Here is an 86,924-nt window from a genome sequence, read left to right on the forward strand (position 1 = left end):
TGTCGAGCGTATATCCGAAACTGGCGGGCGGTGTTGTTTTGTGTCTCCATGGGCGAAGAAAGATATTATTTTAACTCTGGTTCCTAACAAACCATTAACGCTTACCCCAAAAATGTCTTTGTGATGAAACAAAAATCTTATTGACAAAAAGTTTAGTTACTATATAGAATATCACAAAATAGTTGCATAGGTGCTGCTATTAAGATAAGTTTAGAAGACAAAGAAGTCTTTCGGAAAACAAGTGTTGGCCGAAAGGCTTTTTTTTATTCAAGGAGGAATATGATGTCAATCATTGAGGAAGTAATTGAGAAAGTAAAAGTTAAGAATCCCGCGGAACCGGAATTTCAGCAAGCAGTGAAAGAAGTTATGGAATCTTTGGATACCCTGATTCCCAAACATCCTGAGTTCAATAAAATGAAGATATATGAAAGAATCGTGGAACCGGACCGCGCGATTTATTTCAGAGTACCCTGGGTGGATGATAAAGGCGAAGTCCAGGTAAACAGAGGGTTTCGCGTACAGTTCAATAACGCTATCGGCCCTTATAAAGGCGGGTTACGGTTTCATCCTTCAGTAAATCTAAGCATCATAAAATTTCTTGGGTTTGAACAAATATTTAAGAACTCATTAACCTCTCTCCCTATGGGCGGCGGAAAAGGAGGGTCGGATTTTGACCCTAAAGGCAAATCAGATAACGAAGTTATGCGGTTCTGTTATTCATTTATGACAGAATTATACCGGCATATCGGCCCTGATACTGATGTTCCTGCAGGGGATATCGGTGTTGGAGGTAGAGAGATCGGGTATATGTATGGATGCTACAAAAAAATTGTTAATGAACACACAGGGGTGTTAACAGGAAAGGCTATGGAATTCGGCGGGAGTTTAATACGCCCCGAAGCGACCGGATACGGATTAGTATATTTCGCAGCTGAGATGCTGGCAACACGGAAAACTGATTTCAAAAACAAAATTGTGGCGATAAGCGGATCCGGCAACGTTGCGCAGTACGCCGCTGAAAAAGTTAGTCAGTTGGGCGGGAAGGTTATCACTTTATGCGACTCGGAAAGCACTATTGTTGATGAAGAAGGTATTCACGGGCCTAAGTTAGCGCACGTGCTGGAAATAAAGAATGTTAAACGCGGAAGAATTAAGGAATATACTAATAAATATAAAGCCGTTTGTTTTGAAGGCAAGAGCGTATGGGATGTAATTAAAGAAAAAGGGTTGAAGATTGACATCGCGCTTCCTTGCGCAACCCAAAACGAGATTAGTAAAGAACACGCACAGGCGTTGATAAAGAACGGCTGTCTCTGCGTAGCGGAAGGCGCAAATATGCCATGTACTTTTGATGCGGTAAAATTGTTGCAGGATAACAATGTGTTATTCGCCCCTGCAAAAGCTGCAAATGCCGGTGGTGTGGCAACTTCAGGGTTGGAAATGAGCCAAAACAGTATGCGGTTGTCCTGGACAAAAGAAGAAGTTGATCAAAAACTGCTGGGTATTATGAAAAATATACATAGTTCCTGTTTAGACGCAGCAGCGTGTTATGGCAAAAAAGGTGATTATTTATCCGGTGCAAATATTGCCGGGTTCTTAAAAGTAGCGAAGGCTATGATTTCTTACGGAGTGATATAACTCAAGCCGTTCGAAATATTATAACAACACCTTCTGGCGGTTTATCCTGCTTGAAGGTGTTGTTTATTTTTTCTCTTACAAAAATGATACTTGATAATGTTTTTTATTGACAAAAACGCGAATTGTTGCTAATAATTAATGTGATAGATAAAAACTATGTACACAAAAAGTTTGAGTTCAGTAACAATGATAGTCGTAGTAGTGGTGGCTGTACCTGTACTCGCCCTTGCGCGAGTAGGAGGTACGCCGGAGTAAGCGTTGGAGGTACATAGTTTTAGAAGAACTGAATTAATAACGTAACCCTGGTGTAAGTTCCTGAAAAGGATTTTTATCCCAGGGGTTTTTATTTCACTTAATAAATTAATAAAGAGAAAGGATGTTCATAAAACAATGAAACTTAATGGAGCACAGATTATTATTAAAACACTGGAGAAGTACGGGATCACTGTAATCCCGGGTATCCCCGGCGGAGCGAACCTGCCGTTGTACGACGCGTTATACGAAAGCCGTGTGATCCGCCACGTTCTTGCACGGCATGAACAGTCCGCAGGTTTTATCGCACAGGGGATGGCGAGGTCAACAGGGATACCGGCAGTATGTTTTGCAACTTCCGGCCCGGGCGCAACAAATCTGGTTACTGCACTTGCTGATGCGAAACTTGATTCTATCCCGATTATCGCAATCACCGGGCAAGTGCCTACTACGTTATTGGGTACCGATGCGTTCCAGGAAATTGATACGTTTGGTATGACATTACCACTGACGAAACATAACTTTCTTGTGAAATCCGCTGGGGAGCTGATGGACATCTTACCTCTTGCGTTTGAGATTGCGCAAACCGGCCGTCCAGGCCCTGTATTAATTGACATGCCAAAGGATGTGCAGACAGAAGTTATTGATATCCCGTCACTACCTGAACGATGTGATAAAAAACCGGTGAACGGCATAAAATTGCGGGTTATCTCCGCGATTGCTGAGGCTATCAATAAATCAACCCGGCCTGTTATGTATATTGGCGGGGGAGTGATACACTCCGGCAGTTACAGGCTTATCTGTCAGCTGGCAAAGAAAAACTCAATCCCCGTTACATCAACGCTTATGGGGTTAGGTGCATACCCTGCGGATGACCGGCTATCACTCGGGATGATTGGTATGCACGGATGGAAAAGCACAAATACTATTATTAATACAGCGGATTTGGTTTTGGCGTTAGGTGTACGGTTTGATGACCGTGCAACTGGTAATCTATCAAGATTCGCGCCAACTGCCAGGGTTGTGCATATAGACGTTGACGCTGCGGAGATCGGGAAGCTTAAAACTCCGGATATTTGTTTAACTGCGGATTTAGGGAAAACTTTATCTGCGCTGATACCGTTAATAACCGAAAATCAGCGGGGTGAATGGTTATCAGAAATTAGGAACCAAAGAGACAGGGATACTGGATTATCAAAAACGTATGATAAACCGTTACACCCGGTAAATATTATTAAAACGATTAACCGTTTATCCCAGAAAGATACTATTGTTACAACCGATGTAGGGCAACATCAAATGTGGGCTGCGCAAACATGGAAATTTAATACCCCTCGAGCGTTACTAACCTCCGGCGGGCTTGGGACTATGGGGTTTGGCTTACCCGCGGCGATTGGCGCGGCACTGGCAAATCCGGAGAAACAAGTTGTGTGTATTACCGGTGACGGGTCAATTTTAATGAATATCCAGGAACTTGCAACGTTAGCTGAACTGAACCTTAACATAAAAATCTTTGTGTTGAACAACGGGCACTTAGGGTTAGTGCGACAGCAGCAGGAGTTGTTTTATGACAAACACTATATCGCGTCACGGTTTGATAACCGTGTAAACTTCGCAGCAATTGCCGATGGGTTTGGTATCTCCTCATGGACATTATCCGATACTTCAAGCACTGCCGAGCTTGATAATTCTATAAAATCTGTACTGAAACCGCGGTCACCGGCATTAATCAATATCAATATCCCGGAATACGAGAATGTGCTGCCAATGGTTCCTCCCGGCGCGGGGATCGACCAGCAAATAGGGTAATATTATGTGATATAATAGTAGATTAGAGTATGGATACAAAATTTTTTTCAGCTGCACAGTCGGTATGGCCCGCAGGACAGGAGAAGGAAATGAACCTCCTCCTTGGACTCTATGGGAAGTTCGACGTACCAACAGACGGTACTTACGGGAAATATGTCCTGCTTATCACAGGTGCAACGTTTTACCGTATCTACCTTAATGGCGTGTTCCTGCATCATGGCCCTGCGCGCGGGCCGCATGGATGGCACCGTGTGGATGAACTTGATATTACTACCCGCATTGTTCCTGGGATAAACCATCTCGCAATCGAGGTTTTATCAAACAATGTTAATACCTATTATTTTGCGAATAATCAGCCGTTTATCCAGGCTGAAGTTCAACACGATTTTGTCCCGGTGTTATCCACGGGGAAAGATTTTGTTGCATATATTCTTAATCATAAGATAAAGAAAGTTTTGAGGTACAGTTTCCAGCGCGCATTCACCGAAGCGTATACGTTAACGCCTGACTCTAACACTTGGCGAACTGGAATTCCCGGTGTTTACCCTTCCACCCCATGCGCTGTGCTTGAAGAAAAACAGTATTTACCGCGACGAGTACCGCTGCCTGTATTTGAAATTGTAAAACCTATAAAACTAATTGCGGATGGGATAACTGAACGCGTAGAAGCTCCGAATAATTTACTCCAATCAATTGCAGAAAAGTCTACCGGCAAACCAAACTTTTTGTGTTATACAATGAACGACCTTGAGCTTAACCAATCACTTGAATACCAGCGGTATGCAACAAAAAAAATTGTTTTTACTGACAAAATAATAAGTAAGGTTGAGTTAACAGAAAAAAGTTTTGGGATCACCGATTTCGGGCGGATATACTCAGGTTTCATTGGCGCGGAAATTATATGCAATACCGATACCGTCCTTATGCTTACTTTTTGTGAAACACTAAGAAATAATGATATTGATCTTATGCATCCCGGTACTCTTAATATATTATATTACTCGCTTAAACCAGGGCGGTACTCAATAGAATCGTTGGAACCGTACACTTTGAAATACCTAAAATTTCTTGCGATATCCGGTACATGCTCTGTTGAAAACATGTATATCCGTGAATATACTTATCCGTTACAACCATCACAAAATCGGATGTATAAGGGTACAGACCCGGAGGTTAATACCATTTTTTCCGCTGCAGTTGAAACGTTTAAACAAAACTGTCCTGACGTGTTTATGGACTGCCCGTCAAGAGAACGCGGAGCGTGGTTATGCGACAGTTTTTTTACTGCAAGAACTGCGTACTCGCTGACAGGGAAAACTGATATTGAACAAAACTTTTTGGAGAATTATGTTTTACCCTCAAGATTCCCGCCGTTACCTACGGGCATGTTTCCTATGTGCTACCCGGCAGATCATCCAAACGGGCGGTTCATCCCGAACTGGGCATTATGGCTTGTACTGCAACTCGAAGAATACCTTAAACGCAGCGGGGATACCGCATTAATTGCGCAGTTTGAACAAAAAGTATATGCGTTGTTTGACTATTTCAAGAAATTCCTTAATTCCGACGGGTTATTAGAAAAACTTGAAAGCTGGATATTTGTGGAATGGTCCCTCTCTAATAAGTTTGTGCAGGATATAAATTATCCGTCAAATATGCTATACGCCGCAGCATTGAAGTCCGCGGGTAATTTATATAACAACCACGAGTTTCTTGCTCAAGCTGAGGAAGTAAAGAATATCATCCGTGCACAATCGTTTGACGGTACATTTTTTGTGGATAATGCGCTACGCGGTGAGGATGGTAAGCTTAACATAACAACCAACCATACTGAAACGTGTCAATACTACGCGTTCTATTTTGGTATAGCTACACCGGATACACAACCGGCTTTATGGAAAACGCTACTAAACTCTTTTGGCCCGGAACGCGATGCTAAAACTGTATATCCCGAACTTCCGCCGTCGAACTTATTGATCGGATACGTCCTTCGGATGGAACTCCTGTCAAGGTATAACGAGCATACTAAACTTATGCGTGACCTTAAACACCTTTTGCTCCCGATGGCAAATCTTACAGGAACGTTATGGGAACACGTTGACCCACGGGCAAGCTGTGACCATGCATTTGCGTCGCATGCTGCGCATATAATCCTCCGCGATTTTGGTAAGAAAGAAAAATAGTTTATTAGAAAGCAGTTGTTGTATGCAGGATTTTACTAAGGGCAGTGTGTTAAAACAGTTAACCATGTTTTCTATCCCTATGCTACTCGCAAACTTTTTTCAGGCGATCTACTCAATAATTGCCGGGATCTGGGTTGGGAGGTTAATCGGACATGAAGCATTTGCTGCGGTGTCTACTACCATGCCGGTAGTGTTCCTGGTAGTCTCCGCAATTATCGGGCTGGCAGTGGCTACAAATATACTCGTAGGGCAGGCGTTTGGTGCGAATGATAATAAGTACCTCGCTAAAGTGTTGACCAACTCGTTTATCAGTACCGGAGCTTTGTGTTTAATGCTTTCCATCCTTGGCATGATATTTACCCGTCAATTACTACGCCTTGTAAATGTACCTGAAAATATTGAAAACCTGGCATATATATTTTTGTTTATTTCTTTTGCTGGAATGCCGTTACAGTTTATCTACAACTGGTTCAGCGGAATCCTCCGCGGGCTGGGCGACGCAAAAACGCCGTTGTATCTTATTATTGTTTCAACAGTATTAAACATCGTATTAGCTCCATTGTTTATCCTCGGGCTCGGGCCTCTTCCAAAACTTGGCTTAGCAGGTGCGGCGATATCCGGGATCGTAGCTACTATAATAATGTTATTTATTGCATACTATTTTGTTCTGCAAAAACATGTGTTGCTTAATATCACAAAATGGGACTACGCACTGGATTATAGTATTATCAAAAAAATATTTGTAATAGGCATCCCCGCGTCATTACAGATGGTTATCACATCCTTAAGTGCGATACTCGTAGTATCACTGGTAAATTCGTTCGGGGTAAATACTACAGCGGCGTACGGTATCGGTGTACAGCTTAATCAGTTAACCTTTATGCCGTCAATGGCAATTGGTATGGCAATATCGTCGATAGCTGCACAAAATATCGGTGCCGGGTTGTATACCCGAGTACGGGAAACCACTAGGTTGTCAGTATTGTTTTCGGTTGGATTTGCATTATTCTTTTTTGTGATAATCTTTTCGTTCCCGAAAACTATTGCGTCAATGTTTACCACAGACGCTGAAGTCCTGGCAAAAACAGAATATTTTCTGCGGATAGTAAGTTTTAACTACTTCGCGTTTTCTATTATGTTCGCTTTACAAGGCGTTGTCCGTGCAGCAGGAGATACGATGTATATGCTTATATTTTCTATTGCAGGAATAATCATTACACAATACCCGCTGGCGTATTACCTATCTCAACACACGCCGTTAAAAGAAAACGGTATATGGATATCAATGGCAATCAGCCCACTGGTCGGGTTATCCCTTAATTATTGGTACTACAAATCAGGCCGCTGGCAAAAACAGATTATTTCAAACCCATCGCGTTGACGTTTTTTAAACTTATTGCCACGCTTTCAAACGGGTCGCGTTCACAGGCGTCCTGTTCAATGATATACCATTCCACACCAACAGTTTTGCACGCGTTAAGAATTTCCGGCCAGTTAAGGTTACCTTCCCCGATTTCTGCCATTACCTGACTCCGCGCTTTATCTTTTATCCGCATAGTCATGTCTTTTAAATGTACCTGCGGGCTGCGATTAGGAAACTTGCGTATCCACGCAGCGGGATCGCCGCCTCCGGCTGTAATCCAGTAGGTATCAATTTCAGCGGTAACATATTTCGGGTTTGTAAGCTCAAACAATATCTGAAGCCCGGTTTTCCCGTTAAAACGCTCAAGTTCAAAGTTATGATTATGATACCCCAGGATAATACCGTCTTTATGCAGTTTTTCGCCAATAACGTTTAACCGCGGAGCGAAACTTTTGAATCCTTCTTCATTCCATAATGTAACCGGCATCATCGGTACCGCAGTTAATTTTGTACCCCATAGTTTATGGTCTTCTACGGTTTTGTCGTACTCTTTCTCAAACGCATCAATGCCGTAGTGTGACGAACATGCGTATAATCCTTCTCCGTCAAGGATATTTTTGAGTTCTTTCGCATCAATCGGGCCAAGACCGGATAGTTGGACGGCTTTGTACCCGATTTTACTTACTTTCTTCATCGTAACAGCAATATCTTCCGGTGTCTTCAAAAAGTTTCTTAGCGTGTACATCTGTAACGCAACTTGTGTGTTTGCCATGTGTTTGTTAAACTCCTTCTTTGTGTTATAACTAGTAATAACCTTAAGAACTCCTAATAGTTAAAAAGTATACTACTCAAGATTGGTTATGTCAACCGTAAGTACGCCCTGGCATACCACCTGCGGGCAGTATGCCGAAGTGATAGTTTAGAGATGCATTGAAAGTATAAGTTCATATACACGGTATTTAAAGCCGTTCGCAAAACAAAATCCGTAGCTAATATTTCATAAATGATCTGGGGCTAAGTTTATTAGGTTTACACTTCAGAAAAAAGAGGATGATGACACATTATGAGCAACACCCAAATTCTTGTATGGCATAGAAGCATAATCAATAGCAATGTTTTTGAACTTTAGTCCACCGCCAAAACTTACCACAAGGTTATTGTCCCAGCCCTGTTTCACACCAGTTCTTAATACAAACATACCAAACATTGCTGCAACTCCAACTTTAATGTGCGAATTATTGTTACTTTTTTCAGCTATGTTTTGTGTGTGATCGCACATCACAACAACTTTCTTTACCAACCTATCCATTGTAAACGCGAACAATGTCCCAAGGTTCAAAGTTGTCGGTAAACAGAACTTGTACATCCTATCGCGCTATCTCTATATGTAACCTCACCAGTATCACTGACTGCTGTGCCACACTCTCCAACCGCGGATGGCGCTGCCATTGGCACGATTTTTATAAACTCCATCTCTGCACGATAATTTTGCCTTTTTCATTACATTACACATTTCAAAATACACTCTTTTTATCTCCGTTTGATTATTATACGACAAACTTTTTCCCAAGAGCTAGTTTTTATATGCACTAAATATAACCCTGAAGGTAACGTAGTGTTATCACTATCTTTCCCGTCCCACGACTCTTGATTAACTCCGGAGGAATATCGTTTTTCGTCATACTCTTTCACAAGTTCGCCTAATATATTGTATACCCGGATTTTTACTGCGCTATCGCTACCCAGGTTAAACACTATCTTCGCATTATCTTTACCCGGTTCTATCATGTTGTTCCACACAACCGCTTCGTTTTCTGACACACGATTTGCCACCACTACCAGCGTCGGGAGTGCTGGTGATGTTACTGTTATATAGTTTACTTTCGTTTTAATATTCGTCCCACCGGGCCCTGAGACTGTCAACGTAACCGTAAACGTGCCCGTACTGTTGTATGTGTGTGCCGGATTACGCTTTATGCTGCTGCTATCGTCGCCAAAGCTCCAGTCCCAACTCGTAATTGTGCCGGTAGAACTGTCTATGAACTGTACCGTTAATGGTTTGTCGCCGGTAACTATGGCGGCCGTAAAATCGGCAGTGCACGATACTGTTGCTGTGAATTTGGTAAAATTCTGATTATCCTGATTTTGGGTTAACGGGCCATACACATGATCAGCTGGTGTGTACCCCGTAGTAGATATTGTTATCATACAGTTTGTAGATATTAACCCGTTGAACTCGTAGTATCCGTTACTATCAGTTACCCGGGTATCAGATTGTTGGCTTGCGGCCCAGTTTACCTGTATCCCGTTTACTCCAATTCCATCTTTTTGTATGTACCCGCTTATGCGTAACCCGCTGCCAGTAGGCGTTAAAAAAATATTGTTAAGCATTTGTGTTGTACTGATATACTTTACTTGCATTTGTGGGTCGTACTCCGTTGCTGTTGCTGTTATCGTGTACGTCCCTGCCACTAAACCTGTGAAACTATATTGTCCGTTATTGTCGGTAACTGTGGTACCGTTCTGTAGCCCGGCAAGCGTGCATGTAGTGCCAACAACTTTTTGTAATGTTGTTACGTTGTACACACACCCGGTTATACTTCCCGTACCAGCCGCACTACCGCTGCTGAGTTTAACTACTGTTATCTCGGCATTTGCAGTTTGGTTTATTGTATCGTATGCAATAACTTTTATCTTATGTGATCCGTTAATATATTGTGTAGTGTCCCAACTCCAGCTAAACGGTGTAGTTGTGTCGGTAGATTTAGATATTTCATCTATATAGAATATTACCCTACTGATTCCTTTGTCATCGCTTGCGTTTGCTGCGATTGATACTGTTGCAGAAACTGGTGGCCCGTTTACCGGTGAAACAATGGAAACAGTAGGCGGGTCGTCTACTACAACAGTGTTGTTTACAGTAACCACGTTTTGTATTGCTGCTGTCTGTCCAGTAGTATTATACGCTACTACTTTTAATGTATGCGCACCATTACTGTACTGTGTTGTATCCCAACTCCAACTGTATGGAGCGGTTGTGTCAGTAGATTTTGAGATTCCGTCTATATAAAATATTACTTTGCTAATTCCATTATCATCGTTTGCTATCGCTGTTATCTCTACTGTTGTTGCCACTGTAGAACCATGTATTGGCGAAATAATAGATACTATAGGCAGGGTATTTGAACTTATTACTATTGATGTGGTGAAGTAGCACTGCATATCGGCATGACTCCAATCGTACATCTCTACCCAACTCACGCCGTCTGTCGCCTTTTGTCCCCGACCGTCAGGGAATGACCAGCTATTGAACCCTTTGTCCGAGCCAGAGCGAACGGGATGGGTAGTGTAAATCGTACTCACTGCGGCAGAGAGCGTTAGGGTATATGTGGAACCATTGGCAAGGGTGTGAGAGCTGGGGAAGTCGTCTCCGACCCACACGGCCCCGCCGTCGTCCCCACCGGGGGCCGTAATAGGAACGCCACTGGCCGCGATTGTAAACTCATCAAGAATAACGCCATCTTGGGCCAAGGCAACATATAGAGGGTCGGTTCCAGAAGTGCGCCGAACCCTTACATAAGCGCCCGTGACCGTGCGGCTTCCACCCGACACCGTAAAGAGTTCTCTGGCCTTTCCGTTGCCAGATCCACCGATGGTGGTATAACGGTCAATCATTGCTTCATAATAGGCATTTCCGCTGTGAAGGCCGTTACCATAGGTAATGTCACAAACCGGGGTGTAGCCCCCCTCAATCGAACCCCATGCGCCAGTCGTGTCCAGAATTCCAAAGTCTGCATCTGCCCACATCGGCTGACGTGGAGTGATGTAGTTGTAACAGTATACGTGATTGATAGATATGTAATTGCTAGTACTTGGATTAGTAAATACGATATAGTAAAAATTACCAACCGTAAGCGTTGGAGATCCGGTCAAGGATGTGTTGACGTAAGTCTCCCAATGCCCCCCCGGGTTTCCTCCAGCCCATGTTCCAGACGCAAGGCTTGTTCCCGAGGGATGGCCACTGCCGTCGTCGGCCTGGAGACTAACCGTTATCGTTCCACCTGTCCCTAAAGAATAAACCGGCCCGCCGCGTTGTACCCAGCGCACATAGGTAACAGTAGACGGTGTAATGGCTTTGAACCTGATCGCAGTCTTCCGCCCGGCCTCACCGACAGGAATGTTGGCCTTGGTATCAAAACCAAGGCCCGGACCATATACGAAATCGTATGCAAAAATAGTAGGACAAAAAAGTGTAGTTCCAAATACTGCTATTGACAAGATTTGTAAAATTTTAAATGTTATTTTCATTTTTAATTCGGAATCTTCCATTTACCCTCTAATAAAGAAAGTTTTCCCCTGACATACCGACTTTTCATTAAACTATACCACAATCTTGCTCATTTATTCACAAAAAAATCATCAATATTTCATTCCTTTATAACAAAACTTTATTTCCCTGACAGATTTACCAGTACCATGCCTCTTGTCTTCCAGATATTCTCCTGCTATCTTTGTCAGCCCTAACTGCTCATCCAGTTCTCTTATCGCTATCAATCCGCCATTTGATGTTATCTTCGCTCCCTTGAATCCTACCTTCAGTTTTCGGTTAAATCCCTCTCGAAATATCTATTTTTCGTTTCACCCATCGGGTATCTTCTTTTCCCATCCTATTTTGTCAATATTATGGACGAGAAACAGCTTTTTTCAACATAAATATTATTTTTATTTGAGGAATGCAGGATTAAGATGTTGTGTTATAATAATTAATATTGGGTAATAACAGGTTATTACTAAAAAGACGTTAAGGAGTAAAAAAATGGCTGTAAACACGGGAAAGTTGAAAGTAGTATTACTCGGTTGCGGGGGTATTATGGGCGCGCATATGAAACGGATAAAAACCCTACCTGATATCAATATTGCCGGTTTGTGCGATGTTAAAGAAGAAACTGTGAAGAGTTTTTATACTAAACATTTAACGGATACTGCGCATAAACCGCAATACTTTACTGATCCCGGAAAAATGTATGCCGAGTTAAAACCGGCCGCTGTGTTTATAGCTACCCCGCATACTCAACATTACACACAATGCGTGCAGGCGTTAGAAGCCGGATGTCATGTATTCGTAGAGAAACCCATGGTAACCTCTCTTACTGATGCGTATGACCTGGAGAAAAAGGTGAGGGAAACCGGTAAAATCCTTGTCATCGGATACAATACTCCATGCAGCGGTAAGTTTTTCTATTTACGTTCACTCATCCGTGAAAATAAGTTTGGCAAGCTCGAGCTAGTGAATGGCTTTATCTCGCAGGGCTGGATGAGGGCAACAACCGGTATGTGGAGACAAGAACCGTCTCTTTCAGGCGGGGGACAGGCGTACGATTCCGGTGCGCATTTATTCAATAGCCTGTGCTGGTCAGTGGAATCCGATGTAGACGAAGTGTTTGCTTTTGTTGATAACCACGGCACTAAGGTGGATATCAATAGTGTATGTTCTATAAAGTTTGCAAATGGCGTGCTTGCAAACATTACTATCGGCGGTAACTGCCCCGCCCCAGCGGGAAGGTTTATGACATTCATTTTTGATAATGGCCGTGTGGAAATTGACGGGTGGGGTGCCGGGTGGATACGAGTATGGGACGGAGATAAACCGGTAGAAACCCCGCCGATAACACCTGAGATGGAAGCTGGGCACGTGACAGTAAATTTTGTGAACTCTATCCTTGGAAAAGCACAACCGCGGACGTCACCGAGGAACGGTATTATCCAAAGCCAGTTAATGGACGCTATTTACGAATCCCAGCGTACTGGCAAAACCGCACGGCCACAACGCGGGTAAGGAATACCTAATGAAAAACAAATTAAAACAAATCTGGTTACTGGCAACAATTATAATATTTTTCTTATCCGAAACGAAAGGATTTGCGATAATGAATGATATGATCAACGTCTGCGATGTTGGCGCAAAGGGTGATGGATTGACCGACGATACCACAGCGTTTATCGACGCTGTAGTAAAAGGACAAACCGAGGGGAAACACGTATATGTCCCTCGCGGTAGGTATGTTATCTCAAAAACAATTAATCTAAAAAATATTGTACTAAGCGGTCCGGACGGCGGTGCGTGGCCTTCTGATATTGAGTCCTTACCGTCAATCCTACCTGTGCATACAGACAGCCCGGCATTTAATCTCTCCGCTGGAAGTTCGTTACGCGGTATTGATATTTCGTATCCAAAACCAGGTAAGGCAGTTAAGGAGATAAAACCCCGACCCGCAGCAATCGTTGTTAGTGGTATTGGTGTGTTTATCAGCAACCTGCGGATACGTTACGCATGGGATGGTATCATTGCAGATGGAAAAAGTAATGTCGGACGGTTAAACATTGAAAACGTGTTTATGGCAGGAATCCAGAATATTGGCGTACGGATGACCGGCACGTGGGATGTTCCTCATTTAAGTAATATTGAAGTATGGAATAGCGGTAATAATCAATTCGTACTGCAAAACGGTACCGGCTTTCTTCTTGGCAGGAACGATCTTATGCGGATGACAGACTGTTTTGCGTACGGTATGCGGTACGGTTTTTTGTTTCAGGATAGTATTGATGACTGCAAAATCAAGGGGGGCACCTGGGGCGTGATGAACGGCTGTTCTTCCGACTTTTGTATTAATGGCATAGTTATCCAGGGCTCACACCGATTGTCGATCAGTGGCGGGTTGTTTATGAATCACAAAGAATGTTTGGTTATTGACAGCACAAAAGCTAAAATCCGGGTTTCGTGTTGCGAACTAAAAACTAACGGCGCACCGGCCGTATACGTTAAAAATACCGCGCATTTATTGTTAAACGGCTGTACTATCATGCGTGATATGAAAGCACATAAGTTTCCCGCTGTACTGCTTGAAGGGGGAGATACGGTTTTAACCGGGAATAGTATTGAGTCAACATATACAGGGATTGAAATTAAGCCCGGCGTGCGTAACGTCCTTATCCAGGGGAATATTATACAAGCACCTGAAAATATACAGGTGGTGATAGACAAAAACACGGAATCTAAAGTAGTCAGTACGAACAATATAACTCGTTCACCGAAATATTTGCCTTCTACAGAACCGGCTACGCAAGAATAATAAAAGGATTTTATCAATGAAATTATTAAATGTGTTAGCGTTAAGCCGCTTTGCTCTTAGTTTCCTAATTATTGCAGCGGTGCGCTCTCCGGTCTTGGTCGCGGGGGAGAACAAACAAAGCGAACTTCTGGTTGAAACAGAAAGTTTTCAAACCAAAGGCGGGTGGGTGGTTGACCCGCAGTTTGTTGAACAAATGGGTTCTCCTTACCTTTTAGCTCACGGGTTGGGTATATCGGTAGCAAATGCGAAGACTGAAGTCAGGTTTCCTTCCACCGGCAAGTTTTTCGTGTGGGCACACACAAAAAACTGGGCACCTGGGCAGTGGGACGCGCCGGGACGGTTCAAACTTATCATCAACGGTGTTGAACTCCCAACTGTACTGGGCACTGCGGAAAAAGATAACTGGTTCTGGCAGTACGCCGGCGAAGTTGAGATCAAAGACATCGCAGCAAAAATTGAGCTAGCAGACTTAACCGGTTTTGACGGGCGGTGTGACGCAATCTATTTTTGCACAACAAAACAAGCTCCACCGGAGAATTTAAAAGAACTATTGGTTTGGCGGAACGCGTTGATCCCGGGTATACAGAACATTGAAATACATAACGAATACGACGTTGTTATCATTGGCGGCGGAATCGCGGGCTGTGCCGCAGCGATTGCTGCTGCGGAACAAGGGCTTAACGTTGCGCTGATACACGACCGCCCGGTGCTCGGGGGTAACGCCAGTGAAGAAGTGCGGGTACACACTTCCGGAATTACCGGTAACGCTGACCGAATTATATCCGGACTAAACACAAAAGACTGGAAAAACGGTTCGCCACAGGCAAAACAAGACGACCTCAAACGCCATAAAACCGTTGAGTCACACAAAAACATACATTTATACCTCAACTACCGCGCGTTTGCAGTTGATACATACAGTAATACTATTAAGTCCGTTGATGCTAAACATGTTGAATCTGGGAAACCCGTACGTTTTGTATCACCATTTTTTATTGACTGCACCGGCGACGGATGGATTGGTTACTGGGCGGGTGCGGAATATATGTACGGCCGTGAACCCGCAGCGAAGTATAACGAATCGTGGGATGTACAAGGCGATTTCTGGAGCCCCGTAGAAGGCGATAACCGTGTAATGGGCTCATCGCTTCTCTGGCGGTCGACTGACACTATAAATCCAGCACAGTTTCCGGATGTTCCATGGGCAACCATTATTGCAGGAACTAATACAGCGGTAAAGGGCGATTGGAATTACGAATATTCGAGTAATGATGTTCACCAGGTTGACGACGCGGAGTTTATAAGAGACCATTTGTTACGCGGTATCTACGGCACATTTTCTAACGCAAAAAAGGTGCCCGTTAACGCTAACCGCAAACTCGAATGGGTTGGGTATATTCTAGGCAAACGCGAATCACGCAGGCTAGTGGGGGATTATATTTTTACGTTTAACGACATCCGCGAACTACGCGAGTTCCCTGATACTGTAGTTATAGAAAGACGGCCGGTTGACGTGCATCACCAGAGAATACTGAAGGACCCAGCATACCCCGATTTTTTGTCAAAAGCGGTATTTTTCAAAGTTAAACAGTATAACGTCCCGTACCGGAGTTTGTATTCAAAAAATATTACCAACCTCTTTATGGCAGGACGGTGTTTCAGTTGTACGCATATCGCGCTTGGCGGGCCAAGAGTAATGAATACAACCGGGCAGATGGGAGTAGCGGTAGGATATGCCGCGTCGTTGTGCAAAAAATATAAGACCACTCCCCGCGGAATATACCAACAATATATTGAAGAACTCAAAACGCTGATCAGTAAAAACTAGGTGCGCGTACCGCAGTTGAAAGTACTTGACACAAAAATACGGGTTTAGTTAAAATATTAGTATTAGGAGCAGGCGATCCCGGGACGGTTCAAGTAAAACTAACCGCCCGCGCGGTGGGGCTGGGACTCAGGCAGTTGAAGTCGTCGAAAGGCTTCGCTGCCGTCAGCAGAAGTTTGATACTGTAAAATAATAGATTGACGGTACAAAAATCTGTGGGACCTAAAATATAAAGGTTTTAGGTAACACAGGTTTTTTTGTTTAGCAACATCGGAAAGTGATAAGGATTATTACGTATGAACAAGCAACAGGCAGCGTACATATCTATAATATCGAACTCGTTATTGATCGCGTTAAAAGTTGTAGCAGGTATTATGATGGGGTCAGTCAGTGTAATATCGGAAGCTATACATTCCTGTAATGATTTAATTGCTAGTATAGTCGCATTTTTTTCTATAAAAAAAGCGCTTGTCCCAGCGGATGAAGACCATGCGTTCGGTCATGGGAAGTATGAGAATGTTTCCGGCGCGTTTGAAGCCATACTTATCTTTATCGCAGCGGTGATGATCATAAACGAAGCGGTAAAAAAATTTGCGCACGGTACAAAACTTGAGAACCTGGATGCCGGTATTATTGTTATGATGATATCTGCAATAGTAAATTATTTCGTTGCTCAAACGCTGTTTAAGGTATCAAAAAAAACTGACTCAATTGCGTTGGAAGCTGATGCGTGGCACCTGTGGACTGACGTTATAACTTCCGCCGGTGTTATGAGCGGCCTTATAGTTATTAAGTTTTCCGGATGGGCAATTCTTGATCCGATCATCGCGATCCTTGTTGCGCTGATCATTATAAAAGCTGCGGTTGAGCTCACAATAAAATCGCTGAAAGACCTTGTGGATAAAAGTTTGCCCCAGGATGAAATTGACCGGATAAAACAAACACTGGATAAATTCACGGAGATCGTGTCTTACCACAAACTACGTACACGTAAATCCGGTGACCGTCGCGAGATCGATGTTCACCTGCAATTACCCAAGAATACCTCATTAAGTAAAGCACATGACTTATGTTTCCGCGTAGAATCAGCAGTCAAACAATGTTTAACCAATGCTCATATTGTTATACACGTAGAACCCGATGACCATAAACGTCATGTGATGGAAGATAAACATCCCGGGGATAACGATTAATCAGTCAGAAGGATTTACACTTTACGTTGATGCATCCACTCGCCGTACAGTACACCCTTGGCGGTTAACCGGTTAATCAGTGCCTGTACTTTCGGTACTATTATGCCGGTGGGATACTTCGCAAATGGTGTCTGGGGTAACGGCATAAACGTATGGGCATGCACTCTTGCACCAAGCTGTACGATATCATCAATAACTTTTAGCGTATCATCAATATCTTTCTCTGTTTCTTCAGGCAGGCCGAATATAAAATCTACGTTTGGTGTTAACCCTGCAGTAACTGTTGTTTTCACAGCGTTAATAACATCGCTTACCGTATGCCCCCGGCGGCAGAGTTCCAGCATTCTCCCGCTGCCCGTTTGCGCGCCAATCACGAGATTATCGTTATCCGTATACTTTTTTATCATCCCAACAGTTTTGTTATTAACATTCTCCGGCCGGACTTCCGAAGGGAAGGTACCAAAAAATATTTTACCGCGCGGTTTTAGTATTCTATACAGTTCGGATAACAGGAGTTCTATCTGTGGATAATTGATTGTAATACCGTCAGTGGAACCGTACATAAACGCGTCCGGGGTTACCGCCCTAAAACTAGTAAGCCCTCGGGAAAACATTATTTGTTCTGCTTCAATAATATTATTTACACTACGATGCCGGAGTGTTCGCCCGAATATATACGACGCCTGGCAGTACGCGCATCCGTGTACGCACCCGCGGGTAATTTCCAGGGGGCCGTACTTTCTGTGTCCCGCAGCAATACCAGGGTATTCGTCAAGACAAATATTATCCTCTTGCCCGGTGAACACAACATCTCTGTCATCCCCGATATATGCAATACCTTTAACGTTCTTCCATTTGCTACCTCGGTTGATACTGTCCAATACTTCAACTACTACGCGTTCACCTTCGCCGATACACGCGATATCCGCTCCGGCACGAAGGATGTCTTCTGGTAAACCGGTAACATGCGCCCCGCCAGCGAGAATGGTTACGCGTTCGCCGTATAACTGCCGTACTTTACGGATAATAAACCTAACCTGTACCGCCTGGATGGTATGTACAGAAATAAGGAACACGGCATGCCGGCAGGTTTTCAGTACATTATCTAAACACATAAGCGCAGAGCCGTAAGCTTCAGGGAAAAATAATGGGATCCCCATTAACTGCGGAGCAGCCTCTACTGCGCCGGCTAATGCGTGAATACTGTAACGGTTAGTTCTATAATAATAAAATATTGCCGCAACTGCGGTTGGAAAACTTATATTTTCGTTTGAACGCGCACTACCACTTTTTTTCATATCGTAGTATAATATACCAAAAATTGGTGAATACAAAAGGATAAATTATGAACCAACCTGTAAAACAACGCGAATCGTGGGCTACACGTATAGGAATAATAATGGCGGTTGCAGGCAGCGCTATAGGGCTTGGCAATTTCCTGCGTTTTCCTGTGCAGGCTGCACAGAACGGCGGCGGAGCGTTTATGATCCCGTACTTCGTATCATTTTTATTACTTGGCCTGCCGTTAATGTGGATTGAATGGACCATCGGACGGTTTGGTGGCGGGTTCGGGCACGGAACAGCACCCGGGATTTTTCATTCAATGTGGTCAAAAAACAGGTTCATAAAATATTTTGGCGTTATCGGTATTTTTGGCCCGATTGTAATATTTATTTATTACACCTATATCGAATCATGGTTATTAGGCTACGCGTTTTTTGCGTTAACCGGCAAACTCGCGGGAATTACTGACCAGCAAACAATGCAGTCCTTTCTTTCAGGTTATCAGGGGATTGTCAGTAACGCGCATTTTAGCGGCCTTGGATGGGCGTACCTCTTTTTTGTTATAACATTTGTATTAAATATTTCTGTAATATACTACGGTATAACAAAAGGGATTGAAAAGTTGTGTAATATCGCGGTACCCACATTACTTATTTGCGGGATAATACTCGCAGCACGGGTATTAACTCTTGGCGCGCCGGTAGCGGGACAATCGGGGTGGACAATAAACAACGGGCTCGGGTTTTTGTGGAACCCGGACTTCAGTAAATTATTGGACGCAAAAACCTGGCTTGCTGCGGCGGGACAAATATTTTTTACATTATCCGTTGGGATAGGTGTTATACTAACCTATGCGAGTTATCTTTCAAAAAACCAGGATGTTGCGTTATCCGGCCTTTCCTCCGCAATGTCAAACGAGTTTGCGGAAGTTGTCCTTGGGGGAAGTATTGTTATCCCCGCAGCGTTTGCGTTTTTTGGCCCGCAGGAGATCGTTAATATCGCGAAAAGCGGATCGTTCAACCTCGGGTTTGTAACAATGCCGCTTATATTTAACCAAATACCGTTTGGCATGTTCTTTGCTTTTATATGGTTTCTCCTGTTATTCCTCTCAGGTATTACGTCAAGTATATCACTTGCTCAACCGGCAGTTGCGTTTCTTGAAGATGAGTTTGAACTAAATAAAATTGATGCCACCACGATCTTCGGGATAATAACTTTTGTTTTATGCCAGCCCGCGATATTTATGCTGGGTAACGGTGTTGTAGACGAACTTGACTTCTGGGGAGGAACATATTTTCTTGTATTATTCGGCACGATAGAAGCGATCCTTTTCTCCTGGGTGTTTGGAATAGATAAAGCGTGGGAGGAAATGCATACCGGCGCGGAGATAAAAATTCCAAAGATTTATAAGTTTATCATAAAATATATAACCCCCGCGGTACTCATAATAATCCTTGCTGCGTGGACAATACAATACGCTGTCCCCACACTGTTTATGGACGGTATCTCTGCTGCGAACCGCCCGGCGGTGTTGTATACACGGATATTACTGGTAACACTTTTTGCAATACTGGTTATACTTGTACGCCAAGCGTGGAAAACACGGTATTGTCCGAATAAAGAAAAGGGGATACGGATATGAATACCCTTGGCTGGATATTTATGTTGTTAAGTTGGGGAATAATAGTTGTTACTCTTTTATATTGCCTGGTAAAAGTGTTAGCCCCTAAAAAGTAAGGTTAAGTACCCGGCACTACTTCTCCTGTTTTTTCTTTTACAAACATTAGCAGGAATGCTGAAAGTAATGCCATGCCGGCACCAAAAGAAAATGCAACTACGACACCGTATTTTTGCCATAATAAGCCCATAAGTAAACTTGAGGGCAGTGCTCCAATCCCGATTGCAAAATTGTATACTCCATACGCCGACCCACGCACTTCTTTTTTTACAAGATCAGCAACAAACGCTTTCTCCGTAGATTCGGTCAGCCCAAAAAAGAAACCGTACACCGCGAAGAGAAGCCAAATATGTAACGGTGTCTTCGCGAATGCAAAACCAAGATACACAAGGAAATATATTATCCATCCGGCTGTAACAACCTTTTTCCTACCGATTTTGTCTGATATCATCCCGCCGGGGGTTGAGCTAAGCATTTTTACGATATGAAGCAGTATCCATAGCAATGGAAGCGCGGCGGTATCGATCCCCATATCTTTAGCACGAAGAATTAAGAACGCATCCGACGAATTTCCTAAAGTAAAAACGAATACTACAAATAAATATGTCTTAAAGTTTTTATCAAAAATGTTTAACTGCAGTTTAAGAGGTTCTTTCGCGCATACGGTGGAATCTGCGTTTTTTTCTTTTACCAAGAATATGACTACAAACACCGCTGCTATTGCGGGTATAAATGATAGCACAAAAATTGTTCTGTAATCCTTGATTACATACGCTAATAACAACGCAGCTATTGCCGGGCCGACTATCGCACCGGCATGATCCATTGCGCGATGGAACCCAAACGCCTTACCTTTTTCTTCAGGATCACAGGTGTCGGCAATCAAAGCATCACGCGGGGCTGTACGTATACCCTTACCCACCCTGTCTGCAAACCTGACAAACAGGACATGCCAAGGGTATATGGCAAAAGCAACCATCGGCCTTATAACCGATGAGATCCCGTACCCGAATGATACAAATACTTTTCGTTTATTTAACTTATCCGAAACCCACCCGGTGATGAGTTTCAGGATACTGGCAGTACTTTCAGCAACGCCTTCAACCAGGCCTACGAACGAAAGCGGTGCTTTTAGTACCGTAGTAAGAAATACCGGGAGCAAAGGGTATATCATCTCGCTGCTCACATCGGTAAAGAAACTTACCAGGCCAATAAAAAAAATGTTTTTTGGAAACCCGAATATTTTCTTTTCCTGCCGCATCTTTTTGTGTTCCTCTTTCATTTATGTTTTTGCTCAGAGGATTGTGAAACAACAGATGTAACAAATTCCTGAGGATGCCGCTTTTTGAGTTCGGTGATATACTTCCCGCGGCCGGTTTCTTCGAGGTACTTGCAATATCTTAACAAATAACCACGTGCATGCAACGGCCCGCCTTCTTCTAATACAGTTTCCATTGGATCTATATTATCAGTATTACTTTTCATCATCTCATCCCGCCATTCCTGCAGGTACCGCGCTCCGGTTGCGCAGATATTCGTATGTTCCTTCGCCATATCTTTAGTTTCATGCGGGTCTGTTTTTATATTAAACAACATTTCGTTCGGGAACAGATGGTATCCGTCATGCCATGTGCGGATGTACATCCAGTCGCCAAACCGTACTCCGCGCTGGCATACATGCGCGTTCTGGCTTACTACGACATACTCTCTCCCACAGCTTTTGCCGTTTTTTAGGACAGATAAATAACTCTTACCGTCCCACCGGTTTGATACCGGTTGGTTTAATACCTCAGCTAATGTCGGGAGTAAATCTATGTTGTAATACAACCCATCGTCTTTAATTTTCTTTTTTGTGCCGGGAAGTTTAATTACCATCGGTATCCGGCAGGTATTATAATCCGCGGTTGCGTGTTCAGAACACAAACCAAGCTCACCAAGGTTTTCTCCGTGGTCAGAACTTATAATAATCATTGTATCCTCAAGTACGCCCTGGGTTTTTAAATTGTTAAGAATTAATCCTGTGTAATAATCCGCATAATGCACTCCACAGTCATAAAGGCTGACTAAACGCTTGTATTCTTCTAAATTCGATACTTCACCCGGATGATTAGGCCATTGCTTCTTTGTTTTATTGTCAAACATACTAATTTCACGGAATCCGTGCGGGTGTGGTTCACTACGGAATTTATCCAGCATTTCCTGGGTTAACCATTCCGGTGCGGGAACGTCTTTAAAAGGGTTACCATAACTTTCCGGAGTACGGTACGGTGTATGAGGGTCCCATAGGTGGACCATTAAATACCAATCATCGTTTTTTGCGTTATCATCCAGCCATTTCAGTGCGGTAGGAATAATTTCATCCGCGCGTTCAAGCCCGCCATTACCGGTATCATGTAATTCATTTAACCCTGCGGTATACCAGTACGCGCTATGCCGTCCGGGGAACGGGCTTATCAACGCTGTGTATAACCCTGCGTTTTTCAGCATACCAAATAATCCGTCGGTATAAAGGAGATCACGGAACCCGCGGGAGGGGCCGTCCCATTTAAGTTCCGCAGTTGTCCCTCCGTGGTTCACAACACCGTTGTGTATCCCAAACCGCCCTGTCATTAATGCTGCTCGAGAGGGTAGACACGGCGCATCGGTGCAATAATAGTTTGTAAACGTAACACCCTCGGCTGCGAGTTTATCAATATTCGGCGATGTTTGGCGTTGGTAACCATAACACCCTAAATGGTCCGGGCGTAGTGTGTCTATATCGATATACAATATCCGCATTTTAGAAAACATTTCCTCCTTTTATCCTTGCCTACAAAAATTATATCAAATAGAATACACTACTATAAATATGCAAACTAATATTGAATGCTTGTTAAAGAATTTAACTGTAATTTCGGTTATAATATTATTCATAAAAGGAAATGGTAACAATATAGTTACACAGAGAAGGTGAAATGAACAATAATTCTATAGATCTATTACTGAAATCCAACCCGCGGTTATTATTTGAATCCGTCATTCGGGGGATACAGGACGCTTTGATTGTTACGGATAAGGATGACCGTATATTATTCGCGAATTACGCTGCGACTGCGTTGTTCGGTATTACGGTTAATGATATGCAAAACCATAAGTGCTACGAATTCCGGTGGTTATCCAACAATGACGGTACCGAGTTTTGCAAAGAGCAATGTCAATTATCCTGTAAAGTAAAACAAGGCGCCTCGATCTCATGCCCGTTATCCCGGGAATTATACTTTGCTCCGGATCATGCCAATACACGGATACCTTTATTACACAGCATATATCCTTTATATATTGACGGCAAGTTTGAAGGCAGTATAAAACTTTTTCGTGATATTTCCGCGCAAAAGGAAGCTGACCAGCAGAAAGAACGTTTCCGGCAGATGCTTGTTCATGATATAAGAAACCCTATTACCGTGATTTCCGGTGTGCTGTCCACTCTAAAAACTGAAAAAAAACTTAAGTTAAAAGATAAAACTAAAATTATTGCCCTGGGTATCGGTGCGAGTGATAACGTAATCGATCTGGCAAACGAGTTTTTGGAACTATCAAAACTTACATCTGCAACACCGCAGGGGGAATACAAAAAAGTTAAACTTAACACATTTATAAAACAAATAATTTCCGCTCAAAATATTATCGCAAAAAATAAGAGGATTAAAATTAAGTTCTCTCCCGGTAATACCAATCCTTTCATTAACACAGACCCCGGTAAACTCGCGAGGGTATTCCAAAATGTTATAGACAACGCTTTAAAACACGGCCCCGCGGGGGAAGATGTCAATATCAAAAGCAGGTATGAAGATAAACATATAACCATCGCGGTAAATAATACAGGGTCATTAATCCCGGCTAATGAAATAAAAAAAATATTTGAACCTTTCTACGTTGGTAGTAAAGAAGCCAGGATGAATATCAGCGGTATAGGCCTCGGGTTAGCTTTTGCTTCAATGGTTGTTACGCAGCATAACGGCAAAATCTGGGCGGAAAGCAATTTAAACTCAGGGACAACGTTTTACATTCAACTACCTACAATAAAAAGTGAATGAAATAAAAGATGAGAAATGTTTTTGTAACTATCATTTTTGCACTAATATTTTTTGCCGCACAGCCTGTAGACGCAGGGAAACAGGAAAAGGTTAGGGATCTTCTCTCTTCAGCGGTAACGTTATATAATTCCGGTGACTTCCTCCGTGCACTTGCTGAAGTAGATAAAGCTGAAAAAGTATGGAAAAATAATGTTGATATAAAATATATGCGGGAACGTATAAGCAATACGATGAAAGACCAGACCGCGCCGGGTATTCAAATAGAAGAACAGATTATTACCAATACCAACCCATACACCCTATCTTTTTTTGTTGCGGATGACTTCGACCTTGCATATATAATGATTAATGACCAAAAAATTGAGTATACCCTTAGTTTGAATGCACAAATCATCCGCAGTGTTGACCTTACAGGCGGCGGAGGTGAGTTTGTGATCAAAACATCTGACCGCAAGGGTAATATTTCCTCCAAAACTATAAATATAGTTTTGGATAAAGACGCGCCGGGGGTGGTTATCACAAAACCTGAACATCTAAAAACGCGGGTAACAGAACCCGAGATTCTGGTGGAAGGAAAAATCAGTGATGCGAATACGCTTAAACTCGCAAGCTACGGCGATTCGTCCGTAAGAAATGTTCCGCCACCGTGTTTCTTCAGAAAAAAGGTTGTACTCAAACCTGGGGAAAATGTTATCCCTGTTTATGCAGAAGATATTGCGGGGAATAGTACAGCCGTTGACCTAAGAATTACTTACTACAACCCTGCGTTAACAACCGCAGTTGCGGATTTTGATGCAAGGAGTACGGATAAAACTACGGCTATTGCCGTGTCTGACTGGATAAGAAACGCTTTGGTTAAACATAATAAGTTTAATATTGTTGACCGCAGTAATATGCTGAAAATCCTTAATGAACAAAAGTTTCAGGATGCGGTAGCTAATACAGAAGATAACGCAGCGAAGATCGGGAAGTTATTGAACGCCCAAAAAATGGTGGTAGGTAATGTTATGAACCTCCTCGGGCAGGTATATATCAACGTCAGCGTAATCAACGTGGAATCCGGGATTATGGAGTACTCAAAAAAACTTAAATGCTCATCTCCGGACGACCTGTTTCCCGGTGCGGAAGTTATCGCTGCGGATATAGTAAAAATGTATGTAAAATAGTTTGTTATAATATATTAATATTTTTGAACAAGGAGAATTTGTTTATGAACCGTTGTATTATGTTTGTTTTGTCTATGTTATTATGTGTGTCCCCGGTATTAACTGTTTATGCAACAGCGGAAGAAGCTACGGAACTCTCAACCAAAGAATCTGTGGTGGTATACCCTTTCAACGACAGCACCGGTAAAAGTTTATCTCAAGCGGTAACAGATTTGGTAATCAACAAAATAATTAATCTCGGACGGTTTACCATAGTGGAACGCGAGAAACTACAAAAAATTTTGGCAGAACAACAACTTGCGATGTCCGGCGCAGTAGATGAAAACACAGCCGTAAAAATCGGGCAGTTACTCGGTGCGAAAAAAGCAATCGCGGGAACCATAACGGTTTATGACGCAACAAAAGGCGAAGGCGACGACGGCGTAAAATGGTCCGCCAATATCGGGATGGTTGTACGGTTGATAGATATAGAAACTGCTGAATTATTAAAATCCAGTGAAGTTCGCGGATCGGGCAGCGGGAAGACGGAAGGCGCAGCAAAACAGGCAGCGTTATCCTCTGCGATGACGTCAATAGAATATGATATCCGCAAGATGTTCAAACTAAAACTCAAGATCGCGAATATCACAGATAAAGGTGTGTACATAACCGCAGGGAATAACCTGGGATTGAAAAAAGGGTATAAGTTTGATGTAATCCGCCGTGGCGAACCTATCAAAGATTCCGAAGGTAATATTCTGGAAATCCCGAAGGAAAAAGTTGCTACGCTTAAAGTTGAACAAGTGCATGGGAACACCAGTATCGCAAAAGTGTCAGCGTCAAAAGGTGAGATCAAACCTGGCGATATGCTGGAGGAATGGGTAACTTTTGGCTTACGCGCATACGTGGGACTAAACTATTTACCGTTCCAGATGACCGCAAGTACTGTTACAATGACCTGGTTTGACGGCGTGGATACCTACGACCTTGGGTTTACTCAAAAAGCAATGAGTTCCACCCTCGGAGTATTTTTTGGCGCGGAGAAAGAAGCCGACCCGTTTACCGCTGGTATGCGTGCAGGGTTCGTTTTTGGCGGTGAAAAAATTTCTGCGGGTGAGGTCGGGCTTTATGGTAAAGCGGAACTCACGGGACAGGTTATCAGTGTTGGCGCAAATATTGACCTTGGATTACTCTACGCATTTGGTACATTAGGTACTGTGGGGAAAGGTAATGTCAGCGGCGCAAATTTTGCGTGGGGCCCAAAAGGCGAAAAAATTAATGAAGGTACTGCAATTAATGCTGCGGGATATGCTTTAGGTATAACACCGTCAGCGGATGTGCGGTTAAACCTTAGCGATACCAGCGGGATAAATCTTAATGTCGGATACCGTCTGTATTCTCCTATTGATACCAATAGCTGGAGTATAATGACCAAGGATTCTGATGATAAAGAAATAGAACTCGTTACCTCCGGGACAAAAACGTTACGCGGTGCACGGCCTAGTACGTTAAATACCGGCGGGCTTGTGATCAACGTATCCTGGGTAATGATGTTCTAAAAAGGATCATCTATAAAGGCTTAATAATAATAATGTACGCCACCCTGAATATTTTACACAAAACATCTCGGGGTGGCGTTTATTTTCAAGGAGTACTTAATGAAACAAACCGTTGTGTTTATCGTTGTAACTCTAGCGTTATCATTTACCTTGCCGGTGCACAGTGTTATGCTTGAACCCAAAACCAATACTATTATCGCTGACACTACCTATTGTCCAGAAATACAAACTGCGTTAAATTTTACCGGCAAAATTGATGACCCGTTATGGCAAACTGTTGCTGCAACGACTAAAGGAACAAGGTTTAATCTTATCCCCAGGATAAAGGGTAAGGCTACGCAGCAAACTGAAGTTTATACTATGTGTGACAAAAACAACCTGTATATAGCGTTTAAATGTTACGAATCACAGATGGAGAAAGTGGTGTCAACAATGACCGCACGGGATGATCTTATTTATAGAGAAGATTCCGTTGAGCTGTTTATTGACACGCTCGGGAACACAACTGCGTATTATCATTGTATTGCTAATACATTAGGCACGCAGTTTGATGAGTATACTATGGGCACAAGTGATAAATGGACCGGTGACTGGAAAGTTTTAACAAACAAAACCAGCGGGTACTGGACCAGCGAGTTTGTCATTCCGTGGACAACGCTGGGGATAAAGTTTGAACGCAACAAAATCATTGGGATAAACTTTTGCCGAAACGAACTTCCGGGAAAAGAAACTTCAACATGGTCACCGTTGTATAACCGTTTTAATGAACCTTCAAATTTTGGCGCGATGATTATTGGCCGCCATGAGCTTGATACAGGAATTGAAGCAAAGATTTCGGGTATCCGCGACTTTTCTGCCGGGAAGGATAATATTGTTAATTTAATTGTTAAAAACACCTCTTCTGCCAGTAAAACACTACTTTTTTCTGCGTCATTTACAATAAATAATGTTACTAAACAACTTGCGGATAAAACTTTTACCGTTAAACCCGGGCAATCAGAGAGTTTGTCCGCCGGATATACCCCCGACGAAATCGGCCCGCAGAAGGTGCAGTTACAAATTGTAGATAAAGCCACGGGTGATGTTATATTATTAAAAAATGTATCTTTCAATGTTTCACCTCTGGCGTTAAGTAATTACGGGTACGTTTTACCTTCTAACCCAGACATTACAGCCTGGTGGTGTGAGAATACGTATAAAGTAGGAAAGTTCCGCGATTTGCCTGCAGAAAAAGCTTTGGCGGTAAAAATCTATGCTGCGGGTAACGAACGTGAACACTTCCAGCTTGTGCTTCACGGGAAGAAAAAACTTGAAAATATAAAAATATCCGCTGCCGCCCTTACCGGCCCTGACGGTGCGGTGATACCCAATAATTGTTATGAGATAAAAGTTGTGAGTTACGTATACGTCCACACGCCAACCGATATTTTTGGTAGTGTTGGTTCTTACCCTGACCCGTTGCCCTTACATACCGCGCCGTTTGGTATTGAACCAAATGAGAACCAGCCGGTATGGTTTACAATAAACGTTCCTGAAGACGCAAAGCCTGGTGTGTACAAAACAATAATAAAAATTGTATCCTCAAACACTGCACCGCTTTCTGTCCCGGTTGAGCTCAAGGTTCGCAGGTTTGCGTTAACAAAAGAAACGCATACTCCTACTGCCTACGGTATTTGGTTGATGACAGAACGGCACGGAGCGAAAACACAGGAACAGGTAGAGAAAGTATATGAAAACTATTGGGAAAACTACAGCCGTCACAGAATATCGCCGTATGACCCGTTCATTTTTCATCCCATAAAGAAGGATATAAAAAAATTGGCAGATGGGACGTATGACGTTAAACTCGACTTCACGGATTTTGATAATTACGCGGAGAAAGTGTTTAACGAGTACAGATTCACCGCGTTCAACCTCGGATTCGATACTGTACCCGAAAAACTGGGTGAAGAAACACGGTTTTCTGACGCGTATAAAAAGTTGCATAAGCAAGTTTATGGCGGGATCGTCGACCATCTCCGTGAAAAAGGGTGGTTGGAAAAAGCGTATTGTTACTGGATAGACGAACCTCATCCCGGAGCGGATTACGAGCTTGCGGAACAGGGATATGAATTGTTAAAACAAAACTGTCCTGGCTTGCGCCGGGTGTTGACTGAAACACACGAAAAGTCGCCGTCACCTACTTTCACCGGTATGGTTGACCTCTGGGTACCCATTACAAACAGGTACAGCCACGACCTTGCAGAACCACGGCAGGCGGTAGGTGAAGAAGTGTGGTGTTATGTCTGTACAGGCCCGCGTGCGCCATACCCCAACGTATTTGTTGATCACCCGGCGATTAACCACCGCATAATTTTTTGGCAAATGCAAAAGTATAACATTACCGGATCGTTGTACTGGACGATAGGGTTTTGGAACCACGGCAACCCATGGCTTGACCCGTTATCCTACAGTAAAGATGATAAGTCCGGTAATTTTGGTAACGGCGACGGGCGGTTGGTATACCCTCCCAGAGTGGAGGAACATCCTGCGGACTTCATTGATTCCGGGCCGGTGGATTCAATCCGGTGGGAGCTCGTGAGTAAAGGAATTGAAGACCGCGAATATTTTTGGATACTCAACCGCGAACTCGCGCGGGTAAAAAAACTTAACCGCACAGACAGTGCGGTGACTAATGCTATCCGCCAGGCGGGGGACGCATTGGAATTACCAAATAAACTTTCACGTACAATGACGGATTTTGAGAAAGACCCGCAGAAACTGTACGCTGCGCGGGAATTCGTTGCAAATATGATAGAATCTCTTATGGACATTCAATGAACGCCCTTATATTTTTTGTTTATGGCATAAGTTTTTTAATCATTGGCATTGCTGTTTTATCAAGCATAAACAAACAGAGTACATATAGAATTAACGGGTTACTCTGGCTTTTTGCACTCTACGCTTTGTTACATGCCCCCGCTGACTTTATTGATATATGGAATTTGTCTGGCAGGAAAAGTTATCCGTTATTTATCATAGGACAGGCGCTGACTTTCACAGCATACATATTTTTATTCGAATTTGGCAGGCGCCTCCTAAAAATATCTAAATATCTCATTCCTTCCCTTCTTTTTACAACAATTATTCTAAGTTTTAGCTCCACCGACTTCTGGGTTACCCTAAACATTTTGTTTGGTTACTTCATAAGATTCCCGGCAGGTGTTATCACAGGGATAGGCATCATCCTGTATTCTTATAGAGAAAACCAATTGAAGGAACAGCCGAAATTAATAAAATATTTTTGGATTTGGGGCATAACAACAATTTTATGGGCATTTTTCTGCGGGTTAGTCAGGATGAAAGGCAATTTTTTTCCAGCTAACATACTAAACATCCCTTCTTTTATGGAAACAACCGGTCTATCGGTTTATGTGTTTAGGACAGGCTGCGCGATAGTATCAACCATTGCTATATTAAACATTTTTAAGGCGGATTTCAGGAAAAAGTATTACAGCCAACCATTGATAATCTTGACACTTACAATGTCAATAATCTTTATTTGCGAATTTATTATTATGCTATTTTTATTATCCCTTCCGCCAATATCTGTTTGGCATGAAGCGCTTATTGACGCGTTAATACTCAGCATTCTCATTTCCCCGGGCCTATACTCCTTTGTATTTAAACCACTAATATTCGAGATTAAAGAGCGTACAAAAAAGGAAGTACAGCTCCAGGCAGCGAATGAAATAATCCGTAAGAAACTTGAGTTCAGCGATAATAACCTTGAGCGCAGTTATGAAATCCAAAAGATATTGAATGAAATACTGAAAATATCGCTTTCCCGCCTTTCGTTAAACAAAATGATGGAAAAAGTGTTGGATATTGTACTTTCAATCCCCTGGATATCTTTTGAATCACGGGGCGGTATTTTCCTGGCTGATGAAAAAGGGCAAAATCTTATAATGAATGCGCAGAGAGGATTATCGTCGTTTATTCAGGAAAAGTGTAATAATTTACCTTATGGCAAATGTTTGTGCGGCCGTGCTGCTCAAACAAAGGAAATTGTATTCTCCGCCGGTCTTGATAACAGACATGAAATTAGTTACGAAGGAATATTGCCTCATGGCCATTACTGCGTACCTATTATGAACAAAGGCAATGTACTGGGTGTTATCAATATCTACACAAAACCCGGGCATGTGAGAAATGGAATTGATGAAGAATTATTAATCGCGGTATCAAATGTGCTTTCCGGAATTATTTTGCATAAACAAACCGAAGAGAAACTTGATCTCGAGAAGGAAAGAATCGCAGTAACACTACGAAACATGACGGAAGGCGTTATTGCGACTGATACTACAGGCAAAATTGTGCTTATGAACAAAACCGCGGAAGCATTAACCGGCTGGCCGTTTAGTTTTGCGCAGGGGACAGATATCGATACCGTGTTTAATCTAGAACATCCGGAAAATACTAAGATCAGCTCATTTGTAAAAACAACTGTTGTCACCGGATTGATCGATGATATTGGAAACTCAATACTTACGGACAAAAATGGTGCGCAAAAAACTATATCTGCAAGTATTTCGCCTATAAGGAATAAGGAAAGTGTTGTGATAGGTACTGTTATTGTATTCATTGATATCACCGAAAAACTGAAAACTGAAAAAGAAATGCTTAAAGCACAAAAACTTGAATCTATTGGCTTACTTGCTGGCGGTATTGCTCACGATTTCAATAATTTTTTAACCACAATACTCGGTAATATATCAATTGCAAAAACCAATACGGAGCTCGACAGCGAGACAACTGAGATATTGACAGACGCGGAAAATGCTGCATTCAACGCAAAAAATTTGACGCATCAACTCCTAACTTTTTCAAAAGGCGGGAACCCTGTAAAAGAAATCGTTGCAATAAATGAACTGGTAAGCAACGCCATAAACTTTTGTGTCCGGGGAACAAATGTAAGGCATAACATATCCTTACACGCAGGTACATTTTTAGCTGAAGCTGATAAAGGACAGATTACCCAGGTTATCAATAATCTTGTAATCAACGCAGTACAAGCTATGCCTGATGGCGGTACTATTAATGTCACGCTTGAAAATATATTTTTTGCAAATGAAACCAGGCTTAGCGAAGGAATACTGATCTCTCCGGGTAATTACGTAGAAGTATCTATACAAGACAGCGGTATTGGAATTGCGCCGGAACATCTCAACAAAATATTTGATGCATATTTTACCACAAAACAAAAAGGCAGCGGGTTAGGCCTGGCGGTAACGTATTCAATAATAAAAAAACATAATGGTTATCTGACTGTCGAATCCACACCAGGCAAGGGCACTACTTTTCACATCTATCTCCCCGCGGTAAAAGGCGATAATATTATCACTAAAACAGTCGATACGCCTTTAATAAAAGGGAAAGGGCGGATTCTTTTACTGGACGACGATGAAATGATTATACGGGTAGCGGAAAGGATGTTAAACAAGCTAGGCTATGACGTTGACTCCGCGAAAACTGGTGAAGAAATTATCAAAATATTTATTGATACCAAAACTGCGGGAGGGACATTCGCGGCAGTTATACTAGACCTTACAATTTTGGGCGGGATGGGTGGATTGGAAACTGCAAAAAAATTGATTGAAATTGATAAAGATACAAAAATGATTGTTTCCAGCGGGTACTCAAGCGGCGATGTTGTATCTGATTATAAAAACCACGGTTTTATTGCTGTTCTTTCGAAACCATATTTGCTTGAAGAACTTAGTAAAACACTGGCGGCTGTAATTTCTTCTACCTGAAGGAGGTTGTTTATGGAAACATTTTCTCGTTGGTTAAATACGCGGCTTGACTCTGACCCGCCATTTACGTTTACTTATGGTGGGGCGGGGTTTAAAGATATTATTAAAACCTGGGCGATCTCGCGGGCTACTACACAAATTGATACCCATCGCAAGAAGCATATAATAACCTATACCGACCCAAAAACAGGGCTGGAAGTTTTGTTTGAAGGAACTGAGTATACAGATTTTTCCGCGCTTGAGTGGATAATGTATTTCACTAATAAAGGAACTGTGAATACGCCTATCATAGAAAATATACTTGCACTAGATACTTTGTTAGGCAGTGAAACCGGCAAGTTTGTCGTCCACCACGCGAAAGGTAGTGATAGTAAGATTTACGACTTTCAACCATTAACCGACACTATCTCCGCGGGGAAACAACTGAAAATCTGTACAAACACCAGGTCGTCATCCGCACAATCCTTTCCTTTTTTTACTGTGGATACCAATGAAGCGGGAATCATTGCTGGGATTGGATGGTCAGGTTTTTGGGAAGCTGAGTTTATTCGCGATAACGCCAAGTCTATGCAAGTCACGGCGAAGATGAACTCAACACACTTGTTTTTGTACCCGGGCGAAATAATCCGAACACCAAGTATAGTATTAATGTTTTGGGAAGGCAATCGTATGCACGCGCAAAACCGATGGCGGAAGTTGTTGAGAGACTATTACTCCCCTCGGCCAAACGGGAAAACATTGGAAGTTCCTTTATGCGGAACAAACTGGGGTGCGGCAACCGAGGAAGCACAAATCAAACTTATCAATTGGTATGCAGATAATAATATGGAGATAGAGTGTTTTTGGATCGACGCGGGATGGAGCGGCAAAACCGGAGACTCCTGGCCAGTAACCGCGGCAAGCCGGATTCCAAACCCTGAGTACTATCCTAACGGCCTAAAACCTGTATCTGACGCAGCGCATAAACGGGGAAACAAGTTTTTGTTATGGGCATGGCCCAACCGCGTATTGCCCGGCGTAGAAGTTGCTGCGGAACATCCCGAATGGACAATTACTGAGGAAACTATTGACCATGGCAACCCTGAAGCAAACGCGTGGATGATAGAAACTATTTCAAAACTTATCAAAGACCACGGGGTTGACCTTTTCCGCCAGGACGGTATCCCGTATTACCCGAAAGATGATAATCCCGACCGGGTAGGGATTAACCAAATTCGGCATTTTGAAGGGTTCTACGCGTTTTGGGACGAACTTTTACGCCGATATCCCGGGTTAATAATCGACAACTGTGCCGGCGGGGGACGAAAAGTTGATTTAGAAACTATTAAACGCAGCGTAGTGTTTTGGCGCAGTGATTTCCAGTGTTACCAACAATTTGACCCAATTGGGGTGCAGGGACAAGCGTACGGATTATCGTTTTGGGTACCGATAAGCGCCGGGTGTACCACACGGGCACTTACAAAGTACGGGTGCCGCAGTGCGTATAGCCCCGGGTTAGTGTTGGGATGGACTGGCCCCGATGTTTGGAAAGGTTTTGAAAACGATGATTATTGGAAAAACTTTGACTACGAATTAGCTCGGAAGTTGTTGGCCGAGTACCGCGAGGTACGCAAATATTTTTACGGTGACTATTATCCGTTAACACCGTACAGTATTAACCGTGACGTATGGCTCGCATGGCAGTTTGACCGGCCAGACTTAGACGGGGGTGTTGTTCAAATATTCCGCCGGGATGAAAGCCCTTATAGAACTGCTCAATTGAAATTGTTTGGACTCGATCCGGAAGCAGAGTATGAGGTTAAAGATTTTGATACGGCTATTGTTAAACGTATCGCCGGTAAAGATTTAATGGCCACCGGGCTTGATATTACTCTTACTGAAATGCCGGATTCTAAAGTTATTGTATACAAAAAAATTTGAATACAGTATTCTAATACGATGTACCAAACTCAAGTGTTATACCGGTATGAACATCTTCGCGGATAGTACTAAAAGTTTGGATTGAGCGTTCAATTCTTACACCAAGAAAATTACTTCCGCTCATCATATACCTGGCATTTATATTAAACATTGTAAACTTTGCTTCCGTAAAGCCAATCCCGATTTCTGTGTATAGTTCATTCAACCGTACCATTAACGCTGTAATAAATCCTGTGTAGGTTGTCATATGTTCATAGTCATAAAGGTCTAACCGCAGGTCATTGTATGCCTTCACACCAATATCTATATTACTTGCCAGCGAAACTGACGCAAAGCCGCCATATAAAAGTCCTAAGTTCATAAATAACGGAAAATGCCCATCTGTTTTATACATTGCACCGGACATTGTTCCGTATGTACCAAAATAATCGCCCAACCGAACCGGGAATTTATCACCAAGTATCATGGATAATAACATGTCTACCAATGAACCGCTACAATGCCCATACAAACCTATTGACGAATTGTTTATCTGTTCGTAACTATTCGGCCCTCCAACATTAAGGCCTTTTAGTCCAACATGAAAATCCTGGATTGCCAACGGCCCTTTGGAATGTACTGCCGGAACAAATATTATTGCTGCTAATAACGCTACCACCAAAACTTTGTTTTTCATTACATCCTCGCTTTCCTATAGTTGGTATGTTATTAATAAGAAATTAGTTTGTCAACCTGATTTTTAGGAAGTTTGTGATTAAACTTCAGCAAAAACAACTGCGTAATTGTGCCCGTAAAGTTTAGCGCATTTAGGGCATGTGGTGAAGTAAACATAATACTTCTTTACTATCTTCCCTTGTGAGACAATGAAAGGTTCCATTTCTTCTATCCACTTTGGCACCGCGTTATACGGCCCGTCAAATACTTTACTGAGAAACTCACCGGTAAATTTAACGGTTTTCTCATTTGGCACCTCTTTTGTTACTGCCATGTATAGTTCGGATTTCCAGGGGGATGGGTCGGTTGCAAGAAACAGGAAGTCTTCCAATGCCGGTGCTGCGCCGGCTGCCTGAGCAGAAGCCCACATACGTGCCATCTTTTTACCTAGCAGCGGGGGGAATGGTATATGGAATATCTGCGGGATTGTATCTTTGATAAACAGTTTATCTTTCCAGAAACTATTTTTTTCATTCCATTTTGCAGGGTCAAACTTCGGGCAACATTGAACATTATTACCGTCTTGGTGTTTCATCCATTATCCGCCTTTCGTCATGCTATCTGCGCAAAGATGACAACATAATTTTTGCCGTACACTTTCGCGCATTTAGGACATGTGGTATACGAGAAGTACAGTTTGTTGATTTTCTTGCTCTTGGATTCCACGTACTTCGTCATTTCCTGCATCCACTTCCCGATATCCTGGTATGGCCCTTCAAACACTTTGGTTAGAAACGTACCGGTGAGTGTTGCCATCTGCGCGCCAGGAACTTCTTTTGCAACATCGATGTATATATCAGCACCCCACAACGACTTTTCGTCGGTCAGCATCAGCTGGTAGGGCGATTTCGCCGCTGCTTTCTCGATTAACGCCATATTTTTTGTAACTTTACTCCCGAAGTTTAACGGGATATGCATAAAACTTGTTACATGATCCTTCACGAATATCTTGTTCGTCCACATAATTTCTTTTTCCTGCCACGGTGCGGGATCGAACGGGTCACAGCATCCTGTGTGTTTCACTGCCTGGTTAACTTTTTCTTCTACCATACTATTCCTCCTGCTGTAAAAATATATTTGGGTTGTTACTTATATATTACAAAATAACCGGCTATTATTGAACATATAATCATTACACCACCCCAGATATAGTCCGTTACCCGCGCCTTTTCCCCGTACCCTTTGGCAAGCGGATTTGAAAAAATGAAGAAACAGCCCATAATAAAAATAAATATGGTTAAGCATGTATTGGCTATCTGTATTTGTTCCGGGGTTATATATAAAGAAAACTTTATAGCAAATACTGTAACAAAACTCGTGAGAAAACCGAAGATTACGTAAAACGCGGGATGGTCGTAATCTATTCCCTCACGAATTTTTGTTATTGCTATTTTATTATTACCGCCTCTGCTGGTTAGTTGTTTAAATAAATCTTCAAAATTATCCAGCCCGTTTAAAACCATGGTATTCCCGCCTATATAACTAAGTTTCAGTTCTCTTATACTACCCGCTGTTGTTCTTTTAATATACATTTTTGTAATATTTTCAAATAAAACTTTTTCATGCGACTTAACCGAAATTCTTTCAATGCTCTGTTCGGTTAATATAACTTTTGTCTTAATAAATGTTTTGAAGAAGCTTATCAGCCAAACCCTGCTTATTATCAGTAATACAAGAAAAACGGCAAACGATGGTATGCATAATACTAAATTGTTTATAATAAACATGTTGAACACCAATGGGAATATTATTATTAAACAAACAAATATTGTTACGATTAAAGTTGTATATGCAGTTATTCTTCTTCTAACTTCTGGTTTTGACACAACGAATTTACAAATATTAGCTTGTTCCATTTTCCCTGATCAATCCTTCGCTGGCAGCAAATTTTACGTCGCCAAGCGAGTCATGTGTTATTACAGTCAATACCAGCCTATTTTATTTCGATAATCTTTCAAATACGTCACAGAATACCGCGTCGCGGTACACGTGATAAACCGTTTTTATCAAGTGGCGGGTATTGTCGAAACTATACATATTCTCGTACGTAAACACCGGGCTTTGAACATATCTTGAGGGCAACCACTTGGCGTTTATCAACCACGCAACTGCTGTGAGGTCCCACACAACTTTTGAATACGCTCCGATTGCTATTACATACAACTCACCCTTGGCTTCCCTCGCTTTTTTCACGAGGTCGTGCGCAGCGTATACGGCCTTGAGGTTAATCCTGTCGCCTGATTTCAATGCTTAAGCCAGTGCGAACTGGTCGTCGATTTCATTAAACGTATCTGTATCAAGTACTGCGTCAACCATACCCCCAGGTGTTTTAAGTGCATTTACTATTTCTTCGTTTGTAGGCATTATAATCTCCTTATTTTTCAGAGATAACAAGCATCTCATAATTCATTTCATCTGTGTTTTGACTTGTACCCTACAACAAACAACCTTTTAAATGTGAATATAACTTTCCCATTTTCTTGTAATGAATAAGATTTTTGTATTTCACCCAATACCTCTTTTTCAAAGTCCGTTTTTTCTGAATCACTGCTTAAACTATCCAGATACGGTTTCAGGCCTGTACTTTTTGACCATTCAATAATCGCAGGTTGTGATTCTAAAACATGCAAATATTGGGTTTCCCATAATTCAATGAAAGACATTTTTGGGGATAAGATATTGTAATAGAAACTATAGTCGTGATATGTAAATAGCTTTGAGCAATGCTCAGTTTTATTTTTCCAACGCTCTTCTTGAGCAACATTATCCAGTATTTTACCAAGCGGCATGTCTCTAAACAATGGTATTTGAAATGCTAAAACCCCGTTTTCAGTAAGTAGTGCATCGAACGTCTTTAGCAAGTTTTCATGATTGGGAATCCATTGTATTGTTGCGTTTGAAAAGACAATATCAAACTTTGTTTCCGACGAATAACTTGCCGCGTCTGCCTGAACCCACTCGCATTGCGGATAATTTTGTTTTGCTTTCTCAATCATATTCGGCGAGCTATCGATTCCCAGTATTTTAGCGGTAGGCCACCGGTCCATCAACACTTTACTGCTGTTCCCCGGCCCGCAGCCGATATCAATAATGTTTTGTGGCTGATAGCTTATCTTAATCCTGTTAACCAAATCAATTGACGGCTGGGCTCGTTCATTCCCGAACTTTAAATATGCGTCTGGGTTCCAGTCGGTTTTATAATTCATAGTGCTTGCCATCTGCATTAGTTATCGAGAATTCCTCGGTAACTGATTTATTATCCGGTTTGAAAATATTTTTAATATTAAGAGATATATTGTTGATAGTCATTTATGCTATTTATTTTTCTTTTTCTCAATATCTAATATTTTCTTAACCTCACGGTCAAAATCGGAAACATAGTTTTTATCCTGAACCTTTTTGAATTCATCATATTCTTTTAGCGCCAATGTTTCCGCTACTTCATGGCTGATTTTACCGGCATTAGTCAAAATATCGTATTCGCTAAATTTTAGAAAAGCGTTAAGTTTTTCCACCCAATCCTTCATAGTCATTGCCTTGCCTCGCGCCGCTTGCATCTCAGCATAATCCAAATACATATTTCCAATGCGGTTCAAGTGTTCCAGCTCTTTTTTGTCCAGGTAATTTTTTGCAATTACTGTGTCGCTTGGCATAATTTTCCCTTGAGGAGAGCGCCTCCAAGAGGTTAATCCCATTTTGTCTTTTTTACTGCTCACGCGTTCCGTAATAATTTCTGCTGCGGTTTTTCCAGTTATGGCAAAATGAAGTTTATTTTGTACGGTAGCAAAAAACTCTTTACTCTCATATGCTTTTGGCGAATAATCGATTGCGGTGGCATAAATATCGGTAATTTTTTGATATATCCTTCGCTCACTAGTGCGGATATCTTTAATTTCTTCATAAAGCTCATCAAAATACCTGGCGCTAAAACGAGAGCCGTATTTCATTCGATTGACATCCAGGGCATAGCCCTTGTGGATATAATTTTTCAAAATTCCGGTTGCCCACTGGCGAAACTGCGCTCCTCGCTCGGAACTTACTCGATAACCAACGGCAATAATGGCTTCAAGGCTATAAAAAGCTACCTTTCTGGAAACTTCTCTTTCGCCTTCTTTTTGAACTGCCGAGAATTCCTCGGTAGTTGATTGTTGATCAACTTCATGTTCCTGATAAATATTCTTTAAGTGAAGTGATATATTATCCGCAGAACAATCAAAAAGCTCGGCCATTTTTTTCTGAGTTAACCAAATATTATCGTCAGCAAACAATACTTCAATGTTCACTGATCCGTCAGGCGTTTGGTAGAAGGCAATTTGATTATCCGGTATTTTTTTCATAGTATCTTTCTCCAGTCCTCCACGATTTTCTTTTCCAGCTCGTGCGCTTCGTCAGTCAATTTTGTAAACTTACCCATCAGATCCTCCATCATCGCGTCAAAATCCACGTCGCTCATTTCTGTATATTAAATCTCAAAATACTGGCTCATTAAGTAATTTTACTGACCAAGATTTTCTGTGTGAATCTGTCACAAATACCGACTCTCTAATGTTTAATGGTCTAATTGATAAGTAATGTAGCCCATCCTCCATTTGAAAAATGTAATCTTTTACCATTTAGCCTACTAGTCGTAATATATCCTGTTAAATCATCAGCTTTTGTATTTTTTTCAACTGGCAGTTGTTTTGATCGAAGTTTGAATTTTTATGACGAAAATCCCAACACCGAATTTCGTGCCAGTGAAACTGTCGCGCCACTAAAACAAATTTACTTCCCCTTGTGTATTCTATACTTAAAAGCTCGTCTAAATCCAGCATTTTCAGCTTCTTTAACAGTTTTACAATAAAATTCGCCGTATTTATTTTCAAGTTTTGTTTTATCATATTGTTGGTCAAAAGGAAGATGATATATTTTTGTACCATTAATTTTTGAAGTGTGGCATTTGATACAAGGATATACTTTATCAAATTTAAAATTTTCCTTTAGATCAATTTTTAATTCCATCGCAAATCTTCTTGCTAAATCGGATAATTGAGTTGAAGTATAGAATATTGCCCGCACTTTTCTATCGGGATTTTCATCTTTATATTGAAAAACTGTTCCAAAAAACTGAAAAATGTGTTTTTCGTAAATTGTCCTAAACTGCGACCAATTCTTGCACTGGATAACGATAAAATCTTTCCCTTTCTGGCAAATCAAATCACGACCCAAATCTTCAACCCCTTTAAAAAATCCCTACATAATCAACATCATAACCCTCTTGCTCATAAAGATAACCAATATATCTTTCATAAAGACGACCAATGAACCATTTGGATTTTGGACGCTTCCAAAATCTATCCAAAGCCATTTGGTTTCTTTCTACGCTCGGCAATTTTCTATACTCTTCTTTTGTAAGATACTGAGTTGTCGCATCTTCTAATTCTTCTTCTGAGTATTCTTTTAAAAGCACCCGCTCTTGCTCTGTTGCGATATCGACTTCTTCTCTTAGATCAACGAGAGAAGGTACGATATACTCATAATATTCAATAAGGTATTGAGCAATTTTCTTTTCTTTTTCTGCCTCTCGCCTTAATCTCGATTGTTCTTTTACAATCAAACTTGCAGAAACAGCAGAATGTTTCTTGTACTGCAAAAAATCAACAATACTTTTGTCTTGCAATTTAAAAAAATCTTCATACGCCTTTGCAAGCCACGGAAACCCAATCTGCCTTTCTTTTGCTAATTGAATTACTCCTTTTTCCTGTTCCTCTAACCGTTTAAAAGAAGTATCAAAATTTTTTGACGCATTATTAAAATCAGATAAAAGATTAATGAGTTCTTGTTTTGTTCTGTCGTAGTAGCTCATAGGTGTAAATATGCTTGCCTAATATCATCAATAACTTGCTCATTGATGGATTTTTTAAGTTCTGCTCTCGCTTGTACGATATTATTCGTGTAATCACATTTTGGATATTTTGTGCAACCCATAAACTTGCCGAATTTGCCTTTCCGAACTACGAGATAACCTTCTTTGCATTTTGGACACTCGTTCATTAACTCGACATCTCTTCCCCAAAGTTGCCTCATTAATCCATCAATTTCTTCTCTTATCGGGTCAGTTTTTTCATGTTTTATGTGCGCTAATTTGTTTTTATAACCTTCAATGACTGTCTCAATATTTAATCCATTTAAAACCTCCGTGGCAACTTGATCTCTGATCTTTTCTCTATGCCCTTTAAAAGCATCGGATATTTTGGAAAACAGCCATTCAATTAGAAAGACGGTTCCTACGAAAAACCCAATTATGTAAATTAATGTTGTCATATTACTTTATTAAATCCTTAATATTTAACACATTGACAATCTTTGCCGAGTGGCGAAGCCGCGAGGCAACATCTCTCAAAAATTCTGAATGTGATAATTGGCGGAGAGGGAGGGATTTGAACCCCCGGTAAGCTTGCGCCTACACTGGTTTTCAAGTGACTACACAAAAACACATTCCCTGTCTCCCCGTACCTACAGAAATATTACAACAAATGAAGGGTTATAGACAACTTTATATTTCCATAACTTACCCCGATTTTAGAGCGCATTAATCTTATTGATTTACCTAACCTAAATGATAAAATGTTGCCTAAGATTAAAGACGCTTATAAGAAAAAATGTTTTAATTTATCATAGGAGGTAGCCGTAATGATAGATTTTGAAAAACACAAAAATGAGGTTCAGGAGTTGTGGGAGAAGTATAACCGCCGTGAAAATGAACGCGTACCCATAGCTTTTGCGACTGATGAACAGTTTTGGTTAAAATATGCCGGAAAAACATTTAAAGAGTTTTATACTAACCCGAAAACACATCTAGAAGTACAATTAGAAACAAAGAATTTTGTAGCGAACAATATTATTGGCGATTCGGTACCCGGTATACCGGACCGTTGGGGTGTTTCAGTACAACTTTGGATGGAAGAAAACGAATTTTATGATGCGGAAGTAGTCTATCAGGAAAACGATTACGCCTGGGCTAAATGTTTACCTTTAAGTAAAGAAGATTTATTGAAACATCTTGCTGACCTTGATCCAGAAGTGCAGGTGAAAAAAAATAGTGCGTACAAAATGTATTTATCATTATGTGAGCTAGCTGAAGGAAAAATGTTTTTAGATAAACCTATTAATATTGCAGTTCCAGGCGGTTCAACACACGGGATTTTTACCAAAGCGGCAGAATTACGCGGATTAGAACAGATGTGTATGGACATTTACGATGATCCGGAATGGGTAGAAAAATATTTGTCTTTATTTACCGAGAAAACAATCGCCCGAATTAAAGCGTGGCATAAAATTATTCGCGGGACGGAATTACAGATACCATCCAACAGCCGGTTTCATATTTGTGATGATAGTATCCAAATGATATCACAGGATGTTTATGAACAGTTTGTCTTACCGCATCATTTGAAATTATATAATTCATTTAACCGTAGCGGCCGGGGAATGCACTTGTGCGGGCGGAGTATGCAGCATTATAAAACATTACATGATAAACTGGGCATACTTTGTATTGACGGCCCGGGTGTGTTTGCTGATCACGGGGAGTATTTAAAAGAATTTGGAGGCGGATTTTCCTTTCAAGCACAGACTGACCATACTGTTTTAGGGTTAGGTACGGCGGAACAAATCGAAGATATGGTAAAGCAACTTTTACGGCCGGAGACGAAAATACCAGGACGTTTTAATATAATAGGATTCATTCATAAAGAAACGCGGTTAGAGAATATTGAACTGTGTTATAATTTAGTCCGTAAATACGGAATAATAGATAAATAATAAAAGGTTCTTCTATATTCTTGGCGGAGAGGGAGGGATTTGAACCCCCGGTAAGCTTGCGCCTACACTGGTTTTCAAGACCAGCACCATCGGCCGCTCGGTCACCTCTCCGTTTATGTAAAGCTTACGATAATTATTATAACCAAACCCGCGAGTCCACGCAACTATATATCGTTACTGTTTTACCCGATTTTGTCAAAACCGCAATATGGCCGTAACGCTTCAGGTATAACTATGCTTCCGTCGGGTTGTTGATAATTCTCGAGTATCGCCGCGAATGTCCGCCCCACTGCAACCCCGCTGCCGTTAAGCGTGTGTACGAACCCGCGTTTCCCGTCTTTTGTTTTATACTTAATATTAATCCTACGCGCTTGGAAGTCGGTACAGTTGGAACACGAGGATATCTCGCGCCACTTTCCTTTTCCTCCGTCCTCGCCCGGCATCCATACTTCAAGATCATACGTCCTCGCGCTCGAGAACCCGATATCGCCGGTACAAAGTTCAATCACACGATATGGAAGCCCGAGAAGTTCCAGGATCTTACCTGCGTTAGCGGTTAATGATTCAAGTTCTGCTATCGATTGTTCCGGCATACACAGTTTTACGAGTTCAATTTTGTTGAACTGATGGTTGCGGATAAGCCCGCGGGTGTCTTTACCATACGACCCGGCTTCCCGGCGGAAACACGCGGTGTACGCTGTGTAATATTTTGGTAACATTGTATCGTCGAACACTTCGTCCCGATGCATGTTCGTCAACGGCACTTCGGCTGTGGGAATAAGAAACGCGTTGTCCTCCGCAGCGCCGCATTGATAAAGTTCTTCCCGAAACTTTGGCAGCTGGCCTGTGCCCGTCATCGTTTGTTCCGTCACGAGAAACGGGGGAAATATTTCGGTATATCCATGTTGTTGAGTATGCACGTCAAGCATAAAGTTTATCAACGCGCGTTCCAGCCGCGCACCCTGCCCTTTTAACGCGACGAACCGCGAGCCCGAAAGTTTTGCTGCACGTGCAAAGTCAAGGATATCAAGTTTCTCGCCGAGGGTGGTATGGTCTTTCGCGGGGAAATCAATTGCCCGCGGAGTACCCACTTGCCGCACTTCTTTGTTCTCAGTCTCATTTTTACCGATAGGGATTGATGCATCGCAGAGGTTGGGCAACGACTGTGTTTGGAGCAAAAGGTCCGCTTCGATTTTATCAAGCGTGTCTTTGAACCCCTTAACCTCTTCTTTCCTTTTTTGGTTCGCTTCAACAATAGTTTTTACTTCAGCATCCCGCTTTTCTTTTTTTAGTTTCGGTATTTCCGCAGAACTTTTGTTGACTTCCGCCTGTAACGCTTCAAGTTTCAACAACACTTCCCGGCGGGTGGAGTCAAGCTCAACAATCTGTTCAAGCGTCGGGATATACCTCCCGCCGCGGTTAAGCACGTTTTGTTTTACCATATCATAATTTTCGCGGATAAGTTTGATATCAATCATTTAACATTCCCTTCCTTTATCCTTTAATAACCCCAACGGGTACCATTCGCGCTACACGCCGGGCAATACCGGACTCATGGCACACATCAACTACAGCGTTAACGTCTTTATACGCCTGCGGCATTTCTTCTGCAATAGTTTTCCGTGATTTAGATTTTATCATAATTCCTTGTGCATTGAGTTCATTAACAACATCTTCACCGCGTTTACGTTTTAACGCTTCCGTACGTGACATCACGCGGCCCGCACCGTGGCATGTGGAACCCCAGGTTTCAGACATTGCTTTCTCCGTCCCTACGAGAACGTACGACGCGGTGCCCATACTGCCCGGAACGAGTACCGGCTGGCCATATACACGGTAATCAGTTGGAATTTCACTTCTCCCGGCAGCAAAGGAACGGGTTGCTCCTTTTCTGTGGATAACAACTTTCTTAAGTTTTCCGTTAACCGTATGCTCTTCAATTTTACCGATATTATGCGCAACGTCGTATACAACGTCTAGCCCGAGCTTACCCGCACCGATACGGAACGTATGTTCAAAACTTTCACGTATCCAATGAGTGATAACCTGGCGATTTGCCCACGCGTAATTCGCCGCGGCGCTCATCGCTGCGAAATACGCTTTCCCTTCGGGCGAGGTTACCGGTGCGCAAGCAAGCTGGCGGTCGGGAATACTTATACCATACTTCCTTACCGCATCGCCCATGGTTTTGAGGTAGTCATCGCATACCTGGTACCCAAGCCCGCGGGAACCTGTATGGATCATCATCACAGCCTGGCCAAGCCATAGGCCGTATGCGTTCGCTATTTTTTCGTCGTACACTTCAACCACTTCCTGGAGTTCAATAAAATGATTACCCGCACCAAGAGTGCCAAGCTGTTCTTTCCCGCGGGTAATTGCGCGGGGGCTTACTTTTTCTGAGTTTGCGTACTCAATACTTCCGTTTTCTTCAGTATGCTCAAGGTCAGATTTTGAACCGTATCCTTGAGATACTGCCCAGCCAGCGCCGGTATTCAATACCTGTGCAACATCGTCGTTGCTAAGATTAATTTTTCCAGTTGAACCAACACCGGAGGGGATATTGGTGAAGAGTATATTCAACAATTCTTCAAGTTTTGGTTTAACCTCTTCCATCTTAAGGTTTGTGCGGATCAGACGGACACCGCAGTTGATATCGTACCCGATCCCGCCAGGGGAAATAACGCCGGTATTATAGTCCATCGCAGCTACCCCGCCTATAGGAAACCCGTAACCCCAGTGGATGTCAGGCATTGCTAATGACCGGCCGATTATACCGGGAAGATATGCGACATTCGCTACCTGCTGTAACGCACCGTCTTTACATATTGCGGATAACATTTTTTCGGAAGTATAAATCAACCCGGGAACATTCATCCCGCCGGTTTTCGGGATCTCGTACCGGTAAGCATCGAGTTTTTTTATACCAATCGGGACTGCCATTTTGTTCTAATACCTCAACCACTGATTGTTGACCAGCCATTTCCAAATAGGCGTGACCTGCACCTTTTTTCCGTTAGTATTGATAACCTCGTCCTCGTCTTCCGTTAAAATGTATCCCGTAGGAAGGCTGTAATAGTTCAGCGCCTCCAATAGCCCGGTTAGTTCGCGGTCCCGGGTTTCTTTGTTTTCTAAAGAAGTGCATACCTGAAGCGCTGCGTGTATTTTGTTTCCTTGTTTAATTATGAAATCGCATTCTTTAGCGTTTTTATGGAAAAACACGTCCTGCCCGGTTCTTTTGAGTTCAATAAACACGATGTTTTCTAATAACCGTCCTTTGTCTGAGGAAAACCTGAATCCTAGATGTTCCGCGGCGGCAGTATCTATGAAATACACTTTTTTGTTGCTATACACCTGTTTCTTTGCTGAAACGTCGTATTTCTGTAGCAGAAATGTTAGGTACGAATTCTCGAAATATGAAAAATACTCTTTTACCGTCGTAGAACTTCCCAGTCCTAACATTGTTTTTAATGAATTAAAACTTATTTCTTTGCCAATATTGCTCGCAACATAATACACAAGTTCTTTAATCTGTTTTTCATTTGATAGGTTGTATCTGGCCAATATATCCTTGTACAGTATGCCTTCGTATAGCATTTTGAGATAGTCGGCTTGTTTTGTTTTTACGTATTCCGGGAACCCGCCGTCTTTGATATACTTCATAAAAAACCTTTTCAACACAGATTTGCGGGGTGTTGTATTGATACCGGAAATACCGGTATCTATGTTGTGGCAGGTAAGGTATTCTCTAAACGAAAACGGGTAAAGTTCTAACTGGCTGTACCGTCCGGTTAGATGTGTGCCAAGTTCTCTGCTTAACATCGAAGCGTTTGAGCCGGTTATGTAAACTTTTTTGTTAGAATCATGCAGCCTCCTGACAAACCGTTCCCAGCCTTCTATATTTTGTATTTCATCAAAAAAGAAGGTGTCTTGTTCACCGTAAAGTTCGATGAACACTTCATACAGTTTTTGGAAGTCGGGAACTTTAAATTCTATCAGCCGGTCGTCGTCAAAGTTTAAGTAATAGTCCGAATGTTTTTCTTTCCTCCGGACCTCCGCTAAAAATGTTGACTTCCCGCATCTTCTTATACCGGTAATGATAACAATATTTTTGTGTTTTTTTAACGGCCCTATATCTGAATATTTTTCCCGCGTAACAGTTTCTGCGGCGCTGAGACGGTTTTGTTGTTGGTCTTCGATAACCTGTATCAACTGGTCTTTGTTCATATCCATTGTCCTTTGCTGTTTCTATTGTCAATAGAAATATAGCATATAAAGTTTCTGTTGTCAATGAGAATACAAGTAAATGTGAGGTGATGCTCTACGGTTCACACGTCAAAAATTATACGCGCGGTATAGTTATCGCCAATTTTCCTGATCTTAAGATCGTGATACGTTGCAGCCTTGATATCCATCGCCACAACGTCTTTTTTTGGGATAAACTGGCGGTAATATATCTTTGCGGTAACCTGCCAATCCCCGCCTTTTTCTGTTGCTTCATGGATTATGCATTCAAAATTAAGGGGAACTATTTTTTCTGTTGCGTACCGGAATAACAGTTCGTTCAGCCAGGATATCAGTAAGTCTTCACCCGTTTGCGCGGTGAGGTTAAACTTAGCGGTTTTACATTCCATCCTCGGGTTGGTAAGCGACATAACCTCTTTCCCAAAGATTATGTAGAACATACCCTCTGCGGCATTACGAAAAAAATCGTCTAATGCTACCCCGCGGATTTCCAGTCCGATATCCGCTGTATGCTCAAACACTACATACTTCGCTTCACGCGGGGTTATATTATTACCGTCACTTCTCATCTTTTACAGGATTACCTTCAGGGCTTGCCGGGGTTGGCGGTGTGCCATTGCCTTCACCGTTGCCGTTAGTTGCCTCTTCTTCCTTAACGATACTGGCAACTGCCGCAATTTTATCGCCTTCATCAAGGCGTATCAACCGCACGCCTTGTGTCGCACGGCCAATTATTGAAATGTTTCTTATTGGCACACGGATTGCCATACCTTGTGTTGTCATTATCATAAGGTCCTGTTCCGTATTAACTTTACGGATACCAACAACACAACCGTTTTTGTCGGTACTCTTGAGGTTGGTAACGCCTTTTGCTCCGCGGTTGGTTAACCGGTACTCGCTGACTTCGGTACGCTTGCCATACCCTTTATCAGTAACAGTAAGTATCACATCGTCGGAGGTAACTATATCCGCGCCAACAACTATATCACTGGCTTCCAACCGTATCCCGCGTACGCCTTTTGCTCCACGGCCCATATTACGCACCTGTTCGTCTTTATATAACGCTGCTTTACCGTTACGCGTGGCAATAAACACTTTTTGCTTCCCGTCAGTAAGTTTTACGTCGATAAGCTCATCGCCGGTATCCAGCCCGATTGCTATAATCCCGCTTGGCCGCGGGTTGCTGTACATCACAAGTTCGGTTTTCTTGACAGTACCCTGTTTTGTGATCATCAATAAGTACTTTCTGGCTTCATTCTCAAAACTTTCTACTGGAATATAGGCGGTAACCTTTTCTTCCGATGTTATACGGATAAGGTTCACCAGCGCCTTGCCTTTTGCCTGACGGCTGGCTTCCGGGATTTCGTATACTTTCAGCCAGTACACCCGTCCTTTGTTTGTAAAGAATAATACATACGCGTGGGTGGAGGTAACAAACATATCCTCCACAAAATCTTCTTCTTTTGGTATAACACCGGTGATACCCTTACCCCCGCGGCGTTGTGACCGATAAATATTTACTGGGATACGTTTGATATATCCTGCATGCGAGATACTGACCACCACGTCTTCTTTAAGTATTAGATCTTCATCCGTAAGTTCAGTGGTTCTCGCAACAATCGCGGTCTTACGTTTATCGCCGTACTTATCCCTGATCTCCGCAAGTTCGGTTTTAATTATCTCCAAAACCCTTTTTTGGTTTGAAAGTATAAGTTTTAATCTCTCAATTGTTTTTATTAACTCAAGATATTCGTCTTCAAGTTTTTTGCGTTCTAACCCGGTAAGCTGCTGTAACCGCATATCGAGTATTGCCTGTGACTGTACTTTTGAAAGTTTAAATTTCAGCATCAGCTCTTCCCGCGCGGTATCCGTATCCTTTGCTTCACGGATCGTACGTATAATTTTATCGAGGTTATCCAGCGCTATCCGTAAACCTTCAAGGATATGCGCGCGTTTATCTGCTTTATCCAACTCAAACTTTGTCCGCCGGACAATAATGACCTTACGGTACTCTATATACTGTTCCAGTACTTCTTTAATATTCAATACCCTGGGTTTATTGTTCACCAGGGCAAGCATAATTACGCCAAAGGAGACTTCCATCTGCGTATGTTTATACAAATTATTCAATACTATCTGCGCATTACCGTCGCGTTTAATTTCTATTACCGCGCGTACACCGTCACGGTCAGATTCATCACGGAGGTCGGAGATATCTTCCAGTTTTTTGTCTCTCACAAGTTCTGCGATATGGCTTAACAATTGCGCTTTGTTTACCTGGTACGGCATCTCGTTGATGATAATTGCTTGTTTCCCGCTTTTAATATCTTCAATCTCAGCTTTTGCGCGGATGGTAATACTTCCACGGCCTGTTTCGAGGTAACTCTTTATTCCGGATTTACCATAAATAATTCCGCCTGTAGGAAAGTCCGGCCCTTTGATAACTTTTGCGAGTTCCGCGATTTCTATCGCCGGGTTTTCGATTAATAAATTTATTCCGTCAATAATTTCTACAAGATTATGCGGCGGTATGTTTGTTGCCATACCCACAGCAATTCCAGATGAACCGTTAACCAGCAGGTTAGGTAATCTTGCGGGTAAAACCGTAGGTTCTGTCATTGACCCGTCGTAGTTTGGTACAAAATCAACTGTGTTTTTGTCGATATCTATCAACAATTCATCAGCGATAGTATCCATCCTGACTTCGGTATACCGCATAGCCGCAGGCGGGTCACCGTCAAGCGAGCCAAAATTTCCCTGCCCGTCAATCAGTGTGTACCGCAATGAAAAGTCCTGGACCATACGTACCAGCGCGTCATACACAGAGCTGTCACCATGAGGATGATATTTACCAAGAACATCGCCGACCACGCGCGCGCTTTTTTTGTACGCTGACCGTTTATTGAGGCCCATTTCTTTCATCGCGTAGAGTATCCGCCGGTGGACCGGTTTTAACCCATCCCGTACATCGGGTAACGCACGGCCAACAATCACCGACATCGCATAGTCGATGTACGATGTTTTCATCTCTTCTTCAATATCTCTGGGGAAAACGTTTGGCGGTAACGCTTTCTCCGGCACCTGCCCGTTTTGATTATCTTTTTCTTCTCCGCCGATTTTTTCGTCTACCATTACAACAAATCCTTTCCTATAATAGCGTTAATAAATATTCTTATTACCCTACTTTTCCCCGCATAGTTCTTTATAATTACACCGTTTACATTTATACTTTTTATCTGTCTTTGGAAACATTTTTTCTGAGGCAACATTATTTTCTTTATCATCCAACAATTCCTGCATTGCCACGCAGTTTGTTACAATAGCTTTTCTCACATCATCAACCTGTTCACCGGTAATACGTTCTGTTCTCCATGTATTATCGCGGAGGTATACCAGAGTTAACGCAATCTTATCCGGATCAATACCTTTTGTGTTTTTAGCGTAAAACGCGTAACAGGCAAGCTGTGCGAGGTCTTCCTCGTGTTCACGCCCGGTTTTCCAGTCAACTATATGAAACTCATTATTGATCTCAAGCGCAAAATCAAACTTAACCCATACTTTGTAAGCATCAACTTTTGTGGATTCCAGAAGTTCTATTGATCTCCATTGCACGGGAGCTGTCAGTTTTATGCGTTCAAATATACGGTTACTGAATAACGCTGTGGTACACTGCATGACCGCTGTTTTACAGGTATCCAGAGTAACACTGTTTATCCCGCCGCCATAATAGTGTTCAAATAGATTGATGTACTGTTTACTGTTTTTCTTCCACTCGCCTTCTTCTGACTGTTTAATACCTTTTAGCAACCTGTTTTCAGCAACCATTGCACGTTCCGCAGGATCGCTTTCTTTGCCATCACGCATACGTTCAAGTATTTCCTGTACAACCTCATGCACGACTGATCCGGTAAACATCGGGAGGTTACTCATGTTTTTTAGCATATAACACTTGCGTTTTGTTTCATCCGCATCGTGGTTCCATCCATCCCATGATCCGTAGTAAGTATAGTAATACTTGCGTTTACATTCATCAAAACTGCGTTGCCGGCTGACTGACCAGCTGAACTCGTTAACCAGTACTTTACTCAAAACTTGTACACCCCAGTTCTTCAAGGTTTGTTTTTAATTTACCTGCAAGCGCGGTATCCCCGTATTTTCGGGCGGACACATACGCTTTCTTAAACACTTCTATTGCCTGTGTATCCTGCTTCATTTGTTGATAAATCCCGCCAAGTACCGCCTGGGCATACGGGTATTCCGGCTCTTGTTCCAGTGCGCGGGTAATCCAGTTTATTGCTTCTGCATACATTTTTTTCTCGGCGTACAAACTTCCCTGTAAAGCGTATGCTTTAGGAAAAAATAGTGTTACCTCCAGCGCTTGCTCTGTCATAGCAATCGCGTCATCGATTTTTCCCTGTTGATACAACCCCAATGCCTGGGCATAAGCTGCGTATGACCGTGTAAAATCTTCACGTTTACCTTTTAACACACGAAAAAGTTTAAATCTTTGTTCTTCGTCAATTGAGACTAACTCGTACCTCCGGAATTGTTTTACAAATATCTCATCAACATTTGTCATATATGTCCTTGTATCATTATCCTCGTCATACGATTCCGCAATGCGGGAGGGAGTGAATAAAAAGATATAGTCAATTCTGTTGTTACACACATAAATATAAAAATCATCGGCATACCTGAAATCCTCGTTAGGGAAAAGGATGGTCTCGCGGTTGGTATAAAAATAAAAAGTTAAATTCCCGAGGAACCGTTCAGCGGGTAAAGTATTCTTGTTTACCCACTCCACGGCTTCTACAGGATAATTCTTTTTCTTTCCTTCATTACGGATAGATGCTATCCCGGATTTAACGTTTCCGAACATATACAATACCAGTAAAAACCCTGCTGCCGCATATTTTACTGCTCTGGTATCCAGTTTGACTTTTCTTATAATCCATAAAACAACATCCTTGGTGTAAAGTAGTACCAACGGTAGAAGGGGTAATAAAAACCTTGCCGCAACGTTCCGCCATGCTAGAAGTATGAGTGTGTATGACACAAAATACAGCCCGGCAGCAAGCGCTGTACCGCTACTGTTCTTACTTGCCCTGGCTAAACCAATAATTATGAGTATCCATCCGAGTATTACAATTGCCCAGTGATCAAATTTTACCACAGCAAAAATACCACGGGTGAAGAACCCGCGGCCGTAGTACCACACTTTATCCAGTAAATTAGGGGAAAACCATATCCCCGCTGCTGTAATAAACGTTGTCAAAGTTTTACCGTCGTACCACATACGCCAAACAAAATATCCGAGTACCATTAATAACGTAACCCCCGCAAATTTAACCGCGTACTTATAGTCACGTGTAATAACTTTTTCTAAAATAACTGCGAGTATCAACGCTATACCTATGGTTCTCATATAAAAACACGCGCCTGCTAATAACGCTGTCACCCACCATGGCGACTTTTTCTGTAACATCAACAGTACTGTAATACTTAAGAACAAATATATGCTTTCCGTCATAACCACAGTGGCGTACTGTACTATAAGAGGATGTAATGCTAATAACAATGCCAGCCACCCTGCTGTAACCGTGCCGGTTCCCGCAGCTATGAAATATCTATAACATACCGCAATCCCAGCCAGCATAAACAATAACGGCAGTATTTTATATAAAACATACTTTTTCCCGAATATCAAAGTTACCGGCGCGAGAATTATTGGCAATCCCGGCGGCTGTCCTATGCGGTACTTAACATCCGCTGCAGGCTGGACATTATAATTTCCATCACGAATAAGCGAAGTGGCAGATAGTATGTAAATCGCATCGTCTTCATATTGTCCTACAACTGTCGCATTCGCACAGAGAAGATATACCGCTGCTGATATCGCTAATATTATGTTTAATGGCTGCGGAAAACGTTTCATTATATATCCAAGTTTTTTACTTCCAACGCATGCGCTTCAATAAACATCCTCCGTGGTTCCACCTGTTCACCCATTAATGTAGTAAACACATGATCCGCTGCAACAGCGTCTTCCAAACGTACCACCCATAGTTTGCGTTTGTCCGGGTCCATTGTGGTTTCCCATAACTGTTCCGGGTTCATCTCACCTAAGCCTTTATACCGTTGTATCACCACTCCTTTACCGCTGAATTCACGGATGGTGACAACCATTTGCCGGAGGTCTGTTACGTCTACTGTATCCCCGTTTAGTTCCAGCCGGAACCCAGCATCAGTTTTGTTTTTAACGCCTTCCGTTGACATCTCAAACCCGTATTTCTGCAGGTATTTCATAATAGCTTCAATCTTGGGTATCTCCCAAAGGTCTTTTATATCAGCCCCGCGGATGGTTTCTTCTGAAATACTAACATTCGCTGTTACGGTTTGTAACGCCTGCTGTTCTGGGGGTAATGACGCGAGGTATGAAAGTTTCCATTCTTTCCACTCTTTTTCTGTATAAATATAATCCACCTTGTTGTTGTATTCCACACGGTACAGCGGCAATGTTTCTTTCACGCTTTTCAGTTTCATATACTCTTCCCACGTAACATTCTTTTTTGACAATTTCTTTAAAAGGTTATCCATTTCCTGGAGTTTAATAAAAATACTGCGCATTTCTTTTGCATCATATTCCTGCACAGTTTTTTGTTTTGCTGTACGTGAAAGTTTTACGTTCTCCAGCACTTCGTCAAGAAGGTATTTATCAAGTTCCTGGTCGCTGTCAAGATACAACTCCTTCTTTCCTTTCTTAACTTTATACAACGGCGGCTGTGCGATGTATATATATCCTTTAGTAAGCAACTCGTGCATCTGGCGGTAGAAAAAGGTTAGTAATAATGTGCGGATATGCGCACCGTCAACATCCGCGTCAGTCATAATAACAATCTTGTGATACCGCGTTTTTTCTATGTTAAAATCTTCCTCCCCAATCCCGGTCCCGATCGCTGTTATCATCGTACGTATTTCATCATTGCCCAGCACTTTGGTTAACCGCGATTTTTCTACATTAATAATTTTTCCTTTTAACGGAAGAATTGCCTGGTACTCGCGGTTCCTTGCCTGTTTTGCGCTACCCCCTGCGGATTCGCCTTCAACTATGAAGAGTTCACACTTTTCGGGATCGCGGTCGCTGCAGTCAGCAAGTTTACCCGGTAACGACGCCATGTCCATCACGCCTTTTCTCCGGGTAAGCTCCCGTGCTTTACGTGCCGCTTCCCGTGCTTCCGCTGCGGTAAACGCTTTCTCAACAATTTTTGTCGCTACTGACGGGTTTTCTTCACAAAAAATTCCAAGTTTTTCGCCAACAATAGATTTTGTGATTCCTTCTACCACAGCATTACCAAGCTTTGTTTTAGTCTGCCCTTCAAACTGCGGGTCAGGGATTTTTAAACTGATTACGGCGGTAAGGCCTTCTCTTACGTCATCGCCCTGTAATGAAAATTCTTGTTTCCTTACCAATTCATTTTTCTTGATATAATCATTTATCACGCGGGTGAGAGCGGACCGGAATCCGATCATATGCGTCCCGCCTTCTATTGTATTGATGTTATTAACAAAACTGAATACCTGTTCAGCATACCCGTCGTTATACTGTATCGCCGCTTCAATTATAATATCGTCTTTCTCGGCTTTCAAATATATGGGTTCCGGGTGCAGAACGTTTTTGTTGGTATTTAAAAATTTGACAAACGTAACGATCCCGCCTTCATACGAAAACGTGTGCTGTTTATCCGTACGTTCATCCATAATTGTAATTGTCGCACCAGGATTAAGGTATGCGAGTTCACGCAGTCGGTTTGATAACGTATCAAAACTAAAATCTATGGTAGAAAAAATTGTGCCATCCGGCTTAAACGTAATCTTAGTCCCGCGATCATCTGTACTACCCATGACTTCCAGTTTGGTAACATTTTTCCCGCCGTTTTCAAACCGTTGGTGGTAACGTTTACCGTCACGCGATACTTCAACATCCAGCCATTCTGATAACGCATTGACAACGGATACGCCAACGCCGTGTAATCCGCCGGATACCTGGTATGCTTTACGGTCGAACTTACCTCCTGCGTGAAGGACAGTCATCACAACTTCCAATGCGGACTTATTCTTCAACCGCGGATCCTTGACGGTGGTCATAGCATCTACGGGAATACCCCGCCCGTCGTCAATAACCGTTAACGTATTGTCATCATGGATTATGACGTCTATATTCTTACAGTATCCCGCAAGAATTTCGTCAATCGAATTATCCACAACTTCGTATACCAAATGATGTAATCCCTGGATACCGGTTGAGCCAATATACATTGCCGGGCGTTTACGTACGGCATCCAATCCTTCGAGTACCTGAATTTTATCAGCGTTGTATCCATCCGTTTGCTGGTCAATACCGGCTAACGGATTCTTTTCATCACCTTTTTTTGACATTAACCTTCTTACCTCCGTGTACATCCGTAAAAACTATATCTGTTATTACTATTTTCTTTAAATGCTTATTTATCTCGCGGATAATTTCGTTTCTTCTTAACAACAGTTCTTGTTTAGCCAACGGCACTTCCGTCCGCGCAATAATAACTTTTTTCTCCCGTATTTCCTCAAACCTAACATACTTCCCCAGGTCTCCTAAGACGTCATCCCATGCGCGGAAAACTAGTTCGAGTTCGGGATCTATCCCGATCCTCTTTAAAACCTTTGACACTGCGTCTTTAACGTTGTGCCACTCCGCATTCTTCGCGTGCACCACTTGTATTATTGCAACCTCATCGGCATGACTACACAAACATAATTGTTATCATCTGCCGGGCGTAATACTCCGGGGGTTAACGCACCGCTGAGTTCAAACACCACCTCTTCTGCCGTAACTTCTTTAAGTACCGCAAGCACAAATGCGGGATTAAACGCAATCTCAATTATTTCGCCGTCATATTCTATATCAATTTCATCCTCAGCATCGCCGATATTCGGGGAGGTAACCATAAGTTTTAACAATTTTTTACCAAATGTAAATTTCATGGGGATTGATTGTTCTGTTACCAAAACAGACATTCTTCGGGTTACCTGTAATATATTTTTTGTGTTTACCTTAACTTTTGTTGATGGCTTCTTTGGGATTACCTGATCATAGTTCGGGAATTCGCCTTCGATTAATCTTGATATGAATAGTGTATCACCACAGATAAACGCTATTTGGTTTGAACCAATATTAATATCTACCTTATCACTCTTTGTGGTTTCCAATAGATGTAACACCCCTGTGATTGCTTTACTTGGCATAATGATACTGGCTGGGGCAATTTTTCCGCCAACATTTTCTTTGGAGATGTATGCCAACCTCCGCCCATCTGTTGCCACCATCTTAACTTCTTTTTCTGTTACTTCCAGTAAAATCCCGTTTAATACGTACCGGGTTTCATCCGTAGACATAGCAAAACTTGTCTTTGCGATCATTTCTTTGATAATCGTTGCTGGGAGAGACAAATTTTTTGTGTCCTTTACATCCGGTAGTATAGGAAACTCTTCTTTTGGTATACCGATAATTCTGAATACTGACTTCCCACAGGAGATGGTTACTCGGTTAGCTTCTGATGATGATAATGTAATGTCCATATCAGGAAGTTCCCGTACGATCTCTAATAATTTCTTCGCTGGTATTGATATTGCACCTTCCTGCGCTATTTTTGACTCCATGTGACAACGTATACCAATTTCAAGATCAGTTGCGCTTAATTTAACAAAATCCTTTTCCTTATTTGTCTCCATAAGGAAATTGCTTAATGCTGGAATTGTACTTTTGTTTGATACCGCAAGCTGTACGGTTTGCAATGCTTCTGTTAAGACTGTTTTTGAACAAGTAAACTTCATTACTAATACTTCCTCCTTATTTATATACTCTTCTTCATATTCATAGGGACTGTTAATTATTGTATACTGTTGATAACAAAAACCCCTTATGATTTATATTGATAATCAACAAAAAAACAACCACCCAACAATTCTGTAATTGTTGACAACCATTAACACATACTAAAAGAACTAACAAATTTCTTATACTAAACACGAAACCAGTAAACGTTACATATCCACTAACACTTAATCAACAGGTTAATCACTACTTATCAGTATTCAAATCCTTACCTTCACGGATCTCGGTTGTTATCTTATTAACCAAAGCTAAAAAGTAACAGTCATTATTGATTTTTGCCTTAATTTTATTACAAGCATGCATTATAGTTGTGTGATCCTTCCCACCAAAGGCTTCACCAATTTCAGTAAGCGAACATTCTGTAAGCGTCCGCGAGAGATACATTGCTACTTGGCGGGGGAACGCAACGGAATCAGTCCGGCGTTTAGATTTCATTTCACTCACATTAAGATTAAACTCTTTTGCTACGATTCTTTGTATACGCTCAATCGTTACCTCTGCAGGAGCTTTTTGTGAGGGAAGGATATCGTTTAGTATTTCTTTAGCGCTTTCCACCGTAATCTCCGTACCCAGTAAAGATGAGAACGCAACAACCCGGATAAGCGCGCCTTCAAGTTCACGGATATTAGTTTTAATCTGTCCTGCAAGAAAAAGTATTACTTCATCATGGACGACCAGTTTCTCGAGTTCAGCTTTTTTCCGCAGGATTGCTATCCGTGTTTCAAGGTCAGGCGGTTTTATATCTGCCACAACACCCCATTCAAACCGTGAGATTAAACGTTCCTCCAGTGTCGGTAATTCTTTTGGTGGACGGTCACTGGTGATAACAATCTGTTTATGCGATTCAAAAAGGCTATTAAACGTATAAAAAAACTCTTCCTGAGACTGTTCTTTACCCGTAAGAAACTGTATATCATCAATCAACAGGCAGTCAAGGCTGCGGTATTTAGAACGAAACTTTTCAAACGTTTTCTGGCGGACAGATTCTATAAAATCATTGATAAACCGTTCACTGGATACATACAACACTTTCAGTACCGGTGTGTTTTGTTTAATATAATGGCCAATAGCGTTTAATAAATGTGTTTTACCTAACCCCACACCTCCGTATATAAATAACGGGTTATACGCTCTTCCCGGCTCTTTTGCCACTGCTTCTGAGGTAGCTTCGGCAAAACGGTTTGACGGACCGACAACAAAAGTGTCTAACGTATATTTCGGGTTGAATACATTTACAGTAAAAACATTTTCTTCTCTAGGCTGTTCAATAGGCTCCTGCTGGATTGAATCCATTTTTCCGTCTACAACCTGAGAGAACTCGTATGCCACACGTACACGTTCTTCAAGTTTTGCAGTAAAAAAGGTTTCAATATCTACGCGGAAACGTTTCTCAATCTGATCCGCAAAAAACTTATTAGGTAATACAATTGTTAAAATACCATCTTTTAAAGAGGAAAGTTTTAACGGGCTGAACCACAGTTCATATACTTCCTGTGGCTGTTCCTGCTTCATTTTCTGTAGGAAGTCCGCCCACGCTTTCTCAAGGCCTATTTCAGTCATGTTTTAACCCCCAAAAGACAGAGTGAACCTAAGGTTACCCACAGAGTTGTCCACATGTGTGGATAACTCCGATAAAACAGTTAAATCCAGCGTATTTACGATGTTCCATAAATTGCTATATTTTATTGAATACACAACTTTTTATACCTTTTTTTAGAAAAACCATAGTATAGCAATATCATAAAAAACAAGTCCAATCTTTACTGGTTTTAATAAAAAAATTATATGTTTTTTACAGGGGAAAGTCAAACAAAATAATACACAAAAATTTAGATGGTTACTCCACCATTTTTTTGTAGTAAATAATAGCTTTTTCATTATTTGGATCAATCTCTAAAACCTTTTTAAACTGATCCGCCGCTTCTTTAAGCATGCCTTTATAATAGAACGCAACCCCGAGGTTTAACCGCGCATCAACCTGATGGGGAGAAAGTTTCAGTGATTCCTGATAACACTTAATGGCCATATCCTTATTATTTAGCGCCAGAAAATACACGTTGCCCATATTATTGAATACACCATGCGAAGGCTGGATTTTCAACGATTTTTCATATGCATCAATTGCCTGGGTAAACATTTTTTGTTTTGCGTAAACCCATCCAATTTTTTCATGTACCCTCGGGTCTGCCGGATGCTCAACAGCAAGTTGCTGTAATTCAGCGAGTTGTGTCTCAGGATTATTAAGTTTTTGCTCAAAAAAGTCCGGTGTCTGTGCGAGTTTACGCTGCGCAAAATACGGTTTTAATACCATTCCTGCACTGTAATACGCGGTAAACAAAATTATTGCCGATGCAATACCCCGCTGCCAGGCCATAGGCATCTTCACTAGTACGGTTTCTTTGTTAGCACAACCTATCCCCGCGGTGATACCCATGACCAGGTAAAGGTAAACCGATGATATTATAAACCGCATATCAACAGAAAAAATGTTTTGTACAAACACAGCAGTAACGCTGCCTGCAATTGCGGAAAGCCAGACGCGCTGTTCCCCGGTATGCCCAACCTTTTGAGTGAATATTTTGTGCAGAAATAGGTAATAGGAACATATAATCGCAAAAAACAGAATAAACCCGATAACCCCGGTTTCCGCTAGGATTTGAAGGTACTCATTATGCGCGTCATTAACAATAAACCTTTCCTGCGGGAATATTTTTTTTAGTTCCGCGGATGCATGTTTTGGGAAGTACAGATGAAAAGTTCCAAGCCCGATTCCGGCAATCGGATGTTTTGTCCACATAACAACAGTATCACGCCAGATAAGAGGATGCTCCTGGAACCGCAACCATACCGTACGGGTGGAGAACGCAAAAACACCAAGCAAAACCGTTGCAATAACAAGAAACATTATACGTGCACGTAAAGTACGGATTAATACAAAAGCGAACACCACTAATGCCGCTCCTGCCGCGATCCATGCCGCGCGGGTATATGTAAAATATAATGCAATAAGCAAAACAACAACGCAGAAAATGAAAAGTATACGCGTAAACAATTTTTTTGCAGTAAACGCAGCTGCTATACTCAATGGCAATGTTGTAACCAGGAAAACCGCAAAAAATATTGGATTACCAAAGGTGGACATTATACGATCCATCTGAGGGACATCAAATTTTACTTTCGGCATTATCATGAACCCGCCGTAATGCTGTGCAATGCCGTATACTGCCAGTATTACTGCTGAGATTGTCCAGGCTGTAACTAATAGTTTAACTTTTTTGTAACTATCCACCACCCGTGCTGCGGTAAAAAATATTATTGCGGATAAGATGTTACGCGTAAGCTCTGTCATAGCAGTAGGCTTGTCTTGCGAGACCGCGTAGTGTATGCCGATATACGAAAGGTATAGGAAAATAGGAAGATTTACCGGTACGGAAGTAAGAACCACCTTTTTTTTGTAAACCATATCCGCTGCGGTAAAAATAGCTGTAAAAAAAAGTAGGGTTTGCAGTGACAACAATTTCAAACGTACAAGTTTTTCATCAGGGAAAAACGGGACAAGTAAGACAAAAAGAATAAGACAAAAATAAGCTATATAATTTATGCGATTATCATTTTCGGGCGATGTCTTAGTCGAAGGTATAGGTTTGTACTTACCCATGATATTACTTAACTTTTTTTCTGTACTTGTTTATATACCGAATTTCGTTCAACCCTTTTTTTGGTACTTTCAAAACCTGTTTATCATCGCGTACCGGGGTAACACTTTCATCAACCTGTCTGTCAACAGCAACGGCGGTTTCATCGGGATATCCCAGTGCAATCACTGCAGTTAGTTCAATCCCGGGCGGGATATCGAGTAAAGGCTTAACATTCTTTGCAGTCACCGACCCAATCCAGCAACTCCCAACTCCTTCAGCCCAGGCAGCAAGTAAAATATTCTGGGTTGCCGCTGCGCAATCTTCAAGATAACACCCGCTGAGTTTTGGATTACCTAAAACAACAATGTACGCAACTGGCTCTTTCCCAGTAACCGGCTTACCCGCAGATTTTAACCACGCGGTGTTTGCAAATACGACCGAACATAAGGTTTTGTCACTAACCAAAACAAATTCCCAGGGTTGGCGGTTACCTCCGGAGGGCGCGTACCGCGCAGCATCAACGATTTTATCAAGTAAATCAGGGTTTATAGGCACTTGCTTGAATTGTCGGACAGAACGCCTGGTTTTTATGGTATCAAAAAAATCTTTTGAGTAAACATTAAGGTTATTCACAAAAAAAAACAGTGATAATAAAACAGTTGTAACAAAATATTTTGTTGTCACGGAATGACAGTCATTAACTTCTTTGCTTGTTCCGGCCATTTTGCGATAAACCGTAATTCATCGTCAGTAAGCGGTTTTTGCGTATGTACGTTTGCTACACGTGTGAGGTCAAGAATTTTGTGTGCGGTATTTTCATCCGGGAATTCAATCTCGAGCTTACCCGCTACATTACGGAACCCTTTTATCCCAGAATATTCACCGACAACTATATGCCGCCCGGTTTCTATAATTTCAGGTTCGCCGCGGCCAAGTTCTTCAAAATGATAAAGTTCATAGTTCCGCCAGTCTTTCAACGCGCCATCCGCGTGAATACCGGACTCATGAGCGAATGCATTAGAGCCCACCCCAGGTTGGTTTATAGGTATTGGTACATTAAACGCATATGACGCATACTTAGAGATACGCCATGCCATGTTTAACGTTAACCGTTCATCCAGAGGGTACTTATCCGCAAACCCGGCAGATTTTGTTAATGCAAGTATTGTGGAAACAAGGTCAGCATTCCCCGCGCGCTCTCCAATACCGTTGACCGTGGTATTAATGTATGCATCACACCCATTATCAATTGCAGCTTTAGCCCCTGAAATTGATACTGCAACCGCCATACCAAGATCGTTATGGCAATGCATTTCTATGGGCATACCGGTGGCAAGAACAAGTTCTCTTATCCGGTCATATATACTAAACGGGCTGTCATATCCTAAAGTATCGCAATACCTTATCCGTTCCGCCCCGGCTTCTTTTGCTGCTTTTGCAAAACGTATGAGGTAATCCATTTTACTGCGTGAGGCGTCTTCCGCATTGACTCCCACAGCTTCCGCCCCGTATTTTTTTGCAAGCTGCACAGCTTCTACCATATTGTTGATCACAGCATCATGGTCGAGCTTACCCATGAACTTATGTAAAATCATCTGTTCAGAGGTGGAAATCGAGAGATTAACATATTTTAATTTCGGGCATTTTTCAAATGATTCCTTTACATCCCCAGGTGTAGCGCGTAGCCAGCCGCTCAACCTAATCGGTGAAAGGACACCCATCTCGTGAAGGTCAAGGTTGGCGTTAAGATAATTAGTTTCATGTGATGTCATGGGAAAACCGAATTCTGTCTGGAATACCCCCATTTGGTTGAGATAATAATTAATCATTGTTTTCTGCAGTTTTGCCAGCCCAAGCCGCGCGGTTTGTACGCCATCACGGTTTGTTACGTCAATAATATAAATCTTCGGCATATATTTCCATTGTTCTCCTTAATAAACAGACATTATACTAATTTATTTACAAATTCAGCAAACCGTTTTATTCCTTCCACAATGTTTTTCATGGAGGTTGCGTAAGAAAACCGCAGATAATTATTCGCGCCAAAAGCTATACCGGGTACAACCGCTAATTTTGCGTGTTGCAGCAACAGTTCGGATAATACTAAGGACGACTGTATGCCGGATCCGTTATATTTTTTAGTTAATACTCCGGCAATGTTGGGGAACGCATAGAACGCTCCTTGAGGGAGAAAACATTTAACCCCTGGTATTTTGTTTAGTTCAGCAACAATATAATCCCGCCTGGTTTTAAATTCAGAAACCATCGCATTGACTACTGCGAGATCGCTATTAAGCGCAGCAACAGCGGCCTTCTGAGCGAAAGATACAGGGTTTGAGGTTACATGATCCTGAAAATTACCGATAGTTTTTATCAATACCGTATCTGTACTTGCGAGATATCCTATCCTCCACCCGGTCATTGAATATGTTTTTGATACTCCGTTGATAATAATAGTACGGTTTTGTATTTCTGGTGATAAAGAAGCGATACTTACGGGTTTGAAATCACCATAAAATATTTTTTCATAAATTTCATCGGATATCACCATAGCGTTGGGATGTGATAATACTATATCAGCGATAACCTTTAGTTCGTCCATGGTATACATCGCGCCGGTAGGGTTTGACGGGCTCGTGAGTATCAACCCAACAGTCTTTGGGGATAAATATTTCTTTAATAAATCAGGGGTTAGTTTAAACCCTGTTGTTTCATCAGTGTTTGCAATTACAGGCTTTCCTCCGGCAAGAAGGATTTGTTCATAGTACGACACCCAGTACGGGCCCGGAAGTATGACTTCATCCCCGGGATTTGTTATTGCCATGATTGTATTGTATAACGAATGCTTTGCACCGCAGGAAATAATAATATTCTCTGGCTTATATTCCAACCCGTTCTCTCGATGAAACTTATCGCATACCGCCTGCTTGAGTTCGATTATTCCGGTAGTTGCTGTGTATTTTGTGAACCCTTTATCAAGCTCAGTTTTTGCTACTGCCTTGATATTATCCGGTGTATCAAAATCAGGTTCACCTGCGCCGAAATTAATTACATCCACGCCTTTAGCCTGTAGAGCCTTAGCTTTTGCTGATAATCCCAAGGTTAACGACGGCTGGATCGCCGCGAGCTTCTCTGATAGTTTCATAGTGAAAAACAATCTCCTGTTATTAATTAAAGATTCAATATAAAAAATATGCACTAAAAAATACTAAATCCGTGTATGTATGTCAACAATAAGGTAATAAAATAATTACAAGAAAAACCGCGGGTAACTTCATTAAGGTTTAGTAGTATAATATTGAACATATAAAATTAGTGAATTGCCAATATGAATATTTTTGTGAATGGAGGCGGTGTTGCAATGAAAAAGGGACCATCAGTACTAGCTGCGTTGCTTCTGATAGTATTACCATTAACCCTATCAGCAGCGGAATTAGTTACAGTGGCAGTAACGAAGTTCGACAATTTTACAGGTAAGAATGAGTACGATACGTTAAGCATTACAGTACCGAGTTATATCGTTACCTCTCTCGTAGGGACAAAAGGTATCAATGTAATAGAGCGCGACCGTTTCGAGAAAGTGTTATACGAACAAAAACTTGAACTCACAGGTCTTATTGATCCCGCGGCAGTATCACGGATCGGGCAGTTACTGAGCGCCGATTTTTTGGTTACCGGCGGAATAAGTATATCCGGTAATAATCTGAGGCTGGATATACACATCATAAACGTAAAGACAGGCGAAATCGTGGTTGCACATAAAGCGTATGCTACAGGTAAAGATCAGGTTGAGACAGTATCAGGGTTTTTAGCGAAAAAAGTTGCAAGCGCAATTGTTCCTTCAGAAGAAACAGTTGTAACACAACAACCGCAGGTAGTTAACGCGGATAAAGTGTTAAATATTGCAGTTGATCTTTCCAACCCATACGTTATTAATGTAAATGAGAATACTGTATATGCCAGGGTTGGGTTATATACAGGTACGAAAAAACCCGCAGTGAAACGCGTACCGCTAAACATTGCATTGGTAATCGACCGCAGCGGGTCAATGGAGGCAGAAAAAAAACTGGAATATGTAAAAAAGGCTGCGCTTACCGCAATTAATAACCTTGCAAGCGACGACATAGTATCTATTATAGCTTATGATACCAACGTTAATGTTCTATACCCCGCGAGCAAGATCGGGGATAAAAACAAGGTCATAAAACTTATCAAATCGTTATCATCAGGCGATAGCACCAACCTTTCCGGAGGGCTCGAGGAAGGCTTGCGGCAGGTATTGAGTAAAAACAGTAAGGACCGCCTTAACCGCGTAATACTTTTATCCGATGGGATTGCAAATGTAGGGAAAACAACGATTAATGAACTGAAAGATATCGCAAAAAAGTGTGCCGGAGAACAAGTTTCACTTACCGCTATGGGCGTAGGAACGAGTTATGACGAAAAAGTTATGCTGGCGTTAGCAGAAGTTGGGAACGGCAATTATTATTTTATTGATAACCCAGAAAAGAGCGCAGAGATATTCGCACGTGAATTCAACGGGTTACTCAACGCTGTTGCGAAGAATATTAAGTTATGTATCAGCCCAGGAACCGGTTGCGAAGTAGACAAAATCGTGGGGTATGAAACCAGGAAAGACGGGAAGGATGTTTATATAACAATTTCTAACATGGTAGAACTTGAAACCCGCAGTATTGTTATACGATTTGGCCGGTTGCCAGAATTCAGGGATACGTTAGATCTTGCAAAAGTAAGCGTAGAATACGAAAACGTTGATACCCCTGGATATACGGTATCAGAAAGCAGCGGGGTGGTGTTATACAAAACAACTGCAAAAGAGGTATACAATAAACATGTCAATGCAGAGGTAGAAAAAGATGTGGAGCTAATATTATCTGGAGAAATTATGAAAGAAGTATCATCACTGATGGCGGAAAACCGTAACGAAGAAGCACAGCGTATTCTTGGCAAACAAATCAGCCGCGTGATAAACCAGTCCGTAGCGTTGAGCGCGCCGGGGTTAAACGATCAGGCAGCGGTAATGATGCAGCAGTACGCGCAACTGAATACAGAAATTGATACTGAAAAATCTGCAGCACGCCAGAAATTATTTGATTACGCCGGTGCACCTGCTGCGGCAGAACTAAAAGCATCGTCTACAAAACAAAAAACCGCTGCCGTTAAAGCAGTACAGGAATACGGGTACGCGCAAACACAGCAACGCAGTACCGCCGCACCGGTATCTCCCGGCACGGCTAGTGCTGCCCAACAGCTGAGTGCCGGAGGAACAGTTACTGAAACAGATAAACAAAAAATCGGAGATTATATAAAAGCCGGGCAAGAATATTACCACCAGAAAAAGTTTGATGCCGCGCAGATGGAATGGAGCAGGGTATTGGTAATCGACCCGGATAACGAGCTTATAAAAAGTTATTTAAAACAACTGGCTGGTATGAAAGAAAAAAGTAATTAGGCTGTTGTATTTTTGAAAGGGGATTGTTTTAGTGACAATTATTAGAATGTTATCAGTACTTGTGTTATCAGGTACCGTAATTTTTCAAACATCGGGGTTTTTGTATTCTGCTGATGCAAAAATTAAGTTAGGCCTTGAGGTTTTGGTATCAAAAAAACTTGACCTCATTAAAGGTAAACGCATAGGATTAATTACCAACCCAACCGGGGTAAACTCAAAACTGCAGTCGGATATTGATGTACTCGCAAAAATACCGGAACTAAAAATTACCGCATTATTTGGCCCGGAACACGGTGTCCGTGGCGACGCACCAGCAGGTGCGAAGATCACGTTTTCTACGGATACAAAAACCGGCCTCCCGGTATACAGTTTATATGGAGCAACAAGAAGCCCGACCCCGCAGATGCTGAAGGATGTGGATGTATTGGTTTTTAATATACAGGACGTTGGGGCGAGGTATTATACGTATATCTATACAATGGCGCAATCTATGAAATCAGCGAAAGATAATGGCAAAAAGTTTATAGTCCTTGACCGCCCAAACCCGTTAGGAGGCCTTAATGTTGAAGGCCCTGTCCTGGAACCGGAATTCTCATCATTTATTGGTATGTACTCAATCCCGCTTGTCCACGGGATGACCATCGGAGAGCTCGCACTGTTATTCAACGAAAAGTTTGATATCAACTGTGACCTTGAAGTAATACCAATGGAAGGCTGGACCCGCGAAATGTTATGGGATGATACCGGGTTGGACTGGATAAACACTTCACCAAACATCCCAACATCACAGACTGTATTATTATATCCATGTATAGGTTTTATTGGCGAATTACAACAAGTATCCGAAGGCGTAGGTACTACTAGGCCGTTTGAATACGTTGGTGCGCCATGGGTTGATGCGGACACCCTGGCGGATACATTAAACGCATTCAGGTTACCCGGCGTATATTTCCGCCCAATGCATTACCAGCCTTTCTTCCATATTTTTACAAAACAGCAGGTACATGGCGTGCAAATACATATTACCAACCCAAGAACATTTAAGCCGGTATCCACAGGATTGCATATACTATCAGTACTGAATAATCTGTACGGCGATAAAATAATTTTACCGATGGATAATTCATCCGGGTTTTCAAAAGCTATGGGTAACGCCAGTACAGCTACCGGATTGGAAGGAAACAAGCCAGCAAAAGATATAATTTCATCATGGCAGGAAGGAATAGACGCTTTTATGCCTGTCCGCGCTAAGTATTTGTTGTATAAATAAACAGGAGAAATAAACATGAACAAAATTTTTAAACTCATTCTTATTGGCGCGGGGATTATACTAGCAGTACTTGTTGTAATACAAGTAATATATTATATCCAAAACGAAAACCAGGCGCCCGTTATGACAGATACGGGTATAGAAACAACCAGCTTCCAGGAAAACGCTAAGATATTTGATGACACCAACGGCCTTGGGCATGTGTTGATCAAAGCACAGGAACTTTATGGCAAACAAAATGAACAGTTTATATGGATAAACAAAATCTTGGCTGTAACCTCTGATGATAATTTATTGAATATTAAACTCGTAACCGTTAAAAAAGGCAAGAAACATCTTATACCGACAAACATACAGGTAGTGACTATGGATATCAATACCGGGAGTATGCGTGTTGAAGAACAGGAGTTTAAAAAAGCTAAAAAATATTTTAGTAAAGAATGGCAGATAATACGTACAGCATTAAACGCTATCACGAAAACTGAAACACAATGGCTGGACTGCATAGTATTTCTTACCCCACCGAATATCAAACGCAGCCGCGAGTGGTACACCCAGATCGCGGGATTAACTGGTAAAGTAACCGCCACGAGCCCAAACCGGTGGGAAGTAATCATAAAACAAAAACTTAGTGTACAAAAACAAAACGCGGGACAAAAAGTACAAGTTGTTTTTGTTGATAACCTCACAAACCAAGTTACCATGAGTTATTCGATGGGTAACGCTCCTGAAATTCCTGGAGAAGAAGTTAAATAGGTACCACCGTACCGGTCCGCAGAAAAATTAGATGGAATTTAATATCCGCAATTTTTATTCCCGGTATACAACGTGCGAGGGCTTCACGGTAAATAGATGACTGAATCTTATACTTTTGAGCATACTTCTCAGGCGTAACGCCTTCAGGTATGAAGTCACTTTTGTAATCTGCAATAACAAGTCCGCCACTGGGATTATAATACACTAGATCCATTGCCCCGCGGAATGTTTGCCCGTCCTGTGAGTACATAAACACAGCTTCCTGTGCAGCAATTTTGCAGGTAAGCAATACTTGCATCGCAGGTGAATTAAAAAAAGAAGAGACAACTTTCACTGCTTCACCTCTAACCTCCCGCCAGTCGAGTATCGGGTATAACGGTTCCAAGACCTTAATTTCCCGGGTAACCGCATCGTTAATCCACTCAAAACCCGGGATAGTGTCAAACTTGCAGGATTCAAGCACGCCATGCGCTATTATACCTACTACACGGCTGGTATCGCTATGTTTGTAACGGGTAACCGCAGTATCGTAATAACTTTCACGGTTATCGTTATCCTCCCCGTTTTTTTTGCGTAACGCCGTGGCGGAAGCAAAAGACGGGCAGTTCTTTATAGTTTCCAGACGTTTACGCCGGTGTTTAATAGCTTCAACAATTTCAGCAGGGATAAATTCAACTCCGGCCTCAACCCTTTTTTTATCAACCGTTGTTTCAGTAATACCCGCTGTAAATTTGTAGGGTACCAATGTGACCAACTTTTTTTCTTCAAGTATCGGTGCTTGAGTTTCATTTCCCGGGTGGTATAGTTTCAAAAATGCGCCGGCAACCGGTTTTTTTGTACGGTTTCCAAGTAAAACAAGTTTTTGCCTCGCGCGTGTCATTGCAACGTACAATACGCGTACCGTCTCAGCCTGAAGAATACTTTTCTCTGTAGTTTTGAGCTCTGCCATTTCCATTGTCAAGAACCGCCCTAACCCAAACCCTGTTTTCCCGCTGCTCCAGTCGGTAAGCATAGAATCATTTGGCCCGGCATCCCTGTTATTACCCTGGATTCCACCGTGCAGGTTTGGGAGAAAGACAATGTTAAACTCCAACCCCTTAGCTTTATGGATAGTCATCATACGCACCATATCAGACATTTCATCAGTTAATGCGTGCTCGCTTTCCGGTTCAGAGGATTCAAGTTTTTCTTCAACCTCATCTATGAATTCGTTAAAGGTTAAACCCTGAAGGTCGCCTAGTTCAAGCGCCATAATTTTAAACTTATTAATATTTGCCACACGCTGTTCCCCGTGATAATCTGTAGCGTAAATAATATCAATCCCCATGAGTTCCACCGTGCGGTTGACTATCTCATACACCCCGAGAGTTGAGGATAAAACGTGTAATTCCCGGAGGACAGCATACACGCTGTTGATACTCTTATGTTTTTCTATTAATACGGGAACGTCCTGGCGGTAATCAAGCAGAGATGATTTGCTGAGGATATATATATCTTTTTCGTTTAACCCGCCCACAGGGGAGTGTAGAACACCGGTCAGCGCTATGGTATCACCGGGATCTGCGATGCAACGCAGTAAATTTGTCATCGTATGTATTTCGGGGACATCATAAAAAGAGCGTTCGCCTTCAACGGTATACGGAATATCTTCCTGTTTCAAAGCGTCTTTGTAGATATCAAATTTTGAGCCCGTACGCATGAGGATGGCAATATCGTTGTACCTTAACTTTCTTACTCCGGTTTTTGTGTCAGTTATCTCCAGTTTCCCAACATTTTTGATAATCCAGTCCGCTATATAGAAAGCTTCACCAACACAAGCATCACTAGCATTGAGTTCTTTATCTTCACCGGGTTCAACACCTGTTTTCTGGGGGGATATAAACTCTACGGTTTGATGCGGCAGTGCAGCGGTATTATCCGGATGGCAGTGTATAGGTTCATAAGAAGGCATTATGTTTTCAAATAGTGAGTTTACAGCGTCTATAATACGATTATTACTCCTAAAATTAGTTTTAAGTGTATACTCTACTGCTCCGCCGGAAATCAGTAATGAGCGGATACGTTCAAATGTTGTGATATCCGCTCCGCGGAAACGGTAAATTGATTGTTTAGGATCGCCAACAATAAAAAGTTTTCCCGGTACAAGGTTTAGTATAGAAATACTTTCCGCACACCGGCCGGGATGTTCACAGAGGTACAGTATAATTTCTCCTTGCGAAGGTTCGGTATCCTGGAATTCATCTACAAGGAATGCAGAAAATTCGTGTTTAAATTCTTCACGGATAGAATGATTTGATCTCAGCATATCACGGCATAAGGATAATATTCCGTCAAACGATACCGCTCCTTCACGGAGGTACTCGCGGCGGAATATTTCAATAAACGGCAAGATAAGTTTTAACGTTGAGGTAACAATATCGGAAGTAAGGAATATACGGAGAGAGTTCGCTTCAGCGATATCCTCAATTGTCCACCCGCCAGTGGTAGTGAGTTTATAATTAAAACACCGTATATCATCACTCGATAATGACGATATTTTGGTATCAGGATAATTGTCCATCAAGGATTTAATAACGCGGATAGTATCGTCATTTTTTACGAACCGCTGTTCAGAACGTTTCTCAATTTTTGCGGTATAATATTTTTCGTATAATACATCCGCAATATTTTTGTACTTCTTTATATCCAGTGTCACTTCAGAAGCTTTACGTACAACCGCGAGGTTAGTCCCGAATTCTGAAAGATGGCGTACAAAAGTTTTTACGGATTCAATACTTACCACCCGCAAGACGGTTTTCCACGCATTACCGTTTGTTGCGTTCTCGCAGAGTTCAGTTTCAAGCCAGCGTGACCATTCCCGTGTAAACACTTGATCAAACTTAACGCCCTCGTCTACTTCAAACTCGGGATCAACACCTGCGGTTAATGGTGCTAAGCGCAGGATATGCGCAGCAAAACTGTGGATGGTACCCACTACAGCTTTATCAAGGTTAGTTAAGACCATTTCCGCGCGGGTGCGTAGTTCTTCCTTCGAAAATTTGTATTCTTTAATAAGATAGTCATATACCCAATGCTCACTGGATTCAAGTTTATCGTTATAACTGCCTATTCCGTCAATGGTACTAATAATTCTGAGCATTCTCACAAAAATGCGTTCCTTTAATTCTGCGGCAGCTTTTTCAGTAAAAGTAATCGCTACGAATCGGTTCATATTACCTGGAAAATCTTGTTTTGGGTTAAGCAGGATAAACGTTGCGCGGTCTACTAATAATCGCGTTTTTCCGGTACCCGCCCCGGCGATAACTACCGCGTTTTTGTCAAGCTGTACCGCAGCGTCAACCCTTGTTTGCTGGTCTATCATTTGTTTCTTCATATATTATTTTGTATTAACTTTCTTTTCAATAATGTCGATAAACTTGCTGTATGCGTCACTGTTCTGCACACGTGCAACACTTGCACGGTTTTGTTTGATACAAATTGTTGAGTAAGGACAATACCCGCAAGCACCGTAGCCATCCGAAATATTGACAAAAAAATTGCCGTTATGGATATAATCAATAAATAAAACCAGAGCGGTACACATGTCTTTACCGTACTCATCCCAGAAGTTCGGGGGAAGTGTTACATCCGTATTTTTTTGGGTATCCCTGGGTTCCATAATATACCACCGCGCTTCCACAGGTTCCGGTTTTGTATTTGGATATTCCGAGCGGATAACGGCTTCCACCATTTTTATGTATAACGCTAAAGGCATTGCTTTTCCGCCTTGCACCGCTGTTTTCAGCATATCAGTATCTCCGTGGGTAGTTTTATAATCTATGACACGGTATTGGCTATGCTTACTATCAGTGTCCACGCGGTCAGATTTACCTCTTAACGGTATACACGAATGCTTGCCTAAGACCTCAGGGCTAAGGAGTATAAATATGTTCTTCTCAATGTATTCAGGTATCATTGATTTACAGAACTCGGACTTACTGTCTTCAAGTACCACCCTGAGAACATTTGTTTCCGCGCGTTCTTTCCATAACTCCCATAGAAGATGGTACACGCCAAAATTAGCGGAGGTGTATTTAGAAAATATTCTTGTGATAGCGGTATTAACAATTTTTACTAAGTCATCAACGCTTTTGCCGTGTAAACCACCGGTTTTGTTGTATACTTCCTCCAGGCACAGGTGGTAAACATCGCCGATATCGCTGGATTCTATGTTCTCAAAATCTGTTGGTGTAGCGTTGAGGTCTCTAAGATGTACAAGGTATGATAAAAAGTATTGGTACGGGCATGCAGCAAAGGTTTTTAATGCTGACGGGCTAATACCGTTATGTTTCAGCGCATCATAATACTGTTTCATGTCTTCCGGTTTAAGGAAACCATCGTATTCATCAGGTTGTTGTTTATACTTTTTTGTAATTGCCCCGTAAACCTTAATATTTCCGGTGATCCGCTCAAAATCGCAGGAGGAAAGGGTTTTGTATAACTCAAATCCTGTTTCCCCGCGTGTTACAGAAAGCAGGAGTAATTCCGGGAAAGATAACTGTGTTGTACGGAACCCAGCGTTTTTGGTGAATAATAATCTTATCTTATCTTCCCATCTTCGCGGGATATCAAGTACCTGGGGAATACCATTAATCCGGCGAAGCAGGTCATACACAAAACTTGACCGGAGAACGGTTTTACCGGCATCATCCGCGCGTTGGTATAACAGGTAAACTTTATCCGTTGCGCTGGATAGCGTGAGGTAAAACAATAACTTTTCCTCGTCCCTGCCAGTAAGCTTTGCGCGTAATATACCCCCAAGATGTGTTGAGATAATTCCGCGGGAAGTATCTTTAAGAAATGGATCTTCACGGATGATACCAGGGAATACGTGTTCTTCCAAACCAAGCAGGAATACCGCTTTTGGCAGCATTCCACGGAATGACATTATGTCTAAAACATGGATCCCTTCAATATTACTATCACCAATATCAACGGTACATGAATCTATGGAGGTAAGCAGTGTCTCCAAAAATTCGGATGTATTGGTAGGCATTCCAATTTTATCAAGTACCTTCAACCCGTTAAGCACAGAGATAATGGCATTCCAAACATCACTGTCCCGCCCGGTAGCGTTGAACTTGGTTTTATCAACAAAATCATCTAAGAACGCAGTGAATATCAGTGCATAGTTTTCCCAGGTGGAAGAAGAGGGTAGTGTTGTCAATCGTTGATGCAAAACATTTATAAGTTCTGTAAGCATTTGCTGTTGCTGTTTCAAAAGCTGTGTGGCAACAAAATCCGTTGGTTCATTAGGTTTTGAATATTTTGAGGATAACGAAATTTTGTTATTTAACCGCGCATCCCATTGCTGCCACCCGCGGTCAAGGCGCTGATCTACGATAATCCGTACCCATGTGCTTGTATCAGGAACCGCGGCCTTGCTTAGTTTAAACTTTTCCGCAGGAAAAAATCGGGAAGTAACAATTTCACTGACCGTATCCGCAGGGTATCCGTTGGTATCTAGAGTGAGTAGTTGTAAACAGTATTTAGTCAACGGGTACCGCGTTGCAGAATCAGATAAACACGTGGTATAGGGTATGGAATTCGCGGTTAAGATATCTTCAATTACCGGTGCGATATCCTGAAACCCGCGGGAAACTATTGCAATATCCGAAAACTTATACTTTTCGTTCTCCACTAGCCTCACAATTTCTTTTGCAGCATACCATATTGCATCACGTTGCCCGGAACTTGTAACTATTTTTAGGTTGTTACCAGGAATACCGGGTTTAACAGTTTTTGTGGAATAATGTTCAGAGAATATATGAGGCAATACATTGTGCATTACCGGTTTAACGTACTCACTCCGCGTATCCGTATTTTTTAAAGCACTATACTCCGCCATATTTTTACGGAGATAATCATTCACGTATTTTAATCCAGGGATATTGGGTGAGGAAACAATGAAGGCGTAAATGTCCATAATACTTTTTAACATACTTATAAAATCATACTGTACCCCGGTAAATTCGTAAAACCCGTAAAATACTGGAACATGTTCTGGACAAAGACCATGGTTTTGTTCGAATGCTGCGGTTAATTGTTTACACACACCGGTGTATGATAAAACCCCGAGTTTTTCAAGATATTTTTGGTAAAGCACGGATAACTGAAATATTTTGTCAACCTCAGATTGTTTGAACTTACCCCTATTTTCTTCGTAAAACTGTAATAACTGCGAGGTATCAAGTCCGGCATCTACGATATCCGTTATTGTTGAATACAACCCTGACCACACACCATCAGAGATTGGGGGCTTGATATTAAACGGCAATAACTGTGGCCGGGTTTCCGTGATACTTTTAATAACCTTTGCGTGGAATACTGGGTTGAAGATAATGTTATCACTGTCCCCGGATACTTTACGGAAAAGGTTGAAGATATATGAGTATAAATTAACGATATCCACGTTTAACCATGCCTTACCGTAAATTTTGGTTATCCGTTTTGACAAATATTCCGCAAGACGGTTTGATGGAACTACGATTATTACAGGTTTAAACGGTGAGGAATCCTTAATTTCCTGAACATCGTGTATAAACCGTGCTTCCAGTTCGTTAAATGTTTCTGCTGTTTTTAGTATTAGCATTATTTGATTATACCAAAATCTGTTTTCATTCTATAATATATGTATACGCAACCCGGGGTGTGAGGGTTGCAAAGTAAGGTTTAGCTATTATATAGTATAATTAAAATTAAGAATCAATTTAATTAAACGGGAGTATCAATGGAAAAAAGATTATTATTTTGTGTTAGTATAATTTTAACCCTTTGCATACCCCCAGTTTTCGCGGCAGTGCCGGGCAGTATTAATTTTCAGGGGCGTATAACTGATAACTCCGGCCAGCCGTTAACAGATACTACGGGGTTAACATTTAAATTGTATGACACACTGACCGGCGGTACAGCAAAATGGGTGGAAGTACATAATAATGTCGCGGTAGTCAACGGTATGGCTAATGTAGTTTTAGGGAGTTATACGGTACTAACACCCTCACTGTTTGATACAGAAACCTGGATTGAGATAATGGTAGGTAATGATGTATTAACCCCGCGGCAACAACTTACGGCGTTTCCCTATGCAATTGTTGCGGGGAACTGCGAAAAACTTTCCGGGCGGACATACGACATGTTTCTCTCTACTACAATAGTACTCAGCGGCGATGTCAGCGGGACATATAATGCTACAGTTGTTGCAGATGACAGCCATAACCATACCAATCTGCAGAAAAAGATTGAATACTTTTATGATGAACAGACATCAGATAAAACAGGTTTAGTTGCCGGGTGGCAGACTATATCAGATAATACTCATGGATTGGATTATTTGCATATAGGCACTGTTAAAACAGGAGACATTATCTGGGTTGCAGGGACAGGGCGTGTAAGCGGTGGAAGCCCCTGGGCATTGGGAGTATTCATATATTCCGGTGCGGGAACACAAAAAACATGGGTTACTTCTGCAACACACTCAACCGGAGAAGGCGCATCGGTATCATATGCCTACAAATTCGATAGTGATACGACAGATGCGCGGGTATATCTCCGTGCGCATTGTGCAGCTAACGGAGGAACTTCTGATTACGGTACTGGTGGAACACTTGAAAAATTTACTACCTTATCTGCAGTACTATTTAGACAATAATGAACAGCTGTAACGGTTTCTATTTCCCAATACAAAAACTTGAAAATACTTTGTCAAGCAGGTCGGAAGTATAAACCTTACCGGTTATCTCGCCGATAGTATCCATCGCATGGCGGAGTTCATAACTCACAAGTTCAGGTTCCGCAGATTGGGTGATAAGAATTTCCGCGGTTCTAAGATACTTACTTGTTTTTTGTAATAACCCGTAATGCCGATGGTTGGTAAGAATCGCCGTGTTTTCGATATCTACCCCGCCACGGGAAAGAAGGTTGGTTAACAATTCCTTTAAACTGCCAATACCATTTCCTTTCAACGCGCTGATTTTTACAATCCCGGATAAATTTGTGGTATTCCCTAAAACTTTATAAACGGTATTTTCGTCAAAACACAACCCCAAATCTCTTTTATTAACCACAACCACAACTTTTTTTGAGGGAAGTTCTTTAATTATTGCAGAATCAGTTTTACCGATCCTATGTGACCCGTCAAGCATCAGTATTATTATATCAGCTGAACGTATAGCATCACGGCTGCGGGTAATCCCTTCTTTTTCTATCACACCTTTTGCTTTACGTATACCTGCAGTATCAACCACGATGAAGGGTATGTTGTTGATCACAACGGTTTCTTCAATAGTATCCCGTGTAGTACCGGGCACCGGAGTAACTATCGCGCGGGTAGTGTTCAGTAACGCGTTTAATAAAGACGACTTCCCGACATTAGGTTTGCCAACAATAGCTAACTTGATACCATTACGGTAAACCCGTCCTGTAGCATATGAGGAAATAAGGGTTTTGATTCCTGCTTGTAAGGAACGTAAGCCCGGCAGCAGTGCGGATAGTTTTAGTTTAACGATATCATGTTCTTCTTCCGCAAAATCGAGGTCAGCTTCTATCCGCGAGAGTAAGGTAAGTAGTTGTTCACGGAAAGAATATATTGTTTTACCGATCCTACCGGTAAGTTGTTCTACAGCGAGTTCCTGTGCACGTATCGTGCGTGAAGTAATAATGTCGTAAACAGCTTCTGCCTGGTCTAAACTTATCCTTCCATTAATGAATGCGCGTTTTGTGAATTCACCGGGCTGCGCAACCCGTGCGCCATGGGTAAGGCATAATTGCAGTATACGCTGAAGGCTTACTATTCCCCCGTGTGCGGAAATTTCAGCAACGTCTTCCCGAGTAAAACTTTTTGGTGCGAGGTATATACTTAGCAAAACCTCATCAACAACTTTATCACCATCATAAACGTATCCGTAGTGAACGGTGTAAGACTTAATATTTTTTTTGGTTACTCCCGGGTTGACGGGCTTAAATATCTTAAACGCAATCTCAACCGCTTTTTTTCCGCTAAGCCTCACCACTCCAAAGCCGGATACGCCGATAGGCGTGGATATCGCGGCAATAGTGTCATTATCGGTATCAACGGAAGATAACGGCATCAGTCTCAGTGCTCGCGTTTTTTGCGTACGGTAATCCTGCGGCTGCTGCTTCTCCCGCGGGAGAATGTTTCAATATCGTTTTCCTTCTGTAATTCGCGGTGGACAACTTTGCGTTCACGCAGGTTCATCGGAGGTAAATCTTTTTCTTTCCCGGAAACACGTACTTCCTCTACAATACTGCGCGCTAGTTTAACAATTTCTTCTGCTCTTCTTGCGCGATAGCCGTCGGTATCAACTGTTACGTGTATAGACGTATCAAATTCACGGGAAACAATTGCACTGATAATGATCTCTAACGCGTCAATCGTAGCGCCTTTCTGCCCAATGAGTAACACACTGTCAGGTGTAGTAACATTGGCGATAACTTCATCTTCTTCAATCACAGTTGAGACATCACCCTTGAATTCCAGGTGTTTTAGTATTTGTTTGGTAACATCTTTTGTTTTACTGTTTAGCTTACCCTGGTCAACCGTTATTTCTCTGGGTTTATCTCTTTCCGGCTGTTTATTCTCGCGGTGAGGTTGCGGTCGGCGCTCATTTTTCCTGGAATAACTCTCTCCGCTACCGGTACTACTACTACCGGGAACTTCTACCCGCGCGGTTATCTGTACGCGTGCAGGTTTTGCACCCATAAGGCCAAATAAGCCAGTTGAGCCTTCATCTAAAACTTTTACATCTACCTGGTCACGGTCTAAGCCAAGTTCCTTTAACCCATTATCAATCGCTTCCCTAACGTTCTTACCTTCGATTTCGATTTGCCGCATAAAGTGTTTTACTCTTAACCTCCAGTTTCTTTCCTATAAAAAATATGTTGTATCTTACGCAGTCGCAGTATCCTTGTTTCCAACGCGTAAGAGGTATACTTGAGTACATACGCTTATTATATTGCTTATCAACCAGTATAAAGTTAACCCCGCAGGAAAACTTGCAAACATAAACGTGAATACCACGGGGAAAATGTAGCCCATCATTTTTTGTTGCGGGTCAGAAGATGTCATGGTTAACTGTTGTTGCAGGAACATAGAAATTCCCATTAGTATTGTCAGAATATAGTATGGATCACGCAGAGAAAGGTCTGTAATCCAGAACATAAACGGTGCATGCCGAAGTTCATACGCGTTACGTAATGTTGTGAATAATGCCCAAAAAATTGGAATCTGCAGAATCATGGGTAAACACCCGCCTAAAGGATTAACTTTTTTTTGTTTATAAAGCGCCATTGTTTCGGTATTAAGGCGGGTTGGATCATTTTTGTACTGTTCACGCAATTTATCTACTAAAGGCTGTACTTTTTTCATGCCTATTGTAGATTCATAACTTTTTAAGGTTAAGGGCAACATTATTGCCTGTAACAGAAGGGTTAAGATTATGATTGCCCACCCATAATTTTTTGTCCATCCGTAATTAAAATTTAATATCCACAACATGCCTTTCCCTAAGAATCCAAATGGCCCAAAGTCTATGACCGAAGATAACCCGTGTTTTAGTTTGGATACTTCAGCATACTTTTTTGCCTGCGCATAAATTTCGTAGGAATACACCACCTGGCTTTTTGGGGGGAGAGAAACTTTTTGGTATGACGCCAATACGGGCACTTTATTGGGTTCCACCATATTGAGGCCAAGTTCAGTGGTGATACCTGTATTATCCTTACTTTCCGGGCGAAGGATGAACATAAAGTAACGGTTATCCAATCCATACCACCCGTACTGATTGAATACAGTACCGCTTTTCTTGGTATCTTTAACAGTCTTCAAGCCTTGATCCGGTACCCACGCAATTGCACGGTAAGGGTCAAAATCAGCAAAATTTTTGCCGTTAAACCCCAACCCCGGGCCAAGTGTAGCAACAGGTAAACGCAGCTCACGGATATACGGCGAGGAGTTGGTTATCGTATAAACCAATACCCACCGGCCGTTCACCGGGGAGTTCATAAACTTTTTTGTTATCTGTGTAACATTATCCACTTTTGAGGTAAAAACAATCTCGGCGGTAACGCCCGCCGGTGAAGTAGAAGGCGTAACAGTTTTTGAGGAGAACATAAACTGTAACCCCTGTGTCCCGAGAAAGGATGGTAAGTCCGTGGTGATACTTGAATCAAACACTGTGCGGTCACCAACAAAATCAAAGCCCGACTTTGTTTCCTTCACTTTCCAGGAAAGCACACCGGCGTCACGCGTGGTGAATACTATAATTTCGTTTTTTGTGTCAACCACAACTGACTGTTCTTTTGATGGTACCACAGGTTTTGTAGATGAAATAACAGGTATAGGCGCTATAAGTTCTTTTCCCGTGTTTTGAACTGTTACGGTAGAGCATACCACAGCGGGAGTATCAGATACTCTTACAGCGGGTTTAGTGTTCTTCTGTATAAAGAACGACCATACAAAAAGTACTACAAATGATAATACTACAGCTAATAGCGTGCGGCGTTCCATAAATTTTTGTGTTCTACACTTTCTTTATTATTTCTGCACACATGATTTGTTAGTGGGACAGGATCGTTTCCACCGGGGTTGAACGGGTGACAACGGCAAATACGTTTCACTCCGAGCAATCCGCCGCGGAGAATACCGTACCGGGTAACCGCCTGTTTTGTATATTCCGAACAAGATGGGTAAAAACGGCATACAGAAGGAAATATACTTGATACTTTTTGGTATATTGTTATTAACGACAATACTATTGAATTACAAATTTTTACAGCCGTTCGAATCATCAATCCCATCGTTTGTATTCACTTTTCTCCACACCCCGGCGCGTATTAGCAACTGTTCAAACGTTACGCTTAATTCGTCAAAGGTTAATACCACACCGCGTTTTTGCGGGATCACTATAATGTCATACCCGCGTAACAGCTTTGGTGTTGCCAACCTGAACAACTCGCGTATCCGGCGTTTGAGTTTATTGCGTTCAACCGCACCGCCGATCTTGTGGCTTACTACCAACCCTAACCGCGAAAAGTGTTTGTGTTCAGTGTCGTTAAGATACGTTATAACGGATATGCCGTTAGAATTGTATCGTTTACCGTTTTTAAACACCGTGTCAAACTCGCGGTCTTTCGTCAACCTCTGCGTCCGGCGGTACTTATACCTCTGGTTTTGATGAGGACGCTGAGATAACAGTTGTTCCTGCACAAGTGTGTCGTTTAGCCGTTCGGCAATCGCGATTATCTATATTATGCCGGGGTTAACCGGTAGCGCTTTTTAGAGCGCCTACTACTGAGCACCCGCCGTCCGCCGACTGTTTTCATTTTTGCACGGAAACCATGCACTTTTTTACGCCTGCGAACATTGGGCTGAAACGTACATTTTCCTACCATAATGGGAGATATTATACTTATTTACGGAAGAGTGTCAATTAATTTGTAGGATTTATAACTTCATTATAAACGCAATTTTGTAATATGGCGGCAAATGTGGCTGAGTATTTATACCGGTAATGGTTACTGTAGAATAATTTGTATTAAACGCGCTTATAGTATGAGAATGGCTGCCTTCAGCAAAATCGTCACCGCCGTCACCATCTACCATCCAGCGGTCGGTAGGGCATGCGTTGGTGGTTAATCCGGCAACCGAATGAAGGTGTCCGGGAACAACATGGATATGTGTCGTTGTACCTCCAATAATACCTGGTGTGTCAGTAGAGGACATTCCCAATAAAAACCGGTCACGCAGGTCAGGAGTACCGTTTATGCCGTCACATAATGCCCACCCGGTAGGTATACTTGATATCGTACCAGACCAAATAACAATTGTTCCCCTCGGAACCATATAAAACGTAGTACCACCGGATAATGATTTTATTTCACCTTCTACATCAATATTACCCGTAACTTTTCCGCCGCCGGTGGAGATAAACATGTCGTAGGTGTGCCCAGAAAGTTTTTTACTGTTTTCCGTAACAATTGCGTAAGGCACTGCCGATATTTTTTGCCGCGGGCTTAATACATCATTGCCTACCATTATCTCAATCCAGGTTTCTGTATCAAACAGTGAGGGTGTTAGTACCGTATAACTCCCTAAGATTACATTAGCCATACCGTTAACCACCGAAACGCTATTATGTACCTCCGTCCATTTTGCCGTACCGCCGGTTAGAGTGTCATATAATTTAAACGTCAAGCCCGTGGTATCCGTCAGTGGCTGGCCTGCTGTATCAGTTAACCGTGCCTGAAAATTTATGGTTGAAGAAATATCCGCGAATGAAAAAATAGATGCGTGAGTATATAAAAGTAATGTTAAAATTAGTATAGCCGGTAAACGTATTATCCTTCTCATAAAAGTTATCTTAAGTCCTTACATCATACCGATTTAAGTGATACATTAATAATACCATTTTCTATTAATCATTAACAGTATTGAATGAAATAATAGTTAGAATAACCATGATTACTACGGTTTTTGTATAATCGCCTGTACATTCCGCCATTTACGCCGGGTGCCGTAGGGTAGCGCGCCGGTTTCGCGGAAGTACGACGCAATGAACGATTCCGTTTTTTTGTTGGGATACCCGCTGCCAAAATCGTAGCCAACAACTTTGTGGAGTTTTATAATCTCACGGTCCCGGGTAACTTTTGCGATAACCGACGCTGCGGATACTACGGGGTACGTGTCGTCCGCTTTGGGCTCGTACACAATATCGTAGGAATACCCGGTTTTGTCGAACACTTCAGAGTGTATATATTGGCAAAACAGTTTTTTTGCCAGTGCGCCAAGTGAATCAATGTATAAACATGAAATCCGTAGGCTGGATTTATGGACTTTCAACAACAACTCTGTGATCGCGGATAAACATAATGATGTAAGGCCAAAAGAATCAATTTCTTTGGGTAAAACTTTTTTTGTGTAGCACTTTGCCGATAGTTTCAATAATTTTGGGTACAAATACTCACGTTTTAGAGACGAAAGTTTTTTGCTATCCTGCACACCTAACTTCTTGAGTGTATCAATTTTTGTTGTGGGTATTACATACGCAGTTATCACCAATGGACCGATACACGGCCCACGGCCGGCTTCGTCAATCCCAACGATAAACCGTTGATTACCCGGCACGGCTAAATAACCTTTCCGCGTTTTGTGTTGTTACTTCATCGAGTTCATGCGGGTCCATCTTACGTAATCCTGCAATAAATTCAAGTGTATGTTTCACAAACGACGGTTCATTAACTTCTCCCCGGTGCGGCACCGGCGCGAGGTATGGGCAATCGGTTTCTACTACCAGCCGGTCAAGCGGTGCTGCCTGTGCAACGTCAACTACATCACTGTGTTTCCCGTGTTTTACTTTAAACGTTACCGTCCCGGGGATTGAGATATAAAACCCAAGCCCCAGTACCTGTTCCATTGCGTTGAGATCCCCGGAGAAACAATGAAATACGCCGCGTACTGCGGAGCATTTTTTTAATACCGATAATGTTGGTTCCATAGCATCACGTGAATGTATGATTACCGGTAAATTATGTTGTTGCGCAAGGTTTAACTGATGCAGAAATACAGATTCCTGTATTGCAGCGGGGGATAAAAGGTAATGATAATCCAGCCCGATTTCTCCAATTGCTACAACATCCGTATCTTTCACGTGAGTAGACACAAAACTGTCAAGTTCAGATAAAACAGTTTTCCCGGCGTTATGCGGATGCGCGCCAAGCGCGAACCGTATACGTATCCCGCGTTCATTCGCAGGGGGTAAGACTTGAGAGGTTGCCAAGGAATATTCTTCTTCTGAATCACACATACAGATAACAGAACAAACGCCATTCTCTTTTGCACGGGTAAGAACATCGCTTATTTGCGGTAATATTTTGTCATCGGCAAGATGCGCGTGGGTGTCAATCAAAAAAATCTGCCTCCCATTATTTTACCTGCGGGAAAAAAGTGAACCGGTAAGAAAAGAACCCGAATATTTCGTAACTCGTACCATACCCGTCAAAATAGTTGAGGTATGCAAATTCAAAACTTATCCCAAACAATTGCCCAAGGTTGGTATATATAAGCCAGGGTTGTAACGGATGGTCAAGCGGATGTACGCCTTCCACACGGAACCTTACCCAGGGTATCTGCCGGGTTTCAAATCCGGCATACAACGCGAGGTCACGGTGGACCCAATCTGTGCGGGTTTTCAGGAATTCTGAGAGTAATGGAAAAATTTTATCTTCATTACCCTTGCTTAGCCCAAGATGTATCCAATTGTACCCGATCTGTTTACTTACCGCAACGTATCCGCTGGCGGTAACATCGGATTGTTCACCGATACGGAACGCCACGGTTGACGATCCCCGCGGGCTGGTAAATATATAGGTATAACGGTACCCGATTGCCCAGTTAAACCAAAACGTGCGTTCGGTTTCCATTACCATTTTTATGTCGGTATTCAATAATAATAATCCGGATGGCGCAAAAAGCTGGGGTTCCAGAAAATCGCTGAACTGATTACGTGTTTCACCAAAGATACGGCCGATGTAGTAGGAAAATAAAAAGTCTACGTTTAACCCGCGGGTTGGTGTTTTCTCGCGGTAGGCGGTGGACATATACGATAATCCGGACTTAAAAGTTGATATTTTTGCGGCTGACGGGTCGGATAACGCAAACGCAACATCTTCCTTATTAATCGCCTGGACACGATAATAATATAACCTATTTTCTTTATAAAAATAATCAGTGAACTTAGTTGTTTTGACAGGTTTTTTAGTGAGATTAATCCATGGGCCAAGGATTGATGTGCTGCGGTAAACAAAATAGTTTAATGGTTCCGTTGTTGGCGGTGACCATGTGAGTTTGATGTTATCCAAAGATTTTACCTGCAGGTTTTCAAGTTTTGCTAATCCCGAAAGTGTGAACACGGGTTCACCAGTATTTTCAGTTGCGGCGAATAACGGAGTCATCATCAAACCTGGATAGGAAATATTAAAAAGTAGTAATATTAGTACCAAAATATTTTTCATGATATCACCTTTGGTTTTGTTTGTGCTTCAAATACGCGGCGTAACCGGTCTTTCTGCAGTGTCTCCGACCGGCTGAATGATATACCGTAAACAAAACCCTGTTCATTCGCGCTTGGCGAAAATTTATGGAGTACCGTCCCAAGCATTATAAATTCGTTATGCGGGGGTAAGGTAAATTTTAGGATCAACCTTGTCTTTAACTCAATATCATCACGTAACCGTACCGCTACACCTGATACACTGATGTTTGCCATTAAACCGGTATTATGATACATTTTGTCATCCGCTTTATAGATTTCAACGTCAATCTTATTACGCTGGGTATCAACTCTTTCTGCTAGCCGCCGGTTTGAAGGCTTTTCTTGTTCAGGCATAGTTATGCAGGTTTGGTTAACGCGTTTTTTACGTAACCCATTAACCCGCCGGAATTAATTATTTTTGTCATAAACTCCGGGAAAGGTTGAGCTTGAATTTTAATATTTCCAGCGAGATTAATAATCTCGCCTGTAGATAAGTCTATCTTAACCGTATCGCCGGTCTTAACCGCATTTACGATCCCCGGTGCCACCATAATAGGTAATCCTATATTAATGGCGTTACGGTAAAATATGCGCGCGTATGATTCTGCGATTACCAGCGCAACCCCTGCTGCTTTGATTGCTACTGGCGCGTGTTCTCTCGAGGAGCCACAGCCAAAGTTCGCGCCGGCGACAATAATGTCTCCGGGTTTCACTGTTTTTACGAACTCAGCGTCAATGTCTTCCATACAATGCCGCGCTAACTCTTTCGCGTCGGAAGAGTTGAGGTACCGCGCAGGTATGATTTCGTCGGTATTAACGTTGTCTCTATACTTAAACACTTTCCCTTGAATACTCATAAATATTGTCTCCAGTATTATAAAACTTTGTCCGGATGTACGATATACCCTTTAACCGCAGTCGCAGCGGCAACCGCGGGGTTTACTAAATACACCTCGCTCTTAGTACTGCCCATACGCCCAACGAAGTTACGGTTGGTTGTTGCAGCACAGCGTTCTCCACCCGCTAAAATACCCATGTGCCCGCCTAAACACGGCCCGCAGGTTGGCGTAGAAACTGTTGCGCCGGCTGTCATAAAGGTTTTTAGTAAACCTTCCTTCATCGCCTGCATCCATACCGCCGGTGTTGCTGGGAAAATTATTACCCTGACATTAGGGTTAACCTTTTTCCCGGTTAAGATTTTTGCTGCAATCCGTAAATCTTCAATCAACCCGTTGGTACAGCTGCCGATAACCACTTGGTCGACATAAACTTTTTTAATACTCCGCACGTCCTTTGCATTCTCCGGTAAATGGGGGAAGGACACTTGCGGAAATACTTTTGTAACGTCAATATCAACAACGGTTTTGTATTTCGCGTCCGGATCGCTGGTGTACACTTTATATTTCCGCAAAACTTTATCCTTTAAAAACGCAGTTGTAGTGTTATCCACATAAAAAATCCCGTTTTTCGCGCCGGCTTCGATTACCATGTTGCAAATAGTCAACCGGCTTGCCATAGACAACTGTTTTACGGTATCTCCATGGAATTCTAACGTGCAATAATTCGCGCCGTCTACCCCGATTTTACCGATGAGGTACAATATTAAATCTTTACCGGTGACCCATTTGTTGAGCTTGCCGGAGAACACCACTTTAATCGCTTCCGGTACGCGTAACCATATTTTGCCGGTTGCCATAACTGCTGCAAGATCAGTTGAGCCAACACCCGTGGAGACCGCACCGATTGCGCCGTATGTACAGGTATGCGAATCTGCGCCAATAACAAGCTCGCCCGGCGCTACCAACCCTTGTTCGGGCAACAACGCGTGCTCGATCCCGCACCGGCCGGTATCATAAAAATGTAACAATTTTTGTTCTCTCGCGAAGTCACGGAGGAACTTGCATTGTTCCGCGGATTTAATATCTTTGTTCGGCGTAAAATGGTCCATCACGAGTACTACGCGTTTACGGTCAAAGACTTTTTGTGCGCCGACTTTACGGAATTCCTGTACCGCCAACGGTGCAGTGATATCATTACCCAATGCGAGATCGACTTTTGCTTCAATAAACTCGCCGGGGTTGGCTTGTTTCACCCCGAAATGCGCAGCCAATATTTTTTGTGTAATTGTTTGTCCCATATTTTTACCTTCTATAATCCTTAAGACG

At 42.1% G+C, this 86,924-nt stretch carries 66 protein-coding genes and 1 tRNA gene; 20 read left to right on the top strand and 47 right to left on the bottom strand.

Annotated features, from left to right (window positions below; translation table 11 throughout):
• Positions 1 to 282: 282 nt before the first annotated feature.
• From gdhA to WC955_01530, 4 genes are all read left to right on the top strand, one after another.
• The gene (gene gdhA / locus WC955_01515; protein ID MFA5857724.1) at positions 283 to 1,638 is read left to right on the top strand and encodes an NADP-specific glutamate dehydrogenase; all 1,356 of its coding nucleotides are present in this window, start codon (positions 283 to 285) and stop codon (positions 1,636 to 1,638) included.
• Between the two features lie 390 nt (positions 1,639 to 2,028).
• A complete protein-coding gene (gene ilvB, locus WC955_01520; GenBank protein MFA5857725.1) occupies positions 2,029 to 3,699 on the top strand; it encodes a biosynthetic-type acetolactate synthase large subunit in 1,671 nt (556 codons plus the stop codon).
• A gap of 29 nt (positions 3,700 to 3,728) precedes the next feature.
• Positions 3,729 to 5,882 (top strand): hypothetical protein, encoded by a 2,154-nt coding sequence (locus WC955_01525; protein MFA5857726.1) that lies wholly within the window; start codon positions 3,729 to 3,731, stop codon positions 5,880 to 5,882.
• 22 nt (positions 5,883 to 5,904) lie between these two features.
• Positions 5,905 to 7,263: an MATE family efflux transporter gene (locus WC955_01530; protein MFA5857727.1), complete on the top strand. Its 1,359-nt coding sequence runs from the start codon at positions 5,905 to 5,907 to the stop codon at positions 7,261 to 7,263.
• Here the strand turns inward: WC955_01530 and WC955_01535 are convergent.
• From WC955_01535 to WC955_01545, 3 genes are all read right to left on the bottom strand, one after another.
• Positions 7,241 to 8,017 (bottom strand): sugar phosphate isomerase/epimerase, encoded by a 777-nt coding sequence (locus tag WC955_01535; GenBank protein ID MFA5857728.1) that lies wholly within the window; start codon positions 8,015 to 8,017, stop codon positions 7,241 to 7,243. The two genes, WC955_01530 and WC955_01535, sit on opposite strands and share 23 nt — an antisense overlap.
• 264 nt (positions 8,018 to 8,281) lie before the next feature.
• On the bottom strand, positions 8,282 to 8,611 hold the full coding sequence (locus tag WC955_01540; GenBank protein ID MFA5857729.1) for a hypothetical protein: 330 nt from the start codon (positions 8,609 to 8,611) through the stop codon (positions 8,282 to 8,284).
• 164 nt (positions 8,612 to 8,775) lie between these two features.
• Positions 8,776 to 11,553, bottom strand: coding sequence for an Ig-like domain-containing protein (locus WC955_01545; protein ID MFA5857730.1), 2,778 nt, complete (start codon positions 11,551 to 11,553; stop codon positions 8,776 to 8,778).
• A 508-nt stretch (positions 11,554 to 12,061) separates the two neighbouring features.
• On the opposite strand from WC955_01545, the gene WC955_01550 reads away from it, so the two are divergent.
• From WC955_01550 to WC955_01565, 4 genes are all read left to right on the top strand, one after another.
• Positions 12,062 to 13,081, top strand: coding sequence for a Gfo/Idh/MocA family oxidoreductase (locus tag WC955_01550; GenBank protein MFA5857731.1), 1,020 nt, complete (start codon positions 12,062 to 12,064; stop codon positions 13,079 to 13,081).
• A gap of 10 nt (positions 13,082 to 13,091) precedes the next feature.
• Positions 13,092 to 14,375, top strand: coding sequence for a right-handed parallel beta-helix repeat-containing protein (locus WC955_01555; protein ID MFA5857732.1), 1,284 nt, complete (start codon positions 13,092 to 13,094; stop codon positions 14,373 to 14,375).
• Between the two features lie 16 nt (positions 14,376 to 14,391).
• A complete protein-coding gene (locus WC955_01560; GenBank protein MFA5857733.1) occupies positions 14,392 to 16,203 on the top strand; it encodes an FAD-dependent oxidoreductase in 1,812 nt (603 codons plus the stop codon).
• Between the two features lie 293 nt (positions 16,204 to 16,496).
• Entirely contained in the window at positions 16,497 to 17,393 is an 897-nt protein-coding gene (locus WC955_01565) for a cation diffusion facilitator family transporter (protein ID MFA5857734.1), read from the top strand.
• A 14-nt stretch (positions 17,394 to 17,407) separates the two neighbouring features.
• On the opposite strand, the gene WC955_01570 is transcribed toward WC955_01565, so the two are convergent.
• Positions 17,408 to 18,691 (bottom strand): TIGR04013 family B12-binding domain/radical SAM domain-containing protein, encoded by a 1,284-nt coding sequence (locus tag WC955_01570; GenBank protein ID MFA5857735.1) that lies wholly within the window; start codon positions 18,689 to 18,691, stop codon positions 17,408 to 17,410.
• A 47-nt stretch (positions 18,692 to 18,738) separates the two neighbouring features.
• Here WC955_01570 and WC955_01575 point away from each other — a divergent pair, with 47 nt between their 5' ends.
• On the top strand, positions 18,739 to 20,319 hold the full coding sequence (locus tag WC955_01575; protein ID MFA5857736.1) for a sodium:calcium symporter: 1,581 nt from the start codon (positions 18,739 to 18,741) through the stop codon (positions 20,317 to 20,319).
• 97 nt (positions 20,320 to 20,416) lie between these two features.
• On the opposite strand, the gene WC955_01580 is transcribed toward WC955_01575, so the two are convergent.
• Both WC955_01580 and WC955_01585 read right to left on the bottom strand, forming a co-directional pair.
• Positions 20,417 to 21,637, bottom strand: coding sequence for an MFS transporter (locus WC955_01580; protein MFA5857737.1), 1,221 nt, complete (start codon positions 21,635 to 21,637; stop codon positions 20,417 to 20,419).
• Positions 21,634 to 23,133: a sulfatase gene (locus WC955_01585; protein ID MFA5857738.1), complete on the bottom strand. Its 1,500-nt coding sequence runs from the start codon at positions 23,131 to 23,133 to the stop codon at positions 21,634 to 21,636. Before WC955_01585 ends, WC955_01580 begins: the two co-directional genes overlap by 4 nt.
• A 176-nt stretch (positions 23,134 to 23,309) precedes the next feature.
• Here WC955_01585 and WC955_01590 point away from each other — a divergent pair, with 176 nt between their 5' ends.
• The 6 genes from WC955_01590 (at position 23,310) to WC955_01615 (ending at position 34,847) form a co-directional block, all read left to right on the top strand.
• Positions 23,310 to 24,428 (top strand): PAS domain-containing sensor histidine kinase, encoded by a 1,119-nt coding sequence (locus WC955_01590; protein MFA5857739.1) that lies wholly within the window; start codon positions 23,310 to 23,312, stop codon positions 24,426 to 24,428.
• An 8-nt stretch (positions 24,429 to 24,436) separates the two neighbouring features.
• Positions 24,437 to 25,594 carry a CsgG/HfaB family protein gene (locus WC955_01595; protein ID MFA5857740.1) on the top strand — a complete coding sequence of 386 codons (1,158 nt, stop codon included), beginning with the start codon at positions 24,437 to 24,439 and terminating at the stop codon, positions 25,592 to 25,594.
• Between the two features lie 44 nt (positions 25,595 to 25,638).
• Complete coding sequence (locus WC955_01600) at positions 25,639 to 27,132, top strand: CsgG/HfaB family protein (GenBank protein MFA5857741.1); 1,494 nt, start codon at positions 25,639 to 25,641, stop codon at positions 27,130 to 27,132.
• 99 nt (positions 27,133 to 27,231) lie between these two features.
• Positions 27,232 to 29,952 (top strand): glycoside hydrolase domain-containing protein, encoded by a 2,721-nt coding sequence (locus WC955_01605; GenBank protein ID MFA5857742.1) that lies wholly within the window; start codon positions 27,232 to 27,234, stop codon positions 29,950 to 29,952.
• Positions 29,953 to 30,518: 566 nt separating this feature from the next.
• A complete protein-coding gene (locus WC955_01610; GenBank protein ID MFA5857743.1) occupies positions 30,519 to 32,927 on the top strand; it encodes an ATP-binding protein in 2,409 nt (802 codons plus the stop codon).
• 12 nt (positions 32,928 to 32,939) lie between these two features.
• Entirely contained in the window at positions 32,940 to 34,847 is a 1,908-nt protein-coding gene (locus tag WC955_01615) for an alpha-galactosidase (GenBank protein ID MFA5857744.1), read from the top strand.
• Between the two features lie 10 nt (positions 34,848 to 34,857).
• On the opposite strand, the gene WC955_01620 is transcribed toward WC955_01615, so the two are convergent.
• The 10 genes from WC955_01620 to WC955_01665 all read right to left on the bottom strand — a co-directional run bounded on the left by WC955_01620 (position 34,858) and on the right by WC955_01665 (position 41,864).
• Positions 34,858 to 35,523, bottom strand: coding sequence for a hypothetical protein (locus WC955_01620; GenBank protein MFA5857745.1), 666 nt, complete (start codon positions 35,521 to 35,523; stop codon positions 34,858 to 34,860).
• Between the two features lie 78 nt (positions 35,524 to 35,601).
• Positions 35,602 to 36,096 carry a hydrolase gene (locus WC955_01625; protein MFA5857746.1) on the bottom strand — a complete coding sequence of 165 codons (495 nt, stop codon included), beginning with the start codon at positions 36,094 to 36,096 and terminating at the stop codon, positions 35,602 to 35,604.
• Positions 36,097 to 36,113: 17 nt separating this feature from the next.
• Entirely contained in the window at positions 36,114 to 36,611 is a 498-nt protein-coding gene (locus WC955_01630) for a hydrolase (protein ID MFA5857747.1), read from the bottom strand.
• A 35-nt stretch (positions 36,612 to 36,646) separates the two neighbouring features.
• Positions 36,647 to 37,288, bottom strand: a complete 642-nt coding sequence (locus tag WC955_01635; protein MFA5857748.1) for a hypothetical protein — start codon at positions 37,286 to 37,288, stop codon at positions 36,647 to 36,649.
• A 211-nt stretch (positions 37,289 to 37,499) separates the two neighbouring features.
• Positions 37,500 to 37,808, bottom strand: coding sequence for a hypothetical protein (locus tag WC955_01640; protein ID MFA5857749.1), 309 nt, complete (start codon positions 37,806 to 37,808; stop codon positions 37,500 to 37,502).
• Positions 37,809 to 37,972: 164 nt separating this feature from the next.
• Positions 37,973 to 38,785 carry a methyltransferase domain-containing protein gene (locus WC955_01645; GenBank protein ID MFA5857750.1) on the bottom strand — a complete coding sequence of 271 codons (813 nt, stop codon included), beginning with the start codon at positions 38,783 to 38,785 and terminating at the stop codon, positions 37,973 to 37,975.
• 90 nt (positions 38,786 to 38,875) lie between these two features.
• Positions 38,876 to 39,898, bottom strand: a complete 1,023-nt coding sequence (locus WC955_01650) for a virulence RhuM family protein (protein ID MFA5857751.1) — start codon at positions 39,896 to 39,898, stop codon at positions 38,876 to 38,878.
• A 427-nt stretch (positions 39,899 to 40,325) separates the two neighbouring features.
• Positions 40,326 to 40,769 carry a restriction endonuclease gene (locus WC955_01655; protein ID MFA5857752.1) on the bottom strand — a complete coding sequence of 148 codons (444 nt, stop codon included), beginning with the start codon at positions 40,767 to 40,769 and terminating at the stop codon, positions 40,326 to 40,328.
• 13 nt (positions 40,770 to 40,782) lie between these two features.
• A complete protein-coding gene (locus WC955_01660) occupies positions 40,783 to 41,406 on the bottom strand; it encodes a hypothetical protein (protein ID MFA5857753.1) in 624 nt (207 codons plus the stop codon).
• Positions 41,403 to 41,864: a topoisomerase DNA-binding C4 zinc finger domain-containing protein gene (locus tag WC955_01665; protein ID MFA5857754.1), complete on the bottom strand. Its 462-nt coding sequence runs from the start codon at positions 41,862 to 41,864 to the stop codon at positions 41,403 to 41,405. Before WC955_01665 ends, WC955_01660 begins: the two co-directional genes overlap by 4 nt.
• 369 nt (positions 41,865 to 42,233) lie before the next feature.
• Between WC955_01665 and WC955_01670 the strand changes: the two genes are divergently transcribed.
• Positions 42,234 to 43,364, top strand: coding sequence for a uroporphyrinogen decarboxylase family protein (locus WC955_01670; protein ID MFA5857755.1), 1,131 nt, complete (start codon positions 42,234 to 42,236; stop codon positions 43,362 to 43,364).
• Positions 43,365 to 43,385: 21 nt separating this feature from the next.
• Here the strand turns inward: WC955_01670 and WC955_01675 are convergent.
• The 16 genes from WC955_01675 to WC955_01750 form a co-directional block, all read right to left on the bottom strand.
• A tRNA-Ser gene (locus WC955_01675) sits at positions 43,386 to 43,475 on the bottom strand.
• 71 nt (positions 43,476 to 43,546) lie between these two features.
• Entirely contained in the window at positions 43,547 to 44,842 is a 1,296-nt protein-coding gene (serS, locus tag WC955_01680) for a serine--tRNA ligase (GenBank protein ID MFA5857756.1), read from the bottom strand.
• Positions 44,843 to 44,858: 16 nt separating this feature from the next.
• On the bottom strand, positions 44,859 to 46,304 hold the full coding sequence (locus WC955_01685) for an RtcB family protein (protein ID MFA5857757.1): 1,446 nt from the start codon (positions 46,302 to 46,304) through the stop codon (positions 44,859 to 44,861).
• 6 nt (positions 46,305 to 46,310) lie between these two features.
• A complete protein-coding gene (locus WC955_01690; protein MFA5857758.1) occupies positions 46,311 to 47,588 on the bottom strand; it encodes an ATP-binding protein in 1,278 nt (425 codons plus the stop codon).
• Positions 47,589 to 47,689: 101 nt separating this feature from the next.
• Positions 47,690 to 48,175: an archease gene (locus tag WC955_01695; GenBank protein ID MFA5857759.1), complete on the bottom strand. Its 486-nt coding sequence runs from the start codon at positions 48,173 to 48,175 to the stop codon at positions 47,690 to 47,692.
• On the bottom strand, positions 48,165 to 50,738 hold the full coding sequence (gyrA, locus tag WC955_01700; GenBank protein ID MFA5857760.1) for a DNA gyrase subunit A: 2,574 nt from the start codon (positions 50,736 to 50,738) through the stop codon (positions 48,165 to 48,167). The genes WC955_01695 and gyrA overlap by 11 nt, the downstream gene beginning before the upstream one ends.
• Before the next feature lie 48 nt (positions 50,739 to 50,786).
• Positions 50,787 to 51,695, bottom strand: coding sequence for a PD-(D/E)XK nuclease family protein (locus WC955_01705; GenBank protein MFA5857761.1), 909 nt, complete (start codon positions 51,693 to 51,695; stop codon positions 50,787 to 50,789).
• Complete coding sequence (locus tag WC955_01710) at positions 51,688 to 53,541, bottom strand: tetratricopeptide repeat protein (protein ID MFA5857762.1); 1,854 nt, start codon at positions 53,539 to 53,541, stop codon at positions 51,688 to 51,690. Before WC955_01710 ends, WC955_01705 begins: the two co-directional genes overlap by 8 nt.
• A complete protein-coding gene (gyrB, locus tag WC955_01715) occupies positions 53,541 to 56,042 on the bottom strand; it encodes a DNA topoisomerase (ATP-hydrolyzing) subunit B (GenBank protein ID MFA5857763.1) in 2,502 nt (833 codons plus the stop codon). Before gyrB ends, WC955_01710 begins: the two co-directional genes overlap by 1 nt.
• Positions 56,026 to 56,358, bottom strand: a complete 333-nt coding sequence (locus WC955_01720) for a DciA family protein (GenBank protein MFA5857764.1) — start codon at positions 56,356 to 56,358, stop codon at positions 56,026 to 56,028. The genes gyrB and WC955_01720 overlap by 17 nt, the downstream gene beginning before the upstream one ends.
• Positions 56,359 to 56,363: 5 nt before the next feature.
• Positions 56,364 to 57,476, bottom strand: coding sequence for a DNA polymerase III subunit beta (gene dnaN, locus WC955_01725; protein ID MFA5857765.1), 1,113 nt, complete (start codon positions 57,474 to 57,476; stop codon positions 56,364 to 56,366).
• Between the two features lie 247 nt (positions 57,477 to 57,723).
• Positions 57,724 to 59,097 carry a chromosomal replication initiator protein DnaA gene (dnaA, locus tag WC955_01730; protein MFA5857766.1) on the bottom strand — a complete coding sequence of 458 codons (1,374 nt, stop codon included), beginning with the start codon at positions 59,095 to 59,097 and terminating at the stop codon, positions 57,724 to 57,726.
• A 277-nt stretch (positions 59,098 to 59,374) separates the two neighbouring features.
• Positions 59,375 to 61,195 (bottom strand): tetratricopeptide repeat protein, encoded by a 1,821-nt coding sequence (locus tag WC955_01735; GenBank protein MFA5857767.1) that lies wholly within the window; start codon positions 61,193 to 61,195, stop codon positions 59,375 to 59,377.
• 4 nt (positions 61,196 to 61,199) lie between these two features.
• Positions 61,200 to 61,898: a nitroreductase family protein gene (locus tag WC955_01740; protein ID MFA5857768.1), complete on the bottom strand. Its 699-nt coding sequence runs from the start codon at positions 61,896 to 61,898 to the stop codon at positions 61,200 to 61,202.
• Positions 61,856 to 63,088 (bottom strand): homocitrate synthase, encoded by a 1,233-nt coding sequence (locus WC955_01745; protein MFA5857769.1) that lies wholly within the window; start codon positions 63,086 to 63,088, stop codon positions 61,856 to 61,858. The genes WC955_01740 and WC955_01745 overlap by 43 nt, the downstream gene beginning before the upstream one ends.
• Positions 63,089 to 63,120: 32 nt before the next feature.
• Positions 63,121 to 64,320, bottom strand: a complete 1,200-nt coding sequence (locus tag WC955_01750; GenBank protein MFA5857770.1) for a pyridoxal phosphate-dependent aminotransferase — start codon at positions 64,318 to 64,320, stop codon at positions 63,121 to 63,123.
• A gap of 216 nt (positions 64,321 to 64,536) precedes the next feature.
• On the opposite strand from WC955_01750, the gene WC955_01755 reads away from it, so the two are divergent.
• The 3 genes from WC955_01755 to WC955_01765 are packed head-to-tail and all read left to right on the top strand — an operon-like array spanning position 64,537 to position 68,674.
• Complete coding sequence (locus WC955_01755) at positions 64,537 to 66,648, top strand: VWA domain-containing protein (protein MFA5857771.1); 2,112 nt, start codon at positions 64,537 to 64,539, stop codon at positions 66,646 to 66,648.
• A gap of 31 nt (positions 66,649 to 66,679) precedes the next feature.
• Complete coding sequence (locus tag WC955_01760) at positions 66,680 to 67,918, top strand: DUF1343 domain-containing protein (GenBank protein ID MFA5857772.1); 1,239 nt, start codon at positions 66,680 to 66,682, stop codon at positions 67,916 to 67,918.
• A gap of 15 nt (positions 67,919 to 67,933) precedes the next feature.
• Positions 67,934 to 68,674, top strand: coding sequence for a hypothetical protein (locus tag WC955_01765; GenBank protein ID MFA5857773.1), 741 nt, complete (start codon positions 67,934 to 67,936; stop codon positions 68,672 to 68,674).
• On the opposite strand, the gene WC955_01770 is transcribed toward WC955_01765, so the two are convergent.
• Together WC955_01770 and WC955_01775 are read right to left on the bottom strand one after the other, a co-directional pair.
• The gene (locus tag WC955_01770) at positions 68,667 to 72,047 is read right to left on the bottom strand and encodes a UvrD-helicase domain-containing protein (protein ID MFA5857774.1); all 3,381 of its coding nucleotides are present in this window, start codon (positions 72,045 to 72,047) and stop codon (positions 68,667 to 68,669) included. The genes WC955_01765 and WC955_01770 overlap by 8 nt on opposite strands.
• A gap of 3 nt (positions 72,048 to 72,050) precedes the next feature.
• Complete coding sequence (locus tag WC955_01775) at positions 72,051 to 75,305, bottom strand: exodeoxyribonuclease V subunit gamma (protein ID MFA5857775.1); 3,255 nt, start codon at positions 75,303 to 75,305, stop codon at positions 72,051 to 72,053.
• Between the two features lie 138 nt (positions 75,306 to 75,443).
• Here WC955_01775 and WC955_01780 point away from each other — a divergent pair, with 138 nt between their 5' ends.
• Positions 75,444 to 76,361, top strand: coding sequence for a hypothetical protein (locus tag WC955_01780; protein MFA5857776.1), 918 nt, complete (start codon positions 75,444 to 75,446; stop codon positions 76,359 to 76,361).
• Positions 76,362 to 76,380: 19 nt separating this feature from the next.
• Here WC955_01780 and mnmE read toward each other — a convergent pair whose 3' ends face one another.
• From mnmE to leuC, 13 genes are all read right to left on the bottom strand, one after another.
• Complete coding sequence (gene mnmE / locus WC955_01785; protein ID MFA5857777.1) at positions 76,381 to 77,799, bottom strand: tRNA uridine-5-carboxymethylaminomethyl(34) synthesis GTPase MnmE; 1,419 nt, start codon at positions 77,797 to 77,799, stop codon at positions 76,381 to 76,383.
• A 5-nt stretch (positions 77,800 to 77,804) separates the two neighbouring features.
• On the bottom strand, positions 77,805 to 78,563 hold the full coding sequence (jag, locus tag WC955_01790) for an RNA-binding cell elongation regulator Jag/EloR (GenBank protein ID MFA5857778.1): 759 nt from the start codon (positions 78,561 to 78,563) through the stop codon (positions 77,805 to 77,807).
• A 54-nt stretch (positions 78,564 to 78,617) separates the two neighbouring features.
• Entirely contained in the window at positions 78,618 to 80,237 is a 1,620-nt protein-coding gene (gene yidC, locus WC955_01795) for a membrane protein insertase YidC (GenBank protein ID MFA5857779.1), read from the bottom strand.
• Positions 80,216 to 80,518, bottom strand: a complete 303-nt coding sequence (yidD, locus tag WC955_01800; protein ID MFA5857780.1) for a membrane protein insertion efficiency factor YidD — start codon at positions 80,516 to 80,518, stop codon at positions 80,216 to 80,218. Before yidD ends, yidC begins: the two co-directional genes overlap by 22 nt.
• Positions 80,490 to 80,936 carry a ribonuclease P protein component gene (gene rnpA, locus WC955_01805; GenBank protein MFA5857781.1) on the bottom strand — a complete coding sequence of 149 codons (447 nt, stop codon included), beginning with the start codon at positions 80,934 to 80,936 and terminating at the stop codon, positions 80,490 to 80,492. Before rnpA ends, yidD begins: the two co-directional genes overlap by 29 nt.
• Positions 80,937 to 80,977: 41 nt before the next feature.
• The gene (gene rpmH, locus WC955_01810; protein MFA5857782.1) at positions 80,978 to 81,121 is read right to left on the bottom strand and encodes a 50S ribosomal protein L34; all 144 of its coding nucleotides are present in this window, start codon (positions 81,119 to 81,121) and stop codon (positions 80,978 to 80,980) included.
• Between the two features lie 52 nt (positions 81,122 to 81,173).
• Positions 81,174 to 82,079: a hypothetical protein gene (locus WC955_01815; GenBank protein MFA5857783.1), complete on the bottom strand. Its 906-nt coding sequence runs from the start codon at positions 82,077 to 82,079 to the stop codon at positions 81,174 to 81,176.
• Between the two features lie 114 nt (positions 82,080 to 82,193).
• Positions 82,194 to 82,853 (bottom strand): ribonuclease HII, encoded by a 660-nt coding sequence (gene rnhB, locus WC955_01820; protein MFA5857784.1) that lies wholly within the window; start codon positions 82,851 to 82,853, stop codon positions 82,194 to 82,196.
• Positions 82,843 to 83,634: a TatD family hydrolase gene (locus WC955_01825; protein ID MFA5857785.1), complete on the bottom strand. Its 792-nt coding sequence runs from the start codon at positions 83,632 to 83,634 to the stop codon at positions 82,843 to 82,845. Before WC955_01825 ends, rnhB begins: the two co-directional genes overlap by 11 nt.
• 16 nt (positions 83,635 to 83,650) lie before the next feature.
• Entirely contained in the window at positions 83,651 to 84,739 is a 1,089-nt protein-coding gene (locus WC955_01830; GenBank protein MFA5857786.1) for a fibronectin type III domain-containing protein, read from the bottom strand.
• Positions 84,736 to 85,113, bottom strand: a complete 378-nt coding sequence (locus WC955_01835) for a PilZ domain-containing protein (GenBank protein MFA5857787.1) — start codon at positions 85,111 to 85,113, stop codon at positions 84,736 to 84,738. The genes WC955_01830 and WC955_01835 overlap by 4 nt, the downstream gene beginning before the upstream one ends.
• Positions 85,114 to 85,115: 2 nt before the next feature.
• The gene (locus tag WC955_01840) at positions 85,116 to 85,616 is read right to left on the bottom strand and encodes a 3-isopropylmalate dehydratase small subunit (GenBank protein ID MFA5857788.1); all 501 of its coding nucleotides are present in this window, start codon (positions 85,614 to 85,616) and stop codon (positions 85,116 to 85,118) included.
• A gap of 17 nt (positions 85,617 to 85,633) precedes the next feature.
• A complete protein-coding gene (gene leuC, locus WC955_01845) occupies positions 85,634 to 86,896 on the bottom strand; it encodes a 3-isopropylmalate dehydratase large subunit (protein ID MFA5857789.1) in 1,263 nt (420 codons plus the stop codon).
• Positions 86,897 to 86,924: the final 28 nt, after the last annotated feature.

The sequence above is a fragment of the Elusimicrobiota bacterium genome (genome assembly GCA_041658405.1).
Taxonomy (GTDB): Bacteria; Elusimicrobiota; UBA5214; order JBBAAG01; family JBBAAG01; genus JBBAAG01.

Bases quoted from the DNA above. Each gene is read 5' to 3' on its own strand.
- gdhA (MFA5857724.1), top strand. From the start codon at position 283: ATGTCAATCATTGAGGAAGTAATTGAGAAAGTAAAAGTTAAGAATCCC.
- ilvB (MFA5857725.1), top strand. From the start codon at position 2,029: ATGAAACTTAATGGAGCACAGATTATTATTAAAACACTGGAGAAGTAC.
- WC955_01525 (MFA5857726.1), top strand. From the start codon at position 3,729: ATGGATACAAAATTTTTTTCAGCTGCACAGTCGGTATGGCCCGCAGGA.
- WC955_01530 (MFA5857727.1), top strand. From the start codon at position 5,905: ATGCAGGATTTTACTAAGGGCAGTGTGTTAAAACAGTTAACCATGTTT.
- WC955_01535 (MFA5857728.1), bottom strand. From the start codon at position 8,017: ATGGCAAACACACAAGTTGCGTTACAGATGTACACGCTAAGAAACTTT.
- WC955_01540 (MFA5857729.1), bottom strand. From the start codon at position 8,611: ATGTACAAGTTCTGTTTACCGACAACTTTGAACCTTGGGACATTGTTC.
- WC955_01545 (MFA5857730.1), bottom strand. From the start codon at position 11,553: ATGAAAATAACATTTAAAATTTTACAAATCTTGTCAATAGCAGTATTT.
- WC955_01550 (MFA5857731.1), top strand. From the start codon at position 12,062: ATGGCTGTAAACACGGGAAAGTTGAAAGTAGTATTACTCGGTTGCGGG.
- WC955_01555 (MFA5857732.1), top strand. From the start codon at position 13,092: ATGAAAAACAAATTAAAACAAATCTGGTTACTGGCAACAATTATAATA.
- WC955_01560 (MFA5857733.1), top strand. From the start codon at position 14,392: ATGAAATTATTAAATGTGTTAGCGTTAAGCCGCTTTGCTCTTAGTTTC.
- WC955_01565 (MFA5857734.1), top strand. From the start codon at position 16,497: ATGAACAAGCAACAGGCAGCGTACATATCTATAATATCGAACTCGTTA.
- WC955_01570 (MFA5857735.1), bottom strand. From the start codon at position 18,691: ATGAAAAAAAGTGGTAGTGCGCGTTCAAACGAAAATATAAGTTTTCCA.
- WC955_01575 (MFA5857736.1), top strand. From the start codon at position 18,739: ATGAACCAACCTGTAAAACAACGCGAATCGTGGGCTACACGTATAGGA.
- WC955_01580 (MFA5857737.1), bottom strand. From the start codon at position 21,637: ATGAAAGAGGAACACAAAAAGATGCGGCAGGAAAAGAAAATATTCGGG.
- WC955_01585 (MFA5857738.1), bottom strand. From the start codon at position 23,133: ATGCGGATATTGTATATCGATATAGACACACTACGCCCGGACCATTTA.
- WC955_01590 (MFA5857739.1), top strand. From the start codon at position 23,310: ATGAACAATAATTCTATAGATCTATTACTGAAATCCAACCCGCGGTTA.
- WC955_01595 (MFA5857740.1), top strand. From the start codon at position 24,437: ATGAGAAATGTTTTTGTAACTATCATTTTTGCACTAATATTTTTTGCC.
- WC955_01600 (MFA5857741.1), top strand. From the start codon at position 25,639: ATGAACCGTTGTATTATGTTTGTTTTGTCTATGTTATTATGTGTGTCC.
- WC955_01605 (MFA5857742.1), top strand. From the start codon at position 27,232: ATGAAACAAACCGTTGTGTTTATCGTTGTAACTCTAGCGTTATCATTT.
- WC955_01610 (MFA5857743.1), top strand. From the start codon at position 30,519: ATGGAAACAACCGGTCTATCGGTTTATGTGTTTAGGACAGGCTGCGCG.
- WC955_01615 (MFA5857744.1), top strand. From the start codon at position 32,940: ATGGAAACATTTTCTCGTTGGTTAAATACGCGGCTTGACTCTGACCCG.
- WC955_01620 (MFA5857745.1), bottom strand. From the start codon at position 35,523: ATGAAAAACAAAGTTTTGGTGGTAGCGTTATTAGCAGCAATAATATTT.
- WC955_01625 (MFA5857746.1), bottom strand. From the start codon at position 36,096: ATGAAACACCAAGACGGTAATAATGTTCAATGTTGCCCGAAGTTTGAC.
- WC955_01630 (MFA5857747.1), bottom strand. From the start codon at position 36,611: ATGGTAGAAGAAAAAGTTAACCAGGCAGTGAAACACACAGGATGCTGT.
- WC955_01635 (MFA5857748.1), bottom strand. From the start codon at position 37,288: ATGTTTATTATAAACAATTTAGTATTATGCATACCATCGTTTGCCGTT.
- WC955_01645 (MFA5857750.1), bottom strand. From the start codon at position 38,785: ATGCAGATGGCAAGCACTATGAATTATAAAACCGACTGGAACCCAGAC.
- WC955_01650 (MFA5857751.1), bottom strand. From the start codon at position 39,898: ATGAAAAAAATACCGGATAATCAAATTGCCTTCTACCAAACGCCTGAC.
- WC955_01660 (MFA5857753.1), bottom strand. From the start codon at position 41,406: ATGAGCTACTACGACAGAACAAAACAAGAACTCATTAATCTTTTATCT.
- WC955_01665 (MFA5857754.1), bottom strand. From the start codon at position 41,864: ATGACAACATTAATTTACATAATTGGGTTTTTCGTAGGAACCGTCTTT.
- WC955_01670 (MFA5857755.1), top strand. From the start codon at position 42,234: ATGATAGATTTTGAAAAACACAAAAATGAGGTTCAGGAGTTGTGGGAG.
- serS (MFA5857756.1), bottom strand. From the start codon at position 44,842: ATGATTGATATCAAACTTATCCGCGAAAATTATGATATGGTAAAACAA.
- WC955_01685 (MFA5857757.1), bottom strand. From the start codon at position 46,304: ATGGCAGTCCCGATTGGTATAAAAAAACTCGATGCTTACCGGTACGAG.
- WC955_01690 (MFA5857758.1), bottom strand. From the start codon at position 47,588: ATGAACAAAGACCAGTTGATACAGGTTATCGAAGACCAACAACAAAAC.
- WC955_01695 (MFA5857759.1), bottom strand. From the start codon at position 48,175: ATGAGAAGTGACGGTAATAATATAACCCCGCGTGAAGCGAAGTATGTA.
- gyrA (MFA5857760.1), bottom strand. From the start codon at position 50,738: ATGGTAGACGAAAAAATCGGCGGAGAAGAAAAAGATAATCAAAACGGG.
- WC955_01710 (MFA5857762.1), bottom strand. From the start codon at position 53,541: ATGAAACGTTTTCCGCAGCCATTAAACATAATATTAGCGATATCAGCA.
- gyrB (MFA5857763.1), bottom strand. From the start codon at position 56,042: ATGTCAAAAAAAGGTGATGAAAAGAATCCGTTAGCCGGTATTGACCAG.
- dnaN (MFA5857765.1), bottom strand. From the start codon at position 57,476: ATGAAGTTTACTTGTTCAAAAACAGTCTTAACAGAAGCATTGCAAACC.
- dnaA (MFA5857766.1), bottom strand. From the start codon at position 59,097: ATGACTGAAATAGGCCTTGAGAAAGCGTGGGCGGACTTCCTACAGAAA.
- WC955_01735 (MFA5857767.1), bottom strand. From the start codon at position 61,195: ATGGGTAAGTACAAACCTATACCTTCGACTAAGACATCGCCCGAAAAT.
- WC955_01740 (MFA5857768.1), bottom strand. From the start codon at position 61,898: ATGGCCGGAACAAGCAAAGAAGTTAATGACTGTCATTCCGTGACAACA.
- WC955_01745 (MFA5857769.1), bottom strand. From the start codon at position 63,088: ATGCCGAAGATTTATATTATTGACGTAACAAACCGTGATGGCGTACAA.
- WC955_01750 (MFA5857770.1), bottom strand. From the start codon at position 64,320: ATGAAACTATCAGAGAAGCTCGCGGCGATCCAGCCGTCGTTAACCTTG.
- WC955_01755 (MFA5857771.1), top strand. From the start codon at position 64,537: ATGAAAAAGGGACCATCAGTACTAGCTGCGTTGCTTCTGATAGTATTA.
- WC955_01765 (MFA5857773.1), top strand. From the start codon at position 67,934: ATGAACAAAATTTTTAAACTCATTCTTATTGGCGCGGGGATTATACTA.
- WC955_01770 (MFA5857774.1), bottom strand. From the start codon at position 72,047: ATGAAGAAACAAATGATAGACCAGCAAACAAGGGTTGACGCTGCGGTA.
- WC955_01775 (MFA5857775.1), bottom strand. From the start codon at position 75,305: ATGCTAATACTAAAAACAGCAGAAACATTTAACGAACTGGAAGCACGG.
- WC955_01780 (MFA5857776.1), top strand. From the start codon at position 75,444: ATGGAAAAAAGATTATTATTTTGTGTTAGTATAATTTTAACCCTTTGC.
- mnmE (MFA5857777.1), bottom strand. From the start codon at position 77,799: ATGCCGTTATCTTCCGTTGATACCGATAATGACACTATTGCCGCGATA.
- jag (MFA5857778.1), bottom strand. From the start codon at position 78,563: ATGCGGCAAATCGAAATCGAAGGTAAGAACGTTAGGGAAGCGATTGAT.
- yidC (MFA5857779.1), bottom strand. From the start codon at position 80,237: ATGGAACGCCGCACGCTATTAGCTGTAGTATTATCATTTGTAGTACTT.
- yidD (MFA5857780.1), bottom strand. From the start codon at position 80,518: ATGATTCGAACGGCTGTAAAAATTTGTAATTCAATAGTATTGTCGTTA.
- rpmH (MFA5857782.1), bottom strand. From the start codon at position 81,121: ATGGTAGGAAAATGTACGTTTCAGCCCAATGTTCGCAGGCGTAAAAAA.
- WC955_01815 (MFA5857783.1), bottom strand. From the start codon at position 82,079: ATGAGAAGGATAATACGTTTACCGGCTATACTAATTTTAACATTACTT.
- WC955_01830 (MFA5857786.1), bottom strand. From the start codon at position 84,739: ATGAAAAATATTTTGGTACTAATATTACTACTTTTTAATATTTCCTAT.
- WC955_01835 (MFA5857787.1), bottom strand. From the start codon at position 85,113: ATGCCTGAACAAGAAAAGCCTTCAAACCGGCGGCTAGCAGAAAGAGTT.
- WC955_01840 (MFA5857788.1), bottom strand. From the start codon at position 85,616: ATGAGTATTCAAGGGAAAGTGTTTAAGTATAGAGACAACGTTAATACC.
- leuC (MFA5857789.1), bottom strand. From the start codon at position 86,896: ATGGGACAAACAATTACACAAAAAATATTGGCTGCGCATTTCGGGGTG.